General features: G+C 41.8%; 103 protein-coding genes, 1 tRNA gene and 1 pseudogene (2 of these 105 cut by a window edge). 51 read left to right on the forward strand and 54 right to left on the reverse strand.

From position 1 onward, the window contains the following. From purF to H562_RS0110345, 7 genes are all read right to left on the reverse strand, one after another. Window positions 1-1,481, reverse strand: the 5' portion of a protein-coding gene (purF, locus tag H562_RS0110315; RefSeq protein WP_027377436.1) for an amidophosphoribosyltransferase. The gene continues 10 nt to the left of window position 1, outside the view; 1,481 of the gene's 1,491 nt are visible here — the first part of the coding sequence; its start codon is at window positions 1,479-1,481; its stop codon lies off the left edge, out of view. Between the two features lie 21 nt (window positions 1,482-1,502). Beyond that, window positions 1,503-2,222, reverse strand: a complete 720-nt coding sequence (purC, locus tag H562_RS0110320) for a phosphoribosylaminoimidazolesuccinocarboxamide synthase (RefSeq protein WP_027377437.1) — start codon at window positions 2,220-2,222, stop codon at window positions 1,503-1,505. Window positions 2,223-2,254: 32 nt separating this feature from the next. Then, window positions 2,255-2,956 (reverse strand): DUF3307 domain-containing protein, encoded by a 702-nt coding sequence (locus tag H562_RS0110325; protein WP_027377438.1) that lies wholly within the window; start codon window positions 2,954-2,956, stop codon window positions 2,255-2,257. Continuing rightward, window positions 2,957-3,562, reverse strand: a complete 606-nt coding sequence (locus H562_RS0110330; RefSeq protein ID WP_027377439.1) for a SatD family protein — start codon at window positions 3,560-3,562, stop codon at window positions 2,957-2,959. A 164-nt stretch (window positions 3,563-3,726) separates the two neighbouring features. Next, window positions 3,727-7,419 carry a phosphoribosylformylglycinamidine synthase gene (locus H562_RS0110335; RefSeq protein WP_034691079.1) on the reverse strand — a complete coding sequence of 1,231 codons (3,693 nt, stop codon included), beginning with the start codon at window positions 7,417-7,419 and terminating at the stop codon, window positions 3,727-3,729. 112 nt (window positions 7,420-7,531) lie between these two features. Next, complete coding sequence (gene purB, locus H562_RS0110340; RefSeq protein ID WP_027377441.1) at window positions 7,532-8,959, reverse strand: adenylosuccinate lyase; 1,428 nt, start codon at window positions 8,957-8,959, stop codon at window positions 7,532-7,534. A gap of 59 nt (window positions 8,960-9,018) precedes the next feature. Continuing rightward, window positions 9,019-9,825, reverse strand: a complete 807-nt coding sequence (locus tag H562_RS0110345) for an SDR family oxidoreductase (protein WP_027377442.1) — start codon at window positions 9,823-9,825, stop codon at window positions 9,019-9,021. A gap of 56 nt (window positions 9,826-9,881) precedes the next feature. Between H562_RS0110345 and H562_RS0110350 the strand changes: the two genes are divergently transcribed. Next, window positions 9,882-11,243, forward strand: a complete 1,362-nt coding sequence (locus tag H562_RS0110350) for an aldehyde dehydrogenase (protein WP_027377443.1) — start codon at window positions 9,882-9,884, stop codon at window positions 11,241-11,243. A 28-nt stretch (window positions 11,244-11,271) separates the two neighbouring features. On the opposite strand, the gene H562_RS0110355 is transcribed toward H562_RS0110350, so the two are convergent. Next, a complete protein-coding gene (locus H562_RS0110355) occupies window positions 11,272-11,856 on the reverse strand; it encodes a thioredoxin family protein (protein WP_027377444.1) in 585 nt (194 codons plus the stop codon). Window positions 11,857-11,942: 86 nt separating this feature from the next. Between H562_RS0110355 and H562_RS0110360 the strand changes: the two genes are divergently transcribed. From H562_RS0110360 to H562_RS0110385, 6 genes are all read left to right on the forward strand, one after another. Continuing rightward, on the forward strand, window positions 11,943-12,818 hold the full coding sequence (locus H562_RS0110360; protein WP_027377445.1) for a lysophospholipid acyltransferase family protein: 876 nt from the start codon (window positions 11,943-11,945) through the stop codon (window positions 12,816-12,818). 27 nt (window positions 12,819-12,845) lie between these two features. Beyond that, complete coding sequence (locus tag H562_RS0110365) at window positions 12,846-13,808, forward strand: glycosyltransferase family 2 protein (RefSeq protein WP_027377446.1); 963 nt, start codon at window positions 12,846-12,848, stop codon at window positions 13,806-13,808. A 67-nt stretch (window positions 13,809-13,875) separates the two neighbouring features. After that, complete coding sequence (locus tag H562_RS0110370; RefSeq protein WP_027377447.1) at window positions 13,876-14,733, forward strand: alpha/beta hydrolase; 858 nt, start codon at window positions 13,876-13,878, stop codon at window positions 14,731-14,733. A 49-nt stretch (window positions 14,734-14,782) separates the two neighbouring features. Then, entirely contained in the window at window positions 14,783-16,063 is a 1,281-nt protein-coding gene (locus H562_RS0110375; protein WP_027377448.1) for a hemolysin family protein, read from the forward strand. Window positions 16,064-16,073: 10 nt separating this feature from the next. Next, entirely contained in the window at window positions 16,074-16,841 is a 768-nt protein-coding gene (locus H562_RS14990) for an alpha/beta hydrolase (RefSeq protein WP_051190479.1), read from the forward strand. Between the two features lie 35 nt (window positions 16,842-16,876). Continuing rightward, window positions 16,877-17,434 (forward strand): 3'-5' exonuclease, encoded by a 558-nt coding sequence (locus tag H562_RS0110385; protein WP_233701995.1) that lies wholly within the window; start codon window positions 16,877-16,879, stop codon window positions 17,432-17,434. Between the two features lie 9 nt (window positions 17,435-17,443). Here H562_RS0110385 and apaG read toward each other — a convergent pair whose 3' ends face one another. From apaG to H562_RS0110500, 22 genes are all read right to left on the reverse strand, one after another. Then, window positions 17,444-17,830, reverse strand: coding sequence for a Co2+/Mg2+ efflux protein ApaG (gene apaG / locus H562_RS0110390; protein ID WP_027377450.1), 387 nt, complete (start codon window positions 17,828-17,830; stop codon window positions 17,444-17,446). Between the two features lie 81 nt (window positions 17,831-17,911). After that, window positions 17,912-19,168: a 2-oxoglutarate dehydrogenase complex dihydrolipoyllysine-residue succinyltransferase gene (odhB, locus tag H562_RS0110395; RefSeq protein WP_027377451.1), complete on the reverse strand. Its 1,257-nt coding sequence runs from the start codon at window positions 19,166-19,168 to the stop codon at window positions 17,912-17,914. A 43-nt stretch (window positions 19,169-19,211) separates the two neighbouring features. Next, complete coding sequence (locus H562_RS0110400) at window positions 19,212-22,013, reverse strand: 2-oxoglutarate dehydrogenase E1 component (protein WP_027377452.1); 2,802 nt, start codon at window positions 22,011-22,013, stop codon at window positions 19,212-19,214. 96 nt (window positions 22,014-22,109) lie between these two features. Continuing rightward, window positions 22,110-23,117, reverse strand: coding sequence for an SRPBCC family protein (locus tag H562_RS0110405; protein ID WP_233701996.1), 1,008 nt, complete (start codon window positions 23,115-23,117; stop codon window positions 22,110-22,112). A gap of 106 nt (window positions 23,118-23,223) precedes the next feature. After that, the gene (locus tag H562_RS0110410) at window positions 23,224-24,492 is read right to left on the reverse strand and encodes a glucose-1-phosphate adenylyltransferase (protein ID WP_027377454.1); all 1,269 of its coding nucleotides are present in this window, start codon (window positions 24,490-24,492) and stop codon (window positions 23,224-23,226) included. A gap of 413 nt (window positions 24,493-24,905) precedes the next feature. Next, window positions 24,906-24,979, reverse strand: a tRNA-Asp gene (locus H562_RS0110415). Window positions 24,980-25,219: 240 nt separating this feature from the next. Further along, window positions 25,220-25,537 (reverse strand): thioredoxin, encoded by a 318-nt coding sequence (gene trxA, locus H562_RS0110425; RefSeq protein ID WP_027377455.1) that lies wholly within the window; start codon window positions 25,535-25,537, stop codon window positions 25,220-25,222. 62 nt (window positions 25,538-25,599) lie between these two features. After that, window positions 25,600-26,787: a cysteine desulfurase family protein gene (locus H562_RS0110430; RefSeq protein WP_027377456.1), complete on the reverse strand. Its 1,188-nt coding sequence runs from the start codon at window positions 26,785-26,787 to the stop codon at window positions 25,600-25,602. A 39-nt stretch (window positions 26,788-26,826) separates the two neighbouring features. Next, window positions 26,827-27,414, reverse strand: a complete 588-nt coding sequence (locus H562_RS0110435) for an HAD-IB family hydrolase (RefSeq protein WP_027377457.1) — start codon at window positions 27,412-27,414, stop codon at window positions 26,827-26,829. 28 nt (window positions 27,415-27,442) lie between these two features. After that, window positions 27,443-28,168, reverse strand: coding sequence for an SDR family NAD(P)-dependent oxidoreductase (locus H562_RS0110440; RefSeq protein ID WP_027377458.1), 726 nt, complete (start codon window positions 28,166-28,168; stop codon window positions 27,443-27,445). Next, window positions 28,165-29,520, reverse strand: a complete 1,356-nt coding sequence (locus H562_RS0110445) for an FAD-binding oxidoreductase (protein WP_027377459.1) — start codon at window positions 29,518-29,520, stop codon at window positions 28,165-28,167. Before H562_RS0110445 ends, H562_RS0110440 begins: the two co-directional genes overlap by 4 nt. 82 nt (window positions 29,521-29,602) lie before the next feature. Continuing rightward, window positions 29,603-30,487, reverse strand: a complete 885-nt coding sequence (locus tag H562_RS0110450) for a decaprenyl-phosphate phosphoribosyltransferase (protein ID WP_027377460.1) — start codon at window positions 30,485-30,487, stop codon at window positions 29,603-29,605. Window positions 30,488-30,575: 88 nt separating this feature from the next. Beyond that, complete coding sequence (locus H562_RS0110455) at window positions 30,576-31,268, reverse strand: OmpA family protein (protein ID WP_027377461.1); 693 nt, start codon at window positions 31,266-31,268, stop codon at window positions 30,576-30,578. Between the two features lie 22 nt (window positions 31,269-31,290). Beyond that, window positions 31,291-31,770, reverse strand: a complete 480-nt coding sequence (locus H562_RS0110460; RefSeq protein WP_027377462.1) for a lipocalin family protein — start codon at window positions 31,768-31,770, stop codon at window positions 31,291-31,293. A 105-nt stretch (window positions 31,771-31,875) separates the two neighbouring features. Continuing rightward, the gene (locus H562_RS0110465) at window positions 31,876-33,594 is read right to left on the reverse strand and encodes a S8 family serine peptidase (RefSeq protein ID WP_027377463.1); all 1,719 of its coding nucleotides are present in this window, start codon (window positions 33,592-33,594) and stop codon (window positions 31,876-31,878) included. A gap of 6 nt (window positions 33,595-33,600) precedes the next feature. After that, the gene (locus H562_RS0110470; protein WP_027377464.1) at window positions 33,601-34,212 is read right to left on the reverse strand and encodes a WbqC family protein; all 612 of its coding nucleotides are present in this window, start codon (window positions 34,210-34,212) and stop codon (window positions 33,601-33,603) included. Window positions 34,213-34,241: 29 nt separating this feature from the next. Then, window positions 34,242-35,897 (reverse strand): signal peptidase I, encoded by a 1,656-nt coding sequence (lepB, locus tag H562_RS0110475; protein ID WP_027377465.1) that lies wholly within the window; start codon window positions 35,895-35,897, stop codon window positions 34,242-34,244. Between the two features lie 69 nt (window positions 35,898-35,966). Next, window positions 35,967-36,677 (reverse strand): 4-hydroxy-tetrahydrodipicolinate reductase, encoded by a 711-nt coding sequence (gene dapB, locus H562_RS0110480; protein WP_027377466.1) that lies wholly within the window; start codon window positions 36,675-36,677, stop codon window positions 35,967-35,969. A gap of 61 nt (window positions 36,678-36,738) precedes the next feature. After that, window positions 36,739-37,368 (reverse strand): DUF5683 domain-containing protein, encoded by a 630-nt coding sequence (locus H562_RS0110485; protein ID WP_027377467.1) that lies wholly within the window; start codon window positions 37,366-37,368, stop codon window positions 36,739-36,741. After that, window positions 37,369-38,256: a ParB/RepB/Spo0J family partition protein gene (locus tag H562_RS0110490; RefSeq protein ID WP_027377468.1), complete on the reverse strand. Its 888-nt coding sequence runs from the start codon at window positions 38,254-38,256 to the stop codon at window positions 37,369-37,371. It abuts the gene before it with no gap. A 53-nt stretch (window positions 38,257-38,309) separates the two neighbouring features. Continuing rightward, window positions 38,310-39,083, reverse strand: coding sequence for a ParA family protein (locus tag H562_RS0110495; RefSeq protein WP_027377469.1), 774 nt, complete (start codon window positions 39,081-39,083; stop codon window positions 38,310-38,312). Between the two features lie 169 nt (window positions 39,084-39,252). Next, entirely contained in the window at window positions 39,253-40,065 is an 813-nt protein-coding gene (locus H562_RS0110500) for an energy transducer TonB (RefSeq protein ID WP_051190480.1), read from the reverse strand. A gap of 365 nt (window positions 40,066-40,430) precedes the next feature. On the opposite strand from H562_RS0110500, the gene H562_RS0110505 reads away from it, so the two are divergent. The 4 genes from H562_RS0110505 to H562_RS0110520 all read left to right on the forward strand — a co-directional run bounded on the left by H562_RS0110505 (window position 40,431) and on the right by H562_RS0110520 (window position 43,528). Next, a complete protein-coding gene (locus H562_RS0110505; RefSeq protein ID WP_027377471.1) occupies window positions 40,431-40,808 on the forward strand; it encodes a hypothetical protein in 378 nt (125 codons plus the stop codon). An 11-nt stretch (window positions 40,809-40,819) separates the two neighbouring features. Further along, window positions 40,820-41,314: a hypothetical protein gene (locus H562_RS0110510; RefSeq protein WP_027377472.1), complete on the forward strand. Its 495-nt coding sequence runs from the start codon at window positions 40,820-40,822 to the stop codon at window positions 41,312-41,314. Between the two features lie 234 nt (window positions 41,315-41,548). Further along, on the forward strand, window positions 41,549-42,691 hold the full coding sequence (locus H562_RS0110515; protein WP_027377473.1) for a hypothetical protein: 1,143 nt from the start codon (window positions 41,549-41,551) through the stop codon (window positions 42,689-42,691). 15 nt (window positions 42,692-42,706) lie between these two features. After that, window positions 42,707-43,528, forward strand: coding sequence for an N-acetylmuramidase domain-containing protein (locus H562_RS0110520; protein ID WP_027377474.1), 822 nt, complete (start codon window positions 42,707-42,709; stop codon window positions 43,526-43,528). 36 nt (window positions 43,529-43,564) lie between these two features. Here H562_RS0110520 and H562_RS0110525 read toward each other — a convergent pair whose 3' ends face one another. Further along, on the reverse strand, window positions 43,565-44,851 hold the full coding sequence (locus H562_RS0110525) for an adenylosuccinate synthase (RefSeq protein ID WP_027377475.1): 1,287 nt from the start codon (window positions 44,849-44,851) through the stop codon (window positions 43,565-43,567). A 172-nt stretch (window positions 44,852-45,023) separates the two neighbouring features. Between H562_RS0110525 and H562_RS0110530 the strand changes: the two genes are divergently transcribed. From H562_RS0110530 to H562_RS0110565, 8 genes are all read left to right on the forward strand, one after another. Beyond that, window positions 45,024-45,578 (forward strand): phosphoribosyltransferase, encoded by a 555-nt coding sequence (locus H562_RS0110530; RefSeq protein WP_027377476.1) that lies wholly within the window; start codon window positions 45,024-45,026, stop codon window positions 45,576-45,578. A 56-nt stretch (window positions 45,579-45,634) separates the two neighbouring features. Continuing rightward, window positions 45,635-46,213 (forward strand): adenylate kinase, encoded by a 579-nt coding sequence (locus H562_RS0110535; RefSeq protein ID WP_027377477.1) that lies wholly within the window; start codon window positions 45,635-45,637, stop codon window positions 46,211-46,213. A 78-nt stretch (window positions 46,214-46,291) separates the two neighbouring features. After that, the gene (gene obgE / locus H562_RS0110540) at window positions 46,292-47,275 is read left to right on the forward strand and encodes a GTPase ObgE (protein ID WP_027377478.1); all 984 of its coding nucleotides are present in this window, start codon (window positions 46,292-46,294) and stop codon (window positions 47,273-47,275) included. Window positions 47,276-47,364: 89 nt separating this feature from the next. After that, window positions 47,365-47,853, forward strand: a complete 489-nt coding sequence (locus H562_RS0110545; RefSeq protein WP_027377479.1) for a DUF6438 domain-containing protein — start codon at window positions 47,365-47,367, stop codon at window positions 47,851-47,853. Window positions 47,854-47,913: 60 nt separating this feature from the next. Next, window positions 47,914-49,671: an APC family permease gene (locus tag H562_RS0110550; RefSeq protein ID WP_034691082.1), complete on the forward strand. Its 1,758-nt coding sequence runs from the start codon at window positions 47,914-47,916 to the stop codon at window positions 49,669-49,671. Between the two features lie 193 nt (window positions 49,672-49,864). Then, a complete protein-coding gene (locus H562_RS0110555; RefSeq protein WP_027377481.1) occupies window positions 49,865-51,145 on the forward strand; it encodes a DUF389 domain-containing protein in 1,281 nt (426 codons plus the stop codon). Beyond that, window positions 51,146-52,417, forward strand: a complete 1,272-nt coding sequence (locus tag H562_RS0110560) for a cation:proton antiporter (protein ID WP_027377482.1) — start codon at window positions 51,146-51,148, stop codon at window positions 52,415-52,417. Between the two features lie 176 nt (window positions 52,418-52,593). Beyond that, window positions 52,594-53,847, forward strand: coding sequence for a DEAD/DEAH box helicase (locus H562_RS0110565; protein ID WP_027377483.1), 1,254 nt, complete (start codon window positions 52,594-52,596; stop codon window positions 53,845-53,847). Window positions 53,848-53,902: 55 nt separating this feature from the next. Here the strand turns inward: H562_RS0110565 and H562_RS0110570 are convergent, their stop codons facing one another. From H562_RS0110570 to H562_RS0110590, 3 genes are all read right to left on the reverse strand, one after another. After that, window positions 53,903-54,667 carry a TatD family hydrolase gene (locus H562_RS0110570; RefSeq protein ID WP_027377484.1) on the reverse strand — a complete coding sequence of 255 codons (765 nt, stop codon included), beginning with the start codon at window positions 54,665-54,667 and terminating at the stop codon, window positions 53,903-53,905. A 368-nt stretch (window positions 54,668-55,035) separates the two neighbouring features. Continuing rightward, window positions 55,036-55,989: a GSCFA domain-containing protein gene (locus H562_RS0110585; RefSeq protein ID WP_027377486.1), complete on the reverse strand. Its 954-nt coding sequence runs from the start codon at window positions 55,987-55,989 to the stop codon at window positions 55,036-55,038. Window positions 55,990-56,038: 49 nt separating this feature from the next. Further along, a complete protein-coding gene (locus H562_RS0110590; RefSeq protein WP_027377487.1) occupies window positions 56,039-57,010 on the reverse strand; it encodes a polyprenyl synthetase family protein in 972 nt (323 codons plus the stop codon). 278 nt (window positions 57,011-57,288) lie between these two features. Between H562_RS0110590 and H562_RS0110595 the strand changes: the two genes are divergently transcribed. The 19 genes from H562_RS0110595 (at window position 57,289) to H562_RS0110685 (ending at window position 77,967) form a co-directional block, all read left to right on the forward strand. Next, window positions 57,289-58,092 carry a polysaccharide biosynthesis/export family protein gene (locus H562_RS0110595; RefSeq protein WP_034691083.1) on the forward strand — a complete coding sequence of 268 codons (804 nt, stop codon included), beginning with the start codon at window positions 57,289-57,291 and terminating at the stop codon, window positions 58,090-58,092. 1 nt (window position 58,093) lies between these two features. After that, a complete protein-coding gene (locus tag H562_RS14995) occupies window positions 58,094-60,436 on the forward strand; it encodes a GumC family protein (RefSeq protein WP_034691084.1) in 2,343 nt (780 codons plus the stop codon). 70 nt (window positions 60,437-60,506) lie between these two features. Further along, window positions 60,507-61,499 carry an SDR family oxidoreductase gene (locus H562_RS0110605; protein ID WP_027377489.1) on the forward strand — a complete coding sequence of 331 codons (993 nt, stop codon included), beginning with the start codon at window positions 60,507-60,509 and terminating at the stop codon, window positions 61,497-61,499. Window positions 61,500-61,503: 4 nt separating this feature from the next. Then, window positions 61,504-62,784 (forward strand): nucleotide sugar dehydrogenase, encoded by a 1,281-nt coding sequence (locus H562_RS0110610; RefSeq protein WP_027377490.1) that lies wholly within the window; start codon window positions 61,504-61,506, stop codon window positions 62,782-62,784. Window positions 62,785-62,839: 55 nt separating this feature from the next. Beyond that, window positions 62,840-64,279 carry a lipopolysaccharide biosynthesis protein gene (locus tag H562_RS0110615; RefSeq protein ID WP_027377491.1) on the forward strand — a complete coding sequence of 480 codons (1,440 nt, stop codon included), beginning with the start codon at window positions 62,840-62,842 and terminating at the stop codon, window positions 64,277-64,279. Continuing rightward, window positions 64,276-65,358 (forward strand): DegT/DnrJ/EryC1/StrS family aminotransferase, encoded by a 1,083-nt coding sequence (locus H562_RS0110620; protein ID WP_027377492.1) that lies wholly within the window; start codon window positions 64,276-64,278, stop codon window positions 65,356-65,358. Before H562_RS0110615 ends, H562_RS0110620 begins: the two co-directional genes overlap by 4 nt. 1 nt (window position 65,359) lies before the next feature. Then, a complete protein-coding gene (locus tag H562_RS0110625) occupies window positions 65,360-66,067 on the forward strand; it encodes a WbqC family protein (RefSeq protein ID WP_027377493.1) in 708 nt (235 codons plus the stop codon). Beyond that, window positions 66,064-66,483, forward strand: a complete 420-nt coding sequence (locus H562_RS15000) for a GNAT family N-acetyltransferase (RefSeq protein ID WP_034691085.1) — start codon at window positions 66,064-66,066, stop codon at window positions 66,481-66,483. The genes H562_RS0110625 and H562_RS15000 overlap by 4 nt, the downstream gene beginning before the upstream one ends. Next, complete coding sequence (locus tag H562_RS15005; protein ID WP_051190481.1) at window positions 66,476-67,324, forward strand: glycosyltransferase; 849 nt, start codon at window positions 66,476-66,478, stop codon at window positions 67,322-67,324. The genes H562_RS15000 and H562_RS15005 overlap by 8 nt, the downstream gene beginning before the upstream one ends. Window positions 67,325-67,399: 75 nt before the next feature. Next, complete coding sequence (locus H562_RS15010; RefSeq protein ID WP_051190482.1) at window positions 67,400-68,524, forward strand: CapA family protein; 1,125 nt, start codon at window positions 67,400-67,402, stop codon at window positions 68,522-68,524. A gap of 14 nt (window positions 68,525-68,538) precedes the next feature. Continuing rightward, a complete protein-coding gene (locus H562_RS0110645; protein ID WP_084466360.1) occupies window positions 68,539-69,711 on the forward strand; it encodes an O-antigen ligase family protein in 1,173 nt (390 codons plus the stop codon). Further along, window positions 69,708-70,739, forward strand: coding sequence for an ATP-grasp domain-containing protein (locus tag H562_RS0110650; protein ID WP_027377495.1), 1,032 nt, complete (start codon window positions 69,708-69,710; stop codon window positions 70,737-70,739). The genes H562_RS0110645 and H562_RS0110650 overlap by 4 nt, the downstream gene beginning before the upstream one ends. Next, complete coding sequence (locus H562_RS0110655; RefSeq protein ID WP_027377496.1) at window positions 70,736-71,833, forward strand: glycosyltransferase family 4 protein; 1,098 nt, start codon at window positions 70,736-70,738, stop codon at window positions 71,831-71,833. The genes H562_RS0110650 and H562_RS0110655 overlap by 4 nt, the downstream gene beginning before the upstream one ends. Window positions 71,834-71,855: 22 nt before the next feature. Beyond that, window positions 71,856-72,851, forward strand: a complete 996-nt coding sequence (locus H562_RS15015) for a polysaccharide biosynthesis protein (RefSeq protein ID WP_034691086.1) — start codon at window positions 71,856-71,858, stop codon at window positions 72,849-72,851. A gap of 20 nt (window positions 72,852-72,871) precedes the next feature. Further along, window positions 72,872-73,990: a non-hydrolyzing UDP-N-acetylglucosamine 2-epimerase gene (gene wecB / locus H562_RS0110665; protein WP_027377497.1), complete on the forward strand. Its 1,119-nt coding sequence runs from the start codon at window positions 72,872-72,874 to the stop codon at window positions 73,988-73,990. Continuing rightward, complete coding sequence (locus H562_RS0110670; protein ID WP_051190483.1) at window positions 73,978-74,862, forward strand: dTDP-4-dehydrorhamnose reductase family protein; 885 nt, start codon at window positions 73,978-73,980, stop codon at window positions 74,860-74,862. Before wecB ends, H562_RS0110670 begins: the two co-directional genes overlap by 13 nt. Beyond that, window positions 74,817-76,082 (forward strand): glycosyltransferase family 4 protein, encoded by a 1,266-nt coding sequence (locus H562_RS0110675; protein WP_156831990.1) that lies wholly within the window; start codon window positions 74,817-74,819, stop codon window positions 76,080-76,082. The genes H562_RS0110670 and H562_RS0110675 overlap by 46 nt, the downstream gene beginning before the upstream one ends. Further along, the gene (locus tag H562_RS0110680) at window positions 76,079-76,975 is read left to right on the forward strand and encodes an NAD-dependent epimerase/dehydratase family protein (protein ID WP_027377500.1); all 897 of its coding nucleotides are present in this window, start codon (window positions 76,079-76,081) and stop codon (window positions 76,973-76,975) included. The genes H562_RS0110675 and H562_RS0110680 overlap by 4 nt, the downstream gene beginning before the upstream one ends. Continuing rightward, window positions 76,975-77,967 carry an MraY family glycosyltransferase gene (locus tag H562_RS0110685; protein WP_027377501.1) on the forward strand — a complete coding sequence of 331 codons (993 nt, stop codon included), beginning with the start codon at window positions 76,975-76,977 and terminating at the stop codon, window positions 77,965-77,967. Before H562_RS0110680 ends, H562_RS0110685 begins: the two co-directional genes overlap by 1 nt. 492 nt (window positions 77,968-78,459) lie before the next feature. On the opposite strand, the gene H562_RS0110695 is transcribed toward H562_RS0110685, so the two are convergent. From H562_RS0110695 to H562_RS0110705, 3 genes are all read right to left on the reverse strand, one after another. Beyond that, window positions 78,460-79,602 (reverse strand): inorganic phosphate transporter, encoded by a 1,143-nt coding sequence (locus H562_RS0110695; RefSeq protein ID WP_027377502.1) that lies wholly within the window; start codon window positions 79,600-79,602, stop codon window positions 78,460-78,462. A 28-nt stretch (window positions 79,603-79,630) separates the two neighbouring features. Beyond that, window positions 79,631-80,269, reverse strand: a complete 639-nt coding sequence (locus tag H562_RS0110700; RefSeq protein ID WP_027377503.1) for a DUF47 domain-containing protein — start codon at window positions 80,267-80,269, stop codon at window positions 79,631-79,633. A 156-nt stretch (window positions 80,270-80,425) separates the two neighbouring features. Further along, the gene (locus H562_RS0110705) at window positions 80,426-82,189 is read right to left on the reverse strand and encodes a DEAD/DEAH box helicase (protein WP_027377504.1); all 1,764 of its coding nucleotides are present in this window, start codon (window positions 82,187-82,189) and stop codon (window positions 80,426-80,428) included. 273 nt (window positions 82,190-82,462) lie between these two features. On the opposite strand from H562_RS0110705, the gene H562_RS0110710 reads away from it, so the two are divergent. After that, the gene (locus H562_RS0110710; protein ID WP_027377505.1) at window positions 82,463-83,116 is read left to right on the forward strand and encodes a DUF2461 domain-containing protein; all 654 of its coding nucleotides are present in this window, start codon (window positions 82,463-82,465) and stop codon (window positions 83,114-83,116) included. Window position 83,117: 1 nt separating this feature from the next. Here the strand turns inward: H562_RS0110710 and H562_RS0110715 are convergent, their stop codons facing one another. Next, on the reverse strand, window positions 83,118-83,633 hold the full coding sequence (locus tag H562_RS0110715) for a TlpA family protein disulfide reductase (protein WP_027377506.1): 516 nt from the start codon (window positions 83,631-83,633) through the stop codon (window positions 83,118-83,120). A 2-nt stretch (window positions 83,634-83,635) separates the two neighbouring features. After that, window positions 83,636-85,261: an alpha-amylase family glycosyl hydrolase gene (locus H562_RS0110720; RefSeq protein ID WP_027377507.1), complete on the reverse strand. Its 1,626-nt coding sequence runs from the start codon at window positions 85,259-85,261 to the stop codon at window positions 83,636-83,638. Window positions 85,262-85,496: 235 nt separating this feature from the next. On the opposite strand from H562_RS0110720, the gene H562_RS0110730 reads away from it, so the two are divergent. Then, window positions 85,497-86,978 carry a lipopolysaccharide biosynthesis protein gene (locus H562_RS0110730; RefSeq protein WP_027377508.1) on the forward strand — a complete coding sequence of 494 codons (1,482 nt, stop codon included), beginning with the start codon at window positions 85,497-85,499 and terminating at the stop codon, window positions 86,976-86,978. A 76-nt stretch (window positions 86,979-87,054) separates the two neighbouring features. Beyond that, window positions 87,055-88,149 (forward strand): T9SS type A sorting domain-containing protein, encoded by a 1,095-nt coding sequence (locus H562_RS0110735; protein ID WP_027377509.1) that lies wholly within the window; start codon window positions 87,055-87,057, stop codon window positions 88,147-88,149. 33 nt (window positions 88,150-88,182) lie between these two features. Here the strand turns inward: H562_RS0110735 and H562_RS15020 are convergent, their stop codons facing one another. The 12 genes from H562_RS15020 to H562_RS0110805 form a co-directional block, all read right to left on the reverse strand. After that, entirely contained in the window at window positions 88,183-89,094 is a 912-nt protein-coding gene (locus H562_RS15020; RefSeq protein ID WP_051190484.1) for a hypothetical protein, read from the reverse strand. A gap of 85 nt (window positions 89,095-89,179) precedes the next feature. Further along, entirely contained in the window at window positions 89,180-90,064 is an 885-nt protein-coding gene (locus H562_RS0110745; protein WP_027377510.1) for a glycosyltransferase family 2 protein, read from the reverse strand. Between the two features lie 3 nt (window positions 90,065-90,067). Continuing rightward, complete coding sequence (locus H562_RS0110750; RefSeq protein ID WP_027377511.1) at window positions 90,068-90,334, reverse strand: YciI family protein; 267 nt, start codon at window positions 90,332-90,334, stop codon at window positions 90,068-90,070. Window positions 90,335-90,423: 89 nt separating this feature from the next. Continuing rightward, the gene (gene polA, locus H562_RS0110755) at window positions 90,424-93,246 is read right to left on the reverse strand and encodes a DNA polymerase I (RefSeq protein ID WP_027377512.1); all 2,823 of its coding nucleotides are present in this window, start codon (window positions 93,244-93,246) and stop codon (window positions 90,424-90,426) included. 109 nt (window positions 93,247-93,355) lie between these two features. After that, window positions 93,356-93,934, reverse strand: a complete 579-nt coding sequence (locus H562_RS0110760; RefSeq protein ID WP_027377513.1) for a phosphatase PAP2 family protein — start codon at window positions 93,932-93,934, stop codon at window positions 93,356-93,358. Between the two features lies 1 nt (window position 93,935). Beyond that, entirely contained in the window at window positions 93,936-94,259 is a 324-nt protein-coding gene (locus H562_RS0110765) for a Sec-independent protein translocase subunit TatA/TatB (protein WP_027377514.1), read from the reverse strand. 69 nt (window positions 94,260-94,328) lie between these two features. Then, complete coding sequence (locus H562_RS0110770) at window positions 94,329-95,552, reverse strand: TCR/Tet family MFS transporter (RefSeq protein ID WP_027377515.1); 1,224 nt, start codon at window positions 95,550-95,552, stop codon at window positions 94,329-94,331. A gap of 200 nt (window positions 95,553-95,752) precedes the next feature. Further along, window positions 95,753-98,674, reverse strand: coding sequence for a protein translocase subunit SecDF (locus H562_RS0110775; protein ID WP_027377516.1), 2,922 nt, complete (start codon window positions 98,672-98,674; stop codon window positions 95,753-95,755). A gap of 232 nt (window positions 98,675-98,906) precedes the next feature. Continuing rightward, window positions 98,907-99,431 (reverse strand): GNAT family N-acetyltransferase, encoded by a 525-nt coding sequence (locus H562_RS0110785; RefSeq protein WP_156831991.1) that lies wholly within the window; start codon window positions 99,429-99,431, stop codon window positions 98,907-98,909. Window positions 99,432-99,639: 208 nt separating this feature from the next. Further along, entirely contained in the window at window positions 99,640-100,998 is a 1,359-nt protein-coding gene (gene hemN, locus H562_RS0110795; RefSeq protein ID WP_027377518.1) for an oxygen-independent coproporphyrinogen III oxidase, read from the reverse strand. Window positions 100,999-101,155: 157 nt separating this feature from the next. Continuing rightward, the gene (locus H562_RS0110800; protein WP_027377519.1) at window positions 101,156-102,178 is read right to left on the reverse strand and encodes a WD40/YVTN/BNR-like repeat-containing protein; all 1,023 of its coding nucleotides are present in this window, start codon (window positions 102,176-102,178) and stop codon (window positions 101,156-101,158) included. A gap of 64 nt (window positions 102,179-102,242) precedes the next feature. Then, window positions 102,243-103,922 carry an amino acid permease gene (locus H562_RS0110805; protein WP_034691090.1) on the reverse strand — a complete coding sequence of 560 codons (1,680 nt, stop codon included), beginning with the start codon at window positions 103,920-103,922 and terminating at the stop codon, window positions 102,243-102,245. Between the two features lie 42 nt (window positions 103,923-103,964). Here H562_RS0110805 and H562_RS15825 point away from each other — a divergent pair, with 42 nt between their 5' ends. The 6 genes and pseudogenes from H562_RS15825 to H562_RS15580 all read left to right on the forward strand — a co-directional run bounded on the left by H562_RS15825 (window position 103,965) and on the right by H562_RS15580 (window position 106,867). Beyond that, window positions 103,965-104,096 carry a hypothetical protein gene (locus H562_RS15825; RefSeq protein ID WP_262493290.1) on the forward strand — a complete coding sequence of 44 codons (132 nt, stop codon included), beginning with the start codon at window positions 103,965-103,967 and terminating at the stop codon, window positions 104,094-104,096. A gap of 9 nt (window positions 104,097-104,105) precedes the next feature. Beyond that, entirely contained in the window at window positions 104,106-104,714 is a 609-nt protein-coding gene (locus H562_RS0110815) for a Crp/Fnr family transcriptional regulator (protein ID WP_027377521.1), read from the forward strand. Between the two features lie 70 nt (window positions 104,715-104,784). After that, window positions 104,785-105,096, forward strand: coding sequence for a rhodanese-like domain-containing protein (locus H562_RS0110820; RefSeq protein ID WP_027377522.1), 312 nt, complete (start codon window positions 104,785-104,787; stop codon window positions 105,094-105,096). A gap of 649 nt (window positions 105,097-105,745) precedes the next feature. Continuing rightward, window positions 105,746-106,198, forward strand: a pseudogene (locus tag H562_RS15575) (efflux RND transporter permease subunit); the annotation flags it as partial. A gap of 98 nt (window positions 106,199-106,296) precedes the next feature. Beyond that, entirely contained in the window at window positions 106,297-106,566 is a 270-nt protein-coding gene (locus H562_RS0110830) for a hypothetical protein (RefSeq protein WP_027377524.1), read from the forward strand. A gap of 94 nt (window positions 106,567-106,660) precedes the next feature. After that, window positions 106,661-106,867, forward strand: a complete 207-nt coding sequence (locus H562_RS15580; protein ID WP_084466361.1) for a YgaP family membrane protein — start codon at window positions 106,661-106,663, stop codon at window positions 106,865-106,867. Window positions 106,868-107,086: 219 nt separating this feature from the next. Here the strand turns inward: H562_RS15580 and H562_RS0110835 are convergent, their stop codons facing one another. Further along, window positions 107,087-107,413, reverse strand: a complete 327-nt coding sequence (locus H562_RS0110835; protein ID WP_027377525.1) for a GIY-YIG nuclease family protein — start codon at window positions 107,411-107,413, stop codon at window positions 107,087-107,089. An 824-nt stretch (window positions 107,414-108,237) separates the two neighbouring features. On the opposite strand from H562_RS0110835, the gene pnuC reads away from it, so the two are divergent. The 4 genes from pnuC to H562_RS0110855 all read left to right on the forward strand — a co-directional run bounded on the left by pnuC (window position 108,238) and on the right by H562_RS0110855 (window position 113,679). Beyond that, window positions 108,238-108,912: a nicotinamide riboside transporter PnuC gene (gene pnuC / locus H562_RS0110840; protein WP_027377526.1), complete on the forward strand. Its 675-nt coding sequence runs from the start codon at window positions 108,238-108,240 to the stop codon at window positions 108,910-108,912. A gap of 215 nt (window positions 108,913-109,127) precedes the next feature. Further along, on the forward strand, window positions 109,128-109,904 hold the full coding sequence (dapF, locus tag H562_RS0110845; protein ID WP_034691092.1) for a diaminopimelate epimerase: 777 nt from the start codon (window positions 109,128-109,130) through the stop codon (window positions 109,902-109,904). 17 nt (window positions 109,905-109,921) lie between these two features. Beyond that, a complete protein-coding gene (gene mltG, locus H562_RS0110850; protein ID WP_027377528.1) occupies window positions 109,922-110,959 on the forward strand; it encodes an endolytic transglycosylase MltG in 1,038 nt (345 codons plus the stop codon). A 128-nt stretch (window positions 110,960-111,087) separates the two neighbouring features. Continuing rightward, the gene (locus H562_RS0110855) at window positions 111,088-113,679 is read left to right on the forward strand and encodes a TonB-dependent receptor domain-containing protein (protein ID WP_027377529.1); all 2,592 of its coding nucleotides are present in this window, start codon (window positions 111,088-111,090) and stop codon (window positions 113,677-113,679) included. A gap of 214 nt (window positions 113,680-113,893) precedes the next feature. Here the strand turns inward: H562_RS0110855 and galE are convergent, their stop codons facing one another. After that, complete coding sequence (galE, locus tag H562_RS0110860) at window positions 113,894-114,910, reverse strand: UDP-glucose 4-epimerase GalE (RefSeq protein ID WP_027377530.1); 1,017 nt, start codon at window positions 114,908-114,910, stop codon at window positions 113,894-113,896. Window positions 114,911-115,336: 426 nt separating this feature from the next. After that, a protein-coding gene (locus H562_RS0110870; protein WP_027377532.1) for a DegT/DnrJ/EryC1/StrS family aminotransferase crosses the window boundary here: on the reverse strand, window positions 115,337-115,343 show its end. 1,127 nt of this gene lie beyond the right edge of the window; only the last 7 of its 1,134 coding nucleotides appear in the window; its start codon lies beyond the right edge, outside the window; the stop codon is at window positions 115,337-115,339.

The following is a 115,343-nucleotide window of genomic DNA, read 5'->3' on the forward strand; positions in this document are numbered from 1 at the left end:
GTATAATCAGGATCGGGTCCTGCAGGTACAGGATATTTTTCGGTAAAGCAGCCAAAACAGTGATTTGAACTGCCCAAAATACCCTTCAGATTATCCATACTCAGAAACTCCAGGGAATCAACTCCCAGGTAATCCCGTAATTCATCCACACTCATATTTGCCGAGATAAGGTCGTCCTTCGAAGGCGTATCGATTCCCAGATAACACGGCGCTATGATGGGCGGAGAGACGCTTCTGAAATGTATTTCTTTTACGCCCGCATTTTTCAGAATCTTTACCAACCGTTTCGACGTTGTGCCACGAACGATGGAATCATCGATGATTACCACGCGTTTTCCCCTAATCTCAGAAATAATGGGGTTCAGTTTTAAGTTTACGATACGTTCGCGCATTTCCTGCGTAGGTACGATGAAGCTCCGGCCAATATATCTGTTCTTAATGAGCACCGGGCGGAACGGAATTCCCGAGGCGATTGAAAAACCAATAGCCGCCGGAACACCGGAATCCGGCACACCAATCACGATATCGGCTTCCACGGGAGCCTGCTCCCAGATCTTCATGCCGGATTTTTCCCGGATTTCGTGCACATTGATTCCTTCCAAAACAGAATCGGGACGTGCGAAATAAATATATTCGAAAGCGCAAATCCTGTTTTCACAATTTTCTTTCACCAGGAAACTTTTTAATCCAGGTTCATTTTCATTAGTGTAAACAATTTCACCCGGTAAAATATCGCGGATATATTGCGCGCCAACCGCATCGAGTGCCACAGATTCCGAAGCTGCAACATAAGTTTTCTCATCGATCGCACCCAAAACCAAGGGCCGGATCCCATGGAAATCGCGGAAAGCAAAAAATTTGTTCCGTGTCATTCCCACCACCGAATAAGCACCTTTGATTTTATCCATGGTTTCCCTGATCGCACCTCTCAGGCCGAGATCCAGGTTTTTTTGGATGAGCCGCAGGATGATTTCTGAATCGGAAGTGGCTTTAAAAACAACTCCTTCTGCTTCAAGTTCGCTTTTCAACTCGCGTGCATTTGTAAGATTCCCATTATGAGCGATGGAAAGAATAATCTGATCATATTCGTTTTTAGCAAAAAATGGCTGAAAATTATATTTCTTTTTGTCACCGGCCGTGGTATAACGCGTATGTCCGATGGCGGAATTTCCCATAAAAGTTTCGGGGTTTCGGATCTCTTTAAAAACATCCAGCACCAAACCTTCATCTTTTAAGTTAAAGATTTTACCATCTTTCATTACGGAAATTCCACAGGCTTCCTGGCCGCGGTGCTGCAAAGCAAACAAGCCAAACTGCGACAGCGAAAAGGTGTCGACATCATTTTCGGAATAGAGGCCAAAAATTCCGCATTCCTCTTCCGGAGCGTCGAAAGGATCCTCATTTTTCAGCAGATTTCTGCCATAAGGTCTTTCTTTGAACTGATTCAAATAATCTCTACGCTCCTTTTCTAAATCTTTCATTTTTATTTTATTCGAAAAAAATTATTGCGCTAAAACTTTTTTTAGTCTTTCGTAAATTTCCACGTAAGCTTCGGTAACCTCACCAAGATCACGTCGGAAACGGTCTTTATCGAGTTTCTTCATGGTATCTTTATCCCAGAGTCTGCAGGTATCGGGTGAGATTTCGTCGGCCAGAATTATTTTGCCGTCCGGCAGTTTGCCAAGTTCTATTTTGAAGTCGACGAGAATAATATTCATCTTATCGAAAAGATCGGTGAGAATATCATTGATATCCGACGTAAGCTCATACATATCGTCGAGTTCATCATAAGTTGCAGCACCCAGGAAAACCGCGTGATGATCATTAATAAGAGGATCGCCAAGTTCATCTTTCTTGTAGCAGAGATCGAAAATAGTGACGGGTGATTTTATACCTTCAGCAACACCGAGCCGCTGTGCCATGCTGCCGGCAGTATAGTTCCGTACAACCATTTCCAAAGGTATAATTTTCACTTTTTTCACCAGCTGCTCTCTTTCGTCGAGTTTTTTAATGAAATGCGTTGGGATTCCTTTTTTATTTAAATAATCGAAGATCAGTGTAGTAATAGCGTTATTCATCTCGCCTTTCAGATCCACGCTGCCTTTTTTCTGCGCGTTGAAGGCGGTTGCATCATCTTTGAAACGGACAATTACCTCATCGGGATTTTCGGTTTCAAAAACTTGCTTTGCTTTTCCTTCATAAAGCAGGGCTCCTTTTTTCATTTTATTTTTATTTGATGGTTCTACGTTTTTAATTAAATTTTCACAAAAATGCCGGTCAGCACTGCGATTCCGAAACTCAACAAAGTTCCTATGAGCACATATTCTGTGAGTTTTCTCTGTTTGGCTTCGGCCAGGTCGCTAAACCGGAAAACTGATTTCGCGGCGATCATGAAGCCCACACCTTCCCAATGGTTTACGAGTATGAAAACAAAAACCAGCAGTCTTTCCAGAATACCGATGTATTTGCCTGCATTCACCAGGGATTCTGTCTGAATTTTACTGTGTTCCACAATCACCGGAGTCCAGAGAGAAATTAATGTCTTTATGAAAATAGACGAAGGTACGGTGAGAAATATGAGTGCTGTAAATATTTTTAAATGTTCCTGATTCAACACGTCGCTCCACGTAAAATAGGGAAAATAAAATACGGAAATTCCTGCAATAACCAGGAGATGCAGAAGCTGATCGATAAAGAACCAATTCCTTTTGGTTTTGGCCGTTTGAAAATGAAGTTTTGCGGCATCGATTAAAAAATGTGTTACACCGATTATTAGAGCGATCCACCATAAATTCAGATCCCATAAAAAAATAAAGGTGAGCAGCGTGTGAACCAGCACATGGAGGTAAAGATAAATGCTTGCGCTTTTTTTCTTTTCTTTGGCCAAAACCCATGACGTAGGCTGAAGAAGGAAATCTCCGAGTAAATGTGCCAGTATGAGGTTGGTAAAAATCATTTACAGTTCTGCAATTTTTTTTCTGAAGAACAGGTCGGTTTCCTGAAGAAGTTCATAATTTGCGCGCTTCATCCTTTGGCTGACTGATGACTGGCTGATGTTGAAATCTTTGGCCAGTTCATCCTGTGTGAGGTCTGGCTTTGTAAGAAGCCTGTGAATAATTTCTGCGGTCGCCACCGTCCAGCTGTTGAAGTCGATCGACGCCCATTTAAACAGAATATTCAGGTCCCGGTTTACTTTTTCGTTATCGGTTTTTATAGCCAGTGTCCTGCCTTCGTTCTTGATCGTATTGAGTAGTCTGCCGGAATTCACGTAGGCTGAACCATTTGATTCTGTAATTTTTTCGGAGGAGAAAACTTCATTGCCGATTCCGACCGCTATTCGTACATCTAAATTTTCAAACGTTTTGATGAGCGACTTTAATATCAATGCGCGCTGAAAAACTTCATCAACACCACATTTCAGCTGAAATTCGTCGCCCCGGTAAACTTCCCAGTTGGCGGGAGCCGTCGAAAATGTTCCTAAAACTTCTTTCAGCTTTGGCATCCAAAGTTCCGAGTCGGTATTTTGGGAATTTATAATGTCGCCGGTAATTATTGCTATCATAACACAAATATAAGCATTAATACTTATAAAACTCAAATATAGACTAAACTGCTTATATTATTCCATTATTAGCGATTGGACTTATAAAACTCGCATTTACAAAGCGAATAAATATTCATTATAAGCGAATCGCCTTATATAGATTATTATAATTTAAAGAGCCTTTAACGGAAATACTCCACGCCGTTCCTGAAAATATTATGATAATTTGCTCCGGGAATGTTTTTCAGCAAACCCTCTGCAAAACGTTCAGGATGGCCCATTCTGCCGAAAATTTTTCCGCTTTCATCGCTAATTCCCTCAATGCCGAAGAGCGAATTATTCGGATTGAACGGCATTCCGTGCGCCACTTTTCCCTCAAAATCAATATACTGCGTAGCGATCTGCCCGTGCTCGAATAAATTCTGAATTACCTTTTCCGAAGCCATAAACCGGCCTTCGCCATGTGAAAGCGGAATAGTGAACACCTGATCCCTCATTCCCTTTAACCATGGTGAGTCATCACTGACGACTTTCACATCAACCATTTGAGAAATATGTCGCCCGATCGCGTTATGCGCCAAGGTCGGTGAGTCTGCCGTGAGATCGCGAATTTCACCATAAGGCAAAAGTCCAGATTTAACCAAAGCCTGAAAACCGTTGCAGATGCCGAGGATTAAACCATCGCGCTGCAGCAGATCATGAACCGCGTTTCTCATCCTGTCATTTTTCAGCACATTCACAATAAATTTTGCGGAACCATCCGGCTCATCACCGGCAGAAAAACCTCCGGAAAAAACCAGGATCTGAGCCTGTTCGATTTCTGAAATCCAGGCATCTAAACTTTCATTAAGCAAACCGTGATTGAGATTGATCAAAGGCAAACTGGTGACCTCTGCACCTTCTTTTCTGAAGGCATTCTGGGTTTCATATTCGCAGTTCGTACCTGGAAAAACGGGCACAAAAACTTTAGGTTTTGCGAAGGAATGTTTGCGGCCGCGAATATTTCGGGATTGTGTCGAATTGAGATCAGGGCGGATTTCGAGCACAATTTTTTCTTTTTCCCTGGTCGGGAAAATTTCTTCAAACCTGCCGGTCCACACCTGAATCAATTTCGAGATACTTAAATTCAAACTATTGATTTTCAAATATTCCTGATTCGAAACCTCTCCTATTGCTTGAAGTAAATTGCTATTCAGTTCTCCATCAGATTCGATGATAAAACTGCCGATATTTTTAGTAAGAAGTAAATCCTCAGCTGCTGTAATTTCTGCACCCAGCCCATTTCCAAAACTCATTTTAGCCAAAGCCACAGCTACTCCACCATCCTTAACCGTTTTCACAGAAACTATATTTTTTGATTTAATATTTTCGTGAATAAAATCAAAGACCTGTTTTAGTTTTTCATAATCCGGCATGCCATTTTCGGCAGAACCATGCTGAAATAAATAAAGTTTATTTCCGGCTTTTTTGAATTCGGGTGAAATTATATGTTCTTTTTTTCCATTGGCACAGGCAAAAGAAATAAGCGTTGGCGGCACGTGGATATCCTGGAAACTGCCACTCATAGAATCTTTGCCACCTATCGCTGCCAGACCAAAATTCATCTGTGCGTTATACGCTCCAAGCAGTGAGGCCAGCGGTTTACCCCACTTATCGGGCTGTGTTCCCAATTTTTCAAAATATTCCTGAAAGCTGAGCCTGATATTTTTATAGTCGCCGCCCATGGCAACGATTTTTGCTACACTTTCCACCACAGCTTCTGCTGCGCCAATCAGGGAATTCTGCGCTGATCTTTCCGCATCAAAACCCCAGCTTGCCAGCGAAACCGTTTCCACATTTTCAGCATTTAAGACAGGTAGTGTCTGCACGCTGCCTTCCATTTGGGTAAGTTGGTATTTCCCACCGTACGGCATGGCAACGGTAGTTCCACCCACGGAAGCATCGAACATTTCCCCTAAGCCCTTTTGTGAAGCCACATTTTTGCGGGCTAATATATCCAGCAAATTATCTTCAGTGAAAGCTATTTGCTCCACCTGGATCGGTTTTAAATGAGAAATTTCTACGTTCTGCTTTTTTGCGCAACCGTTTGTATCAAGGAAATTACGGCTCAGATCCACGATCTTATTTCCCTGCCAGAACATCTGCATTCTTCCGGAATCTGTAACCTGCGCCACTTCTACGGCCTTAATGTTTTCTTTAATGCAATACTGCAGGAATTTTTCCTTGTCCGCCGCAGCAATAACCACGGCCATTCTTTCCTGTGATTCGGAAATAGCGAGTTCGGTGCCGTTTAGCCCCTCATATTTTAAAGGCAGAATATCAAGGTTTATTTCCAGCGAATCGGCGATCTCACCAATTGCGACCGAAACTCCGCCAGCACCAAAATCATTGGATTTTTTTATTAACCCGGTGACAGCAGGATTTCGGAAGAGCCGCTGGATTTTCCGTTCTTCTACCGCATTGCCTTTCTGCACTTCGGTGGATAAAGTGTGGATGGAGCTTTCGTCCTGCTCTTTGGAACTTCCTGTGGCGCCGCCAACTCCATCTTTTCCCGTTGCGCCTCCTAAAACGATTACAATGTCACCCGGGACAGGTTTTTCTCTGCGCACCCAATCTTTTTTTACAGCGCCGACCACGAAGCCGACTTCCATACGTTTTGCCCGGTAACCTTCGTGATAAATTTCGTTTACAAGCGTTGTAGCCAGACCGATCTGATTTCCATAGGAGGAATATCCGTTTGCGGCCTGTTTCGTAATTGTCCGTTGGGGAAGTTTCCCGGCAATTGTATCAGAAACCGGCTCCAAAACATCGGCAGCACCTGAAAGCCGCATGGCCTGATACACAAAAGCGCGGCCCGACAAAGGATCGCGGATCGCACCGCCAAGGCAGGTTGAAGCACCACCAAATGGCTCAATCTCGGTCGGGTGATTGTGCGTTTCATTTTTGAACAGTAAATACCAAGGTTCTTTTTTTCCATCGAACTCTGCCTCAATTTCTATGGTACAGGCGTTGATCTCTTCGGAAACCACAAGGTTCTCGAGTTTTCCTGTTTTATGGAAATACCGGGCGCAAACCGTGGCAAGATCCATAAGCGACACAGGCTTTTCTTCGCGCGCCAGAAACTTTCTCTTCTCCAGATAATCATTAAAAATATTTTCCAGAGTTTGCTTGAAGGAATCATTAAACTGAATATCAGTAAGTTCTGTCTCAAATGTTGTATGCCGGCAATGATCGCTCCAGTATGTATCCAGAACGCGCAGCTCGGTTTCTGAAGGATCCCTGTCTTCTGAGCGGAAATAACTCTGGATAAATCTTAAATCATCCAGATCTAAAGCAAAACCATGTTCCGTATAAAAACGGCTGAGTTCCTCATCTGAAAAATCTTTAAAACCTTTGTGAACAATAACTTCGGTAGGTATTTCTTCCTCGGGGAAACTAAGTGTGGAAAGGTCCTTTTCCTGCGACTCCACTTTATTGATGAGCAGGCTTTTTAAACTTCCCAAATCACCGGCGGAAACGCCACTCAGATCAATGAGCTTGCCGGTGCGCACCTTACTTTTTTCATTCCCTGTAAGTAAACTTATGCATTGCTGCGCGGAGTCTGCACGCTGATCATATTGTCCGGGCAGGTATTCCGTTGCGAAGTACAGATGCCGTGCGGGAATTTCGTCATGTAAAATATCCGCCACCGGATCAACAAAAACATTGTGGACAGTCTTTGCAAACTCTTCGTCATCAATGCCAAAAATATCATAGATATTATACACTTTCACGTTTTTAATACCGTGAACAACGTTTTTAATTTCGTCAAAAACTGCAGGACTTTCCACATCGAAAATTCCTTTTTTTTCTACGAAGATTCTTTTACTGGACATATATATAAGATAGTGCTCTCAGGAGCTTTAGATGATTATTAAAGTTTAAAAAGCGTGTATTAAAACGCGGAATTATATCAAAAAAAATGCAGCCAAAAAGGCTGCTTTACTGTTATACTTTAAGGTCGGCGTTGAGCCCGATCATGTCCGAATACTTATCCAGAAGCGGCTGGACTTCGTTCTCTATAAACTCCGCGGTCTGAACCGGTGCAAAACCAATAAAGTTATTTGGGTCCAGAACCTCCATTAATTTAGATTTATCAAGTTTCAGGGAATCATCGCTTAAAATTCTTTCGAGCAAATCATTTTCCATTCCTTCCTCCTTTACTTTTTTAGAAGCCTCCATGGAATGAACGCGGATGGTTTCGTGAATTTCCTGACGGTCACCGCCGGCTTTCACCTCTTCCATAATGATATATTCCGTCGCCATAAAGGGAAGTTCTTCCATAATATGTTTGCGGATCCTGTTTTCGTACACTACGATGCCATTTAAAATATTATTCCATATCAAAAGTATGGCATCTACAGCCAGAAAAGCCTGCGGAATCACAAGCCTTTTGTTTGCAGAATCATCTAAGGTCCGCTCAAACCACTGGGTAGACGCGACCATTGCAGAACTCGTCGAAAGCGACATTACAAACTTTGCCAAGGCGCCAATCCTTTCGGAGCGCATGGGATTTCTTTTGTAGGCCATCGCCGATGAACCGATCTGATTTTTTTCAAAAGGTTCCTCAATTTCTTTCAGATTCTGAAGAAGACGAAGGTCATTTGTAAACTTATGTGCAGACTGCGCGATGTTGGAGAGTAAGGCAACTACCTTTGCATCGATTTTACGGTCGTAGGTCTGACCGGAAACGCCAAAGACTTTTTCGAAACCAAAACGTTGGGAAAGTTCTTTATCCAGATGTTTTACTTTGGAATAATCGCCACCAAAAAGTTCCAAAAAACTTGCTGCTGTACCTGTAGTTCCTTTTACACCGCGAAAACGAAGCGTATCCAGAAAAAACTCAAGCTCCTCAAAATCCAGAAGTAAAGACTGCAGCCAGAGCGTGGCGCGCTTTCCAACGGTCGTTAACTGCGCGGGCTGATAATGCGTAAAGCCCAATGTAGGCAAATCTTTATACTCTAAAGCAAAATCCGACAGATTTTTTATGACATTAATAAGTTGCTTCTTAAGAATTAACAGTCCATCGCGCATCTGGATAAGATCTGTATTGTCGCCTACAAAAGCCGAAGTGGCGCCAAGGTGAATAATTCCTTTTGCCAAAGGTGCGGCATCGCCATACGTATGAACATGTGCCATAACATCGTGCCGGAATTTCTTTTCATAGGCAGCGGCTTTTTCGTAATCTATTTCTTCGGCGTTATTTTTCAGATCGGCAATCTGCTCTTGCGAAATATCCAGTCCCAGATCCTTTTCGATCTCTGCCAGGGCGATCCACAATTTCCGCCAGTTGCGGAATTTGTTATTCGGCGAGAAATTATAGAGCATTTCAGGACTCGAATAGCGTTCTTCCAGCGGATTTTTGTAAGAATTCATTCTTTCTTTTTTACGTTTAAAGCTGCACAAATTTATATAAAATTATCGAACCCTAAAACTTATTTCCGTCCCCGAAAATCTTTCATGGTGTCATAAATTCCAAAAACATGTTGCATCACCCAATCGAATGCCGATACCGGCAGAATTCCCTGAGACAACCGTATAAACCAATATGGCATCGGCATTGCGAGCAGTTTGCTTTCGTTTTCGATGGCGGTCATAATCTTTTCTGAAGTCTTTTCAGGTTCCAGAATTGGCAGGATCTTCGATTTCACGCCATCGAACATTCCGGTATTTATGAAGAAAGGCATAATTGTACTCACGGAGATATTTTTCTTCAGTTGCTGCATTTCCAGACGCAAACTGTCGCCCCAGCCAACAACCGCCCATTTTGAACCTGCGTACACAGACATTTTCGGATTTGCGATGAGACCTGCGGATGAAGCGATATTACAAATGGCGCCGGAATTCTGCGCGATCATGCCGGGAAGGAACTCCAGCGTAATGTGCATTAAAGCTTCGGAATTGATGGCCATGCTTTTATGAATTTCATCATGCGTGTGCTCATGAAAATATTTACCCACGACAATGCCGGCATTATTAATGAGAATATCTACGGCTTCAACCTCGGTGCGGACGCGCTGTGCCTGCATCTTAACTTCATCGAGATTACTTACATCCACTTTAAAGGTGAAGATCCGGCCGCCAACTGTCGCGAATTCCTGTTGAGCAGTGGCAAGGCTGATTTCATTGATATCCCAAAGGACCAGATTAGCACAACCCCTTTCCAGTGATTTTCTTGCCATGATTTTACCGATTCCTGAGCCGGCACCGGTGATAAGTACAGTTTTATCTTTAAAATTCATGAAGTAAAGATGTTATTTTTTTAAGGTAAATTTGAACTAATTAATTTATAAAGATGATGAATTTTCAAGAGATATTAGTGAGCCAGCGTGAATTTTTCGGCAGCCAGAAAACGAAAAGTGTCAGCTTTCGGAAAATCTATCTGGAAAAACTCAAGAAGACGATTCTTCAAAATGAAGAACTTCTGTATGAGGCGATTTACAGCGATTTCGGCAAATCAAAATTCGATACTTACACCACAGAAATATCTTTTGTGCTGAAAGACATCGATTATTTTCTGAAAAATCTGAAATCATTAACAAAACCCAAAAAAGTCCGGACCAATCTGGCCAACCAGTTCGGTTCGAGCAAAATATACCCTGAACCGCTGGGCAATGCTTTGGTGATCGGCGCCTGGAATTACCCGTACCAACTGTCGCTTTCGCCTGTTGTTGCCGCACTGGCCGCCGGAAATACATGTATTCTTAAACCAAGTGAAATCGCCGCGAACACGATGCGGGCAATGGCAAAAATCATTAATGAAAATTTTCCGAAAGAATATCTTTTTGTGGCAGAAGGCGGTGTGGAAGAAACTACAGAAATTTTGAAATTGAAATTTGATAAAATCTTTTTTACCGGAAGTCCGAAAATCGGAAAAATAATTTACGAAGCTGCAGCCAAGCATTTGACTCCGGTAACGCTGGAACTGGGCGGCAAAAGCCCCGCGATCGTTACTTCGACTGCGAATTTTGACGTTGCCGCGAAACGGATCGTTTGGGGAAAATATTTAAATGCCGGCCAAACCTGCGTAGCGCCCGATTATATTTTGGTCGATGCTAAGGTTAAGGACAGTTTCCTGGATTCTTTAAAAATGTACATAGAAAAATTCCGGTACGAAGCAGATTCCGAGCATTATACCAAAATCATTAATGACAGAAATTATGTGCGGCTTGCAAGAATGATCGATCCGGAAAAGGTGTTTTTCGGTGGAAAAACTGACGCTGCGACACGCTTCATACAGCCAACTATTTTGAAAGATGTAACCTGGAATGACGCAGTGATGCAGGAAGAAATTTTCGGTCCGATTCTGCCGGTTTTAACTTTTGATAATTTTAATGAAGCTTTACATCAGATCAGCGAACATGAGAAACCGCTGTCTGCATATTTGTTTACAGGAAATTCAGAAGAAAAAGAACACTTTATTTCGAAAATTTCGTTTGGTGGCGGCTGTATCAACGACGTGGTGATGCATCTGAGTAACGATTATCTTCCTTTTGGCGGTGTGGGAAATTCAGGAATTGGAAACTATCACGGCAAATATGGTTTTGAAGCATTTTCGCACCGGAAATCTATTCTTGACCGGGCAACGTGGGGCGAACCGGATCTCAAATATCCGCCTTATACGGAGAAGAAACTGAGCTGGATCAAAAAATTGATGTAAAAAAAGCGGGAAAAAATTCCCGCTTTTATTATGACTTCGGTCCCCACTTGGTGAAGAATGCTTTCACTTTTTCTAAACTGTATCCTTTACCTTCTTCCAGAACTGCGCTGTCCTGCGTATGAATGAGCTTTCCGGACTGATCTAAAACCAGAAAAACGGGATAGCCAAATTTTTCTCCGGGATTACCGTACTTGGCAAAAACTTTTTCATTTTTATTTTCCGGCGAATAATTTAAGTGGTAATACACGTAGTTTTTATCAACAACTTCCTTTAGCTCCGGTGTAGTCTGCACATAATTGTTGAACCTTAAACACCAAATACACCAGTTGCCCCCAGCCTGGATCATCACGTTTTTGTTTTCGGCCTTCGCCTGCAGCACAAGTTGGGCAATTCTTTCTTCCGCATTTTCCTTATCATTGTAAGGTTTTGGCAGTTTAGCGAGTTCTGCGGCAGCGGCTTTTTTCTTAGCGGCCAGAATTGCGGCGCTGTCGGTTTTTACAATATTTGATGAATCCGTTGCTGCAGTATCTGCCTTTTCTGCTTTTTGGGAACAGGCAATCCCTGCGACCAGCAGACAGGAAAGCAGCGATGTTCTTAAATATGGCTTTATCATTTCTTTTCTGTTTAATATGAGTTGCAAATTAACGAAAATAGAGCGATTGCTAAAGTTTATTATCGCTAAATTTGCAAACTGTAAATATGAAGTTTCTATTTAAAATCATTCTGCTTTTTTCGCAACTTCCGCTTCGGATCTTGTATGTTTTGTCGGACATGATTTTCTTCATCATATATTATCTTGTAGGTTACAGGCGCAAAGTGGTTCTGGCCAATCTGCAGAATTCTTTCCCCAAAAAATCTGCAACAGAGATTAAAAAAATCGAGAAAAAATTTTATGTTAATTTCTGCGACTATATGGTAGAAACCTTCCGTTCATTTACCATTTCCTCCACAGAATTGCGGGTTCGTGTACAACATCTGAATCAGGATATTTTCCATGAAGCAAAGGCTGAGAATAAAAATGTGATCTTACTGGCTGGACATATTTTCAACTGGGAATGGTATACGGCGCTTGCTACAATTATTCCGCAAAAGAACTGTTTCCCGGTGTACAGAAAAGTGCAAAGCAGTTTTTGGGAAGAAAAAATAAAGAGCATCCGAAACCGCTTCGGAAATCACGCCATAGAAGCCAAAGAAGTCATTCGCCACATCTTCCGTAATCCCAACGATGGCGATTCAGTTTATATGTTTGTGGCCGATCAGACGCCGCATTTTTCCGAAGTGACCTACGGCCTTACTTTTCTGAATCAGAAAACGCCGGCATTCGTGGGCTACGATAAACTTTCGACAAGAATTGATATGGCATTTGTTTTCTGTGAGATGAAGAAGGTGAAACGTGGTTACTACCAGATCAACTATCACCGTATTTATCCTGATGGCGAAAAATTTACGGAGTACGAAGTGGTTCGCAAATTCCACAAGCTTCTGGAGAACACCATTAACAAAAGACCCGACAATTATCTCTGGTCACACCGCCGCTGGAAATATCAGGATTCCATAAAAGTGATGGGCGAATAACTTTATCAATTAATTACGGTTATTAAATTGGATTTAGCGATTGTCATATTAAACTGGAACGGTAAGAACTGGTTGCAGAAATTTCTGCCCAATGTGCTTCAGCATTCGGGTGAACACGCCGTGTATGTGATCGATAATGCGTCGACCGATGATTCAGTTTCTTTTTTGCAAGCGAATTTTCCTGCCGTACATATTATTATTAATGAAGTCAACTTTGGTTTTGCGGGCGGTTACAACCATGGACTGCAAAAGATCGGTGCGAATATTTTCTGTCTTTTGAACTCCGATGTGGAAGTAACTGAAAACTGGTTGCAGCCGATCCTGGCGCTGTTTGCCGAAAATCCTAATGTTGCGGCAGTTCAACCAAAAATTCTGGATTACAACCGAAGAAACTTTTTCGAGTTTGCCGGTGGCGCGGGTGGATATCTCGATAATCTCGGATTTCCGTACTGCCGCGGAAGAATTTTCGAAAACATTGAAAAGGATAACGGTCAATATGACGACGTGCGCGAAATTTTCTGGGCGTCTGGTTGCTGCTTTTTTATCCGGTCGCAGGATTTTCGAAATCAAAACGGTTTTGACGAGCGGTTTTTTGCACATCAGGAAGAAATCGATCTGTGCTGGCGTTTAAAGAATACCGGCAGACAGATTTTTTACACTTCCAGATCCGCGGTGTATCACGTTGGTGGCGGCACACTGAACAAACAAAGTCCGCAAAAAACTTTTCTTAATATGCGGAACAACCTTTCGATGCTGCTGAAAAACCTACCATTCGAAACGCTTTTCTGGCTTATTCCACTTCGGCTTGTTCTCGACAGTTTTGCTGCAGTTTATTTAGGTTTTAAATATGGCTTTTCCCATTTTACAGCTGTTCTTCGCGCTCACGGCTCCTGGTACGGGCAAATTCCCGGCACACTTCAGCGGCGTGGTAAGTCGCAGGTCCAGCAATACTATCAGGAAAAATGGTTGGTTTTCAAAAGCTTTCTGTAGTTCCCGTTAAAAATAACCGCATTTAATTAAATATTTATAGCAAATATATCTACATTTATACAACTGTATGAAAATAGATATCTACTTTATCGTGACAATTATCGTGGTGGTGATACTGATCATAGGTCTCCTTATCTATTTCTTTCAGCACAAATTTTTCTTTCAGCCCGAAAAACTTTCGCCGGATTTTAAATTTGCGTACGACCATCTGATGGCAGAGGAAAAAACTGTGGAAACAGAACCTGGCGCGAAGATCAACTATCTGCATTTTCAGGTGGCGGAACCCAAAGGCGTGGTGATTTATTTAAAAGGCAATACCAAAAGTATTAAAGGCTGGGGCAAATTTGCCGTCGACTTTACGAGGTTGGGTTATGAAGTGGTAATGATGGACTACCGGGGTTTCGGGAAAAGTACCGGAAAGCGGACTGTCGAAGCGATGAAACGCGATTCACAGTTTATTTACAATATTGTAAAAGAGGAATTTCCCGAAAATAAAATCGTGGTTTACGGCCGCTCGCTGGGTTCGGGTTTTGCCGCAAGACTGGCTGCGAAAAACAATCCACGAATGCTTATTTTGACCTCGCCGCTTTATTCGCTGCTGCGAACTATTCACCGCTATCTGCCTTTTATGCCCGCAAAACCCTTTCTGCGGTACAACATCCCGACTTTTCAGTATCTGAAGGATGTGCGATGTCCCATTAAAATAATTCACGGCAGCGACGATAATCTGGTTCCGATCAATACGGCGGTCGACCTGTCTGAAATCAATCCAGAATTGACACGCCTTTACGTAATTTTAAGAGCCGGCCACATTAATATTCATCAGTTCGAGGAATATCACCGCGTGATGGAAGAAATTTTCAACGAGAGGAAGGTCTTTATAGATGCGGAAACCACAAGCCTTGGTTATTCTCACCGCAAATGAAACGGTGCTAAAGTCAAAAAAATTACCTTTGTAAGACCTAAACATTTCAATGGAACTTCTTATAATCATTTTACTCGTTCTGCTCAATGGAGTTTTTGCCATGTCGGAAATGTCCCTCGTTTCGTCCCGAAAATTTAAGCTCGAAAATTCTCAGAAGAAAGGAAGTGCCGGCGCAAAGAAAGCCTTGGAACTCTCGGAAAATCCCACAAAATTCCTGTCGACCGTGCAGATCGGCATCACGCTTATCGGGATTTTACTCGGGGTGTATTCCGGCGAAAATCTAACCCATAATTTCAGGGGTTTCCTTGACCATTTTTCTTTTCTCCAACCCTATTCCAAAACCCTGGCTACGATCGGAGTGGTGGTTTTCATCACCTATCTTTCGATCCTGCTTGGGGAACTTTTGCCCAAGCGAATCGCAATGACTTTTCCGGAGCGCATTATTACCATGCTTGCAAAGCCGATGCATATTCTGTCTAAAATCACCTCGCCCTTTGTCTGGCTGCTTACCACTTCAAATAATTTGCTACTGAAACTTTTTGGCATTAAAAGCACCTCAGATACCATCGTAACCGAAGAGGAAATAAAATCAATCGTTCGCGAAAGTGCCATGGAAGGGCAGATTGCTCAGATTGAACATACTATTGTAGAGCGCGTTTTCGAACTTGGTGACCGAAAAGTAAACACGCTGCTGACCCACCGCAATGCCATGTATTTTTTTAATGTCGATGATGACCTTGACCAGATACTTCAGAAGATCGACACACAGAAACATAACGCCTATCCTGTCACGGAAGGCCACAGCCTGGATAATATCGTGGGAATCGTACTGATGAAAGACCTTTTTCCAATCAAAGATCGATCTTCATTTAAGCTGAGAGATCATTTACGGCAGCCGGTTTATCTGAATGAAAATTACTACGCCTATAAAGTTTTAGAAATCTTCCGCAAAGAGCAAAACCATTATGGAATTGTGATCGATGAATACGGAAATACGGTAGGTATGGTGACGCTGCACGATGTTTTAGATGCGCTGGTGGGCGATACCGTGACAGATGAGAATTTTGACTACCGCATTACTCAGCGCAGCGAAAATTCCTGGCTCGCCGATGCGCAGTTGCCTATCGTGGAATTCATTAAATATTTTGACCTGGAATATGAGTTTGAAAACAAGGATAATTATACTACACTTGTAGGCTTTTTCCTCAGCCAGCGCAGCGGTTCTACCAATGTTGGCGACAAAGTGAATGTAGCAGGACTGCAGCTGGAAATCATCGATAAGGACCGGCAGCGCGTAGATAAGATCCTGATAACCCGCAACGCGTCCTAACAACTGAAAGATGGGAAATCTGTTTCAATATTTGCAGGAAAAGGTGGTCTTTTTGCCGGTCACGCTGCCGGCGGACCATGAATTTATTTTCGAAAATGATTTCGAGGAATATTTCTGGGAAACACCACACGGCGGCCGGATCAACGCAGTGCATTTTAAAACGGCTGCACCGAAAGGCGCCATTCTTTATTTGCATGGTAACGCAGGTAACCTTGAGCGCTGGGGAAAAATTGCCGCGGAATTTACAGAATTTGGTTATGATATACTGGTACCGGATTATCGTGGCTATGGAAAAAGCGTCGGTCCGCGGAACGAGGAGTTTTTGTTTTCGGATGTTCAGTTTTGCTATGATTTCCTTAAAGAAAATTTTGGTGAAGAATGCATAACGGTTTACGGCAGAAGTTTGGGTGGCGCATTTGCTACAAAAATCGCCGCCGACAACAGACCTGCAAAAGTGATTCTGGAAGCAGCTTTTTTCAATCTTCAGGATATGGCCTCGAGGTGGATCCCCTATTCTGCAACCGAAAAAATTTCGCCAAAAATGACCTATCACTTTCTGTCGGATCAGTATATTAAAAAAACTGAAGCACCGCTATATCATTTTCACGGAACTAAAGACTTTGTGGTTCCATTAAAATCCGGCAAAAAACTTTTTGATATGCTGAAAAAGTCAAAACCTCATACAAAGAAAAAATTCATCGAAATATCCGGTGGAAGTCATGAAGACCTGGCAACATTTGAAATATATAAAAATGAACTTAGGAAAATCTTAGACTGAAAAAATTTAAAGTATAAACAAATAACAATATACCAGTGATAGATTTCTGCGCGATTGATTTTGAAACCGCTACGTACGAGCGAAATTCCGCCTGTGAAATGGGAATCTGCGTAGTGGAAAACGGACAGATCGTAAAGACCGAAACCTGGCTTATAAAACCGCCCAGTTTTCCTTACTTTCATCCGAGAAATATCGATGTACACGGTATTTGCTCCGCCGATGTAAAGGATGCACCTACCTTTGACGAAATTTGGCACGAAGCCGAAAATCTGATGTACGGTAATTTAATGGTGGCGCATAACGCAGGATTTGATGCCGGCGTATTGCGAAGCTGCCTGGAACATTACGGTTTCTTCAAGCCAAAACTCAACTATCTCTGCAGCATTTCATTAGCCAAAAAATCCTGGAAGGGTTTACCTAAATATGGACTAAGATCGCTTGCGGACTTTCACGGCATCACCTTTAACCACCACAGGGCTGGTGCGGATGCTGAAGTATGCGCAAAAATCTCCCTGCTCGCTTTCGAAAGGCTGATGGTTACGCGCAATGATGAAGTAACCGAGGTGATGAAAAAAAATCTGAAAATCCTGTAGATAATCAGATCAGTTACTCAACACTTCGGAAACGAGATTAAATTTCGGGATTTCCAGTTCCACGGTTTTACCTGTAGGAATTTGCGTGCAGTAGTATATTCCCGTCATATTTCCTACTCCCGACCGCAGCACCACATTAGAAAAATATTTAAAGGTTTCACCCGGTTCAATTTCTGGCGTGAGGCCGATTACACCATCGCCGGTTACTTCGGTGAACCCAAAACCCACATCGAAGATGAGCCATTTCCGGCGCAAAAGCTTTATTGCTGTGCCGCTTAAATTTTCAATGGTAATGTGATAGCGGAAGACATAGCGGTTTTCTGAGGGGAAACTGTTTTTAGTATCGTACTCAGGAATTACGGAGACGCGGATATCGGAGGTAGTTGTAGAGTACATTTTCCTGTTTATTGTGATGAATACAAATATCCCGCCTTTTTGGGACGGGATAAGATTTTATTTTAATGAAAGTATAATCTTTTAAAGTTCAAGGCCTTTTCTTTCATCACCGTCGAGCAGGAACTCCACAGGATTGTCTATCCCTTCTTTTACCGCAACCAGGAAACCTACAGATTCTTTACCGTCGATAATTCTGTGGTCATAAGACATGGCTACGTACATCATCGGGCGGATCACCACCTGACCATCTACTGCAACCGGTCTCTGAATAATGTTATGCATACCCAGGATCGCAGACTGTGGCGGGTTGATGATCGGTGTGGAAAGCATAGAGCCGAAAACGCCACCATTAGTAACAGTAAAAGTTCCGCCGGTCATTTCGTCAACAGTGATTTTACCGTCGCGCACTTTCTCAGCCAGTGATTTAATGTTTTTCTCTACGCCGCTGAATGACATTGTTTCTGCGTTGCGAAGTACAGGAACCATCAAACCTTTCGGTCCTGAAACGGCTACAGAAATATCGCAGAAGTCATAATTTATTTTGTAATCGCCATCAATAGAAGCATTTACATCCGGATACATTTGAAGTGCACGGGTAACCGCCTTGGTAAAGAATGACATAAAGCCCAGACCAACGCCGTGTTTTTGTGCGAATTCATCTTTATACTGCTTTCTTATTCTAAAGATCTCCGACATATCAACTTCGTTAAAAGTCGTGAGCATTGCTGTTTCGTTTTTCACAGTCACCAGTCTGGCCGCAATTTTTCTTCGCAAAACCGAAAGTTTAGTCGTGCTGCTTGCGCGTGAGCCTCCCGAAACATTTGCGCCCATTGCAGGAACTGCCGCTTTATTGGCGTCATCTTTTGTAATTCTGCCACTTACTCCCGAGCCGGAAACCTGGGAAGCCTCGATGCCTTTTTCGTCCAGGATTTTTTTCGCTGCCGGTGAAGGAGTTCCTGTCGCGTAGGAAGTCGGAGCCGGTTTTTCTTCTTTCTTAATGTCTTCCTTTACGATCGCTGCTTTCTCAACCACTTTTTCTTCGGCTTTTGGAGCCTCCGCATTTTCGGTCTTTGCTTCTGAAGTTCCTTCGGGTTTTGAAGCTGAGGTATCAATAAGACAGACAACCTGGCCCACTTCCACCACATCACCTTCTTCAGCTTTCAAAGTAATAATACCGCTTTGTTCTGCAGGAAGCTCAAGTGTAGCTTTGTCGGAATCCACTTCCGCGATGGGCTGATCTTTTTCTACGTAGTCGCCGTCCTTTACCAACCAGGAAGCAATTTCGACTTCTGTAATGGATTCTCCCGGCGAAGGGACTTTCATTTCTAATATTGACATCGTGAATATTTTTGTTTATTATTTTTAAAATTTAAGAAAAAACCTACGCGGTAACAGGTCGTTTTGCAGGTGCATCTTCGCGGTCGAAAACCTGATTGATTACATTATTCTGATTTCTCTCGAACATTTTGTGACTTCCCGGCGCCGGTGAACCACTGGCCACAGGTGAAATTACCTGGATTCCTGTTTCGCGGAAATTTCTCAGGATGTAATTCCACGCGCCCATATTTTCCGGTTCTTCCTGAACCCAAAGCAGCTGCTTTCTGTTCTTATATTTCGCAAGTACTTTATCGATCGCATCGTGCTGAAGCGGATAAAGCTGCTCCATACGTACCAATGCAATATTTTCGCAGTTCAGCTCTTCCTTTTTAGCTAAAAGTTCGTAGTAAATCTTACCGCTACACAACACCAGTTTCTCCACTTTTTCTGCTTTACCTGATTCATCATCAATTACAGGTTGAAACTGTCCGTTTGCAAAATCCTCAAGCGGGGAAACCACTTTCGGGTGACGTAAGAGGGATTTCGGCGTCATTACCACCAAAGGTTTTCTGAAATTCCATTTCAACTGCCGTCTTAACAGGTGGAAATAATTTGCCGGTGTGGTCGCATTTGCCACGGTCATATTTTCATTGGCACATAAACCAAGGAAACGCTCCAGTCTGGCAGAAGAATGTTCTGCACCCTGCCCTTCGAACCCATGTGGTAACAGCATTACCAAACCATTCTGAATTTTCCACTTCTCTTCGGCAGCTGCCAGATATTGGTCTACCACGATCTGGGCACCATTAACAAAATCACCGAACTGCGCTTCCCAAACTGTTAAAGTATTAGGCGATGACATGGCATAACCATAATCAAATCCGAGTACGCCGTATTCTGAAAGATGCGAGTTGTATATATCAAAACGGTTTTCCGAAATATGTCTCAAAGGAATGTATTCTTCTTCAGCATCCTCGGTCTTTACCACGGCATGGCGGTGAGAGAAAGTTCCTCTTTCCACATCTTCGCCGGAGATCCGCACGTTATTACCTTCTGTAAGTAAGGTCGCATAAGCCAACCACTCACCAAGCGCCCAATCGAGCGAGTTGGCTTGTATCATTTTCAGACGGTTTTCGAAAAGTCTGGTGATCTTGCTGATGAACTTTTTATCTGTTGGCAAAGTCGTCATTTTTACAGCCAGCTCCTTGAGTTGCTGCAGATCGTAACCCGTCTTTACCGGCTCCAGCATGGCATCTTTGCCACTCAGCGGATAATTGGTCCAGTCATCGGACATAAAAACATCCATGGTGTTTTTTTCAATCTCCTTGGATGCATCAAAATCAGCATCGAGCAAAGATTTGAATTTAGATTCCATCTCCTTTAAAACAGCTTCGGAAACTACACCTTCCTTAATGAGCAATTCTTTATAGATTTCCCTCGGATTCGGATGTTTAGAAATGATTTTATAAAGATGTGGCTGGGTAAAACGAGGTTCATCACCTTCATTATGCCCGTACTTTCGGTATCCTAAAAGATCGATGTACACATCTTTACCAAACCGGGCGCGGAAATCCGCGGCAAACCGAATGGCATGTACCACCGCCTCTACATCGTCTGCATTTACGTGCATCACCGGAGATTCGGTAACTTTGGCAATATCTGTACAGTATGTTGATGAGCGCGCATCAAGATAATTTGTGGTAAAGGAAACCTGGTTATTGACCACGATATGGATCGTACCGCCGGTTTTATAACCCTCCAAAGTCATCATCTGGGCAATTTCATAAACGATTCCCTGACCGGCGATCGCACCGTCGCCATGTATAACAATCGGTAAAACCTTTTTATAATCTTTGTATTTGTTATCAACTTTCGCACGGCAGATTCCTTCTACCAAAGCGCCAACTGTTTCCAGATGCGAAGGGTTCGGCGTGAGGTTGATCGAAACTTCTTCACCGGATTCGGTCTTTATTTTTTTGGATGAACCAAGGTGGTATTTCACATCTCCGGAGAACACATCCTCTTCAAATTCTTTTCCTTCAAATTCTGAGAAGATCTGCTTGTAAGACTTGCCAAAAATGTTTGTCAGCACACTAAGTCTCCCACGGTGTGCCATACCGAGCACCACTTCATCGACACCCAACTGAGACGAACGTGTGATCAGTTGATCGAGTGCAGGAATTAGAGATTCACCACCTTCCAGCGAGAATCTTTTCTGCCCCACGAATTTGGTATGAAGATAACTTTCGAAAGCAACAGCCTGATTGAGTTTTTCTAGTATTTCCGTTTTTTCCGCTGCTGAAAGGTCAGCGTGATTCTCATTCACGTGAATCCACTCGCGTATAAACTTTTTCTCGTCTACATTATTTATGTGCATATACTCTACCCCTATAGATCCGCAGTAGATCTTTTCAAGGTGATTAATGATCTCCTGAAGTGTTGCTGCGGCCGGCATTCCGGTTTCTGTAGCAGAACTGAATTTTTTGTTCAGATCTTCTTTGCTAAGCCCGAAATTTTCTATATCAAGCGTAGGCTCATGATGACGGCGCTCGCGTACAGGATTGGTATTGGTGAACAGATGGCCTCTTTGTCGGTAGCCTTCAATTAAGTTTAATATTTTAAATTCTTTTTTGATGTCTTCAGGAATTTCTCCGGAAGATATCGCCTGAGTTGCGTACTGCACGGGACCCGGCACCGCGGCCGAAACATCCTCTGAATTTTCGCCGTAATTTTCCAGCGCAAAATCAAATCCCTGGAAAAAGGCTTTCCAGGAAGGCTCTAAGGAATCGGGATATTTGGTATACTGCTGATATAAGTCCTCGATAAGCTGCGAGTGAGCAGCGTTCAGGAATGAAAATTTATCCATTTTTTACAGATTAACTCTTGGTTTTTATTAAACAACAAATTTAGCAAAAAAAAGTGGAGTACTAAAGATGTAAACGCCTTAAAAATAGTTAAAAGATTATCTGAAAACGGGCAGTGAGAGTTTCAGAACGGTGTTGTTTTCATTGTCGGGTTCCTCCAGAAAAGTCTGGTGCAGATCACCGCTTCTCATGGTGTCCTTTTTTGCCTGCGCAAGCAGCTGCTGGATCGCTTTTATGCGGCCGGAATAGGCGCCACGGTAATAAATTACGTAAGCTTTGGTATCATTTAAAGTTCTGAAACTGAAATTATTATCTGCTACAGCAATTCTTTTCGACAGCGGAATACCGTAATAGTAAGAAACCTCTTTATCCTTAAAATTGTCGGCATCGGTTATTAGTATGGGTTCACCATATTCATCTTCTTTTTTACCGAGATCCATTCTCACGTAATTCAACACCTTATTATGGTTCATCACGATATTTTTGAACAGGGAGTTTTTCTCGTTTCTGGAATTCACATTTACACCGAGAAGCAGTTGACCTTGCTGCTGCTCAACCATGAGACTGTCGAACTTAAGACTTTCCCGCCGGCGGTCCTTGTCTACCTTGTTGCCCAACACATTGGCAAGATTTTTCATACTCTTCTCCATGCGGTCAGCAAACTCATCTTCAGACAGCAGATTGACCGACCGCTTCAGAAATGGCTGTTTTGGCGAATGAATGTACCAGTTGATACGGGTTCGGTCGCCCAGATTCTCAAATTTGACGTCGATCAGGTAGGGTGTACTTTTTCTGCCTTCGAAAAGCTGATAACGCAGCGTACGGTTCGGATTATCGTAGCGTATAAAAAGTTCACCAAAAACATCATCATCTTTTTTATCATGGTACGCAAGTGAACTGCCTTTGCCCTCGTACGGCGTAAAGTAATCGAAGACAAAATTGGGATCATCTGCAAGGAAAGCGTTCCAGTGACTGAAATTCTGAAGATTATTAAACTGCGGAAAAACTTTGTCAACAGGATAACCGATTTCTTTCTGAAGGGTAAAATCTTTGTTTTCCGGCACAAATGTCATCGAAACTGCATAAATCCCGAAAATAAAAATCAAAAAAATAATTCCGTACTTAAACCAACGCATGCGGCAAAAATACAAAAACCACGGTATAAAAAAACACGACATATCGGCCGTGTTTTGATTTTAATGAAAGCTGGTTCTAAGGAATGATCGTTCCCGGGTAGATGACTGCGTTTTTCTTCACCACCACCACGCCATCCTTAATGGAATGCGCATCGTAATCGCCATCGGGCAAGTGTTTTCCGCCAATGATCCGTACATTGTCACCGATACAGCAGTTCTTGTCGAGAATTGCATTTTCAATATAACAGTATTTCCCGATGCCGAGGTTAGGTATACCGTTCTCATCATTAGAAATAATCTCCTTGGTGTTTTGATAGAAATCTGCACCCATCATATATGTATTCATCAGTGTACTTCCTTTGTCCACGCGGCTTCTGTTACCCACAATTGAATTTTCTATCTTGTCGGCCATTACAATGCAGCCATCGCCAAAGACAGCCTTGCTTACGTAAGAACCAAGTATCTTGGAAGGAGGCAACATACGCGCCCTGGTGTAAATGGGTGCATTGCTGAAAAGGTTGAACTTGGGAAAATCTCTTGTAAGATCGAGATTGGCATCAAAAAATGAATCTATCGTCCCAATATCCGTCCAGTAGCCATCGTACTGAAAACTGAGGGTTTTGTATTTGCCAATTCCATTAGGAATAAGCTCGCCGCCAAAATCATCACCGGGATCTTCGGAGAACATCTTTTTCAGCACATTTTTACTGAAGACATAAATTCCCATTGAGGCCAGATAATCCTTGCCTTCGGAACGGCTTTTTTCGGAAACTTCAGAAGTCCATTCGTGTAATATATCGGCACCGGGTTTTTCAACAAAAGATGTAATATTTCCCTCTTCATCAGATTTTAAAATACCGAAACCCGGCGCATCTTTCGCTGTGACCGGAATAGTGGCAATCGTAATATCGGCCTCATTGTTACAATGGTATTCGATCAGTTCACGGAAGTTCATTTGGTAAAGCTGATCGCCGGAAAGAATCAGGATGTAATCATATTCATATTTCCCAAGATGCTTCATCGACTGGCGCACGGCATCGGCCGTACCCTGATACCATTCTTCGTTCTCTACATTTTGTTCGGCAGCCAGAATATCTACAAAGCCGCGGCTGAAAATATCGAAATGATAGGAATTCTTGATATGCGAATTCAGCGAGGCTGAATTAAACTGCGTAAGTACCAGGATCCTGTTAAAACCCGAATTAAGGCAGTTTGAGATCGGTATATCGACGAGTCTGTATTTTCCTGCAATCGGTACAGCCGGCTTGGAGCGGGTGTAGGTAAGAGGGAAAAGCCGGGTGCCCCTGCCACCACCTAAGACTATTGATATTACGCTGGGTTTCATACTGAAGTGTTTTATAGATTTAGAATTGCTAGCTGTATAACAATATTAGTGCTATTTACGCAAAAAAGCAAATTAAAAACCCTGATATAAACACAATTTAACCCACGGAAGATTTAAATAAGACCACAGAAAACCGGATATTTACTGCAGTAAAAGAAAAGTTGAAAAAGCGACTCTAAGACAATGAACTAATTTTGCTTATAAAATCAAATTATTTCACCAGACCGCAGGCTAACCGGAAATTTTAAAGAAGCAAAAAAACTGGATATAGTTTTGCGCGAACCTCAGCACGATAGTCTATTTGAAAGTTTAAAGAAGCCTTGCCGATAAATTTAGACACCATCAACCAAGTGTGGCAATTACAGCTTACCCCTGAAAAGCAAAATCTCCCAAATAAATTTGAGAGATTTGTGCGATCCGGACGGGACTCGAACCCGCGACCTCCGCCGTGACAGGGCGGCATTCTAACCAGCTGAACTACCGGATCAATTTTTTATTAAAAAGCCAATTGATAAAGCTTTATTTTATTTGTAAGACTGTTTTTCGCTACGCTGTCTAAACCTCCTGATATCAGCCGCCGGAGCGGATTTACCAGTTTCAAACCTCAGGATATATTTCCCTTTGTTTTGATGAGTGCAAAGATAGCACTTTTCCCTTATCTACAAAATATTTTTGCAAAAAAAATGCCTTCTAATATAGAAAGCATTAAAAACCAAAAGGTTATTTTTTATAAATGTGCTGATAATTTTTCTGCGATCGTCTCTTTTGGGGCTACTCCCACGATTTTATCAACTACCTGACCGTTTTTGAAAATTAAAATAGTCGGTATATTTCTAATTCCATAATCCACAGAAACCTGCTGATTATTGTCAACATCTACCTTACCCACAAGCGCTCTGCCTTCGAAATCGGCTGCCACTTCTTCTACGATCGGGCCCAACATTCTGCACGGTCCGCACCATACTGCCCAGAAATCTACCAACACAGGCTTATCTGAATTCAAAACCATTTCCTGGAATGATTGATCTGTAATCTCTACTGCCATTTTTTATATTTTATAATTATTTAAACTTTTTTGAAAACCAAATTTACGACTTTTCCCTAAACTTAAAGCGTTATCTGTCTATCCGCAATATTGGTTTTTTCTATGCCGAAGGTATTCGCAATTTCTTTTAAAGCATCGGTCAGCGCATCTATTTCTTCTTTGGTGGTAAGATGGCTGAATGATACACGAAGCGGCGTACATTTTTCCATTTCCTCCTCGGTCAGCAACATCATCATCACCATCGACGGTTTTGACGCTCCCGACGAACATGCGCTGCCCTGAGATATTGCAATTCCTTTCATATCGAGTTTTAAGCCGATCATCGGATCTTTGAATGGTAACAGGACACTTAAAACTGTGCAGAGACTTCGGTCTTCTTCCGCGCTGTGACCGTTGAATTTTACGCCTTCAATTTCCGATTTAAGTCGTTCGACTGCATATTTTTTAATTTCTTTAATGTGACTGATATCGCGGTCCATGTTTTTCAGAGCCACTTCCAGTGCTTTCCCCAGACCTACTATCCCGCTTACATTTTCTGTACCTGCACGCAGACTCCGCTCCTGTGGACCACCGGTAATAATTCCCTTTAAACCTGAAGCTTTGCGTACAAATGCAAAACCGCTTCCTTTGGGACCGTGGAATTTATGTGCACTGCACGAGGCAAAATCCAGCAGGATTTCATCAAAATTCATTGCCATGTGCGCCATAGACTGTACGGTATCTGAATGGAAAAGTGCACCATTTTCATGGCAAAGTTCTGCTACTTTCTTAATATCCAGAAAATTACCCGTCTCGTTGTTGGCGTGCATTAAGGTGACCAGTGTTTTTTTGCCGGATGATTTTAACTCTTCTTCAAGCTTAGCCAGATCGAAATCTCCTTTTTGATCCGGCCGCAGATAAACAACCTCAATTCCTCTCCGTTTTTTCATATCAAGCACCGTTTCGGCGACACATTTGTGCTCCATCGGCGAGGTGATGATCCGTTCCACCCCAAGATGATTGACGCAGGATTTGATGATCATATTATTGGACTCTGTACCACAGGAAGTGAAAATAATTTCAGCGGGAGTTATGTGCAGATAATCTGCTACCTGGCGTCGCACATTTTCGATCAGAATTTTGGCCTCCTGACCCAGCGTGTGCGTAGAGGAAGGGTTACCGTAAGTGGTTTTCATTACGCTTACCATTGCATCGATCACCTCTTCGGAAAGCGGTGTGGTAGCTGCATTATCAAGATAAATTCTGTTCATTTTTTTAAGATCTTTTTTAGGAATTGTAGATATACAAAATTAGTGAAAAAATTCAAACTGACTTTCATCTGCCCACTCCATCATCGGCCTGTCTCCTGCTGTATCGCCGAAAGCAATGGTTTTATCGTATTTTTTATCCCCAAGCTCAGCTTTTATTCTGTGGAGCTTTTCTTCGCCATTGCAGTTGCTGCCGACGAACCGACCGGTAAATATGCCGTTTTCAAACTCTGCCTGCGTGGCCAGAAGTTTCATTTTAAAATGATCCGCAAACGGCTGTACCCAAATGTCGAGCGAGGCACTTACAATATAGCAGTCCACTTTTTCGCGGTTGATATTTGAAATGAATTCTAAAGCATTTTCGCGGATAATCTCCGGATAAAACCGAACGAAAAACTCCTGCGATTTCTTTTCAATGGTTTCTTTGCGCTGGCCTTTTAATACCGAGGAAATGAAACTTTTCTTTACTTTTTCTGCATCGGCCAGGCGAAGTTTGAGTAACAGGAAAAGCGGTACATGCCGCACGAACTGAATCATAAACTTCTTTGCATTATAGAACTTCAAATATAAAAAGAGCGTGTCCTTATAAGTTAAAGTCCCGTCGAAATCAAAGAGATACAGTTTTTTCATTTTTTTTATTAAAGTCTTTAAAAACGCTTTATAACTTCATTTTCTTAAAGATAAATTCCGGAATATTCCTGATGACAAGCATGATCACCGCCCAAACTGGCAAAACGTACGCTACATTTTTTTTACGTTTATACGCTTTATATATTGCGTCTGCAGCCTGCACCGGTGAAGCGGTAAGTTTTGGGTTCAGCGGTAAACCTTCGGTCATTTTGGTATCCATAAAACCGGGCTTTACCGTGAGAATATGTACATTCCGGCTAAACATATAATTCCGGAGACCGCTCAGGTAGGCCGTGAGTCCTGCTTTGGCACTGCCATAAATGAAATTGCTCTGCCGCCCGCGCTCACCCGCGACAGATGACAGTACAATCATGGTCCCCTGGCGCTGGCGCTCAAGCTTTTCAGCGAAAAAATTCAGAACGGGAACAAGCTTCGCATAATTTACGTCAATTATTTTCGCTGTGTTTTTAGGGTTAAATAACGCTTCTTCCGTGGATTCGCCCAGGTAACCTGCAGCGCAGAAAACGAGATCCGACGAAATATGATCGAACCGTGCGTAATCCACATCTCCCAACAGATCAAGTTCCACGATCTCGGTCTGCTGCAGAAACTTAACATCCAGATGTTTTGCGAATTTCAAAGTCGTTTCTCTGTTCGAGGTAAAAAGATACACTGTAGCGTATTTCCCGCCTTCATCCAGCATCTTTTCAACAAAAGCCTGTGAAATTTCCGAATTGCTGCCCAGAACTATCATTGTATATTCTTAATTTTTTGATTTCTGCCTGTTCCGGAGCTGTGACTTAAAATTCTTTTGTGCTGCAGCGAAACAAATTTGGAACTCTGTACATTCTGCAGATAACCGGTCAGCGAGGATTTACTCATACTGTCTTTCGTGAGGTAAATTCTGCCGCCATATTCTTCTACAATACCGTCTAATTTTTGCACCAGATCTTTGAGTTTACGGTTTACTTTAAAATCAAGTGCAAGCGTATATCCTTCCTGCGGAAAAGAATTATAGGCCAGCGGATTATTCTTCCCAAAAAGTTTCAGAACCGCCAGAAAAGAACCGTTACCGCTTTTCGCGATCGTTTCCAATATTTTTTTCATGCCTTCTTTTCCATGCGCTTTTGGAATTACAAACTGGTATTGTATAAAACCGCTTCTGCCGTAGATCTTATTCCAGTCATTAACCACATCCAGCGGATAAAAAAAAGTTTCATAATCCACGTAGTTTTTTACCGTTTTCTTATTCTGTTTAAAGAAGTACAGCAGATTAAAAAGCTTTACTGTAAAGGTATTGAGGGCAAAACCGGGAAAATAAAATGGAACTGTGGGTGCAAATTTCTTTTTCAGTCTTAATGGTTTTTCCTGCAACTCGGCAGGCAACTGATGTCTAAAAGCGTGTTCGCCGCGGAGCAGAATGCTTCGGCCAATATGTGTTCCTTTCTGCAAACAGTCGATCCAGGCGACGTTGTACGTCCATTCTTCACTTTCTTCGAAAAGCTGAAAAACCTCATCCAGATTTTCGGCTTTTATTTTTTCCTGACGGATGTAAGCGGTTTCAATATTTTTCAGGCTGAATTTTGCCGAAAGAATAATGCCCGTTAATCCCATTCCGCCGATGGTGGCCCAGAACTTATCAGCATTCTCGGATCTTGAGCATGTAAGAACTTCGCTCGACTCATTAAGCAAAGTAAAAGAGATCAGGCATTCGGAAAAACATCCTTCTACATGGTGGTTTTTCCCATGTACATCGGAAGCGATGGCTCCACCGACCGACACAAACTTCGTACCCGGTGTGACACACAAAAAGTAACCCTGCGGCACAATCACCTCCAAAACCGAAGAAAGCAAAACGCCGGCTTCACATTCGAAAATACCGTTGAGCCTGTCGAAAGAAATAAATTTATTGAGTCTTTTGGTAGAAAAAATATGTTCCGCCAGCGAGGCATCGCCATAACAGCGGCCGTTTCCACGCGCAATGATTTCATTTTTGCTGCGGACAAGTTCCTGAATTTTCTGCAGTGAATCTTCCGACTTTATTTCCTTTTCCACCACGGGGAAATTTCCCCAGTTGGCAATTTTTTGTATAAAATTCGGCTTCATCCGGTTGAATTATTTTTTTTGAATGTCAGATTTAACCGTATATTTTTCCTCATTCGTGTTATTATTTTTGAACTGCAACATATTATTTAAAATAAATCTGCAGTAAAAAGGCTGCGATCCAAAGAACCAGTGTCACCTGGATATATTTGTCTCTGTAAATTATTTTGGTGGGCGATTCGGTTTTATTGTACACCAAGGTTTGCTGCAGATACCTGAGAATAGCAAAAACCACAAATATTACGGTATAGAATACCCTGGCGTGAAAACGCTGTTGTACTTCCGGCGACAATGTGAACATCAGATAGCAGACAATTACCAAAGTACAGCTTATCGATAAGGCAATATCTGCGAACTGAACATTATAGCCATCCAGCGACCGCCTGGTTTTCCCGGAGGTTTGCGCGTTGATGAGTTCACCTCTCCGCTTGCCGATTGCCAGAACAAGTGCCAGGACAAATGTGAGCAATATTGCCCAGTGTGAAATGTAAATTCCCGTTGCGTAGCCACCCGCAAGCACCCGCAGTACAAATCCCATGGCAATGATACTTACATCGATGATCGCCACATGTTTCAGCCTGTAGGTATAAGCCAGATTCATCAGGAAATAAAAAATAATGATTACCGCAAACTTCAGCCAGTTCCGCTCAAAAACAAATTTCCCACAAACCATCAAAATAATGCTGATTACCATTAAACCAAAAAAGATAGCAAGTGCCGTTTTCTTTGAAACTGCGCCGCTGGCGAGTGGCCGGCGCCTCTTGACCGGATGTTTCTGGTCAGATTCTATATCCGAATAATCATTAATGATATAAACTGCACTGGCAGTAAGGGAAAATATGATAAACGCAAAAATACTTTTGCCCAGCAGATCTGTATTGGTAATGTTTCCCGAAAAAAACAGCGGTACAAAAACAAAAAGGTTTTTGATCCATTGTTCCACGCGGAGCAGTTTAAAATATTTCGTCATTCGTGAAGATAATCTTTCACAAAACTAGTAATAATAAAATAAAAAATCCGCCCAAAAGGCGGATTCTACAGGTCTGTAGATTTATAATTTATTGCGAGGTTTTCGCGTCATTGATCATATCTTCATTTGCAGTTATGGCAAATTCAACACGTCGGTTCTGTGCTCTGCCTGCATCGGTATCGTTGGAGGCAATAGGATCGGCTTCACCCATACCCATGGTATTCATTCTGGAAGCTGAAACTCCTTTCATTGAAAGATAGCTTTTCACCGCGGCAGCCCTTCTGTCGGAAAGCGAAAGGTTGTAGGAATCTGTTCCTTTGCTGTCGGTATAACCGTAAATATTGATGTTCGTATCGGGGTTATTTGCCAGAATGGTAGCCAGTTTATCGAGATTCATTTTTCCTGCTTCTGTAAGGTTGGAGGAATCGAAACCAAAATTGACCATATTTTCTTTCAGGGTTACTTTAATGCCTTCTCCTACTCTTTCCACTTCGGCACCAGGCAATGTTTCTTTAATTTCTTTTGCCTGCTTGTCCATTTTACTTCCGATCACGTTTCCGGCCACACCACCGACTACGCCACCAAGTACAGCGCCAAGAGGTGCGTTTTTACCTTTTCCGATATTGTTTCCTAAAATACCGCCCAGAACTGCACCTGCAGAAGCGCCGATCACGGTTCCTTTCTGTTGGTTATTTGAATTTTTTACAGCTTCACAGCTTGTCATCATAAGAGATGCTGAGATGAATAATGCTGCTATGTTTGTTTTGTTAACGAGTTTCATAATATACTTATTTGTTAGATTTCTATTTCATTCCGGTTCTGGCAAAATTGTACACGATACGCACATTTTGTCCGTCGGCAGGTACATTCTGCTCTAAAGAAAAACCATCTGCGGTCTGGCTGATCAGATTAAGTGAGTAACCTTCGGTCACAGCTTTTGCTTTTGAACCTTCGAGCAATTTTTTAAATTTAAATTCGTTTCCGTTTACCACTTCAAATTTAATGGGCTGAATTACACTTGGGCAGGCACCGCCACCATTTAAGGTATAAGAACCCGTCCAGTTATTGGGGATAAGTCTCCAGTGACTGCCCACGAAGCACTGGGCATCGGCACCCTCGTCGAATGGCTTCACCTTATAATTTTTGTCGTAATCGACGCTGGTCACTTCCCAGTCGCCTTTCAGTTTTAAAAATTCAGCTCTGTTGGACTGCGCAGTTTTTGCGGTGGAACAGGATACGGTCATCGCCGCACCTAAAATTCCTACAAGTATTGCATTTTTCATAGTAGTAAAATTATTTAATTAGACTAACAAAAAACCGTGCCAAGCACTTTTTTTAACAAAAAAAATCCGGATTTACCGGATCTTTTATAATTATTTAAGAAATTCTTAGCGTCTGCCCGCCTTCACATTTTTCTTTCTTTTGAGAACTTTTGTATTTCCCTGCGGCGTAAAGGAAAGCGGTTTATAGAAGTTTGTAAATGCATATTCGGCCGCTTTTCGCACATCGATGACGCCACCTGCTTCAGAGATCATATCGAATTTGTTGTTGGTGTTGGAATTGATCATTGCGTTAACCGATGACTTATTCACCGTTTTGACCAGCGATTCGATGACCTGTGCCGGCGTAAGGTTCGGCATATACGCCATAAGCACTGCTGCAGCACCAGCTACGACAGGTGAAGCCATAGACGTTCCCTGCAGGTATTCGTATTTTGAACCAGGTACTGTGGAATAGATCTTTTCGCCAGGTGCAAAAACATTTACCATCTTCTGGTTGTAGTTGGAGAAGCTTGCTCTCAAAAACTCATTGTCATTAGTAGAAGCACCAACCACGATCATATTATTTATGAAAGGCTTGGCATCGGCCACATCTTTGTAGTTGGTCGGATAATACACATTTTCAGCTACATTTTCGTTATCGTTTCCGGCCGCTTTAACGAGCAAAACACCTTTGTCCTGCGCATATTTAAATGCATCCCAAACCACATCTTTGCCCGGAGAAACCGGTTTACCGAAACTCATATTCAATATTTTAGCACCATTATCAACCGCATAGCGGATCGCGTTTGCCACGTCTTTATCGCGCTCGTCACCGTTCGGAACAGCCCGCACTGCCATGATTTTTGCTACTTTATAACCTACTCCATACTGCACTTCATCGCCTTGTGGAACACCTGCAATAATTCCGGCTACGTGAGTTCCGTGCTCACCTTTGGGATCTGCATAATGGTTATTCCCGTAATACTTCTCAGCATAGTTATCATAATCATCGCCAACGATGGAAGCACGCGGATCAAAATTCAAATCGTACTGTTTTGTAGCCTGAACTTCGTAATAATCAACGGCCTCTTTCATTTGCTTGGTCAGAAATGCCTGCACGTCCGCCGGTGATTTTCCTTTAACTTCGGGGTCTTGCGCCACCTGACTCAAAACCGAGGCTGCCATTGCCTGCTCCTGGGTGGTCGGTTTAATGGCGGCTAATGTTTCCGGTGTCAGATTTTTGCCGTCGAGCATTGCAATCATGGTCGGGATCATTTGCTGTATACGCTTATAGGTTTCATAGCCCTGTCTGGCCTCTACACTTTTTTTGGTGAAGATATCCTTCGATTTCATATACATGGCAAACTCTTCGGGCATTTTTGCCTGGTTTGCCTTGTTGGTCGTGGAGTTTGGACCTTCGAACACATTCTGGTATTTTTTCACCACTCTGGTTACTTCCAGATTGTCATCGTAAACATCACCGTTTTTACCACCGATGAAATTCCAGCCGTGGATATCATCAATATATCCGTTTCCGTCGTCATCTTTGCCGTTACCGGGAATTTCGTTCACATTGGTCCACATATTTTTAATGAGACCGGGATGATCCACCTGCACGCCACTGTCCAGAACACCAACAATTACAGGCGTGGGCTTTAATCCTTTGGATTCTAAATATTTGTAAGCATTCTGGGTATTTACACCATACACATTCGTAGAGGCAAAATCCTTGTGATACCAGGTCATTAAGTCTTTATCCTTCATAGGATCCAACGCTGTATCGGCAGTTTGTGCAAATGATACAAAGCCTGTCATAAAGCAGGCTGCGATTAATATTTTTTTCATTTCAATTTATTTGGTCTGAATATTTTTAATATAAGTCAAAGATTCCGGTCCTTTGTTACAAATGAGATCCACGATCGAGAGGTCCTTCTGAAACCCAAACTTATCGGTAAAGGTCTGGTAGTACGCTTCCATTTCCACTTCTATATCGTGTTTCGTTGAGAACTTGCTGCGGTAATCCACCTGTTCCGGATTTTTTATATAATGACTGGTTAAAGCAAATGTCTTCTCTGATTTTAAAATTTTCCGGATCACTTCCAAAGCCTTTAAATTAAAATCCAAAAGCGAATTGGTTTCAACAGTAAAGATCTCCTGGAGGCGATCCTCATAAAACTCAAAATAAGGTGACCTGCGGTATGCATTCTTTATAGACTTCCAGTGCTGTTCCTGCCAGTTTTCCCGCTGCGAAACCGCGAGCTCATTCAATGGTCTTCTACCGTTATGGCAGATTGGGATTATCAAAGGAAGTCTGCCGTTGGCGCCAAGGATTACTGTGCGGTTTCTGTAGGTCTGCTTGGGAAAATTCTCGAAAATCTCCAGGGTAATTTCTGCATCATTTTGCAGGAACACAGCAAACCAGGAAACCGGTGGTAAATAAAATACAGGCAACAGAACCTTCATCTTCCTATTAAAATTTAACTTCGGAAAGATCAGTCAATATCTTCGTTCTTTTTTCTGAAAAGATTTGCGAAAAAATCCCAGCCGAAGAAAAGCACCAAAATGATCACTGCCACCCACCAGTAACTTCTTTTATCGGTTTCACCGGTATTGGTCGCTTTAAACATACGGTCCCAACGCACACGTTTGCCCTCGGGCTGATACGTGGAACTGGTGTCGGCGAATAATCCTTCCACACTTAACCAGGTAAACATTGGCGAACCTACGATGTTCTCTTCCGGTACGAAGCCGAAGAAACGCGCATCCAGCGACGCATCGCGGTTATCACCGATCATCATGTAATAATCCTGCTGAATGGTATACTGCGAGGTTTCTTTGCCATTTACAAAGATCTTTCCGTTTTTATTTTCGAGCTTGTTGTGTTCGTATTCTGAAATAATCCACTGATATTCCGGGAAAGTTTCCTGGTTCAGCGTAACAACGTCACCTTTTTTTGGAATTCGTAATGGGCCGTACCAATCCTGGTTCCATTTTTTATTGATCGGGAAAATGGATTGTGTGGTATCGATATTTTTGGTGAAAAATTCATGCGTCGAGTTCAGTTTGTAGGAAATGGCGGCTGTATCCTTCGGCCAGATATGTTCCTTTAGTTCGATGATCTGCGGAAGTTCCCGTATTTCTTTAGCCGTTTGATCTGTTAAACCCTGAAAATCGTAAATGTAGCCAGTGTTGGTCTGTTCCTCGCGGACCGGCAAAAAACCGTATTTTTTATAAAGCGCGGGTACATCAAGCTGGCTACCCGTGGTCGCAATGAATTTATGCTGCTCCTGCTGGTCGCCCATAATTGTTTCGGGTTTGCCATTAACAAAAAGTCTTCCCGCACGCATTTCCATTACATCGCCCGCAACTGCTACACAACGTTTTACATAAGGGTCTTTTCGGTCTGTGGCTGTATGAACTGAATCCTGCGGATAGTTGAAAACGACGATATCATTTTTTTGTGGTTTATTGAACTGCATGATCCGCGCGTACGGTAATTTCACCGCGTCCACATAAGATTTGGGATCATCTTTCGGATTACCTTTTTCACCGGTATCCATAATGGTTCCCTGCAAGAACGGAATGGCGAGTGGCCGCATAGGAAGTCGGTAACCGTACGTCCATTTATTTACAAAAAGAAAATCGCCTACAAGCAAAGTCCTTTCCATGGATCCTGTCGGAATTCCGAAAGGCTGTGTAATAAAGATGTGAACAATAGTCGCAAATACAACGGCAAAGGTGATGGAACCGCCAAATGATTCCTTTTTCTTCGCAGATTTCTCTTCATCTGTAAGGTAAAGCGTATCTTCTTTATATACTTCGGCATCTTTGGAATAATTTACAAAAGCCATGTAAACGAAAGGAAGGAAAATCGTTAGCAACGCTTCGAAAAAACTTTTCTTGCCAAAGTGCTTCATGAGGAACAGGTGGAAAACCGTCATCATCACCGGACCTACAATGGGCAGATAGGCCAATGCAATCCACCATTTCGGGTGGCCGGTTTCCTTCTGTATGATATAGTAATTGTAAAAAGGCACAAACGCAAACAGCGGATTGTAGCCCATTTTTTTAAAGAGTTTCCACGTGGAAATTCCCATCAGCACCGAGAGAATAATTACATACAGTAAATAAGTAAGAAAGTAATTCATATAGTTTTGCTTATCGCTATTAGTTGGTGTAAAGCCGTTTTTGTTACAGACTGCTGCAATTGGAAGCAGTTACTGCGGTGCGCTGAAAAGTACATCCTTCATCGAAAAGTTACCTTTTTTTCCGCGGATCCATTCAGCGGCTACAACTGCACCCATCGCAAATCCATTACGGTTGAAGGCTGTATGGCTGATCTCGATTTCATCGACCTCACTTTTATAGGAAACACGGTGTGTCCCAGGAACCTCATCTTCGCGTACCGCAAAAATGCCGAGTTGGTTTCCGGAAGTCTGCTCAAGTTTCCAGGCATCGAAACGGTCATCGTTTTTAATGATTCCTTCGGCCAGGGAAATGGCAGTGCCGCTTGGTGCGTCTTTTTTCTGGGTGTGGTGTACCTCTTCAAGCTGTACCAAATAGCCGCTGAACTTTCTCATGAGTTGCGCCAGCTGTTCATTCAATGCAAAAAATAAATTAACACCCAAACTGAAGTTCGAACCATAAAGGAAAGCCGTGTTATTTTCCGTGGCAATTTTTTCGATATTTGCTTTTTTAGCGAGCCAGCCGGTCGTGCCACAGATGACGGGAATCTGATTCTCGAGGCAAAGTTTTATATTGTTAAAAGCAACTTCCGGATTCGAGAATTCAATTGCCACATCCGGATTATTGAGTGTAGCAGTAGTTGGCGTTTCATTGAGCCGTGCCACGATCTCGTGACCTCTGTCAATGGCGATCTGCTCTATGATCTTTCCCATTTTACCGTAACCGACAAGTGCTATTTTCATATTGATGGTGTATCGATTTAATTAATGTAATGGTTATTTTAAAACTTTTAAAATAAATACTTTAAAACCTGTAACTTAATTTCAGTCCCGTTTTCGCATTCTGCTGCGCAAGTTCATCATAAATGATTGCCGGTTGCAGGGCGAGATCGGGATCTTTTCGGCCTTCATACAAATGGGCGTCAACCACCGCATCCACGATATTCAGTACATACACCAAAGCGGTAACAGCGATTGCGTAGTCGCGCTGGCGTTTTGCGCGGTCCTGGGTGCGGCCCAGTGCATCCGCCGTAATTCCTGGTATATCTGAAAATTCATGTGGCTGACCGTTGAGTTCCGCTATAAATGCGTCTCTGTATCGGTTGTATTGTTTTTGGTTCCAAAGTGTAATTCCGATTCCCGTGCCGATCCCGCCCCAAACAATAGGAATTTTCCAGTATTTTTTGTTGTAATACTGGCCTAAACCCGGCAGTACGGCGGAATAAAGTCCGGCTTTTGTCGGGTTAAATTTCATTTCAACAGCAGGAGCATTTGCCGTGTTGATATCGCTGAGCACCGCGACTTCTGATTTTGGAGTTACGGTCGATACAGAATCTTTCGGATAATTCTCTACGCGTATGGTATCGTTGGGATTGACCTGCGCGAAACCTTTAGCACAAAAAATGAAAAGTAAAAAAAAGAGGAGTTGCTTCATTTAGCTGAAATGTGAGAGAATATTCTGCAGTTCTTCTTCATTTTTAAAATCCAGGATGATCTTTCCCTTTTTTCCGTTGGCTGCAACCTTCACTTCTACATTTACATCCAGCACATCGGCAAGGTTTCTTTCTGCTTTCTTGAAGTAATTGGGAAGTGCGGTTTTCGCGCGGGGGATGGTTTTTACCGGATTTTTGAGCTGGCTCGCAGCCTGCTCCGTCTGGCGTACACTTAAATTCTGTGCCAGTATATCGCGGAATAGTTTTTCCTGTTCTGCGGTTTCATCTAAAGTGAGAAGTGCCCGGCCGTGGCCTGCAGAAATCTCGCCGCTGCGGATCGCGTTTTGCATCAGTGGATTAAGTTTAAGCAGTCGCAGAGAATTTGTAATGGTACTCCGCTCCTTGCCAACACGCTGACTGAGGTTTTCCTGCGTCATGCCAATCTCTTCAAGTAACCGCTGGTAAGTCAGTGCAATTTCTATGGAATCAAGATCCTCACGCTGAATATTTTCAACAAGTGCCATCTCCAGCAATTCCTGATCATTTACCAGACGGATGTAGGCGGGAACAGTCTGTAGTCCTGCTATTTTACTGGCGCGGAACCTGCGTTCGCCGGAAATGATCTCAAACTTGTCACCCTCTTTCCGTAAAGTGACCGGCTGTATCACACCTAAATTCTTAATGGACTGTGCAAGGTCATTCAGTGCCTTTTCATCAAAATAAGTTCGGGGCTGCGTGGCATTGGGATAGATATCATCCAGATCCACTTCTACAATATTACCGACAAATTTATCGGCGCCTTCATCGGTTGCAGAATTTACGGAGGCTTTGGATTCGGCACTTAAAATGGCACCCAAACCTCTGCCCATTGCTCTTCTTTTATCTTTCATATTCCAAATGTGATTCGTACTTCGCTGTATATTTCAATTAAATAGTACAGTTCTTAATTACTGACTAATTTCTCGTTTTTGAGTAACACTTCTTCGGCCAACTGCAGATATTGAATGGCACCTTTGCTCTCGGCATCGTAATTTAAAATGCTTTCGCCAAAACTCGGCGCCTCACTTAAACGTACATTTCTGCTGATAATTGTTTCAAAAACCATTTCCGGAAAATGGGAATTCACTTCTTCTACTACCTGGTTCGACAGTCTCAACCGCGAATCATACATGGTCAAAAGCAGGCCTTCGATATCCAGATTCTTATTGTGGATTTTCTGTACATTTTTAATGGTGTTGAGAAGTTTGCCCAAACCTTCCAAAGCAAAATATTCGCACTGTATAGGAATGATCACAGAATCTGCTGCCGTAAGTGCATTGATGGTGATCAGCCCCAGGCTCGGAGCGCAGTCGATAATAATATAGTCGTATTTATCGCTGACGGACTTCAGTGCTTTTTTAAGCATATGCTCACGGTTCTGCCTGTCGACAAGTTCGATCTCGGCGGCAACCAGATCAATATGCGAGGGAATAATATCGAGGTTTGGTGAGGCGGTTTTCTGTATGCACTTTTCCGCATCAGCACTGTGTTCCAGAAGATTATAGGTTGAGAAATTCGACTCCTCCACTCCCAGGCCCGAAGAGGCATTTGCCTGCGGATCTGCATCGATCAGGAGAATCTTTTTTTCTAAAACGCCCAGTGCTGCAGCCAAATTCACCGCAGTTGTAGTTTTCCCGACACCACCTTTCTGATTTGCGACGCCTATTATTTTAGCCATTCTTTCAATTTAATTCCCAAAAGTACACTTTTTTATATATTTTCAGCTGACGCTGCAACTGTCATTTTAACATAAACGGCTGCAACGCAAACCATTAGTACAAAAAAAAATTATCCACAAAACCAAGCCGTTTGTGGATAACTGTATATAATGAATAAATATACATTCCTTATTCGAACTGCATAGCGATTGGAAGTTTAAAATAGCTGCGTACAAATTCGCCGTTGAGTTTTGCGGGAACCCATTTTCCTTTAATGGCTTTAATGGTTTTTTCGGCTTCCGTATTAAATTTACCGTCTTGTCCCACGGCCTTTACGCTCGAAATACTGCCGTCTTTTTCCACGATGAAAGTCACCGTTGTTTTCATAAGGCCACCGCTTCCTTCAAAAGCGCCGGCATCAAAATTATTCACCACTTTCGCCCGGAAACTGTTGATCCCCCCAATAAATGCAGCTTCCACATCTACGGCAGTGACCGGATTATTGTTCACCGCTTTCGGGAGCACGGTTGCAGGCGCTGTATTTACGGTTGGTGGCGCAACAGGGATATGATCCGAAACCGGGGTTTCTCCTGCAGTATTTTCCAGACCTATTCTGGCCTCAGAAGTTTCGGTCACGGTGGGTGCGGGCACCTGCTTCACGGCATCGCGCACGGGTGTAGGCAAGTCGAGTTTTACAGTTTTCTCAATAATTTTAACCGGTGGTGCTGGTATATTCTGTGGAACATCCGGTGTGTACTGATCAACGGGCTTTAATATATACGGGCCAATAGGCGCTTTTACGGTAACAGGAGTTTGAAAAGAATTTATTATTAGCGGCGAAACTGCTATAGCGGCAAAAAATGCCACGCCCGCAAAGAGCGATTTTATAAGCACGCTTCCTTCTTCATTTCGGATGGCGTACGCTCCGTAAGCCTTGTTCCGGTTTTCAAAAATGACTTCATTGAAACGGAAATCTTTATTAAATGTAATTGGATTTTTCATAGTGGCGTGTTTTAAAATTAAAATGATTTTATAAATAGATAAGATTTTTTAGTATTAGTTAAAAAGTCATCAAAAACTCAACCATTTTATTGACAAATAACCGTAAATATTATTCTTTCCATATCAAATAAAAAAATTAGTTGCTTTAACTCAAATTCATTCCCATTAATTTATTCCACCCGCTGTGGATTTTAAACTCCTGAAAAGGTGTATTCCCGAAAAATAAACAGCCTAATCACGCGTATAAAAAAGGACAAAACACTTGAAATTAGGGCAATGCGCCTGGCTACATTTGCACAGTTAAAAATAATAAGGCGCCGCTGAAAACCAAAAAGAGTAAGCAAAAACTAAAAAATAAAATAATCATGCCCACAACAACTGAAGATGTAACCAAGGATTTTATGGGAAACCTGATCGCCAAAGTGTACGGCGAACTCACCAAAAACAATCCCGAAAGTCTGGGACCAAATAATTTCATCGCATTCGATCCAATCGGAAAAGTGCTGATGGATAACTCCTTCGATTTTGCGATCAACGGCATATTCGGCACCCCGCCCGCACCAAAAATGGTTGTAGACACCAAGGGTGCTCACCACGCCGGATATTTCAATCATCGGGTACAAGTGCAGGATTCTGCCAAAAGCACCAAACACGGATCCGGGCATCAAAAAATTCGTCAGCGGCAAAGAATAACCATCAAAACCGGTCAGCAGAAATCATTTTGGTTTCTGCTGATTTTCTAAATAATAAAACCATGAAATATTATATAGCAGTTTATCAGAAACTCCGGGACATTTATCTCGCACGGGGTTCCATGGAAAACGACCTGCCCATGATCTGTCCTTCTTTGCGGATGTATGAAAATGACGACCTGGAACTTCTGAAACCCGTGCAGCTTCTTGATGACCAGCAGAAAAAAATTGAATCGATCATCAGGAAACAGAATATTTCCTACGAACTCAATTCGGTTCCCGTATCACCGTATTTTTGGGATCTGAACGTGAACACCGCGCTGTTCGACATTTACCGGGATATTCTGCAGTTCAGCAATATCAAAAGTTTTGAAAAGAATTTCGATAAGATCCTTACAAATACCAGCACAATCCTTAACGATGACAAAGGCGCCGACACCAGGGAATACAAGAGTTATAAGAAGTATAAGCTTAATTACGACCTTGCGCTCGAGAAGATTTCGGAGCACCTTCTTCTTTTTGATGATCTGGATTCCGAGGCAGAAAAACTGAACTGACAGGACAGGCTTGTAAGTCTTAATAACCAGAAAGACCTCGCCCTGTCTGAGTGGAAAGTCCGTGGTTCGAAAGATCTTATCGACAAAGAACTCCTGAAAATAAATGCCGGTTCCGATGCAGATCTTTTTCTGGCTCTTTCGCAGGATGCAAAATTTACTTTCGATGCAGCAGAAAAAACCGATATCACCACAAATTCCTCCATTCACGATATCAATTTCATTCCGTTTGATTTTATGGAAAACGAATCCGGCTGGAATTCCTTAAAACTCGAAAAGCAGGAACTGGAAGATCTGTATCTCACCGCCAAAAACGCCAATGAGAATCTGCCGGCCGAAATTTTATCCATCGATTACGATGAAAAGGGCATCGACGGGATTGAACTTGAATATACCTTTGTACACCTGAAGCGATCCTGGTTTAATAAGAATGTGATGTTATCGGATTATTTCGAATGGAAGGAAGCAAAACCCATTTCCGACGGCGAAACAATTTCTGATTCTTACAAACTGCCGGCCTTTCCCAAAACGATGATGCTCATTAAAAACCTGAAGATCATTCTGGATTCTTCGGTGAGCGATACCGATGTAAACGCGCCAAACAGCCTGATATTTTTCGGTCCGCTGGTGATGAAGCAGCAGCTCTTCGTAAACCAGAACAGTAAGGAACGATTCCTGAAGGTCGTAACCGATAAGCGCACTTTGCAGTCGGATCAGTTTTCTTACCTTGCAAAGAAAACAGCTCCGCAAACCATCAGCATCCAGCGGCCACCGGTGCTGCGCTCCCGGGTTTTCGAAAGTACGTCCGGCGATCCGGTAAAACCCGGCGTAACTACTGTAACAATGGACCGCATGAAAATGGGGACAGTCCTCTCGTCCCGACCGATCATCCTCAGTGCGCTGCATCCCGCTGAACCGGTGAAACCTCTGTCTCCAAAAACTGAGGTTCCACCCATGCGACCGCCACGTCCGATCGTGATCACTGAAACCAAACTTCCACAGGGCATATTTATACCAATCCTTTTGCCGCTGCCACAATCGGTTGCCAACGTTACTTTCAGGATTTCCGACAGCAAAAACAGTGAACCCGTGTACAAATGCAGTATTTCACTTATCGGCACCAACAGCAATAACGAAATGAACAGGATCTACAATATCGAAAGCGACCGGAACGGCACCGTGTCCCAAAACCTGCCTGTAGGTGAGTATAAAATCAGCCTCCGCGCCGACGAATATGCTGTGGTCGACGGCACCTTGAGTGTCCCAAACACCAATCCAATCATCCGCGAGTATAAACTTCAGCGCGGGGAAATAAAATTTAAATCCTTTTTTCTCATTGGTATGGTTTGCGAAAAAATGCCCAGAATTCCTTTTGTTTAATTTAAACTAAAAACCATGATTGCTTTAAAATACAGAGCCAAAGCACCCGAAGTCTTCACCCTGTGCGAAATGCTTCACAAGATCGGCTATTCACTGAAAATAACAGATTCCTTCACCCTGGAAGTTGACGCAGCGGTAAAGGATTTTCAGAAAAAAAACAACCTCGTCATGGACGGTATCGTCGGGATGAAAACCTGGCAGGTCCTTTTCGATAAGAGTTCGAAGATCTTCAACATCAATGATCTTTTCCTAAGCGAGCAGGACCTGAAAGATTTCGCCAAAAGTTATAATCTGGAACTGGCAGCCGTAAAAGCGGTAAATGAAGTTGAAAGCTGTGGCAAAGGTTTTCTGATCAACGGAAAACCAAAGATACTTTTTGAAGGCCATGTTTTTTGGCAGCAGCTTCAGAAAAGAGGCATAAAGCCTGAAAGTTTAGCCAACCCTCAAAACCGAAACGTGCTTTACCCAAAATGGACAAAAGTTTTCTATAAAGGCGGCGTTCAGGAATATGACCGCCTGAACCAGGCCATCGCGATCAGCCCGGACCCACTTGTAAAAGAAGCGGCGCTTGCATCGGCTTCCTGGGGAAGTTTCCAGATCATGGGTTACCACGCCAAAAGTCTGGGATATGCGTCGGTACAGGCCTTTGTAGATAAAATGTATCTGCACGAAAGAGAACATTTAAAAGCGTTCGGCAAGTTTCTGGAGGTGAATAATATCCTTACGTATCTCAGGAATAAAAACTGGGCGAAAGTTGCCGAAAAATACAACGGCGCAGCTTACCGTAAGAACAAATACGACGAAAAACTGAAGAAAGCCTACGAGAAGTATGCATAATAAAAAAGCTGTGAAAAAATTCACAGCTTTTGGTTTTTAAAATAATTCTTTGCGAATGATGTTCTGGCTTCTTTCCGGGCCTACTGAAACTAAATATACATTAATGCCCAGATATTTTTCGATAAACTCGATATACTTTTTAGCATTTGGCGGCAGTTCATCGTAGCTGCGAACCTTGGTGATGTCCTCGTCCCAGCCTTCAAGTTCTTCGTATTGAGGTTCGTAATTGTAGAGTTTTGTGGTAGATGACGTGAAGTAGTCGATGATTTTTCCGTCTTCTGTTTTATAACCTGTAGCTATTTTTAATGGCGATATTCCCGAAAGTACATCCAGTTTGGTGATCACCAGATTATTGATACCGTTGATCATGGTCGCATGCTTCAGTGAAACAAGGTCAAGCCAGCCCGTTCTTCTTGGTCTGCCGGTGGTGGCGCCAAATTCAAAACCGATCTTGCGGATCTTCTCACCCAGTTCATCGTCGAGTTCGGTAGGAAACGGACCGTTGCCGACACGCGTAGTATAAGCTTTCGCCACACCGATCAAGTTCTGGAGACTTGTCGGCGGAACTCCCGCACCGGTACACACACCACCTGTGGAAGGTGATGACGAGGTCACAAAAGGATAAGTCCCGAAATCAATATCGAGCATTAAAGCCTGAGCACCTTCAAATAAAATATTTTTACCCTCATGGATGGCCTGATTCAGTTCAACTTCGGTATCCACAATACGGTCTTTCAGTTTTTCACCGATCGCTAAAAATTCCTCATAAATTTCCTGGAATTCCAAACCTGGTTTTTCAAAATATTTTTCAAAAAGGGAATTTTTGGTTTTAAGGTTTTTCTTGATTTTTTCTGCCAGCACTTCCGGATTCAGCAGATCTATCATTCTGATGCCGACTCTGGCGATCTTATCTTCATAACACGGCCCGATTCCTTTTTTGGTAGTGCCGATCTGGGTGCCACCTTCCTCCTCCTCGCGGTAGGTATCAAGTAAAATATGGTAAGGCATAATGACATGGGCTCTTCTGCTGATAAAAACGTGGTCGGTGCGCATGCCTTTTTCTTCGATCTGGGCAATCTCGCGCATGAATGATTTTGGATTTACGACAACGCCATTGGCAATGATGCATTTTCCTTTGCACTGCAAAACTCCGGAAGGCAGCAGGTGAAGTACAAATTTTTCTTCGCCCACATATACCGTGTGACCGGCATTGTCGCCGCCCTGATAACGCACGACATAATCTGATTTCGCCGAAAGCACATCGGTGATTTTTCCTTTGCCTTCGTCACCGTATTGCAGGCCTACAACTACATAAGTTGCCATATTTTATAATTTTATTAGGTTGTTACAAAAATAGATTTATTAAAAATGCTGGGCAAAACTTTAGAAAAAATAAACGCAACTTTTACAAATGTGACTGCAATATGACACCGGAAACTTTTAATTAAAAAAAATTCCTTAAAAAACCTTATTTTTGCTTTTTCTTAATAATTATATGGAATCCATTAAAATTCACGACAAGACCTTTGTTCCCTATCTGAAAGATGCGGAAATTCAGGAAATTGTAAAAGAGACTGCCCTAAAGATCTACGAAGATTATAAAGATGAAGTACCCGTTTTCATCGGTGTGCTCAATGGAGTAATCCTGTTTTTTTCCGATCTTCTGAAACATTATCCGGGACCGTGCGAGATCGCTTTCATTCAGATGAGTTCCTACGCCGGCACGCAGTCGACAGGGATCGTGTACCAGAAAATGGAACTGACCAAAGACATCAAAGACCGCCACATCATACTGGTGGAAGATATTGTAGATACGGGAAATACGGTGGAGAGCCTATTTCAGTATTTTCAGGAGACACAGCGTCCGAAATCCGTTCGCCTGGCCTCTTTCCTGCTGAAGCCCGATGTGTATAAAAAAGACTTCAAACTGCACTATATCGGCAAGGAAATTCCGAACAAGTTCGTGCTTGGCTACGGTCTGGATTACGATGAACTGGGCAGAAACCTAAAAGATCTTTATCAGCTGGAAGACGGCCGAATCAACGAATAAATTACTCTTTTTGGAGCAGCCCCAATAAACCGCCGCTTCAATTCAAATTTTAAAATATGATCAATATTGTTCTCTTCGGTCCTCCCGGCAGCGGAAAAGGTACGCAGGCACAGAATTTAATTAAGAAATTCAACTTGAAACAGATTTCGACGGGTGACCTCTTCCGTTTCAATATGAAAAACAACACCGAACTCGGCCGGCTGGCGAAAACTTACATAGACCGCGGTGAACTGGTTCCCGACGAAGTGACCACCGAAATGCTGAAAGAGGAAGTACAGAAAACCGGCAACGTGAACGGTTTTATTTTCGATGGCTACCCAAGAACAGCCAACCAGACCGAAGCCCTGGAGAAAATTGTGAAGGAAGTGCTGAATGATGAAATCTCGGTTTGTCTTTCTTTGGTTGTTGAAGATGAAGTTTTGGTTACACGGCTTCTGAAAAGAGGCGAAACCAGCGGCCGCACCGACGATTCAAACGAGGAAATCATCAGAACCAGAATTGCCGAGTACTACGCTAAAACAGCGGAAGTTGCGGAACTCTATAAACAACATGGCAAATATGTTGAAATAAACGGTGTGGGCGATGTCGATGAAATTTCAGAAAAACTTTTTGCCGCCGTAGGAAATCTTAAATAACGTTTCCATTAATATTCAAAGTTCAAAAATTCAGGGTTGGGACTTTGATTTTACTTCCTCAACCCTGAAAGTCAGATTATGTCCAATTTTGTAGATTACGTTAAAATTCATTGTAAATCAGGTCACGGCGGCGCAGGTTCGGCGCACCTCCGACGCGAAAAATATATTCCCAAAGGCGGCCCCGATGGTGGCGACGGCGGACGCGGCGGTCACGTGATCATGCGTGGCAATGCTCATGAATGGACACTTCTGCCCCTGCGCTACACACGCCACATCAAAGCCGAACGCGGACACAACGGACAGAAAAATCAACTGACCGGTGCTTACGGTGAAGATGTATATATCGACGTGCCTCTCGGGACGATCGCTAAAAATGAAGACGGCGAGGTGATCGCTGAGATCCTGGAAGACGGTCAGGAAATCATCATCATGCACGGCGGCAAAGGCGGTTTGGGCAATGAGCATTTTAAATCATCTACGAATCAAACGCCCCGTTATGCACAACCGGGTATGGAAGGCGAAGAAGGTTTTGTTATTTTCGAACTGAAACTTCTTGCCGATGTGGGTCTTGTTGGCTTTCCAAATGCCGGAAAAAGCACGCTTCTTGCGGCAGTTTCTGCGGCCAAACCGAAAATCGCCAATTATGCCTTTACCACTTTAACTCCCAACCTGGGTATTGTAGATTACCGGAATTACAAATCCTTTGTTATGGCCGATATTCCCGGTATCATCGAAGGTGCCGCCGAAGGAAAAGGTCTGGGCCACCGTTTCCTGCGCCATATCGAAAGAAATTCAATTCTGCTTTTCCTGATCCCCGCGGATTCTGAAAGTCATTTTCAGGAATTTAAAATACTGGAGAATGAACTGAAGGAATATAATCCCGAACTCATCGACAAGGATTTTATCATTTCAATTTCTAAAGCCGACCTTCTCGACGAGGAACTGAAAACCGAGATTTCCAAAGAGTTTCCCGAGCACAGACAGCCACTGTATTTCTCTGCGGTTACGCAGGAAGGTCTGGCGGAACTGAAAGATGCCATCTGGAAGAAACTTCACGGCTAAAGCTTTTTCCTCCTGCGGCTGAGTCCGGCTTTACAGCATTGAACATGTATTTTTGGCGTAATAGTTGAAGGGTTTTCCTAAATTTATTTATGAAATACCTGATTACGCTGTTGATCGCCGCACTTTTGGTTTCCTGTACCACCCAAAATTCTTCGAAATATTCAAAAATCCAATATGAAGCAGGTGCCTGCTTCGGTTTTTGCCCTGTCTTTAAACTTACCGTAAATCCTGACAGGACGGCCGTGATCGAAGCCGAACATTTCACCTTTTCTGAAGGACACTCTAAAGATGAATTCTCTAAACCTCGTGAGGGTACCTTTAAAACAACTTTAAAAACGGAAGATTACAACCGTCTACTTTCACTTTTGGAAAACGTGAATTTAAAGTCGCTGCCGGATCTGTTTAAAAACAAAAATGTGTCCGACCTTCCTACAGCTTACCTGAGAATTAATTACACCGACGGCACTTCAAAAAATATTGAAGACTACGGAAAAAACGGCACTCCAAAACTTCGCGAGCTATATAATTTCCTTGAAGGTTTAAGACAGTCCCAAACCTGGGAGAAGGTAAGCGACTGATTCGGTTCTGTCTGCCACCTGTTGGCTTAACGACTTCTGCATTTTTAACAAAACTCAACCATGAACACGACAGAACCTCTGAAAACCGCCCATAAAAAACTCAACGAGCTGCAGTCTACCGCAATTTCGGGCAACGACATCAGCTCTTCCTGTCTCTACGTTTCGGCGCTCACCGTAATGTATGCGGGGCAATATGCCTGGCTGTCACTGTTGGTAGTGGCACTGGTGCTTTTCCTTTTCCGGAAAATTTATGTGGAAGTGGTAGGTGCCTTGCCGCTGAATGGTGGCGCTTACAATGTTTTGCTGAATACCTCAACAAAAAGAATCGCTTCCATTGCGGCTACGCTTACCGTTTTGTCCTATATGGCAACTGCCGTGATTTCCGCCAGCGAGGCCATGCATTACCTCAGCAATCTTTTACCCTGGCTCAATGTAGTCATTGCAACCGTAGTGGTACTGGGCATTTTTACGTACCTCACCATTTCGGGGATCGGTGAATCCGCAAATGTGGCCGTGGTTATATTTCTCATACATCTTGTATCATTAAGTTTACTTGTCATAGCGGGCGTTTGGTTTATCGCGACTCACGATTTCGAAACCTTACACCTGAACTGGAGCATGCCGCTGAAATCGGGTGGCGTGATTACCGCGCTGTTTCTGGGTTTTTCCGCAGCCATGTTGGGAATCTCAGGTTTTGAAAGTTCCGCAAATTTTGTGGAAGAGCAGGAACAGGGTGTGTTCAGCAAAACCCTGCGGAATATGTGGGGAATCGTAAGTTTTTTCAACCCTGTCCTGGCGTTGATCATTATCTTTGTGTTGCCGCTCTCTACCGTGGGTGCGCACGAAACTTCGCTGCTTGCTTATCTTGGTGAAATGACGGGCGGAAAATGGCTCGCCTACCTCATTGCTGTGGATGCGGTACTGGTGCTTTGCGGTGCGGTGCTGACATCTTTCGTCGGGGTGTCGGGACTGGTAAACCGTATGACGCTCGACCGGATCTTACCGAACTTTTTCTTAAAACAAAATAAAAAAGGTGCGTATTACCGTATTGCGGTGGCTTTCCTGATCCTTTGTGTGTCCGTACTTTTTGTAACTAAAGGTGATCTGACCTCGCTCGCCGGAGTGTACACTTTTTCATTCCTTTCGGTAATGGCGCTGTTTGGCATCGGGAATTTACTTTTAAAAATAAAAAGAAGAAAACTGCCGCGACCTGTGCGGGCTTCGATATTTTCGGTGGTAGTGGCCGTATCTTTTATCGTCATTGCCTTTTACGGAAATATCCTGCTGAACAGCAACGCGTTTTTCACTTTTCTTAAATACCTCTTCCCTGCCCTTTTACTTGTAATCATCATGTTGAACAGAACAGTCCTCATAAAAGCGGTGATCGAAATCCTTGAAAACATGTACAACCCTTTCCGGAAGTTTGCCGTCATCAACAACAGAAAACTGCACCGCCTGCACCGCAGGATCAACGAACAGGAATTTGTTTTTTTTACCAAAAAAGACAACGTGGCGATTTTGAACAAGGTCATGCAGTATGTGGAAGACAACGAAACCACGCGGAAACTGAAAATTGTAAATGTAATGAAGGAAGGCGAAAACAATGAGGAATTAAAGGTGGATCTTCGGGTTCTGGACCGCGCTTATCCGGATATCGATATCGATTTTGTGGAGATTTACGGCGAGTTTACGCCCGACCTCATCGAGAAATTGTCGAAAGAGTGGAACATTCCAAAGAACTTTATGTTCATTGCCTCGCCCAGCAACCGTTTCAGTTACCGCGTCGCCGATCTGGGTGGTGTCCGGCTGATCATGTAATTTTAAAACCCTTTTTTTTTTGACTTTTCTTAATGGAAAACAGAAAAGCAAGCCAATTTTAACTGCCGAACTTTTTAATAAATATTCCGCATTATTTTTAAAGTTTAAAGGATCGAACTCAGCAAGACGGAAGCATATATTTTCTTTTTGAGCAGTTTCTAATTACTAAATTTGTCCTCAATCAAGATTTTAAATGAACAATATTTTCAACCTTCACAACGGTGAAGAGGACAAGCAAAAGGTCTTGACCACTGTTAAAAACAACATTTCCTTCAGCGGCCCCAATCTCTGGATCTTAGCCTGCGCCATTATGGTCGCTTCTGTCGGTCTGAATGTGAATTCCACGGCGGTGGTGATCGGTGCCATGCTTATTTCCCCTTTAATGGGACCTATTGTGGGTGCGGGTTTTGCGCTCGGTATGTTCGATTTTCATCTCCTTCGGAAATCGCTTAAGAATCTGTTGCTTTCGACCATTGTAGGACTCGCCGTTTCCTTCCTGTATTTTTTTCTGAGTCCGTACAAAGAAGCGCATTCTGAAATCATCATGCGTACATCGCCCAACATTTACGATGTGCTGATCGCGTTTTTTGGCGGTCTTGTCGGCGTGATCGCCGTAACACGTGTTGAGAAGGGAAACCCGATTCCGGGTGTGGCCATTGCAACCGCTTTGATGCCGCCACTCTGTACCGCCGGCTTTGGTTTGGCTACAGGTAATTTCGCCTATTTCGGGGGCGCGCTTTTTCTGTATACCATTAACTGTGTCTTTATCTGTATTGCTACCTACATCATTGTAAAATTCTTAAAATATCCGGCCGTAGAATTTGTTGATAAAAAGAAGTCCGACCGCATCAGACTGTGGATATCTGTAATAATTGCGCTGATGATCATTCCGAGTGTTTTTTTCGCTTACCGTTTCATCACTCAACAAAATTACGAGCAGAAAGTAAACCATTTTATCGCCGGCGAGTTCGAAGATAAAGGAAATACCATCGTGTATAAAAAGACCACGTACTCCACAAATCCAAAGAAAATCGAACTGGCATTTCTCACCCGGAAATTTTCCGCAGCGCAGATTAAGGAAGTCAACAGCAAACTGAAAGATTACAACATCAGCAATACCCAGGTCATCATACGGCAGGACAGTGCCTTTCTCGCCCAGGCCAAAACCAGTAACCTGGAGACCAACGAAATTACCGATCAGAATACTGCCGCCATACAGGAACTGCAGAATCTGCTTAAAAAATATACTTTCGGGCAGCAAAACCTTTACCCCGAAGCCAAAGCCATCCTTCCCGACCTTAAATCCATTTCAGTGGCAAAACAGGAAGTGTACCCACAGACGGATTCTTCGAAAATAATTCCCGTAGCGTTCTATGAAGCCGACAGGAGATTAACCGCTCCGCAAATCACCACGCTCCGTAACTGGCTGAAGATAAAGCTGAAAGCCGACACTTTAGAAATATACAAACGCTAAATGCCCTCGTACAACTACATCATCATTCTCATTTCGCTGTCGGCATTTTTTGCCTACCTCAATCAGCGTTTCATCAAACTGCCGTTTGTCATCGGCCTGTTCTTTCTGTCCTCGCTTTTTTCACTTGTCGCTCTTGTCCTTAAATCGTATTACAGTGTACCTTTCGATCAGATCAGGGAACTGGTGATTAATACCGACATCAGTAAATCGGTTTTAAATATATTCCTGGGCTTTCTGCTTTTTGCAGGTTCCATGCATACGAACTGGTTTACCTTAAGAAAATATTTAAAAGACATTACGGTATTGGCGCTGGGTGGTGTTATATTTTCCACGCTGTTTGTAGCAGTCGCTTTTTTCTATGTCGCGCACTGGCTGGGGCTGGAAATACCATTTTTATACTGTCTGATTTTTGGCGCGCTAATTTCGCCCACCGATCCAATTGCGGTGTTAAGTATCTTAAAGCAGGCCGACGTTCCCGAAAAAATAGAAGTCACCCTCGTGGGAGAATCTCTTTTTAATGACGGCGTGGGTGTCGTAATTTTCATCGCGCTCACGCAGATGATCTCTGCCGGTGCAGTTGTTTTTGATTTTCCGCATTTCGGATTTCTTTTCCTGCAGGAAGCCGGCGGTGGGATTGTGTTTGGTTTGGTATTAGGTTACATATTGCATTACCTTTTGAAAAGCATCAATCACTATGAGACGGAGGTCTTACTTACGCTCGCTTTTGTAATGCTGGGTTATTTTATTTCTGCACAGATCCATATTTCCGGTGCTTTGGCTATGGTGATCATGGGTTTAATGGTGGGGAACTTCCGGAAAGATGTCGCCATGAGCAATGAGACCAAGGAGTATGTCGCCAAATTCTGGGAACTGCTGGAGATCATTCTCAATGCACTGCTCTTTTTACTGATCGCTCTGGTACTCGTTGTGCTCGACTTTAATTTAAAGTACATGGTATTAGGTGTGCTTACAATTTTAATATTAATGGTGTCCCGCTATTTCACCGTAAACATTCCGCGGAAAACATCACTCACTGTTCTGAAAATGCCCAAACCTGAAGCCGACGTTATCATCCTGGGTGGCTTACGCGGCGGACTTTCACTGGCACTCGTACTTTCGCTGCCGGCCTCCGAAGTCAAGGATGTACTGCTGATCGTCACATATATCTGTGTGGCTTTCAGCGTGTTGGTTCAGGGCACTACGATTGGAACCCTGGCAAAAAAGATACTGAGAAAAATGCAGCCATCATGGGAAAAGTCAGCACGACATTAATCCGTATTTTCTGCGCAGAAAAGATTATCTTTGCACCATATTCCGCGGCATTCCAAAGCCATTTCAGTAATTTACCGTTACTCAAATAGAAAACAGTAACTCCTTTTCAGGTTGTTTTCAAGCTAAAAATGTAGAAGTAAACCGCTTCGTCCGCATCATTTTTAATACTTAAAAATTTGCTATTTACAGACTTAAACTTAATTAAGCCCATCCTCGATGCGCTTCAGCAGGAAGGTTATACCAACCCCACGCCCATTCAGCAAAAAGCCATTCCCAGTATTTTACAGGGCCGCGACCTTTTGGGTACTGCACAAACAGGCACCGGGAAAACCGCAGCCTTTGCGATTCCTATCTTACAGAATCTACACCAGAAAAACATCCGTAACAACAATATTAAAGTACTTGTTCTTACACCTACACGTGAACTCGCGATTCAGATCGAAGAAAGCTTCAATGCCTACGGCAGAAATTTAAAGCTTCGGAATCTTGTGGTTTTTGGAGGCGTGAAACAGGGCGCACAGGAAACGGCACTACGCCGCGGTGTCGATATTCTGGTGGCCACACCGGGCCGTCTGCTCGATTTTATTTCTCAGGGCATCATTTCCCTCAAACATCTCGAAGTTTTCGTATTGGATGAAGCCGACCGGATGCTCGATATGGGTTTTGTACACGATGTGAAACGGATCATCAAACTGCTTCCGCCAAAAAGACAGACTTTATTTTTCTCCGCGACTTTCCCTGCAGAGATCAACAAGCTTGCTGATTCCATGCTTACCAATCCTGTGAAAGTGGAGGTTGCCCCGGTTTCTGCTACGGCAGACACCATTCAGCAGAAAGTGTATTTTGTGGAGAAAGATGACAAGCTCGATCTGCTGACGCATATCTTGAAGAATGACATTTCCGATTCAGTTCTGGTGTTCTCACGGACAAAGCACGGTGCCGATAAGATCGCGCGGAAACTCCAGAAAGACAAGATCTCCGCAGAAGCCATTCACGGCAATAAATCACAGAACCAGCGACAGAACGCGCTCAATAACTTTAAGTCAGGAAAAACCAGAATCCTCGTGGCCACAGATATTGCAGCACGTGGGATCGATATTGATGAACTGAAATACGTGGTGAATTACGAACTTTCAGATGTGGCTGAAACCTATGTGCACCGTATCGGCAGAACCGGAAGAGCGGGCGCCGAGGGAAGTTCAATTTCTTTTGTAGATGGCCTCGATCTTTTGAATTTAAAGGATACCGAAAAACTCATCGGCAAGAAAATTCCGGTTGAGAAAGATCACCCTTATCATACGGATAATCTGGTGGTTCAGAAAAGAGATTCCAACAACAAATCTTTTACACCGCGACCCCGACCGCAGACTAAGGAAAACATTGGCTACAAAAAGCCGAACAACAAAAGCAATTTTTCCCGGAACAAGTAAGCGAAACTTTATAACCGGACCTTTTTACGGGGTCCGGTTTTTTTTGTTTTAAAGATTATTTGCCGAAGATCTTCAGCGCGTTTTCGGTGGTGATCCTGTCGATCTCCGAAAAATCTTTGCTATAAATGTTGACAAGTTTCCCGGCAATGAGATCTAGATACGAACTCTCATTGCGCTTTCCGCGGTGCGGCACCGGCGCCAGATAAGGTGAATCTGTTTCCAGCACGATTTTTTCCAGAGGGATTTCCTTTAAGAATTGGTCGATCTTTCCGTTTTTAAAAGTGACCACGCCACCAATCCCCAAACTGAAACCAAGTCCGACCGCGCGGTTCGCCTGCTCAAGGTCGCCCGAAAAGCAGTGGAAAATACCGCGCAGTTTCGGATGTTTCTTCCGTTCCAGAACTTCAAAAACTTCATCAAAGCTTTCGCGGGTGTGGATCACGATCGGCAGATCCATTGCTATGGCCCAGTCAATCTGTTGCTCGAAAGCTTTGGTTTGGATTTCCAGGGTGGAGTTGTCCCAATACAGGTCAATACCGATCTCGCCGATCGCCGGAAAAGATCTTTTATTCAGATGACTTTTTACAAGCTCCAGTTCTTCAGTCCAGGTGTCGGCTTTTACATAACATGGGTGAAGGCCCATCATCGCAAACATCTTACCCGGAAACTGCGCTTCAAGCTCGAGCATTTTATCATGCGTTTCGGAATTGATCGCGGGCAGGTAGAACTGCGTTATGCCTTTGCTCAGCGCACGCTGAATCACTTCATCGCGGTCGTTATCAAACTCTTCAGTATATAAATGGGTATGTGTATCGATCATTTCTTAACTTATTTCAGGGCGGGGATTTTTTTTAAAGAGTAAAAACAAAGTACAGAACTGCAAAATTACGGAAATCAGCACAATTAAAATCTGCAGAACATTTCCGCCTGCTAAATAATAATCGGGATCTCTGATTATACCCCAGACTTTTATCGCGGTAAAAATCAAAATTACATATTTGATCCAGCTCACCTTTCACAACATTAAAAAACCAAATAAAACAGTGAGCGCCGTGGCCACCAATATAATTAGAAAATTAAGCACCGATTTAGGAAGCTTTTCATCTGAAAAGAAGGAAACAAAAGTGACCGCTGCATTTACAAATGTCAGTTTTGCGGCCAGCTTAAAATTTTCCGGAGTGGCTTTTATCATTCAAAAATCCTGTGTTTTACTTTCGCCTGCTGTAATTTCATTTTTTCTTTCAAAAGTTCTAAAAACTGCTGATGTTTCAGCGATTTATCATCAAGAGGCCGGTGCGCCAGGGCTTTGGCAATTTTAAAATTTTCAGTGATAAAATCTTTGGTTTCATCCGAAAAATAAGCAGCGCCAAATTTTTCCCAGATATATTGTATCGCCTGCGAATTGGGATGAATGAGGTCATCTTTGTAAAAACGGTAATCACGAAGGTCATCGAGCAACATTTCATAAACGGGAAGATAATGGCAGTTGTCGAACTGCAGAATAATTTCGTGCAGTGCCGTGAACAGTTTTGCTTTGCTCAGCGTATTTTCCGTCATGCCGTCTTTGGTGTGGCGCACGGGCGAAACCGTGAACAGGATCTGAACATCTTCGCGGCAGATATCTTTTAAACTGACGATCGTTTCGTAAACAGAATCGGTGAGCTCCAGATGCGTGAGGAGTTTTTTTTCGAAATATTTCCCGGGAATTTTATGGCAGTTCGCGGCATATTTTTTCTTTGGCAGAAATTCATAAATAAATGAGCTGCCATAGGTGATCAGCACCCATTTCGTATTTTGAAGAAAATAATTACCGCGCTCAATCTGCGTATTGATCTTCTCCAGCGTCTGATGAGCAAATCCTGTGGTGAACGAGGTATGATGATCGAGCGAGATAAAAGCATCATTGTAAGCGATCAGATCCTCTTCCGTATAAAAGGCGGAATCGTGCAGTTTCCGCAGCGCTGTATTGATGGAATACGGGTTAAAAAGCGTACCGAAAGGATTGCATAAACTCTGCAGCTGACCTGTCTCAAACAGCGCACTCATCTCACTGGAAAAACACGAACCGACCGAAAAAATCCGGTCGTCCGGTTCTATCTTTTCAGCGGAATTTTCAATACTGACTTCAGTGCGGAATTTCATGGGGTAAGAATCATTGGAATTTTGCGGTTAAAGACAATAAATGAAACTTTTAACTTTCCCGGCGCAGGAGATAGTTGGCCAGCTCGATGAACGGTTTTTTCTTTTCGTCGGGCACATTGATCTTCTTCAAATACTCCTGTGCAATCTCATTGTGTTTCTGGATCAGGTGAAGGGTTTTCTCATCAACTTTTGCCAGCCGGAAGATTTTTTCGACGCTGTAGATCTTGTCTACGTTATCTGTTTTTTTCGAATACCAGTAATCGAGTTCTTTGCGCTCCTCTTCCGACGCATGTTCGCGCGCCAGAAGGTAAAGAACGGTTTTTTTATTTTCGTAAATGTCGCCGGCATGTTTTTTTCCAAACTGTTCCTGATTCCCGAAGACATCCAGATAATCATCCATGATCTGGAAAGCAATGCCGATATGTTTCCCGAAATTGAAGATCGCCTTGGCATCTTTAAAGGGTGCACCGGCAATCAGCGCACCGATCTCGAAAGAAGAAGCGCTCAAAACGCCGGTTTTATAAGTGATCATGCGGATGTAATCCTCGTAGGTCACATTCTCCAGCGTTTCAAAATTAATGTCATACTGCTGCCCTTCGCAAAGCAGCAGCCCGGTATGCGTAAAAACGCGGATACAGGCTTTGAAAAGTTCGGGCTCCAGATCCTCGAAAAATTTATATGCTTTAATGAGGAGCGCGTCCCCGGAAAGGATTCCCACGTTGATGCCGTGCAAGGTGTGAATGGTGGGCTTTCCTCGGCGAAGTGGCGCTTCATCCATAATATCATCGTGGATCAGCGTGAAGTTGTGAAAGAATTCGATGGCAAGTGCAGGTTTCAGCGCTTTTTTCATTTCGCCGCCAAACATATCATTGGCCATCAGCACCATGATGGGACGCAGGCGCTTTCCACCGTGTGAAATGATATAATTCATCGGTTCATACAGTTCCTGTGGCTTGTCTTTGAATTGATATTTTTCAATGGCCTTCGCCACTATTTCCTGGTACTCATCTAAAAACTGCATAAATTTCTTGTTTTGACAAAAATACAATTTAATAAACTTTTAAGCGTGAAATTCGGAAACAAAATATACGATCTCCGGCAATAAAATCGGCATTCACGCAGTTCTTACTTCTTGAGGACAGATGACGCAGATATTTTTAAAAATAGTAAAAAAACCTGCGTCAGTACTGCCTGAAGGCATTTTGTCAACAAGGTAAAGAGGCAAATCCCAGCCGAAAAATGCATGGCGAAAACTTAAAAACCGATTTTTTTACCTACTTTTGCACGCAATTATAATTAATGATTATCAATTTGAAAAAAATATTCATCCTCAGCACATTGCTGTTACTGGTTTTCTCCTGCAAACCGAAAGAAAACATGGTGTACATGGATAAAGATACGTCCGGCTACGAACAACAGGTGAAGCAGGCCGTATTCGAAGGCTCCCATTTACAGACCGGTGACCTTTTAGACATTAAAGTAACGGCCTTCGATGAAAATGCAGTGCGGCCCTTTAATCTTCATTCCATGAATCAGTCCGGCGATATGACTGAAACCAGGATAACACAAACACCGCAAAATAATCCGGTCGGATATTTGGTAGACAATGAAGGTTTTATTCTTTTTCCGGTTCTGGGAAAGATCTTTGTACAGGGCATGACCATGTCCCAACTCCGACAGGATCTTGAAAAAAGACTTTTGGAATATCTGACCGATCCTTTGGTTTCGATCCGGCAGCTGAATTTTAATATCACCGTTCTTGGTGAAGTTAAAAAACCCGGCCAGTACACAAGTCCTTCCGATAAAGTCACCATACTGCAGGCTCTGGGTATGGCAGGCGATATGACCGATAACGGCGACCGTACCAATGCAAAACTCGTGCGTCATGAGAATGGTATTGACAATACTTATACGGTGGATTTCACGGACAAAAACATCACTGCTGCACCTTATTACTATATGCAGCAGAATGATGTATTATATGTACAACCGGATGACAATAAAAAGATCATCGCGGGTATCAATCCCAACAGGAATCTTATCTTTTCAATCATTGGAAGCGTAGTGGCGATTACTTCCATCCTCATCAGTACTTTAAAATAACATGGACGAATTATATGAAAAGGAAAGCAGTTCTTTTGATCTGCAGGCTGAATTAAGTAAATATTTAAAAAAATGGCCCTGGTTTCTATTGTCGCTTCTGGTAGCGCTCGTTTTAGCCTGGCTTTATCTGAGGTACACGCCAAAACAGTATGCGACTTCCGCCTCCGTTCTGATCTCCACAGCAGATAAAAAATCCAGTTCGGTTTCTTTGCAGGATTTTACAAACCTGTCTTTGGGTGGTGATTTAGGTGGGAATAATTTACAGGACGAAATCGCCATTATGAAATCGAAACCACTTCTTTTTGATGTGGTGAAGAAATTAAATCTGGATGTGCAGGTTGCTAATGAAGGGCGGGTAGTAACGACGAACATTTATGACCAGACACCCATTTACGGCATTCTGAAAATTTCGGATCAAAAAAAATTTAATGCTAAAACTTTTAAGATTTCTCCTGTAAATGCACGGCAGTTTAAACTGAAGGAAGAAGGAGTTGCGGATAAAACCTACGCGTACGGCCAAAAGATCAGTGTACCGTTTGCCGAATTTACTTTGTACCGTCGTCCGGACCTGGAATTCAAAGACACAAAAACCGTCACGTTGCTTCGTCCCGTCGAAGTCGTCAACAGGCTCGAGCAGAATATCATTGCAAATCAGGATTCCAAAAACAAGTCGAGTATCATTACCCTGACCCTGAATGGGAAAATCCCTGAAAAATCTGAGCATATACTGAATGAACTGATCAAACAGTATAACAAAGACGCCATCGACAACAAAAATCTGGAGTCAGAAAATACCGCAAACTTCATCGACAGCCGCCTGGACCTGATCACCAGGGAACTCGGCAATATTGAGGAGCAGAAAGCCACCTTCAAAAGAAACAACCAGATCACCGATCTGGCTACGCAGGCCCAGCTTTCAGTAGAAAACGCCAACGATGCGACTAAGAAGATCATGGATGTCGGCACTCAGCTGGAGATGGTCAATTCGGTCCTAAGCTATGCGAACTCCGCTAATAACGAACAGCTCTTACCGACCAATCTTGGCATGCCTTCAGGTCTGGATAATGTGATCAATGAATATAATCAACTGGTCCTGACCAGAAACAAGACTTTGCGACAGGCAACCCCTACCAATCCCGCGGTGATCCAGTTTAACCGTGATATTTCCTCTATGCGCGGACTGATTAAGGAGAACCTGCAGAAATCACGCATTTCACTCCAGTCGAAAATGGGCGAACTGCAGCAAAAGGTGAATGAAAGCAAAGCTGCGGTCGGTAAATTCCCCGGACAGGAGAAAATTTTCAGAAATATTGACAGGCAGCAGAATATTAAGGAAGCCCTGTACCTTTTCCTGCTTCAGAAGCGCGAGGAAACCTCCATTTCACTGGCTGTTACGACTCCAAAGGCAAGGGTTGTAAATCCGGCTTATACCAATACAAATCCTGTTTCGCCCCAGAGCTCAAAAATATACCTGATTGCCTTTGCACTCGGTCTCGCTTTGCCTTTTTTACTGTTCTACGTCTACTTCTTTTTTGACAACAAGATCAGCAATAAGACCGACATCACCCGCGCCCTACCCAATATTCCCCTGCTCGCTGAGATCCCAACGGCCAATCCCGAAACCGGCGACCTTGTGATGAAAAACGACCTGTCGATTTATGCCGAAGCGTTCCGCATCCTGACAACCAACCTGAAATTTATGATCAATAAAATTCAGGACCGTGCGCCGGTTATTCTGTTTACCTCCTCTGTTAAAGGTGAGGGTAAAACCACCGTCTCAGTAAATTCAGCCATGACTTTGAGCAGCAAGAAAAAAGTCATCCTGATTGGCTCCGATCTGCGTAACCCCCAGTTGAAAAGATATACCCCGGCAAAAGGTCTGGGCCTGGCAGATTATCTGGCCGATCCTGAAGTGCAGATTTCAGATATTGTTAATCCTTCCGGGCTTCACGAAAACCTGTCGATCATTGATTCCGGCACCATACCGCCGAATCCGACTGACCTGCTCGAAGACAACCGTCTGAAAGAGTTGATCGACAGTTTAGTCACCCGGTTTGATTATGTTCTGATCGATTCCGCGCCCATGATGATGGTAAGTGATACTTTCCACCTTCTTTCCTCGGCAGATGTGGTGGTATATGTCACACGTGCCAAATACACACAGAAACAGCTGCTCGATTATGTAAACACCGTCGCGGCGGACGAAAACGTCGCTAAAATTGGTGTTGTGCTAAATGATGTAAACAAAGATGAGCTGCGATACGGCTACGGCGGCAAATATGGGTATGGTTATTATAACGAAGATCAGAAAGGTTTCTGGACCCGGCTTCGTAATAGATTTTAACTGCGGTCAGATCAATTTATACAAGGTAATCTTCAGCGCGGAAAGAAGCGCTAATAAATAATATCTAAAAATGCCCGACTTTTCAAATTTAAAAAGCAAAAAAGTACTCGTCAGCGGCGGTGCAGGTTTTATCGGTTCAAATCTGTGTGAGGCTCTGCTGCAGCACGGTGCAAATGTCACCTGCCTGGATAACTTCGCCACCGGCAAAAGAGAAAATATTGAACCTTTCTTTTCAAACCCCGAATTTACATTAATTGAAGGTGACATCCGAGATGTTGAAACATGCCGGAAAGCCTGTGAAAACCAGGATTTCGTACTTCATCAGGCGGCTTTAGGCTCGGTACCCCGCTCGATAAATGATCCCATCACCAGCAATGAAGTCAATGTTGGTGGTTTTCTTAAAATGCTGGTCGCAGCAAAAGATGCTGGTGTCACGCGGTTCGTATATGCTGCAAGTTCATCCACCTACGGCGATTCAGAAAGTTTGCCTAAAGTAGAAGATGTCATAGGGAAACCTCTGTCGCCGTACGCCATTACCAAATATGTGGACGAGTTATATGCAGATGTTTTTAAACGGACGTATGATTTTGATACCATCGGTCTGAGATATTTTAACGTTTTCGGACGACGTCAGGATCCAAACGGCGCATATGCTGCGGTCATTCCAAAATTTGTAATGAAGCTCATGGCGAACGAGTCGCCCGTCATTAACGGCGGCGGTGAATATTCGCGTGACTTTACCTATATCGACAATGTGGTGCTGATGAACCTTTTGGCTTTGACCTCGGACAATCCCGAGGCGCAAAACGAAGTCTATAATACTGCTTTCGGCGAACGAACAACTTTAAATGATCTGGTAAAATACCTGAAAGAATATTTATCCGAATTCGATCCTAGAATTGCAGACGTCGAGGTAAAATATGGAGATTACAGAAAAGGCGATGTCCCCCACTCTTTAGCTTCGATTGATAAGGCAAAAATATTATTAAATTATAATCCCCAGTTTTCGATGAAGGAGGGTTTAAAAGAAGCCGTGACCTGGTACTGGAACAATTTAAAATAAAAGTATGCAGCATAAAATAACAGTTTTAGGTTTAGGATATGTCGGTCTGCCTCTAGCAAGACTATTCGCCACCAAATTCCCCACCGTAGGCTTTGATATCAATCAGGGTCGCGTGAACGAACTTAATGCGGGACACGACGATACCCTGGAAGTTTCAGATAAACTTTTGAAATCCGCTTTGGTCAAAAATAACCCTTCAAAGCAGGAAAAAGGTCTTTATTGTTCATACGATCTTAAAGATATTGAGGACTCTAATATTTACATCATCACTGTTCCGACACCCGTTGACAAAAACAACAGACCTGTACTGACGCCGCTGATTAAAGCGAGTGAAACGGTGGGTAAGGTTTTGAAAAAGGGAGATATTGTTATTTATGAATCAACGGTTTATCCGGGAGCGACCGAAGAAGACTGTATTCCCGTCGTCGAAAGAGTTTCAGGCTTGAAATTCAATGTCGATTTTTTTGCCGGTTATTCACCGGAACGGATTAATCCCGGAGACAAGGAACATACCGTAGAAAAAATCCTGAAAGTGACTTCCGGTTCTACGCCTGACGTAGGTATTGTTGTCAACGACATTTATAAATCTGTAATTACCGCAGGAACGCATCTGGCACCCTGTATTAAAGTAGCTGAAGCGGCAAAAGTGATCGAAAATTCGCAGCGCGATATCAACATTGCTTTTGTGAATGAACTGGCAAAGATCTTCAATTTAATGGACATCAATACGCACGATGTATTGGAAGCTGCGGGAACCAAATGGAACTTTCTTCCCTTTAAACCAGGTTTGGTTGGTGGGCATTGTATTGGTGTTGATCCTTATTACCTGGCCCAGAAAGCGCAGGAATATGGTTATCATCCGGAGATTATTTTAGCAGGACGAAGACTCAACGATTCTATGGGACAATATGTCGCGTCACAGGTGATCAAAACAATGATCAAAAAAGATATTGCTGTTAATAATGCAAAGATATTGATGCTTGGTATTACCTTTAAAGAAAACTGCCCGGACGTACGAAATACGAAAATTGTCGATGTTATCGCAGCTTTAGAAGATTACGGAACCACTGTAACCACCTATGATCCGTGGGCGAATTCCGAAGAAGTAAAGCATGAATATAGTATTGAAAGTACATCAGAAATTCCAACCGAAAAATTTGATGCTATTATTTTAGGCGTTGCTCATAGACAATTTTTGAATATAGATCTGGCTTTTTTGAAAAAAGAGAGAGCTGTTATATATGATGTAAAAGGTGTTCTGAATAATGCAGATAGATGTTTATAGAAGTCGCAAATAAGACCGCAAGATTTATCATTTACAGGAGTAATAATCTACAGAAATGAGTTTAAAAAAGAAGGCTTTATCTGGGGTGTTTTGGTCATCTATGCAGTTATTTGGGACGCAGGGTATTGGCTTCATAGTAACAACGATTCTAGCACGAATTTTATTACCTTCAGAATTTGGATTAATTGCAATGCTTGGCGTTTTTATAGGATTAGGAACAGCTTTAATAAACAGCGGCTTAACTCAATCTTTAATTCGAACGCAAAATTTGGATGAAGAAGATTATTCCACCGTGTTTTTTTTCAATTTATTAGGTAGTTTTATAATATATGGAATTATTTTTTTTGTAGCGCCCTTTATTGCTGAATTTTACAATCAAAATTTGTTAACATTAATTATTAGAGTTTATTGTGTAACCTTTATCATAAATGCTTTTTCAGCTATTCAAATTACGCGGTTAACTAAAACGATGGATTTTAAAACCCAAACGAAAGTCACGGTACCATCAATAATCGTCGGAGGTATTGCGGGAATAATAATGGCATATAATGGATATGGAGTGTGGAGTTTAGTATGGAGTGGGATCATACAGTCATTAGCGGCGACCATTCAATTGTGGTATTGGACAAAATGGAGACCTCTGCTGGCCTTTAATTTGAAAAAGTTTAGATATCATTTTCATTATGGCGTAAAACTTATGTTTTCAGGAGTCATTGATATTGTTTTTACTAACGCTTATACATTAATTATTGGAAAATTTTTCATGCCAGCTCAAGTTGGTTTTTATAATCGTGCGGATAGCTTACAAATGTTGCCAGTAGGAAGTATAAGTTCCATTATAACGAAAGTATCATTTCCAATGTTTTCCGCTATACAATATGATGATGTGCGATTGAAAAATGTATACAAGCGAATTATGCAAATGGTTATTTTTCTCGTTGCACCTGCTCTTATTTTGATGGCTGTCTTAGCAGAGCCATTATTTCGTCTGTTATTTACGGAGAAATGGCTGCCAGCAGTACCTTATTTTCAGATTCTTTGTTGCAATGGTATACTATATCCTATACACTCCTATAATTTACAAATATTGAATGTAAAAGGCCGAAGTGATTTATTTTTAAAATTGGAAATAATTAAAAAAATCGTAGCTGTTTTGGTAATAGTAATCTCTTTAAATTTTGGCATTTATGGATTATTATATGGAAGCGTTATAACATCTGTTCTTGCCTTTTTTATCAACACTCATTATAGCGGGAAATTTTTGGATTATACCGCATGGGAACAGTTTAAAGATTTAGTACCGACCATAATATTAAGTCTTTCTGTAGGAGCAATAATTTATTTTTTTGATCAGGTTCTAGTAAATAATTTTTTTTATGATTTTAGTAGATTAATTTTCGGAGGTCTATTTGGAGTCCTATTATTTTTAGCAACATCATATCTTTTTAAAATAAGTTCATTAATTGAATTAATTCATATAATTAAACGAAAATGATACCCGTAACAAAACCTTTCCTTCCTCCGCAGGAAGAATATAACAAATACTTGACAGGTATTTGGCGACGCAATTGGCTCACCAATATGGGACCATTAGCCAGCGAACTAGAAATGAAATTAAAAGAACATTTGAAATTAGACCATTTGCTATATGTAACTAATGGGACAGTTGCCTTACAAATGGCCATAAAAGCATTTGATCTGAAAGGCGAAATTATTACAACCCCTTTTTCATTTGTTGCTACTACCAGTAGCATTGTTTGGGAAGGTTGCGAGCCCGTTTTTGTCGATATTGAAGAAGAATCTCTCAATATTGATACCTCTAAAATTGAAGCAGCCATTACCGAAAATACCACAGCTATTCTAGCAACACACGTATATGGGAATCCTTGCGATGTCGTGGCGATAGAAAAAATAGCTAGAAAATACCATCTTAAGGTTATTTACGATGGAGCTCATGCTTTTGGAGTCCAAATAAATGGAAAGTCAATTTTTGAATATGGGGACATTTCGATTTGTAGCTTACATGCCACCAAATTATACCATTCTATAGAAGGTGGTTTAATTATAACGAAAGATGCTACGCTACTCAAAAAGCTGGCTTATATCCGCAATTTTGGCTTCAATGGACCCGAGGCATTTGCTGAATTAGGAATCAACGGGAAAAACTCTGAATTTCATGCTGCCATGGGATTGGCAAATTTGGAATATATTTCACAAATCACTGACCAACGTAGAAAATTAACTTTGCAGTATGATGATAAATTAAAAATGCTACGGGCTAGGCGACCATTGTGGCATTTGAATTCAGAAAATAATTTTGCATATTATCCCATTGTTTTTGAAAACGAGACAACGATGTTAAAAAGCATGGAATATTTAAAAACCCATGAAATTTTCACCCGCCGTTATTTCTATCCTTCGTTAGCCAATACCTTACCTTATTTGGAACCACAAGATTTTGAAATAACCGATAAAGTGGCTCAGTGTGTTTTATGTTTACCATTATATCCAGATTTATCTTTGGAAGAAGTAGATTTTATTTGCAGGTTATTATTAAGAGTTCAAAATAATTAAGATGAAAGTAGCGATTATGCAGCCTTATCTTTTTCCATATATTGGTTATTTTCAATTAATAGCTGCTGTAGATAAGTTTGTTGTTTATGACGATGTAAACTTCATTAAAGGCGGTTGGATTAACAGAAATAATATTTTAGTAAATAAAAAAAGTAATTTATTCACAGTACCTTTAGATAATTCTAGCTCTTTTTTCTTGATTAATGAAACAAAGATAAATTTAAAGCTCTACTCTATTTGGAAAATTAAATTTTTAAGAACTATAGAACAATCTTATAAAAAAGCACCTTTTTTTAATGAGGTTTATTCTTTAATAGCGAATGTTTTAGATAATTATGAAGGAGATTTGATTAGTAAATTGGCTGTAGCTAGCATAAAAAGTGTTTGTGAACATCTTAAGATCCAAACAGAAATTATAGCAACATCAGAAACTTATAATAATAAAAGATTAAGTGGACAAGAAAGAGTATTAGATATTTGTAGCATTGAAAATGCTACATATTATATTAATCCAATTGGAGGACTACAATTGTATTCGAAAGAAATCTTTAAGTCAAAAAATATAGAATTAAATTTTATTAAATCATATTCCATTGCATACAAACAATTTGATAATAAATTTGTATCATGGCTATCAATCATTGATACAATGATGTTTAATTCAGTTGAAGAAATAAATATAATGTTGGATAAATATGAATTAGTATGAAAGAAGATGTTTTAAAATTACTTGCTGGTAATAATACTAAAGAAGATGGAATTTACATTCCCCAAGATTTAGAAAGTTATGTGGATAAACTAATCCAATTTTCTAAAATTATTGCCGTTCATGAACATGGAGCATTTCAAGGATTTATATCTTATTATAAAAATGACTCTCAAAAGAAGCTTGGTTATTTATCTATGCTTTTAATAAATAAAGAATCTCAAAGTTTTGGAACAGGATCTTTCCTTTTAAAAACTGCAATTGAAGATCTCAAGAAAGAATTGTTTTCTGTTTTTCAGTTAGAAGTGCTTAAAACAAATAGTAAAGCGATTAATCTTTACAAAAAGTTTGGATTTAAAACTATCAAAGAAAATGGACATTTATTACTAATGGAATTGGAATTAAAAACATATGATTAAAGTTAGTGTTCTGATGATCACCTATGGTCACGAAAATTATATCCAAGAAGCAATTGAGGGAGTTGTAATGCAAAAATGCGGTTTTGAAGTAGAATTAATTATTGCAAACGATAATTCACTAGACAAAACGGATGAAGTAGTTGTTAATTTTTTAGCTAATAAAACAGTACCCGATAATATTATTATAAAATATACAAAACACGAAGTTAACAAAGGAATGAATCCAAATTTTCTTTGGGCAACGCAACAAGCAACTGGGAAATACATTGCACTTTGCGAAGGGGACGACTACTGGACTGATCCGTTAAAACTACAAAAACAAGTCGATTTTTTGGAGGAGAATGGGGACTGTTCATTATGCTTTCACGGCGCAAATTATATAAATGACAATTCAGAAATTTTATCAATACATCGCCCGCTACGAATCCCAGATAATTTTAAATTTGGGATGAAAGACGCTATACTTGGAGGTGGAGGATTCATAACTACAAACTCCATGGTATTTCATACAAAATATATAGAAAAATTTCCTCGTTGGGTGAATGATGCGCCAGTTGGTGACATTCCGCTAATGTTGGTGTTAGCTTCGAAAGGTAAAATTGGTTATATTGATCAAGTTATGAGTGTTTACAGAGTTGCTAGTGTAGGCTCTTGGAGTAGTATTATGGCTGATGATAGACAAAAAGTAAAAAAACACCACTACGCTATTGCAAAGATGTGGTCTGAGTTTGATAAATGGAGCCACAACAGATACTTTTTTTATATCATCAGAAAAAAAATAAAGAATGAATGGCATTTCCAGAAAAGCAATTTGAAATTTTTATTAGGTAATTTTAAATAATAATCGTAATGTTTTTAAAATAGAATAATCTTAGCAAAAATTCCAAAATACCTTTTAAAATAAAAATACTAAAAAATGAAAATACTTATTGCAGGCGACTTTGTAATAACCCATTCTTATAGCGCTTCAAAAATAAATAAAAATGTTATCAGCTTATTTGCAGATTCCGATATAAATATAATTAATCTAGAAGCACCAATTACCGAATCAAATTCTAAAATCCTTAAAACGGGACCAAACCTAAAAGTAGATAAGCAATCTACGTTAGAAGCTCTTAAAGCCTTGAAGGTTAATGTTGTTACTTTGGCTAATAATCATATTCTAGATTATGGTGAACAAGGCGTGAAAGACACTTTAGATTTGTGTGAAAAAAATAATATAAGAACCGTAGGGGCAGGATTGAACTTAGAACAAGCATCTACAACTTTACATTTTGAAGGTAAAGATATTAAAATTGCAGTTGTTAATTTTGCTGAAAATGAATGGTCTGCGGCCGAAGAGTCTTCAGCAGGTTTTAATCCGATGGATATTATTGACAATGCCGAACAGATAAAAGCTGCAAAAGATATAGCGGATCATGTAATTGTAATAGTACATGGCGGACATGAATACTATAATTTGCCAAGTCCTAGGATACGTAAACAATACCGATTCTATGCAGAACAAGGAGCAGATATAGTTGTGGGGCATCATTCGCACTGTGTAAGTGGTAATGAAATACATAATGGTATTCCTATTTATTACAGTTTAGGTAATTTTATTTTTACTAGTCCTAGTAATTATGAAGACTGGTATGAAGGTCTAATACTAGAAATTAATATTTGTGATGGAAAAATAAACTGTAATTTACATCCTATAGAGCAAAAAAAAAACAGTTATGAACTTTCACTACTGTCCGGAAAAGAAAAGGAAACCGTGTTTCGAAAAATTTCTTATTATAGCTCCACTATTACCAATGATTTTAAAATTATGGCAAATTGGGATGACTATGTTGCAATGCAATCAAAAGAATATTTAAACTATTTATCGCCATTATCTTTTATAAAAAACAGATATGTTTCCGGTTTTTTAAGAAAATTAAATATTAATTTTTCTGGTATAAAGGGTAGTGCTTTACTACTAAACATGTTAAGATGTGAAGCTCATCGCAACCTATCGATAGACGTAATTAAAAATTTCCTAAGAACAAGAAATTATTAATTAGAGTTATTTTAATGGAAAAAATAAGATTATTCGTTTTATATTTATATTTATTTGGTTTGAGTATTGAAAACTGGTCGCCATGGGGTAATCAAACTAGTTTGCTCCGTCCTACGCTGATATTTGGGATGCTTTATGTCATTATCTCATTAAAAGATTTGCGTAGAAATTTTAGAGTAGGAAAAATTAAAAATTTGTTATTTCCTGCATTATGGGTTTTTTTTTGGATTTCTTTTGTATCATTCTTCAACGCATCTTTTAAAGGGTACGAATATAATTTTAATTATACTCTTTTATCTTGTATTTTATCATTTTGGCTGTTATCAAATGATTTAAGTCGGTACTATTTTTTACGTAAACATTTTTTATATATTATCTTAATAAATGGAATATTCATTTCTTTTTTATCTTATTTCCAAATTGGGATTGATAAAGGTTATATGGATCGACAATCATTATTAGGAAATAATTCAAATATAATCGGTTTGACCTCATCTATTTCCCTTCTTATAATATTATATATAATTATAGAGAATTTAGAAAAAATTAATAAAAAAAGATATTTACTGTTATTTTTTATTCCATTCCTATTGCAGACAATTGCTAAAACGGGGTCAAAAGGAGCACTAATATCATTAAGTGTAAGTTTAATAACATACTTTATCATTCTCAGAAAACCAATCGGTCAAAAAATTCCATTAATAATATTAGGTATTGTTGGTTTTATTATTGGAGCTTTCTATATGCTTCAAAACGAAGTTTTAGCTGAAAGATGGCGTGATTTTGTAGAAACAGGAGATACTACAGGTAGAGCGGAAAGGTGGGAATTAGCATTTGACGTATTTTTACATAATCCTATTTTTGGAGTAGGGGAAAACGGACTTGCGACTATAGCAAAGGCAGAATTTGAAGATGAAGGATATGATCCACATAATGTATATTTATTTGTAATGGCAACAGGAGGTATAATAGCAACTGTACCATTTGTCATTTTCTTATGTAGAATTTTACAAAGAGGTTACAATAATAAAAATATATGGAAATCTAATTTACATCTAATTTTATTTTTAATTATGCTAATATTTTGGTTTAAAGCAGGTGGTGGTCTAAACTCTAAATTAGCATGGGCGTATTTCGCATTGATTTCTTATACTCCATATAAATCTATTAAATTTAAAAAATTATGATCCTTGCAATACACAAAACTGATATCAAGGGATACTTTAGTGATCGCTGGATTGAATACTGTAAAGTCAATAATATTCCCTATAAAATTGTGAATTGTTATTCCAACACTATCATTCAAGATCTTAATGACTGTGACGGACTGATGTGGCATTTTTCCCACGCTCATCCCATAGATTATCAAATCGCTATAAATATTTTAACTAGTTTAGAAGCTGGCGGAAAAAAAGTATTTCCTAACGTAAATTCTTGTTGGCATTTTGATGACAAGGTATCACAGAAATATTTGTTAGAAAGCATAAATGCACCGATTATTAAATCATGGGTTTATTATTCTAAAAAAGAGGCACTAGAAATTATGTCTAAAATTTCATATCCAAAAGTGTTTAAACTAAAAGGAGGTGCTGGGTCAGCTAATGTAAAGCTAATAAAAAATAAGAACGAAGCCGATAAGTACGTTTGTAGAGCTTTTGGTAGAGGTTTTCGACAGTTTGATAGGTTAACTCTTTTTAAAGATACTTTCACAAAATTCAGAAGAAGGGAAATTAAAATCAAAAATTTAATTTTAGAATTTGGTAAAATTTTCGTTAAATCCGACTATGAGAAGGTAAAAGGAAACGAGAGTGGATATATATATTTTCAGGACTTTATACCAAATAACGATTCTGACGTGAGAATTATAGTGATAGGAGACAGAGCTTTCGCTATAAAAAGAATGGTCAGAGAAAATGATTTTCGCGCCTCAGGTAGTGGATTAATACTTTATGATAGAAAACACATTGATGAAAGGTGTGTACAAATTGCATTTAATACTTCTGAAAAATTACAATCTAATTGTCTAACATTTGACTTTCTATTTGATGAAAATAATCAACCGCTAATAGCTGAGATAAGTTATGGTTTTTTTCAAGGGGCATACGACGATTGTACCGGTTATTGGGATAAAAATCTTAAATGGCACGATGAGAAATTTATTCCACAAAATTGGATGGTGGATGATCTACTCGCGGAGATAAATCTTAAAAAATGATAAAAATTTTATTTGTAGTTTCTCATCTTGATCCTCAAGGTCCAAATAAGCAATTATATTACCTTTGTAAAACTTTGGATAAGAATCGCTTTAAACCTATTGTAGTAACTACATCACAGATAAATTTTGAAAAAAGTTTACATAAAGAGCTTCGAGCTGAAGAAGTAGAGATACATAATTTTCGTTTAGGAAAAATAAAATCTTTATTCAATGCAAAAAAGAAAATTCGAGAGATCATTAAGTCTGAAAATATTGATGTTATTTTAAGTTACGGATTTAGATCAGATTTTATGTGCTCTGGCTTAAAAAACGTTATCAAAGTTACAAGCATAAGAAATACTTTACTGGTAAATTGGGAATTTACGTGGGGTCCTTTTCTAGGTAAAATTTTAGGTGAAATTAATTTGTATTATATTAAGAAATTCGATTATATCATTGCTTGTTCTCAATCAGTTTCTACATATCTATCTACTCTAAATCTGAAAACTACTATCATAAGGAATAGTGTAGATACAAAATCTGTTTTAAAAAATCTCCCTTATTCTAAAGAACTTGTATTCGAAAAGGCTAAAAAATTCGCGACATTTATTACAGTCTCAAGCAGATTGAAAGGAAAAAACATTGAATTTCTTCTTGAATCTTTCGTAAAACCAGAATTAAATTTATACAATCTTTTTATTGCTGGGTATGTGGAACCGATATTGAAAAATAAATATTCACATTATCCTAATATTTTCTTTTTAGGCCATGTAGATAATTTACAGCATTATTTATATACCTCTGATTTCTTTATATCATCTTCTTTGCATGAAGGTATGCCAAATGCTGTGTTGGAAGCTTTAACTTTAGGAATTCCCGTTATTTTGTCGGATATAGAACCACACAAAGAAATAATTTTTCATCAAAATTATAAAATTGGCGTGGTCTTTAAGAATGATTCTTTTTCTTCCTTACACAAAAATGTTGACGTTTTGGTAAATTTAGATTATGATAAACTCTCTCAAAATTGTAGAGTATCAATGATGGAAAATTTTTCGGTTGAACAAATGACCATTCATTATGAAAATTTTTTTTCGTCAATAGTCCGGAAATAATAATAATAATAATAATAATAATATGAAGATAAAAAATAAAACACTCCTCATTACTGGTGGAACCGGTTCCTTCGGAACCGCAGTACTCAACCGTTTTTTACACACCGATCATTTTAAAGAGATCCGCATTTTCTCGCGCGACGAAAAAAAACAGGATGATATGCGTAATTTTTATCGAAACGATAAAATTAAATATTATATCGGTGACGTAAGGGATTACACCAGTGTAGAGCCGGCTACCAGAGGTGTCGATTACGTATTTCATGCAGCAGCACTAAAGCAGGTTCCATCTTGTGAGTTTTTTCCTATGCAAGCGGTAAAAACAAATGTAGAAGGTACTCAAAATGTAGTTAGAGCAGCATCATCTAATGGGGTAAAGAAAGTGATTTGTCTTTCGACCGATAAAGCTGCTTACCCTATCAATGCGATGGGAATTTCTAAAGCAATGATGGAAAAGGTAGCCGTTGCAGAATCCCGAAATCTTAAGAATACTGTGGTATGCCTGACCAGATATGGTAACGTAATGGCCTCCAGGGGTTCTGTAATTCCCCTCTTTTTAGATCAAATTGAAAAAGGCCAGGAAATTACCATTACTGACCCGACAATGACCCGGTTTCTAATGTCTTTAGACGAAGCTGTAGAACTTGTTTTATTTGCTTTTGAACACGGTAACCCGGGTGATTTATTTGTCAATAAAGCGCCAAGCTCCACCATAGGTGATCTGGCGAGAGCTGTTCTGGACTTGAAAAACGCAGACAACGCCATCCGCATAATCGGCACCCGACATGGTGAGAAATTGTATGAAACGCTTTGCACCCGTGAAGAGATGATCAAAGCAGAAGATATGGGAGATTTTTACAGAATTCCGGCGGATAACAGAGATCTGAATTATGCCCAGTATTTTTCTGAAGGCAGCGAAATTTTACCTGAATTGGTAGATTATAATTCTCACAATACAAAGAGGGAAGATGTTGAAGGTGTAAAAAAATTACTAAAAAATTTGGAGCTATTTAATTAATAATTAAGTTTTTATCAACAATGAAGAAACTAAAAGTAGCTACTATATTAGGCACCAGGCCGGAAATTATACGTTTGGCAGAATGCATCAAAAAGTGTGATATTTATTTTGACCATGTTTTAATTCATACTGGACAGAATTACGATTACGAACTGAATGAAATTTTTTTTGAAGATTTAGATCTGCGAAAACCTGATCATTTTTTAAATGTAGCGGGGAATCATTTAGGCGAGACCATCGGAAATGTAATTTCCAAGTCTTATGAAATTTTGGCTCAGGAAAAACCAGACGCACTTTTAGTATTGGGAGATACCAATAGTGTTTTAAGTACGATTGCTGCAAAAAGATTGAAGATTCCTATTTTCCACATGGAAGCTGGAAACCGATGTTTTGACCAAAATGTACCGGAAGAAATTAACCGTAAAATCTCTGATCATATTAGTGACATCAATCTCACGTATACAGAAAACAGCAGGCGGTATCTGCTAAGCGAAGGTTTCAGAAAAGACCATGTTTTTGTAACTGGATCTCCTTTAAAGGAGGTATTGGAGAAATATAAAAGTAATATTGAAGGGAGCGATGTGGTAAGTACATTAAAATTAGAGGACAGTTCTTATATTGTAGTGAGCGCTCACCGCGAGGAGAATATCGATCTGGGCGATAATTTTGAAATATTGGCTGCTTCTTTAAATGCCGTCGCTGAAAAGTACCAAATGCCGATAATATTTTCTACCCACCCGAGAACTAAAAACAGAATAGAAAAAAACAACATTCAATTCCATCCGCTCATTCAAAACATACCTCCGCTAGGTTTTTTCGATTATGTTAAACTTCAACAGCGTGCATATATCGTTTTGTCTGACAGCGGTACTATAAGTGAAGAATCCGCAATGATGAAATTTCCTGCTGTTAGTATTCGTACCAGTACAGAAAGGCCTGAAGCAATTGATGCAGGGACAATTGTATTGGGAGGTATCGAAACAAACCAAATGATCAATTCTATTGAAATTACAAGAGGATTGTTTGACGAAAACATTGTTTTACCCAATGAATACGAAGTCACAAACACCTCAGATAGAGTTGTAAAAACGATGCAGAGTTATGTGTCAATAATTAATAGAGAAACATGGAGAAAGTAATGGATAAGAAGAAGGTATTAATTATCGGGACAAAAGGGATGGCCGGTCATATGATTTTTAACTACCTAAAAGAAACAGCATCTTTTGAAGTCTTTGGGATTGCCCGAAATATACCGAACGCAGAAAACATTTTTAACATTGATGTCTCCAATACTGAAGAACTGAAGAAAATATTTGAAGATATAAAATTCGATTACGTAATCAACTGCATTGGAATTCTAAATAAGGATGCGGAAGATCATCCTTCAAAAGCGATTTGGTTCAACAGTTATTTTCCGCATTTTCTGGAAGAAATAACTGAAAACACATCTACAAAAGTAATTCACATCAGTACAGACTGCGTTTTTTCTGGAAGCAGGGGCGCGTATACTGAAAACGATTTTAGGGATGGTAAGGGATTCTATGCACAGTCAAAGGCATTAGGCGAAATCATCAATAAAAAAGATGTTACGATACGTACATCTATTATTGGTCCTGAACTTAATAATGATGGTATTGGTTTATTTCACTGGTTCATGTCGCAGCCAACTTCAGGCAAACTGAAAGGCTACTCAAAAGCGTATTGGTCTGGCTTAACTACATTAGAACTCGCGAAAGCAATTGTACAAATTATTGAACAAGATATTACGGGTTTAATTCAAATTGCTCCTCAAGAGAAAATAGATAAATTTAACCTCATATCCCTATTCAATACCCTTTATCTACAGGGACAAATTGAAATTAAGCCTGATGATCAATACATCGTAGATAAAAGTTTAAAAAGCGTACGTAAAGATTTTAACTACAAAGTACCTAATTACAAAGATATGCTGGCTGAGCAGAAAAAGTGGATTCAGGAACATCAACACCTTTATTCGTACCGAATCGTTTAGGAAGTAATATGAATATACTAATACTTAGTCAATATTTTTGGCCGGAAAACTTCAAAATAAATGATATTGCCTTAGGCCTGAAAGACAAAGGACATGAGGTGACGGTTTTAACCGGAATACCTAATTACCCTGATGGGAAGATATATCCCGGTTATAAAAACAAGGCATCAATTGAGACTTGGGAAGGAATTAAAATCTATCGGGCTAATCTTTTTCCGCGCGGCAGCGGGGGTGGTCTCAGATTGTTCTTAAATTATTTCTCCTTTGCTTTCTTTGCAACTTTTAAAATATTTAAGGTAAAAGAAAAAATCGACTGCGTATTGGTTTTTGAACCGTCCCCAGTGACAGTTGGTGTTCCCGCCATCTTTTACAGAATTTTTAGAAAAATACCGTATGCGTTTTGGGTTCAGGATTTATGGCCAGAAACATTGACAGCCGCAGGAGGAATAAAAAACAAAGGAATATTAGGCTTTTTCAATTGGCTGACAAAAAGTATTTACAGAAAATCAAGTGTTTTATTTGTACAATCTCGAACTTTTACCGATTATATCGTAACACAAGGAATAAAAAAAGACAAAATTGTGTACTTGCCAAATTCTACTGAAGAATTCTACAGATATATCGACAAATCTGATAAATACGACTCATTATTACCGCCGGGCAAAAAAGTGATGTTTGCCGGAAACATAGGAGAAGCACAAAGCTTGGACACTTTTTTGCACGCAATGAAAATAGTTGTAGAAAAAGGGAATATCTTCAATTGGATTATAGTCGGAGATGGGCGCTATAAAACGGATCTTGAAAAGAACGCGGCGGACTTAGGATTAACAAAATTCATACATTTTGTTGGCAAATTTCCCTCTGAAGAGATGCCCCACTTTTTTTCAAATGCTGATGCTTTATACCTTTCTCTAAAAAAAGACTATATATTTTCTTTGACTATCCCCTCAAAACTCCAATCCTATCTTGCTTGTGGCAGGCCAGTTTTAGCCAGCCTGGATGGTGAAGGTGCGAAAATCGTGCAAGAATCGGCGGCAGGATTTGTAAGTCCTTCCGAAGATTTTAACGAGTTAGCGGTTAATATTGAAAAAATTATCAATTTAACTGAAGAGCAAAAGGAGTTACTCGGTCAAAACGCATTACAATATTATAATGCAGAATTCAAAAGATCAATCGTGCTGGAAAAATTAGAACAAAATCTCCAAGGAATACTGCAATGAACATCACCATCACAGGAGCATCAGGTTTCGTAGGCCAAAATCTCACCACTTACCTGAGTGACCTGGGATATTCCGAAACAGCTTTATCACTGCGCAGTGACAATTGGATTTTTGAAAAGGATGCAGACGCGATAATTCATTTAGCAGGAAAAGCGCATGATACCTCAAATACCTCCGATCCGCAATCTTACTTTGCGGTAAACAGAGATTTGACCATACAGCTCTTTGATCGTTTTTTAGCTGGTGATATTCGGGATTTTTTCTATTTCAGTTCCGTGAAGGCCGTCGCCGATACAGTCCACGATACCTTGAACGAAGATCATATTGCAACTCCGCAGACACCCTACGGAAAATCAAAATTGGAAGCCGAAAGGTATTTGCTCGCCCAGGATCTCCCCGCCGGGAAAAGACTTTTCATTATTCGCCCCTGTATGATTCACGGGCCGGGAAATAAAGGCAACTTAAATCTGTTATATAAAGTAGTGCAGAAAGGAATTCCCTGGCCTTTAGCTGCTTTCGATAATAAGCGTTCTTTTTTAAGTATTGACAATCTTAATTTTCTGGTTTCAGAAATGTTAAAGAATGACAGTATGCCGTCAGGAGTATATCAGTTTGCGGATGACGAAAGTCTATCTACCAATACTTTGGTTAAAATTATTGCGAACGTCTCGGGCAGAAAACAAAAGCTTTGGAAAATCAATGCAAAATTCATTTCAAGCTTGGCAAAGGTTGGTGATATGCTGAACTTACCGCTGAATTCCGAACGCTTAAAAAAACTGACAGAAAGTTATGTCGTATCAAATACCAAAATAAAAGAAACCCTGGGAGTCAACAGGTTACCCGTTTCTGCGGAAGAAGGCCTGAAAAAAACCATCAAAAGTTTTCAAAATTAATGGAATACCTAATAGTCATAGCCGTTTTAATTATAAGCATTCAAATCTATTTCGCCATCGCCAAAAAATACCGCATCATTGATAAACCCAATGAGCGCAGTTCTCACCGTCGTATTACCCTGCGGGGTGGCGGAATTATTTTTCCTTTTGCCTTTCTGATCTTTATGGGCAAAGAAATCCTCTTTAACCACTACCCACTTTACCTGGAGCCGGAACCGACACCCAATTTCTGGCTCTTTGGCCTCGGGTTGCTGATCATCTGCACCATCAGCTTTATCGATGATATTGTCGATCTTTCTTCCAGGATACGCCTGGTCTTCCATTTTATTGCGGTCACCCTGCTGATGTATTTTTTAAATGCTTTTCAGCTTTTTCCGGTTTGGGTAATACCGGTCTGTTACATTCTGATCGTCGGCATCCTTAATGCCTATAACTTTATGGATGGCATCAACGGTATTTCCGGCCTGTACAGCATGGTATTGCTCGGTTCCCTGTGGTTCGTCAATGAATATCTGGTTGAATTTGTAACTTCAGATTTCATTGTCTACCCTATTCTTGCGGCGGGTGTCTTCCTTTATTTCAATTTCAGGAAAAGAGCGAAATGTTTCCTCGGCGATATCGGCAGCATGGGCATCGCTTTTTGGATCCTTGGCCTACTTGGCCTTTTAATTATAAAAACCGGTGAACTGAAGTATCTGCTTTTTCTTACGGTGTATGGTATTGATGTCATTGCCACCATCGTGGAAAGGCTGAAAATGAAAGAAAATATTCTGAAACCACACCGGCGGCATTTGTATCAGATGTACGCCAACGAACATCAGATCGATCACCGCCTCATCAGTTTTGCCTATGCCTTCCTGCAGGTCATCATCTGTATTTTCGTGATCAAACAGGAGCAGCTCGGCTACCTGATTTTTCCTGTGGTGGCCATACCGGCCCTCGTTTTATATATCATTTTAAAATTCAGAGCCAAAGATCTCGAAACAATGTAAGGTTTTGCCCCAAATTCCGCAGAAGCAGTACTGCTTTCGTTTGACCGTGATGAAATATGAAATGGCGAACTCAGCAAACTGAATTTTAGTGCATATTCCTCCAGCCCCCGACTTCATCAAAAACGGGCAAAAACCAAGGTAGTTTCTGTGAAAGCGTTCAAGTCAAAACAGTAGCAGCAATTCTTATAATAAACCTTTTTTCGTTCCGCGGCAGCCACCCCGGAAATACCCAATTGTTAACTCCCACTTCCTTCATGCTTACTTCATGGATACTTCATGGATACTTCATGGATAGTTCATGAAAATCAATTTCAAAAATCGGTCTTAATTGCCATCCTGAACCCCCAAAAAAAAGACCTCATCACCGGACTTTTTTCGAAACCTTTCCTGGACTTTTTAAAACTCCGGTAACCCACAAAAAAAAGCGATGCAACCATTAAAGATTACATCGCACATATTTAATACCGGCGCAGAACCGGCCGCTTAAATTTTCTAACTCACCCACATCACAAGCAAATAAGTAATTCCCGCCACCATCGCCGAGATTGGTATGGTCAGGATCCACGCCCAAAGCAAACTCACCGTAATGCCCCAGCGTACCGCCGAAACCCTCTTGGTAAGGCCCACACCGATGATCGCTCCGGTAATGGTGTGCGTGGTGGAGACCGGTATTCCAAAATGTTCTGAAATGAAAAGCGTGATTGCACCAGAGGTTTCCGCGGCTACACCTTCCAGCGGCGTTACTTTGGTGATGCGCGTTCCCATGGTTTTTACGATCTTCCAGCCACCACTCATGGTTCCCAAAGCGATCATTAAAAATGACGTAAACGGTACCCAAAAATAATGTTTTACAAAGTAATTGAACTGGTGCGTACCGTCCAGCGCGAGATAGACCGGATCGTGCAGCGTCTGCACATGGTGGTAAATAACGGCTGCACCGATGATTCCCATCACTTTCTGCGCGTCATTGGTACCGTGGCCTAAACTGAAAAGCGCCGAAGAAACCAGCTGTAACTTTTTGAAGACGTTATCGGCTTTCCGCGGACTTGTCCGTTTGCTCACATTGACGATGATCAAAGTGATGATGATCGAAATGACGGAGCCGATGACCGGCGCCAGGAAGATAAAAAGAAAGATAGGGATTACCTTGTCGTAGCGCACCACGTTCTGGGAAAACAGCTGCTTAAAGGCCAGGATCGTCTTGTCAAAAGTCGACAGGTCGGGCTGTGCCGCGGCAATAAGGTGATAATCCGACGTGAAGGCAAACATCAGCGCAGCGCCCAGAAAACCACCAATCAAAGTGTGCGATGATGATGAGGGAATCCCAAACCACCACGTCAGCAGATTCCATAGGATCGCTGCAATAAGACCCGAGAGGATGACTTCCAGATTAATGAAATCCACATTCACCGACTTGGCGATCGTGTTTCCGATCTTGAATTCGCCGATCACATAAGCCGCCAGAAAGAAGGCCGCAAAATTCCAGACTGCCGCCCAGAGAACTGCCTGAAAAGGCGTAAGTACTTTTGTGGAAACAATGGTCGCGATCGAGTTCGCTGCATCGTGAAAACCGTTGATATAATCGAATATTAAAGCAAGAACTATAATAACGATGAGTAAAATTGGTAAATCCATTCTGTATTTATATTAATTAAAGAACAGATTAAGCATATTTTATCAGGATGCTGTCGATCGTGTTGGCCACGTCTTCCGCTTTATCGGTCACGTTTTCCAGATATTCCAGCACCGCTTTAATTTTCATGATCTTAATGGCGTCACCGCTTTCGAAAAGTTTTACAATACCCTGACTTAGCACATCATCGGCAAGGTTTTCAAAAGAATTGATCTTGATGCACGATTCTTTTACCGCTTTGGGATCCTTAAAATCCTTTAGGTTGAAAATAGCGTTCTGTACCTCGATACAGGATTTGTAGATCAGCAGTGTAAATTCGGTGTAAGCGGGATCCAGCGGCGCTTTGTAGAGGTAAATATATTTTGCGGAAGCATACATAAAATCAGCAATATCATCCAGGCCGCTGGCGAGATGGCTGATGTCTTCACGGTCAAATGGCGTAATGAAATTTTCGCCCAGCTGCACGAATATCTCGTGCGTAAGGTCGTCCATTCGGTGCTCATAATCGCTCATGTGCTGCAGCATGGTGTCATCATTAATATCGAAATCCAGCAGACTTTCGTGAAACTCCTTCGACATATCCACGAGTTCCTGTGCCACCTTTTCGAATAAAACAAAAAACACCTTGTCTTTTGGTTGGAACATTTTAAAAATATTTCCGATTCCCATGATAATTCATTTAATAATTAGTCCTGCAAATTTCCGAAAAAGAGTTGGAGCTTTTCCTTTTTAATATTAAGTTTTATTAACATTGCCGATATCTTGCGCACAAAAAAACCGGCGGAAATCAATCTGCCGGTTCTGTATAGTTTTCAGGAATGAAGTTTAAGAGGCTTCTTCAGCTCTCATTTCTTTTCCTTTGAATTTCTGCGTCTGCAGGCCTTTCAGCACCTCATCTTTGTAAGATTTCTCTACTTCAAAGAACGAGAATTTCTCCAGGATCTCGATCTGACCGATATCCGGTCTTTTTTTCGATTTTGCTGTGGATTTGTTAATGATCTCCAGCATATCGATTTTTTTCAGGTGATCTCTTTTTCCTAAATTAAAGAAGAACCGCACCATATCACCGCTGTCTTTGCGCGGTTTTCTGAACTCGCGGTTGCCACCATCGCGCGATTCACGGTTTCCACCGTCTCGGTCTCTGCCAAAATCACGGCCGCCATCCCGGCCGCCACCAAATCGGTTGCCACTGTCGCGTCGGTCTCCACGGTCGCGGTCCCGGCCTCTGCCACGGTCGCGTCGGCTGTCACCTCTGTCGTCACTGTTGAATTTCTGGTCTGCCAGATCATCTTTATCTTTATAATAAAGCGCCATTTCACGCAGCTGCAGTTGCAGAAGCTGATGTACCAGCTCTTCTTTGGTAAAGGCCGAAAGGTCAGGAATCAGTTCACTGTCGAACTCCACCAGGCTTTCATGCTCGGTAAAAAGCTTTTCAAACACACCTGCGACCTGCGCTTCGATGATTTTCTTGCCGGTCGGGATTTTCTTTTCTACAATATCGATTTTTGTCGACTGCTTGATCTGCTTTAATTTACGTGATTCTTCAGGTTTAATTAAAGACATTGAAATTCCGTCTTTCCCCGCACGACCTGTTCTTCCGCTTCGGTGTACGAAAACTTCAGGATCATCCGGAAGCGAATAATGGATCACGTGGGTAAGCGAATTTACATCAAGTCCACGTGCTGCAACGTCGGTCGCTACGAGGATATCAATATTTTTCAACCGGAATTTCTTCATCACCGTATCACGCTGCGCCTGCGAAAGGTCACCATGCAGTGCATCGGCGGCATAACCGTTCTGCATCAGGAAATCGGCTACTTCCTGCGTTTCCATACGCGTTCTGCAGAAGAGGATCGAATATTGGTTCGGATTGGCGTCGATCAGCCTTTTCAGAGCTTCTTTTTTATGACGGTATCCCACCACGTAATATTCGTGCTTGATGTTTTTCTTCACCTCATTGATCGAACCTACCGAAATTCGGTGCGGACTGGTCAGGTAATTCTTGGAAATTCTTTCCACCTCTTTGTTCATCGTCGCCGAGAACAGGAAGGTTTGTTTGGTTTCCGGTGTTTCTCTTAAAATGGTTTCCAAATCATCTTTGAATCCCATTGAAAGCATTTCATCAGCTTCATCTAAAATCATCCATCTGATCTCCGAAAAGTCAAGTGCCTTCCGGTTGATAAGGTCGATCACACGGCCCGGCGTGCCCACAATGATCTGTGGTTTGTCCCGCAGGGATCTGATCTGGTCAGTAATACTGCTCCCACCATAAACCGCTGTGGTTTTGATGTTCTGCATGTACTTCGAGTAATTTTTAATGTCTTTGGTAATCTGCAAACAAAGTTCTCTGGTTGGGCACAGCACCAATAATTGGATTTTGCGACTCCCGTCGTCAATCATATCCAAAATCGGAAGCGTAAAAGCTGCTGTTTTGCCTGTTCCCGTTTGCGCAAGTGCGATTAGATCGCGTATATCTGTAGAGATAAAAGGAATAGTCTGTTTTTGGATTTCTGTTGGGCTCACAAAGCCCAGTTCGCCAATTGCCTTCAGGATTGCAGGACTTAAATTGGTCTCCGTAAATAAATTCATGTAAAAGATCGTCTATAAATTGGGTGCAAAGATAAGTTTTTATTTTTGATAATAAAACAGGGCTTTTATTAAATTACTGTTAATAAACTCTCCGCCGCATAACCACAATCCAGCCGTAATTGCAACCACGGTTTCCACCACAAACAACTGTTTTTCACCGTTAATTCCACTTCACATCTCCGTCTTTTTCTTTATTAATGAGCATCTGCCGTAATTAGCCGGGCGCTTGCAAAGAACTGCCGCACATTTCTTATTTTTGTTGAAACCCCATGCATGAAATCTTCAACTTTGCAATTCCTGAAAACTTTAGAAAAGAATAACAACCGCGACTGGTTCAACACCAATAAGGATTTATACACCGTGGCACGGCAGGATGTGATCTCATTTATCGAAGAACTGCAGACAGAGATTTCCGGCTTTGATCCCGAAGTTTTAAAGATGGATGCTGCAAAATCGCTGTTCAGGATTTACCGCGATACACGTTTTTCGCTGGACAAAACGCCGTATAAAACCAATTTCGGCGCCAGTCTCGGTATGGGAAAAGGCAGTCAGCGCGCCGGTTATTATCTGCATGTCGAACCGGGCAGATCATTTGTCTCCGGCGGTTTGTACCAACCGGATTCTGCCGTGCTGAAAACACTCAGAAAATTCATTTCCGCAAACAACGATGCTTTTCAAAAAATTCTGGGAGCGTCCGGTTTCCGGAACAATTTCCGCGGCTTAAGTACCGAAAGCAAACTGCAGCGCGTTCCCGCAGGATTTGAAAAAGAAGATCCTGTGGCCGAATTCCTGAAACTGAAACAGTTCGTGGTGAGCCACCCCGTTTCCGACACCTATCTGCTCGATAAAGATGCGCCCCAAAAACTCGCCGGCATATTCAAAAGTATGAAACCTTTAAATGATTTTTTAAACAGCGCTTTCAGCTAAATCACTGCTTCAGCGCGTTGATCACCTTTTGAATGTCCGGATCCTCCGGCGAGACCGCGTAGTATTTTGCTATGCCACCGCGCTGATCAACAACCATAAATCTTGGCACCCAGTTCAACTCGATGTAATTGTTGAAACTGTTTTTCCAGCCTTCATCAAACCAGTAATTTTCCTGTCCCGCGAGCTCATATTTCTCTAAACCCCGTTTCCACTGTTCATACGAACGGTCCAGTGAAAAATATACAAAATCGATCTCGGGATTTTCTTCTTTTAAAATTTTTGTGGCAGGCAGCGCTTTGATGCAGTCCCGGCACCAACTCGCCCAGAAATCGATGATTACGATTCGGCCCGCATGTTTCTCAAGAACATCATTGATGGCGGTCTTTTTTCCCTGAAGTGCCGTGACCTTCTGCGCTAAAGCTTCTTCGGAAAAAGATGTTTTCGAAACTGCCGGCACCTTCTGGGCAAACAGAAAGAAGGAAAAGCTGAATAAAAACAGCTGAAGAATTTTTTTCATTTTTAAAGTCTTTCAAATAAAACAAGTGAAAAGTCCGTCGTAATTTCGGCGTATCCGTTCCGGACTTTGGTGTTCTTACCGGAATACGCATCGCGCAAAACTGTACCGTTTTCGAAAATTCCATTCACGTTGACATTCTTTTCGCCGGAAGCGAGATCCAAGCCGACAAGTACTTTATCCTCTTTGTAAATGCGCGTAAACCAATAAGGTTTTTCAGAGATCATTTGATGCACGCCCGCTCCTACCGCCGGATGTGCCGCACGGAATTTTCCTAATTTCTGGTAGTGCAGGAGCAGTTTCGCGGTTCCCGGATTGTATTTCACGTCGCTCCAGTTCATATTCGAACGCAAATTCGCATCACCTTCTGCACCCGGAATGATCAGCGGTCGCGCGGTTTCATCGCCATAGTAGATCTGTGAAATTCCGGGCGACAACAGTAATTTAGTAGCTGCTTCGTAAGTCCGTGTGCGGCTTTTGTCGAACGGCGAACCGTCATCGTGCGAAGTCAGATAATTCATTACCGTTTTGCCGTTCAGGTCCGAATTCAGGATTTTCGAATAGCCTGAAAAAAGTTCCTCGTATGTTTTGTTGGCATCTCCTTTAAAATCAAAATTGATCAGCGACTTGAAACCGTTCTCATAATAATTCACTTTCTTATCGCCAAAATCATAAGTCTGTTTCTGGGAAATCCCATAACCGTACACTTCGCCCACATTGAAAAACAGATTGTTGTCTAAAATCTTTCCGGGATTGTTTCTTTTGTAAATATCAAAAGCTTCCTGACAGACCTGCCGGAAATCCTTCCATACATCTTCGTTGGTATGCTTCACCGTATCCACGCGGTAACCGTCCACGCCATAGTCCTGCACATAATCGGCGAGCCATTTCATGATATAATATTTCGGTGCTCTGGGATAACCTGTACGGGCAAAAAATTCGTCCAGCGATTTCATTTCCGCTTCGTATCTTCCTTCCTTTTTCCATTTATTGATGAGCATTTCGGGTACATCGACCGGCGCATTTGATTCAGTCAGCACATCCGGCAGATTTTTCACCAGCGTGCAGGCAGTCGTATGTTCATAGCTGTCATAGGTGCATTGCGGCGAAGTCCGCACCCAGCTCGACGGATAAACAGGATCATCCTCGGTTACCGGTCCTGTATGATTGATCACCGCATCGAGTACCACACGGATTCCCTTGGCGTGCGCCTTTTCGACGAGTTCTCTCAGGTCCGCTTTGGTGCCGAAATTGGGATCAAGGGCTGTCCAGTCTTTTGTCCAGTAGCCGTGAAAACCGTAGGTTTTTCCCGTTCCTTCGTCGGTCGCGCCGTGGATCTGCTCCACCAGCGGTGTCAGCCAGATCGCGTTTACTCCCAGATCCGTAAAATAATTGCCGTCGATCTTTGAAATGACACCGCGCAGGTCGCCGCCTTCAAAACCACGCAGAACTGCTGCCTTTTCTGTTCTGCCAAAATTGGTATCGTTGGTTTTATCACCGTTTTCAAACCGGTCGGTCAGTAAAAAATATACATTGGCACCTTCCCATCTAAAATCCTGCTTTGTGCCGGTGTGAAGTGCATTACAGGAAGTTAGGACCATAAATCCCGTTAGCCACAGTAATTTTTTCATAGTAATTTTTAAAGGCTTAAAGGTACATCAAAGCCAGTTGGATAGAGAAGTATTTGAAGATGCCTGAAATAAAATTAACATTTATTTAACACATTTTCCTATATTTGTTCTCCGCAATGAAAAAAAAGGTCCCTGTTCCTGATTTATCATCAGACAGCAAACGCATTTTCAACAAACAGAAAACCATGATTCAACTCTCAAATATAAAATTTCAAACGCCTAAAACTCCGCAAGGATGAGCGTTGTAGCGCGCCAGGGATTCAAATATTCGCTGATCGGGTATTTCGGTTTTTTAATTGGAACCTTTTCTTCGATCTTTATTTTCCCCCGCGACATGGAATTTTACGGGAAACTGCGCTACGTGCTTCCCACCGCAGAAATGCTCTTGCCGGTTGTGGTGTTCGGTCTTTCCTTTTCAAACGTTAAATTCTTTAATAAAACCAGTCAGGATGGGAAACAGCAGAACTTCCTGTCGCTTTCACTTGCCGGCGTACTGATCAATTTCATTCTGTTTATTGCCGGATATTTCGCCGTAAACCTGCTGTTCCCGCAGCTGCAGCAAACCGAAATGTGGCAGATGAAACGCCTCATATTACCGTTGATTTTGGTTTTGGCCTTCAGTGCGATATTCAATAAATACCTGTCGAATTACAAAAGAATTGTAGTTCCCAATATCTTCGAAAATCTGTTGCCGAAACTCGCAAATCTCGGCGCATTCTCACTTTTCTTTTTCTTGGGTTTCCCCGAAAAAGCCGCCTATCTATTTTTCATCGGCATGTTTGTAGTCGGTTTGATCGGTTACGTGATCTACACCAACCGCCTGGAAAAGATAAAACCCGATTTTTCCACCGATTATGTAAGGAAAGACGGCTTGTGGAGAGACGTTTTGAATTATAGTTTTTATGGCTTTCTGGGAAATATCGGGAATTTTGTCGCAGTGCGGATCGACAGTGTAATGATCGGTGAATTCCTGGGTTTTGAGCCCAATGGCGTGTACAATACGCTTTACGCAATCATCTCCCTCATTACCGTTCCGGCTATGGGACTGTACAATATTTCCGCGCCCATCATCAACAAAAACATCATTGAAAATGATTTCGAGGAGCTCGACCGCTTTCATAAGAAAACTTCACTTTCACTCTTCTTTTTAGGTTTGGTCCTACTTTCCTGCATCCTCGTCGGATTCCCCTATCTGACGGCATTTATGAAAAACGGCGACCTCCTGCGCCAGGCGGAACCTGTCATCTGGGTTTTGGGTTTTGCCCTGCTTTTCGATCTGGCGACCGGTTTCAACGGACACATTATTTCACTGTCAAAATTTTACCGTTTCAATATCGTAGTGATGCTTTTTCTCGCCGGCACCACGGTCGCGCTGAACATCTACTTTCTGCGCCATACCAACCTGCAGCTTTTTGGTGTCGCAATTGCCACCTCAATATCGCTTACACTTTTCAACATAGCAAAAATTGCCTTCAATTATTACAAATTCAGGGTGTTCCCACTTTCTGCCGAGATGATGTATGCCGCCATCATCGGCACCCTCGGCATGACGGTTGCGATCATTCTGCCTGATTTCAACAGTAATCTGGTAAATCTGATCTACAAACCCGGCGTAGTTCTGCTGCTGTTTTTTATCGGAAATCATTTCCTGAATATTTTTCCCGTCGGCGATTATCTGAACAGACGTTTCCTGAGCAGCATTTTTAAATTCAAATAAATTGCGCTGCTTTCACCGACTTGTTCCAACTTATCAAAAACGACACTTCTTCTTTTAAAAATTTAACAAAACCTTTATGAAAAAAACTTTCTTCTTTTGTTTTGCGGCGCTGCCGCTACTCTCCTTCTCCCAGGTTCTCAATCATCAGAATGGCATGAATGGCGCCGCGGAAAGGCATCTGCAGTTCAAGGTGAGCGATACGCCAAATGATGTGATGGAGATTGGTAATTCCACCTCACAGAACAATCAGTTTCAACCCTCGATCTGGATTCACAAGGAATCATCGCCGGGACCTGTAATGGTTTTGGCCGGCCATATCACCTCTGCTGTGGATATAGGAACGGTTCCGGTGATCAATCTGGTAGCCGGAAAAGGAATTTTCGACAATTATGCACCGTACTCGTCGCAGTTTCCCTGGGGCGAAGGCGGCACCACGATGCCCGTGCTCAACCGTCCGGTTTTTGCGGTTTCAAATGCGTATGTGAATTACCTGTCGGTAGCGGCCAATGGGAATTTTGGTATCGGTACCACCACGCCTTTGGCTAAACTGCACAACATGGGAACGGTACGCTTCCAGAATCTCCCGCTGGCGCCATTGCGCGGAACATGCCGTATCGTCACGAACTACAGCAGCGGTGAACTGTTTGCCGACTGTTCAAATATCGCAGTGAAACCTGCAGTAAACGCCGCCCCCATCATCAGCGCACTGAATACAGTAAAAAGTATCGGAACTTTCGAAACCCAGGAAAACGGTAAGAAAACCGCCTTCATTAATTCAGAAACACTCGAAAACAGCGGTCTTTATAAGGATATCGACTACGCGAAACTTATTCCTTATCTCCTGGAATCCATTAAAGAACTCAACATAAAAATTGAGGACCTGGAGGTACAACTCAACACGCGGAACGAAAAGCTGAATGGTACCGAAGTAAAAGTGTATCCAAATCCGGTCAGTGATTATTTTAACCTGTACTTTGAAAAAGCCAATAATGCTACGGTTACCGTGAAGATTTACGATGCACCGGGAAACCTGGTTTCCACAAATTCGGCCTTACCCATACAGGGGAAAATGACCTTGAACGTGTCTAATCTCGCCACCGGCACTTACTATTACGAAGTAACTGAACCGGGTAAAACTTCAGTAAAAACAGGGAAATTCATCAAACAGTAAACAGCAAAGCTCACCGAAAAGTGAGCTTTTATTTTAAAAGGGAAACCGCTCGCCGTAGTAGCTCCTCACATTCCGCAGCTGCTCATCATTGAGGCCCGCTTCCCGGTTGGTTTTCCACAAGGGTTCGTCTTCCTGGGTGTTGCCATTATTTTTAATGCGGTACACGTTGTTCTTCGCGATTCTGATCTTTTTCTTATTTAAAAGGATCATCGACCAAAACCAAATATCATCCGCGAGCGGGCATAATTCCAGAAAAAGATCCTCACGCGCCACATCTTGGTAAAAACAGTTCGGCGGAAAAAGCACGCCACCACCTGTTGTAAAAAACAGCACATCATTTTCCTTTTCCTGTCCTTTGATCAGACATTTGTCCCACTGCTGATACGGCAGGATTTCATTTGTATTGTTAAAGGTGATCCGGTGCACACGGTGGCAGAAAATTGATTCAGGATCGCTCAGGTAACTATCGTACAGGTCGCGCAGCCAGTTTTTCGGATAATAGATATCGTCATCGGCGGTGACCAGCAGTTTATCATTAAATAGATCCAGCGCCGGCAGCAGCTTTTTGTAGGATTTCAGGTCTTTGCACCAGCGGATCTCAAGCCCAAGTTCACGCAGCTTTAAGATCCGGGTAGGCAGCTCATTTTCTTTTTCAGGAAACTGTTCTTCGGCCAGCCAAAGCACGATTTTTTCCGGCCGAAGGCTCTGGTTTAAGAGTGAAACCAAAGTATCGGAAATCGTATAAATCCGTCCCGGGAAACTGGTCAGCGTGACGATCAGGTCTTTGGTCCGCGTTCTTTTTCGGTCGTAAAGCAATATCAGTTTCTGATACCTCAGTTTCGACCTTTCGCGGTACACGAAACTCTTCAGCGGTTTGCGCCAGCTTTCGCGCACGAAAAACCTAAATATCTTAACCTGTAACTCGCGTTTCTTATTTCTTTCCATTCAAAATTTCCGTATGAATACTGCCTGTCGGTAAATCAGGTTAGTTTAGCCTTACTGATAACTTTTAACGTGATTTTATATAATTTCATTTCTGTTTAAACATTTCCGACCACCGCAGATGGCGGATGAAGCGGATTTCTTCCGCAGACAGTTCCCGCTTTCCCTTCTGTTTTAAAAATGATTTCATGGTGTTGAAAAATTCGGAAAGTGAGCGGTCCTTAACAGAGGATTTTGCAGAAGAAATGACCGCGAGCGGCAGATTCAACCCGATATTATAAAAATATTCGCCCAGCTTCTGTGCTTTCTGTGTCCTGTACTGAAATGCCGTGGGCCGCAAATGCTTTACCCACAGATCTTTGAGTGTAAACACTTCCCAGCCGTTCTTTTTAGTCAGCATTACATCGATATTATCCCAGCCCAGCACCGGCCGCAATCCTTTCATGTCCTGAAAGCATTCTTTGCGATAAGACTTGATCGGTCCGCGCACATGATTTTTGGAGGAGATATTTTCAAATTTCCACTGGTGTTTTTCGTCTTTAAAATCAAATGCAAGCGCAAGTTCGTACACTTCCTTCTTGATCTTTACAATTCCCGATACCATACCGGCTTTTGGATTTTCTTCATACACCCGATGTATTCTGGCCAGATAATCTGCCGGGAAAATGATATCGGCATCAAACTTACAGATGATGTCGAAATCAGTCAGGTTACTTGTGGCGAGACCTTTGTTGAAAGTGCGCACCACCTTTGCGCCGGGTTCATGATGCGACTCCCCGAGATTGAGGAGCGAAAATTGAGACTCAGGATTCTGCGCTATAAAATTTTCGATAATCGACTTCGTTCGGTCGGTAGAGCCGTCATTTACCACGACGCACCGATAATCCCTGAAAGTCTGTCTTTCAAGAGACTGGAGCGTGAAAAGGATATTTTCCTCTTCATTGTGCGTGGGAATGATCAGCAGGAATCTCATGGTTTAAGCCAGCTCGTCATTCCATTCCTTGATGGTCACTTTTGCGATCAGACCTTCGGCCACGAAAGGATCCCGTTTTACAAACTCTTCTGCTGCGGCTTTGTTGGTAAAGATCGCCATGGCACCTTCGCCCGGATTGGCAAAAGCACCGGTTCCCAGCACTTTGCCGGCTTTTATAAACTCCTCCTCCATTTCCTGATGCTTAGGGAAAACTTCCATAAATCTTTCCATTGGCGCTTCGCCGTGCTCGTAAAATACTACTGCTTTCATCTTATTGTGTTTTAAATTATATTGATTTTGGTATATTCTTTCATTAAAACTGCACAGATCCAACTGCCCGTTTCGGTTTTAAGAAAATTTTAGTGTGCCTCCAGCCAGTTGCGGCCGGTACCAACTTCGACCAGCAAAGGAACGGTGGTTTGGTAAGCGGATTCCATTTCTCTTTTTATAAGTGCGGTGACTTCTTCCACTTCGTCTTCGGGCGCCTCAAAAACCAATTCGTCATGAACCTGCAGCAGCATTTTGGTTTTCATATTCCGGGCCGTGAGTTGCTCATCGATCCTGATCATTGCAAGTTTAATGACATCTGCCGCGCTGCCCTGTATCGGTGCATTTACGGCGTTTCTTTCGGCGTGTGCCTTCACTACAAAATTTGCGGAATTGATATCTTTCAAATGGCGCTTGCGCTTCAGAATGGTTTCCACATAACCCATCTCCTGTGCTTTGACCACCTGTTCGGCCATATATTTCTTCAGTTTCGGATAGGTTTCAAAATAGTTGGCGATCATTTCCTTCGCTTCTGTCCTCGACAAACCTGTCTGTTCGGCCAGACCAAAAGCGCCCTGTCCGTACAGTATCCCAAAATTGACCGTCTTTGCCTGCGAACGCTGCGTTTTGGTCACTTCCTCCAGCTGTACGCCGAACAGTCGGGAGGCGGTTGATGCATGGATATCCTCACCGTCCTGAAAGGCTTTGATCATGTTTTCCTCTTCCGAAATTGCAGCGATCAGCCTGAGCTCGATCTGCGAATAGTCAGCCGCAATGATCCTGTTTCCCGGATTTGCGACAAAAGCACCGCGGATCTGCTGCCCGCGTAATGTACGGATCGGTATGTTCTGCAGATTGGGATTTACACTCGCCAGCCGGCCTGTAGCAGCGGTGGTTTGGGAAAAGCTTGTATGAACGCGGTTATCATTTTTGTCAATCTGCAGTGGCAGTGCATCCACATAAGTCGATTTCAGTTTCTGGTAAGTTCTGTAGTCCAGAATATGTTTAATGATGTCGTGCTTTGATGAGAGTTTCTGCAATATATCCTCAGACGTGGCATATTGTCCCGATTTCGTTTTCTTGGCTTTGGGATCGAGCTGCATTTTTTCAAATAAAACTTCGCCCAGCTGTTTCGGTGAATTCATATTGAATTCCTCGCCCGACATTTCGAAAATGGTTTTTTCCAGCCCGCGCAGATCGTTTTCCAGGTCTTTGCTTTCCTGTTCCAGCCAGTTTTTGTCGAGCGCAATTCCCTCGAGTTCCATTTTCGCCAGAACTTTCATTAAAGGCATTTCAACCTTAAAGAACAGTTCTTCCAGATTTTCTTTTTTCAGCTGCGGTGCAAAAAGTTCGTACAGGCGGAACGTAATATCAGCATCTTCCGCGGCATATCTGGTCTGATCTTCCAATGGCAGTGAACGGAAAGTGACCTGACTTTTCCCTTTGCCGATCAGCGTTTCAATGGCCACAGGTTTATAACCGAGATACATTTCCGAAAGATAATCCATCATATGGCGGCCATCCGGATTTAACAGATAATGGGCGATCATGGTATCGAAAATGGCACCTTCGATCTGAATGCCGTAACGCTTAAGAATCTTGTAATCCACTTTTAGATTATGCACGATTTTCACGATATCCTCTTTTTCAAAAAATGGCCGGAAAATCTCCAGGGTTTCCAGGACTTCTTCTTTATTTTCCGAAAACGGTACGTAGTACGCCAGACCTTTGCGGTAACAGAAACTCATGCCTACCAGTTCGGCGTCCATCTCGTCGAGCGAGGTCACCTCCGTATCAAAACTTACGGCAGTCTGTTGCAAAAGATTATGGACTAAAACTTTCTGGGCTTTCGGCGAGTCGATATACTGATAAAGATGGTCGCTGTCGGAAACCGTATCTTTAGTAGTGGTAGCCTGATCGAGTTCTTCAAAATTCGCGAACAGATCCAGCTGCATCGAAGGATTTACCGCTGTGGCGCCGGAAACTTTCGGTGCAGCCGCGGCATTACTGGTTGCAGTAGTTTCGGGTGCAAAAGCGCGGTACAGGTTTTCATAAAGACGGCGGAATTCAATCTCGTCAAAGACTTCCTTGACTTTTTCAAAATCCGGTGTTTCCAGGTCATACTGTTCCTGATGAAATTCGATCGGTGCATCGCAGATGATCGTCGCCAACTTTTTCGAAAGTATACCGCGCTCGGCAGAATTCTCTACCTTTTCCTTGAGTTTTCCTTTGAGGTCGGCGGTATTGGCCAGCAGATTTTCGATGCTTCCGTACTCTTTCAGAAATTTTTTCGCTGTCTTTTCACCAACACCTTCCAGACCGGGAATATTATCCACGGCATCGCCCATCATCGCCAAAAAATCAATGACCTGTTTCGGGTCTTCGATCTCATATTTTGCCTTCACTTCTTCCACACCCAAAATCTCGAATTCGGCACCTTTCAGCCCGGGCTTGTACATTTTGATCTTATCGGTCACCAGCTGCGCAAAATCTTTGTCGGGCGTCACCATAAAAGTAGTGTAGTTTTCTTTTTCGGCTTTGCAGGCGATCGTACCGATGACATCATCGGCTTCATAACCTTCCAGGCCCAGGATGGGCACATGCATGGCTTCTAAAATGCGGTGTATATAAGGAATAGCATTTTTAATGGCTTCCGGGGTTTCACTCCGGTTGGCTTTATACTCGGAAAAATCTTCGGTACGCACGCTGGCCTGCCCCACATCAAAAACGACAGCAAGATGTGACGGTCTTTCGCGGCGGATAAGTTCGATCAGCGAGTTTGTAAATCCAAAGATCGCGGAAGTATCGCTTCCGGTGCTGGTGATCCTCGGACTCCTGATCAGCGCGTAGTATCCGCGGAAGATCATGGCATAGGCATCAATAAGAAAAAGGCGTTTGTCGTTGTCTGCTGTCATAGGAACAAAGATAATATTTTTGGCGCGAAGCAGTAAGCGCGAAAGGTTAAGTTTTATTGCAAAAGATCATTTAGCCGGATAACATTAACGGAGAAAAAAAGATAAAAATTTACGACGCGTTTGGTTGGGCTCGCCGTTGCTTACGCAGAACGTTTTGAGATATGGTGGCAAAAAGTCCGCCGAGCAGGAAACCCATAGCAGCACCCATCAGCACATCCAAAGGAAAATGTACGCCGAGATAAATCCGGCTGTAGGAAACAGTTAGCGCCCAAAAGAAAAGGATATACGGCAGAAATTTATAAGTGCGCCACAAAAGTAAACTCATAAATGTTGCGATGAAAAAAGTATTGGAAGCATGGCTGGAATAAAAGCCGAACTGACCGCCACATTTAACCGACCGCATCACATTCATCAGTGAAGGATCATGACAGGGCCGCAACCGGGCAACCCCAGTTTTGAAAATGCCGGCCAACTGATCGGAAACGGTCACACCAAGTGCCACAAACACCAGAATAAAGAGCAGACTTCGCAGTCCAAAATTTTTGAAAAGAAGATACAGGAAAATGAAATAAAGCGGAAACCAGATCCAGGTTTCGGAAAGGAGAATCCAAAACTGATCAAAGGTGGAACTTCCGAGGTTATTGAGATACAGAAAAGCCTGCCGGTCGTCCTGAACAAGTTCGTACATATCAGCGGCTTACAGGTCCTTCATGGGTATCATCGGCGGCGAGATCCACTTTTGGGATTTCGCGTTCGGCAAGTGCTTCTTTGTTCAGGCTGGCCATGGGATCGTAATCCTGGGCGGCCTTCTTCACGCGCTCGATCTCTTTTTTTATTTCGGAAACCGGATTGTCGGTCTCTTTCAGGATCTCGGTCTTTACATCTTCCATAGCGCCGCGCATTTTACGTACGCCCTGACCTAAGTCGCGTGCGATCTGCGGCAGTTTATCGGGACCGAACAGCACCACGATGGCAACTGCTACCAAAAGCATTTCTCCTATACTTAATTCCATGGCGTAAAATTACAAAAGTTTATAAGATGAAGTTTAATTTCGAAAATTATTATTTCCCATTCATTTCCGTTAATGCTGTCTTTTTTTATGAAAGACAAAATACACAATAACAACACTGGTCAGCATTAACAAAAAACCAAGGAAGAACGGTGCCCCGGGAAATTTAAACGGTGCCGCATCGTGGGTAAAGTAATAAAAAGTGTTGGTCATAAGCGGTGGCCCGACAATCGCCGTCAGACTTACGAGACTTGCCAGCGCACCCTGCAGTTCACCCTGCTCGTTTTTCGGAACCTGTGCCGAAATTACAGACTGTAGCGCCGGCCCCGCGATTCCGCCCAGACCGTATGGGATCAGAAAGGCAAACATCATCCAGCTTTCCGTGGCAAAAGCGAACAGAATCATTCCAAAGGCGTAAAGCACAAGACCGTAGAAAATACTTTTATGGTTCCCAAGCCGCGGCTGGATGAACCTGATGAGATAACCCTGGACAAGTGCCGCCATAAAACCGGAAACGCCAAGCGAGATGCCCACCATTTTTTCGGACCAGTTGAATTTGTACATGGTAAAGAATGTCCAGTTGGTCTGTACCGCGTGACCGGCAATGTACACAAAAACCAGCGCCGCAATAAGGCCTAAAATTTCCGGATGCTTGCGGAGCTGTAGCAGGGAGCCCACAGGATTGGCACGCCGCCAGTTGAATGGCCGCCGGTTTTCCTTGCCCAGACTTTCCGGCAGGATAAATAAACCGTAGAGGAAATTCACCAGACAAAGCGCCGACGCCGCATAAAAAGGAATCCGCGCACCATATTGCCCCAAAAACCCGCCAAGTACGGGACCCACTATAAAACCGACTCCGAAAGCCGCACCGATCATTCCGAAATTTTTGGCACGGTCTTCATCAGTCGAGACATCAGCGATGTATGCACTTGCAGTGGTGATACTTGCGCCGGTAACTCCGGAAAGTATGCGGCCGACAAAAAGCCAGAAGATACTGGGCGCCAGCGCCTGAATAAGAAAGTTGAGTGAAAAGCCGAGCAGTGAAAAAAGGATGATCGGTCTGCGCCCAAACTTATCACTGAGGCCACCTAAAACCGAAGCAAAAATAAACTGCATGCCGGCATAGGCGAAACTGAGCCAGCCGCCATACTGCGAAGCGACACTCAGATCGGCGGTATGCACGAGTTCCTGTATGAGTTTGGGAACCACCGGAATTACAATTCCCCACCCCGTAATATCGATCAGCAGCGTGATGAAGATAAATCCAACGGCCGCAGATTTTTGATTTTTTTTCATTGCAGTGGCAAAGATAGTTTTTTAGCAGATTTTGCGGAGAAATTTCTAATGTCGGCACACCTCATTAAAACACAATCGGTTCTGCAGCCCGGCTTTGAGTGATCCCGAAAAAGCGCGAGGGAGCGGAAGATGGAAACAGCTACAAATAAAATACAAAAAAAATGTCCCTCTTTCGAAGGACATTGAATATAATAAGTCAATTATTTCTTGGTTCGTTTGTCGATCACCTCTACATCGACGGTGGTTTTACCGTGCGGATTTTCTTCTTTCCGGCGGCCTTTCAGGAAATCATAAGCGATTGCCGAGGATACGAAGATCGATGAGTACGTACCAAACGCAATACCCAAAAGTAACGCAAACATAAATCCTCGCAGGTTCTCACCACCGAAAATAAATATCGCCAGGATCACAAGAACGGTTGTAAATGAGGTGTTAAAGGTTCTGCCCAAAGTACTCGAGATTGAATCATCGAATAGTCCGGCAAGTGTAAGCGATTTTTTCTCACGTAAATACTCACGGATCCTGTCGAATACGATCACCGTATCGTTAATGGAATAACCCAGAACGGTAAGGATCGCCGCAATGAAATCCTGGTTGATCTCCATATTGAACGGCATGTATTTATGAAGCAGCGAGTAGGTTCCCAAAATAATGATCGCATCGTGCGCCAAACCAACAACCGCTCCCAGTGAGAACTGCCATCTGCGGAAACGCAGTAAGATGTAAAGGAAAATACCGCCAAGTGCTGCGATCACCGCAAACATACCACCGGTTTTAATATCGTCGGCTACGGTAGGTCCTACTTTAGTAGAGGACACGATTCCGGCGTGACCGGCATCAGCAGATTTAAAATCCTTCAGCGAAAGGTTGGCAGGAAGATCCTGTTTCAGTCCCTGGAATAATTTTTCCTCGATGGTCTGGTCAGCTTTCAGTGATTCGTCATCGATAAGATAATCGGTAGAAATTTTCAGCTGATTGTTGTTACCAAATGTCTTTGCTTCAACTGCCGAGTTCTTGCCATCTTCTGTCTGGAAGAGTTTTGCAAGGCTAGCTTCGGCTGCTGTAGCATCAACAGGTTTTTCAAATTTCACCACGTAGTTTCGTCCGCCGGTGAAATCGATACCATATTTAAAGCCATTAACGGCGATAGAAATAATACTCGCAACGGTAAGGAATGCAGAGATCATATAGGCGTATTTTCTTTTTCCGATAAAATCGATCCAGACATTTCTGAAAAGATTTTTCGTAGGTGGCGTCCATACAGAAAGACTTTTTCCTTTGTTCAGTCTTGCAAAGATCATCACTCTGGATAAAAGAACGGAAGTAAAGAAGGTCATTAAAATACCGATGATCAGGGTAACTGCGAAACCTTTGATCGGTCCTGTTCCGAAAATATACAGCACGATTGCGGTAAGGATCGTGGTGGAGTGACCATCGATGATTGCGGAAAGTGCGTGTTTGAAACCATCTTTATAAGCTTCGAGAATATTTTTCCCGGCAAAGAGTTCTTCTTTGGTCCTTTCGTAAATAATTACGTTGGTATCCACCGCCATCGCCATAGAAAGTACGATACCCGCTATACCAGGTAGGGTTAAGGTCGCATCCACAGAATCCATGATCCCGAAGATGTAGAATAAGTTGATGATCATGGCGATCACCGCATAAATTCCGGCACCACCATAATAGAAAATAATGTACGCAACCACGACAAGGAATGCGATGAAGAAGGAAAGCATACCGGCGTTGATGGATTCAGCGCCCAATGAAGGTCCGACCACATCGGCCTGTACGATCTTGGCACTGGCAGGCAGTTTACCCGCACCTAAAACATCGACAAGATCCTGCGCTTCCTGCTGGGAGAAATTTCCGGAGATCTGCGTTCTTCCGTTTGGAATTTCGTTGACCACATTTGGCGCGGTGTACACCACATTATCCAAGGTTACGGCTACAGGTTTGTTTACGTTTTTCGCTGTTAAAGTTTTCCAGTCTTTGGAACCTTTGGAATCCATCTGCATATCAACCACTACCCTGCCCATTTCGTCGTAATTTACGCGGGCAGATTCTACAGCACCGTCAACCGGAGCTTTCTGGTTAATGTTTCCACGGATGGCGTAAAGCACCAAACTGTTTTCGTCGTTGGCTTCGGGCTTGTAACCCCACACAAACTGCGAATATTTAATGTTGTTCGGACGAAGTTTCTTGGCAATATCTGAATTCAGAACTTTGTTTACCACGGCAGTATCTGCAAGTTTGATATTCCCGACACCGTTTGAACGGAGTGTACCAAGGTTCATTAAGTTTACAAAATTCGTGGTTTTTGGAATTCCAAGAGAATCACCTTTCAAGGCGATTACCGCATTCAACTGTTCGAAGTAAGGTAAGATTTCCTGCGGCTGCTGCACTTCCCAGAACTGAAGTTTTGCGGAAGTCTGAAGCATTTTCTTCACACGGTCGATATCTTTGATACCCGGCATTTCCACAGAAATCCGTCCGGTTCCCGGCACGCGCTGAACGTTTGGCTGTGTAACACCCATTTTATCGATACGCGTTCTGATCACTTCATAAGCTGCGCCTTCAGATGCTGAGATTTTTCTTCGGATGATGTTTTTTACCTCTTCATCTGTTGAATTATATTTGATCTCGCTAAGGTTGGTATTCCCGAAAATTTCGGGATCGGCAAGTTTAAGGTTGGTTCCTTTTTCCTTGTTTACGGCTTCGAATTCTGTAAAGAAATTATCGATGTAGCTTTTGGTAGAATTTTTCTGGGCTTTATCGGTTCTGTCCAGCGTTTCCAAAAGAATAGGATTGGTAGAATACTGGGTAAGATCATTAACAAGATCTCTGTGGTTGATTTCCAAAAGCACGTTGATACCGCCTTTCAGATCCAGACCCAACTTCATTTCCTTTTCTTTCGCTTTGGAATAATACAGTTTTGTAAAACCGAGATTCAGGGTGTCTTTGGAAAGACGGGCCATCTCTTTTTGATATTTTACAGGATCGTTCCCTGCGTATTCTGTGGCCTGTTTTTCAATTTTACTTGCATACCAGGTTGGTAACAATTCATTAAGACAAATAAGTCCCAGAATAACCGCAACGAGCGTAATAAGTCCTTTTCCTTGCATTGTTAATAGTTTACAACATTAAAATTATAGTCGGCAAATATAATGATTTTCACTACAATTAAGAATTATTTAACAGTTCATTTTAAAATTTCCTTCATGCTTGCAGGCCAAAGGGTTTCAGTTCCGCAAGAGCTGAATTATATTACTGAAAAATCGTTAAGCTTTTGGTACAAAAGCGCAGTAAAACAACAATAAAATAAAACATGATCCCGCCGGAAAGTCGCGGTGTTTGTTATGAAACCCGAATCTCGAAGTAGCACACCTCTGCATCCTGATAGTGCGCCTGCAGGCCGGAGCTGTCCTTCAGTTTACGCATACCCAAAAAGCCGAAACCGCAGCTTTTATAATGATTGATGAGCCGGTCGTTTTGGCCGCAGGTGTCCATACGAACAAACTTTTTCCCCGTTTCATTCGCAAAATCCTTCGCCCAGTCTGCAATGAGCTGCACAAAATTATTGCCGCGGAATTCGGGATTGGTTGCAATGCGGTGAAGGTAGATGGCATCACCGTTTTCCCGGTCTTCCCAAATCTGCGGATCGGCAAAAGTGATGGCCCAGATACAGGCGATTTTATTGTCGATCACCATTTTAAACTGGCGGTTTTCAAGAACTTCGGCAGCGATAAAATCCCGATCAAATTCCGGCCACACATTACCTGGGAAATGTTCTTTCTGGTAAGCGGTTGCCAAAGCACAGAGCCGCATGATTTCGGGAATATCATCGGGTGTACTGTTCGTTATTCGCAGGTTTTCGGTCATCGAAATATTTATTTAAAGAAGTACTTTTAAAGGTTTAATACCTGAAATTTCAGGTGAAAGATAAATTCTTCCGGTTTTCGTAAAGATAGCAATTCCGGACACAGAAAGAAAACCTACCAATTTCCCGGCTGTCGGTAAACGCCGATAAGTTTTTAAACCAAAAAAAAGCAGCTCCTGAAAGCTGCTCCTGTAATACTTACTCCTTATATTATATGGTCATCGAGAAAATGCGCGTTTCGGGTTTGTTGCGCATCATTCTCAGGTCAAAGGTCATCGCCACGTTTCTGGTGAAAGCACGGCCTTTGTCGGTGATTTTTATTTTATTGTCTGAAATTTCGACCAGACCGTCGGTTTCCATTTCTTTTAATGCGTCCAGGGCATTTTCGATCTCCGGAAAACTGGTCTGCAGGTCCCACGATGTTTCCAGGCGGCACATCAGATTAAGGATGTGTCTGCGGATCACCAGGTCTTCTTCGTTAAGGATATGTCCGCGTGTTACCGGAATAATTCCCTGAGCAACGGTCTGCTGATATTTCTCCACACTTTTTTCGTTCTGTGCAAAAGCGTACCAAGAATCGGAAATCGCTGACATGCCAAGCCCAACCATCAGCTGGGTTTTGCTGGATGAATATCCCATGAAATTACGGTGGATATCGCCGGAAATCATCGACTGATAAAGGTCGTCGTGCGGCAGGGCAAAGTGATCCATGCCGACTTCGATATAACCTAATTCTTCGAGCAGGCGTTTTCCGTTTTCATAGAGTTTTCTTTTCTCTTCGCCGCTTGGCAGGTCATTTTCATCGAAACCCCGTTGACCAACGCCTTTGATCCAGGGCACGTGGGCATAAGAATAAAATGCCAGACGGTCAGGTTTGAGTTCGAGCGTTTTACGGATCGTAAATTCCATTTTTTCCCAGGTGTGAAAAGGAAGGCCGAAAACCAGGTCATGCGAAACACCTTTGTAGCCGATCTCGCGTGCCCAGTCGGTCACGTTCTTTACATTTTCGAAAGGCTGTATCCTGTTGATGGCTTTCTGAACCTGCGGATCGTAATCCTGCACGCCAAAACTCGCTCTGCGGAAACCAAGGTCATACAAAGTCTGCAAATGATCGCGGGTGGTATTGTTCGGATGACCTTCAAAAGAAAATTCCGGATTCTCAGCGATCTCGGCTTTTGCAAAGATACCTTCCAGAAGCAGCCGGAGATTTGCCGGCGAAAAGAAAGTCGGCGTACCGCCGCCTAAGTGCAGCTCCTTGATCTTGGGTGTCCGGCCGAAAAGTTTTACGTAAAGATCCCATTCCTGCAGTACACTTTCGAGATACGGCGTTTCTACGGAATGCTGCTTCGTGATTCTCTTGTGACACGCACAGAAGGTGCATAACTGCTCACAAAAAGGCAGGTGAATGTAGATCGAGATCCCTTCGGAATCATTGGTTTCATTAAATGTTCTGATCACAGACTGCTGCCACAGTTCACTGCTGAAACTGCTGTCGTCCCAAAAAGGAACCGTAGGATAAGAGGTGTAGCGCGGTCCTGGAATATTGTATTTATCGATTAAAGAACTCATTCTGAAATTTATATTTTTAAAAACATGAAGTAAACTCCCTGTGGAATTTCATGGTGCAAAAATACAAAATATGTAAAGAGGAGCGAAAGTTTTGGGTATGACATTTAAAAGGGTTGAAAAGCGGATCATACGTGATCTTTTTTCCAGCTCACCATTTTTATTTTAAAGTCATTTTGATGATGCGGTTTTTTCCGGCGAAAACCACGGTGTTTGAATCGATCCACTCGCAGACGTAAAGGCCTTTTTCTTCGGAGATGATTTTCCAGGTTTTGCCGTAATCGCTGGAAAATTCAATGTTCTGATCACCGACTGCAATGATGTCTTTCCCTTTCGATTTCGGCCGGAATTTCACGCAGGTTTTATAACCGCCGTTTGTTCCGGATGCCTGGATCTGCCAGGTTTTTCCACCGTCATTTGTGGTTGCGATATTGTTGATGTTTTCGGCCTGTTTCGTATAATCTCCGCCAACTGCGATGCCGAAATTTTTGTCGTAGAAGTCGAGGGAATATATTCCTGTGGAAGAAGTTCCCTGGATGAAAGGCGTTTCAAAAGCTTCCCAGGTAAAAGGGTCACTCCAGGAAAATTTGAAAATTCTGGCTCTCATTCCGCCGGTGGCGATCCAAACTTTACCGCTTTTCATGGCGATATTGGTATTGCTTGCCGCGAAATGTGCTTCACCGGGAGAATATTTGGGGAAGTCAGGCCTTACTATTTCATGAGGATTTGCAATATTTTTAAAAAAAATTAGAGGATTTGCACTTCCACTCTTATTGGGATCACTTACGGCTATTCCTCTGTCGAACTTATCAAAAATAAACGCATCATAAAAAGCAGTTTTTGCAGTATCTATCTTTTGAACTGAATGATTCAACGTCTTCTTATTAATTTTAAAAAGGAAAGCCGGACTTAAAATATTTATGGTATAAAAGTATTTGCTGTCCTGCGCCAGTGTTCGGAATTCGAATTTTTCCTCCGAAAGTTTTATCTGCTTTTTATCCGCAGGATCTTTTAAACTCACATAACCGAACTTAGAATCGGTTCCGGAATACCAGACTTTATTGTCCCAGACCTGCAGGGCCCGAATGCTGATTTTATCCTGAAGTAAAGTCTGGAATTCGACTTTCTGGGCGAAAGCGACCTTTAAAAATAAAACAAGTACAAGCGCAAGATACTTTTTCATACGTTTTTAAACTTTAAAAATAAAAAAATCCCGCCACATGGGACGGGAAATAAATAACTCAATCTTACTTTTTCTTATACTTAAAGAAGTAGTAACCATAAACCACAGCGTGAATCACGACCATAGCAATGGAGAACATGATCAGTCCGCTGTCATCGGTTTCTGCATTCTGATGGTGCAGATAAGCCAGTACAGCCAGAACCACCGTAAGCGCCGCGCCGGAGATAGCCGTAACTGAATAATTTTTGGGATCGCCGGTCGTGTTGTTTGCTTTACCCAGGAAGGAATTTTTGATTCCGCGGTACAGATAAACATCGAGGCCGATCATCATCCAGCAAACCAAACGGATCCAGGTGTCGAAGGGCAGAAATGCCATCATGCCGAAACATACCAGAACTCCGAGCACAGGAATCAGCGGCACCAAAGGCGTTCTGAAGGCGCGCGGTGCATTGGGCTGCGTTTTTCTTAAAACCAAAACACCGATGCAGACCAGTATAAAGGCAAACAGAGTTCCGATACTGGTCATTTCGCCTACAATTCTACCGGGAATAAATGCAGCGAAAAGACTTACAAAAACGAGGAAGAACAGATTGGATTTATAAGGAGTACGGAACTTAGGATGAACTTCGCTGAAGACTTTTGGCAGCAAACCGTCTTTACTCATCGAATAGAATACGCGGCTCTGACCCATCAGCATCACCAAAATCACTGATGAGTAACCCAACAGAATCGCCAGGATAATAGTCGTATTCAGCCAGGGATAAGCGGGAACCATCTGGCCGTTGACCACACTTCCCATGGCTTCGATCGCTATGGCAACCGGCGCAAGGTGATCGCCACCGCCACCTGCGGTAAATTCTTTATAATGTACTACACCAACCATCACGTAAGCAAAAACAATATAAAGTACGGTACAGATCAGAAGTGAGCCCATGATGCCGATCGGCATGGATTTTTTGGGATTCTTGGTTTCCTGCGCGGCAGTTGAGACCGCATCGAAACCGATATAGGCAAAAAAGACGACCGCGGCAGCCCTTATAATGCCGGACCAGCCGTACTCGCCGAACTTGCCGGTGTTTTCGGGAATTAATGGCGTAAGATTTTCTGCTTTTACATACTTCCAGCCCACCACTATAAATGCGATGACAATGGCCACTTTTATAATAACTATCAGCGTATTTACAAATGCGGACTCACTGGTGCCTTTAATTAAAACCAGCGACATGATCACCACGATAAAAATAGCAGGCAGGTTCACAAGACCCATACCGCCCGATGAAGTGACATCAAAAGGGGTGGTCATCAAGTTTTCGGGTAATGCCACACCAAAACTGCTCAGGAATTTCCCGAGATAGCCCGACCAGCTCGAGGCAACAGTTGCGGCTCCCACGGCATATTCCAGGACTAAATCCCAGCCGATGATCCAGGCGATGAATTCGCCCATAGTGGCGTAAGAATAGGTATAAGCGGATCCCGCAACAGGAATCATCGAGGCAAATTCAGCGTAACACAAGCCTGCAAAAGCACAACCGATTGCGGCGATTACAAATGAGATCATAATTCCGGGGCCTGCATAATTTGCTGCAGCTAAACCGGTAATTGAAAAGAGTCCGGCACCAATAATTGCACCGATTCCCAGCGCAACAAGGGAGGCGGAAGAGAGTGTTTTTTTCAACCCCTTATCAGACTCGTCAGATTCTGTTAAAAGCTGCGAGAGGGATTTCGTTCTCCAAAGATTTGACATTTTTTGTTTTTTTAAGATTCCCAAAAATATAAAAATTTAGGTATGATTAACTATTTTTCCTCAGGTTTCTTTTTTGTAAAGGGAAGCGAACCCTTTAAAATGATGCCTTTTGGTTCTAAAGAAGCAAAACTGGCCTCTCATTTTACTATTTTCAAAACGAACATATTTGGTTAGCTTTGAATAATGATTTTAAAAGATATTTTCCAGTCTGATCTTGTCAAAGAAATTGAAGATTCCGGTAACCTGAAAAATTATGAAGCAGGTGAAACCATCGTGAACATGGATTCTTATATCAAACATATCCCGGTGGTTATTTCCGGAAGTATTAAAGTTATTCGGACCGAAGAAGACGGTCGCGAAATCCTGCTCTACTATTTAACGCCCGGTGAAAGTTGCATCGTTTCTATTTTTGCGGGAATGAAAAATGACACTTCTAAAATTAAAGCCATCGCAGAAGAAGATGCGGACATTATGCTGATTCCAGCGGATAAAGCCAAAGAATGGGTGAAGAAATATCCGGACTGGACAGAATTTATTTTTGACCTTTATCAAAAACGATTTGAAGAATTATTGGATGTTGTGAATTCGGTGGCTTTCCAAAAAATTGATACGAGACTTTTACACCTCATCAAACAGAAAACTCAACTGTATAATTCCAAAGAAATTTCGGTAACGCATCAACAGTTAGCCGATGAATTGGGAATTACACGTGAAGCAACGAGCCGAGTTCTGAAACAAATGGAAAAAGACCATCTTTTAATTCTCTCCCGAAATAAAATTGAACTTCTGTGATATAGATTACTGTAGTCCCAATTTGCCTAACCTAAATTTGCAGTATTAAATCAATCAAATACTCAAAATTATGTTAGATACCATTAATAATCTTTTCGGATTCAAAAAAACAGATTATGCTGACCTTGTAAAAAAAGGTGCAATTATCCTTGATGTTCGCAGCAAAGGTGAATTTGCGGGTGGCCATATTAAAGGTTCCATCAATATTCCGGTGGATCAACTTCAGAATAATCTTGGCAAATTAAAAGACAAAAACAGAACGATTATTACGTGTTGCGCTTCCGGGATGAGAAGTGGTTCTGCGAAAACAATTCTTTTGAATAATGGCTATACCGACGTTCACAATGGTGGTGGTTGGGGAAGTTTAAACGGTAAAATTTAAACGCATCATTATATTCCATTCTTGAAACCTCGATTTTTCGGGGTTTTGCTTTAGCACGAAACCTTGAGAATTTTTTCTGCTAACGGATTTCACAGACTTACACGGATTACCCTTTTAAGTGAGAATGACAGAGTTACTGATTAAAAACCTGTGCATATCTGTTGAATCTGTGTGGGAAATGCATTTCAAACTTTTAATAACACTTAACCTTGTCAAGCTTTGGAACCTTTAAAAGGTTGAATTCATCTGTGTAAATCTGTAAAAGCCGTGCGAAAGAACACTGCTAACTTTCGATGTTTGTAGACTCTGTAACATTTGTCACTGTGCAGGATTTTTTACTGCAATACTTTTGTCATCAAATAATTTACACTTGAAAAAAGTATTATTTCTCCTTTTTATTTCTACAAAATTTTTCGGGCAAGACACCATTCAAATTTCTAAAAAAGATTTAGAATCCAGAATTGAAGGTCAAAACCTCTCCGTAAAATTAGCGAATGATGAAGTGAATTCTGCGCAAGCCGGTTTATTGCAAACCCGCGCGATGTATTTGCCAAACGTCACCGCGTCCTACACGGGAACTGCGACCAACAGTCCTTTAATAGCATTTGGCACAAAACTCAACCAATCCAGAATTACGATGATGGATTTTATGATGATGATCCCTATTCCACTTTCGTTGGTTGGAATTGTACTCGGACACTGGTTATTAGGCGCTTTCTTTACGGCAATATCCTTTATCGGAATGATTGCTTTAGCCGGAATTATGGTGCGAAACTCGATTCTTATAATTGACTTTATTGAAATCCGTTTGAAAGAAGGAGCACCAATAAAACGCGCAATTATTGAAGCCGGAGCAGTCAGAACTACACCGATTCTATTAACAACTGGAGCAGTGGTGATTGGCGCAGTGGTGATTTTATTCGACCCGATTTTCCAGGGATTGGCAATTTCATTGGTATTTGGAGCTATCGTTTCTACGCTTTTGACTTTGATCGTGATTCCACTGATTTATTATATGTCTGAAAAGAAAAAATGGACACACAACGAACCTGCGGTCATCGAAGCAGAATCTGTTTCAATTGAAGAAGATCTTCAAGATTAATTAATACAAAAAATTTGTCATTCCGCAGTTTGTCACGCTGAAAGCGTCTATGCGTTGAGATTGACTTCGTCGAACCACTTCGTTAGGTTTCCTCCGGAATGACAAATTCTAATCTAAATAAACAACTAATTATAAAATTATTACTCATCCCCGCAATCAAGGAATTTGAAAGCGAAGTCAAAAATATTTTGGTAAAATCAGGAGTAAAATCTTTTACCTACAATGTGGCAAAAGGTTTCAAAAATGACGCTCAAAGCAACGCAGTCAATAATTGGTTTGCTTCTTCTTATGCAGAAACAGACTCCTTACTATTCACTGTTTTTGTACCGGAAGAAAACACGCCTTTAATTATTAAAAAAATTGAGTAAATCAATTCAGGAAAAGAAACATTATCCAAAGTGCACATTGCTTTGATCAATTCGGAACAGCAATTTTAAAAAAATAAATATTAAAATACATAAAATGAAAACCAGAATAAAACACGCTTTTGCGGGAACAATGATTTTGACAAGTACCCTTCTGTCCATTTACGTCAGCCAAAATTGGTTGTGGCTGACGGGATTTGTAGGAATTAATTTACTACAATCTTCGATAACGAATTGGTGTCTGTTGGATAAAATCTTAGGAAAACTGGGAGTTCGTAATGAAGGTAATTCTTGTGAAGTTTAAATTTGTACAAACTTATGTAAAACCTTGTCAAGGTTCAGAACTTTGAAAAGGTTAATCTTAGCAATTCCCTTCAATTAATTTTGCGGGGGATTTTGTCATTTACACTTTTGTCATTCCGAAGGAATTTCTACGTAGAGACGCTTCCAGCGTGACAAATATGGTGGTTTTGTAACGGTAATTGTCATTCCGAAGGAATCTCTGCACTATCAATAAATCCTTTTATCCTTCCGTAGGAATCTCAAAATGCCAATTCAAGAATTTTAAGTCAGGATTTAAACTTTTAATCAGATCTAATTTTAATTCTCTTCGTAAATCTTTGATTTCTTTTTCTCTTGCAATAGCAAGTTGAATCCAGCCAAAATGTTCATAGTAAATTAGAAACTCAACATTATATCGAGCAGTAAAACTTTTTGGATTCTTTTTTTCTCGATGTTCTTTCAACCTTCGTCTGATATCGTTTGTAACGCCTGTGTATAAAACGGTCCTGTTTCTATTGGTTAAAATGTAAACGTAGAAATCATAAATCCCTTCTGTAAATTCAATCATGGAAATGTGTTTTTACTAAATTAATAAATTACAGTTTACTTTCAATTATTTTATCACCAATAGTTCTTTAGTTTACTCTTTATTGATATGTCAAATCCTTCTGACGCATGCTTTTGTCATTCCGGAGGAATCTCTACACGGAAACGATTCCAGCGTGACAAAAATAGTGGCTTCTTGACGATCATTTGTCATTCTGAAAGAATCTCTTCGTCGGTTGTGTATGTGTGTGAGACGCTTCCAGCGTGACAAACTTTGTGGAAACTAATTATTCAATGCTACATTCGTCATTCCGGAGGGATCTCTACGCCGAAGTGATTCCAGCGTGACAAAAATAGTGGCTTCCTGATGATCATTTGTCATTCTGAAAGAATCTCTTCGTCGGTTGTGTATGTGTGTGAGACGCTTCCAGCGTGACAAACTTTGTGGAAACTAATTATTCAATGCTACATTCGTCATTCCGGAGGAATCTCTACGCGGAAACGATTCCAGCGTGACAAAAATAGTGGCTTCCTGATGATCGTTTGTCATTCTGAAAGAATCTCTTCGTCGGTTGTGTATGTGTGTGAAATGCTTCCAGCGTGACAAACTTTGTGCAAACTAATTATTCAGTGCTACATTGGTCATTCCGGAGGAATCTCTACGTAAAAACGCTTGCAACGTGACAAAAATGGTGGCTTTTGACGACCATTTGTCATTCTGAAAGAATCTCACGCCGCAATTTCATCACCTCTTATCGCAATTCATTGAGAAGTTGACTTTCAGACAACTTCTGAGACTAAAGTTTCACTTAAATTTTATTTTCAGAAAAACTTATCTTTGAGCTCATGAATTTCCATGATCTCTTCCTGACACCTTACGAATCTTACGAACCATATCAGATTGTTCTGGAAGCAATCGCGACGATATTCGGTATTTTAAGCGTTTATTTTTCCATTAAAAAAAACATCTGGGTTTATCCGACAGGAATTATTTCAACGGCACTTTACGTTTACATTCTTTTTAATTTCGGTTTGCTCGGCGACATGATGATCAACTTCTATTACACCGTGATGAGCATCTACGGCTGGATTCTTTGGTCGAAAAGTTCCGAAGACCACATTCACGTTGAAGTTTCCTGGGCGACAAGAAAAGAATGGATCTTCGCCGGAGTTTTATTTCTCGTAAGTTTAATTTTAGTCACTGTAGTGTATTATTATAAACCATTTATCGACAATCATTTCGCAATGGAAAACGTCAGGCTTGGCCTGTACCATTTGGATTGGGCGAATTGGCTGGATGTTTTCACCACTGCAATTTTCCTGGTCGGAATGTGGTTGATGGCAAAACGGAAGATCGAGAACTGGATTTTCTGGATCCTGGGTGACCTGATCTGCATTCCCATGATGATCTATAAAGGCTTGGGGATCACCTCTATACAATATCTCGTGTTTACCGCGATGGCTGTTGCCGGCTATATCGAATGGAAAAAGAGTGCTCAACCTCACCATGTTACACCGTAGAAAAAAATAGTTGTAACAGTTTCACTCTTTCTCAAATTTATCGTGAATGAGAATATGTTTGCTGAAGTAACCGTATTTTAAAGACACTGTACTGAACATCCCGAACTCTTCAATTTCAGAACTGCAAAATGGATATAGTTTAAGGCTGCAGACGCTCTCATTAAGTTTTCAGTATCTTTGCACTCCCCAAATTTTGGGCTTAAATTACTTAAGCAATGCAGACTACCATAGAATTTTATAAATATCAGGGTACAGGAAATGATTTTGTACTGATAGATAATCGTGACCAGACTTTCCCCAAAGAAACAGAATTGATCAGCCAGCTTTGCGACCGAAGATTCGGTATCGGAGGCGATGGTCTCATCCTTTTGGAAAATGACGAAAACGTCGATTTCAAAATGGTGTATTACAATTCCGACGGCAATGAAAGTACCATGTGTGGCAACGGCGGCAGATGCATTGTCGCTTTTGCTCACTTTCTGGATATTTTCGAGGACAAAACAAAGTTCACCGCGATTGATGGACTTCATGAAGCGGAGATAAACAACGGAATCATTAAACTCAAAATGATCGACGTTGATGTCATTAAAGAAAATGAAGGAAATTTCGAATTGAATACAGGCTCGCCGCATTACGTAACCTTCGTGGAAAAGTTAAAAGATTATAAAGTTTTCGAAAACGGTAACAAAATCAGAAATTCTGAGTCTTATTGTCAGAACGGAATCAATGTGAATTTTGTGGAAGAACTTGGCAGTGATCAGCTTTTTGTACGAACCTACGAACGCGGTGTTGAAGACGAGACCTTCAGCTGCGGAACAGGCGTTACCGCCTCGGCGCTGGTTTATTTAAAAGACAGAGATTCCCAGTCAGTTGAAGTACGTGTTTTGGGCGGAGACCTGAAAGTTTATGCGGAACGAAACGGCGAAGGCTTTAGAAATATCTGGCTGGAAGGTCCCGCAAAACAGGTTTTCAGGGGAAAGATCAATTTATAAGCGTTTTTGAAAAACAGATGAATAAAAACTCAGGAATAATTTCAGCTATAGCGTTGCTTTTGCTGCTTGTCGGTGGTTATTTCGGCTATCAGTTCTACAGCAAATACTTCGGAAACAATGTGGCAAAAGAAGGTTTTGTTCTCATTCCCCATTCTGCAAATTTTAACTCAATCCTCGATTCTATCGGGCCGTATTTAAAGAATAAAGACCAGTTTGCCGAAGTAGCGAAAAGTAAAAACATGAACCGCTTTTTCCAGGCCGGCCGCTATAAAATTACAGACGGTAACAGCAATACCGATCTTGTAAATATGATTAAAGCCGGAAACCAGACTGAAAACACTTTCCGTATAGGCGATTTCTTTACGGTTTACCAAATGGTGGGCAAAGTGGCAAAGAAAACAGAACTCGATTCACTGCGCTTTGCAACAGACCTCAATAAAATTGCAGTCGGAAAAGGCCTTTCAAATGCCGAAGATCTAAAAAAATACTTCTTTATCGATACCTATAACTTTTTCTGGACAGTCACACCTAAAGAGTTTTTCAAAAAGTTTGAATACCAGTACACCGAATTCTGGTCGGCAGAACGAAAAGCCAAGGAACAGAACGCAGGTTTAAGCCGTGATCAAATATATGCACTCGCTTCATTGGTATATAAAGAAACAGGCGGCAAACCCGATGAAATGCCGACTGTTGCCGGACTTTACCTGAACCGTTACCGCAAAGGCATGAAGCTCCAAAGTGATCCAACCGTTATCTATGCAGTCAGTAAAGCCAGTAATTTTAGAGATGCGCCGCTGAAACGTGTTATGTATAAGCACCTTCGCCAGGATTCCCCTTACAACACATATGCAAATGTTGGAATTCCGCCGGGACCGATTTGCGTGGTCGACAAAAATTCAGTTGATGCCGTTTTAAATGCAAAGAAGAATGATTTCATTTATATGTGTGCAGATCCGGCGCGACCGGGTTTACATAAATTTACCGCCAGCGCTGCAGAACATGAAGTAAATGCCAGGGCATATCAAGACTGGCTGAACTCCAGGGATATCAGGTAAATAGTAGGGAAAGTCAAACTTTATAATGGAATTATCGGTCTCATTATGAAGTGCATGGAATTTTAAACAAAAGTTTAATTTAACTTTTAAAGTGAATAGCAATCAGTATATCAGAACAAAATAATATTATGAGGAACAGGATGGAGATGTCATCAATCATCAGAAATAGGACGATCGGATTAACGTTCGTTTTAGGGGCTGCAAGTTTAGCCTTTGCGCAGCAGAAAGTAAATGTAACCGGAAAAATTGCAGACAGGCAAAATAACTTTGTGCCTTACGCGTCGGTAACTTTCAGCAACAAAGCCAACAAACTCTACAGTGATGCGACACTTACCGATGAAAAAGGAAATTACCAGATCGCGCTGACGCCGGGTAATTATGATGTGATTATCGAGGCTATTGATTTCAAAAAGTCCACAGTGAACAAGCAGATCTCTTCAGCAGGAAATCTGGGAACCTTTACCGTGGAATATGAAGGTTCTGCCACGAACGCAAAAACCCAGGATATCCAGGGTGTAACAATCACGGCGCAGGCAGTGAAAGCGTATCGCGTAGAAATTGATAAGAAAGTCTACGATCCGTCATTGGATATCGTGGCAAAAGGAGGAAATCTTCAGGATGTTTTGGCCAATGTGCCTTCGGTAGATGTTGATACAGACGGAACTGTCTCCATGCGTGGCAATACGAATGTGCGGTTTTTAATTAATGGTAAACCTTCGTCAATGCTTGGTATTGATGATGGTGCCAACGCTCTGCAATCGATTCCCGCCGATCAGATCGAAAGAATTGAGGTGATCACCAACCCTTCATCTAAATATGAAGCCAGCGGAACTGCCGGAATCCTGAACATCATCCTGAAAAAATCAAAAAAAGTAGGTTTTAACGGAAGTGTGGAGGGAACTTTGGGATATTTACCCACAAGCAGATTAAACACCAATCTAAGCTGGAGAAAAGGGAACTGGACGTATTATATTAACGGCGGTGGCGGTTACAGCAGAAATAAATCCACAAACAATTCTGAATTCAATTCATTCCTGGACCCCGAAACACTGACCGACGGATTCTCGGTAAGATCACTCCAGAACAGTGAGAATAAAAGTGAAAACAAATACTACAACGTCACAAGTGGTTTCCTGGTAGACCTTACAGAAAAAGCCACGCTGAACGCCTCGGTAATGTTCAGAAACTACAACAACGAATCCACGGGAAATACTGCGTATTTTGATCATGTGATCATCAAAAACAGAACGGCGGCGGGATATCCTAATGTTCCCTACACCTTTGAGGACCAGTTTACCAACCGCTTAAATGAAGGTACAAATGTGAACAATTCCTTTCAGGCAGATTTAGGTTATGACCAGAAAATCGGTGACAGCGGCCAGCTTCTGTCACTTGCCGGAAGCTATCAGAAAAGTAAAAGCGACGGAAATTCTGTGACTACCGAAAATGGTTTCGATAATGAACTCGACATTCCTACAATTGCCCTTAACAATATTCTTACGGCCTCCGAAAACACCAAATATCTCGCGAAAGCTGATTATGAACTTCCGATTGGCGAATCATCAAAATTTGAAGCGGGCGCAAGATTCGACGCGAACAAAAACGATTATGATTATTTTGTAGACGAAAGCAGAAACAACGGGCCGGTTGCAGTACTGCCCAATTTTACCAGCCAGACTTCTTACCAGGAAAATATCCTTGCGGCTTACGCGCAGTTTAAAAGTAAGATCGATAATTTCGGTTATCAGTTGGGTTTAAGAGCTGAAAATACTGATATTGATGTCAACTTCAAAAGAATCAGCGATGCTGAGCAGATCAATGTGAGTAAAAATTACCTTAAATTTTTTCCAAGTGTATTTTTGAGTTATGATCTGGATAAGAATAATCAGCTTTTACTAAATTACTCCAGAAGGATCAACAGACCGAGGTCATTTTTCCTGATACCATTCATGTCGTATAACAACAACAGAAACCTCTTCAACGGTAATCCTGATCTTAATCCGACTTACGAGAATTCCTTTGAACTGGGTTATAACCTATCAAAAAATAAACTCACCATTAATCCTACCCTTTATTACAAAAAATCACAGGATGAGGTGAATATGTATCAGTACAGCGGTCTGAATGATGACGGAAACACGGTGATCTACACCATGCCGGTCAATGCAGGAACCGAGGCGCAATATGGTTTGGATATTAATGCGACTTACGATCCCTTCAAGTGGTGGAAAATCATGGGAAGTGCAGATCTTTTCGGTTATAAAAATGAGGGCAGTTATAATCTGTTCCCTGGCAATCCCCTTACTGAGATCGATTTTTCCGGTGATGGTTTCTCTACGCGCTTCCGTTTGACAAACACCTTTAAACCAACGAAAACAACCAGCTTTCAAATCCAGGGCTTTTACCGTGGCGCACAAAATACCGTGCAGCAGAAAAGAGAGCCAATGTACGCGGTTAATTTAGGTGCCAGCCAAACAATATGGAAAGGCAACGGTACGATCTCATTTAATATCCAGGATATCTTCAACACGCGGGCGCGGGAAAACTTCCAGACTACCGCAACTTATTCCCAGTACAGCTATATGCAATGGCAGCCACGACAGTTCAGTATTTCACTGAGCTACCGTTTCAAACAGGGAGACAAAGTAGAGGCGCCGAAACGTAAGAAAGACATCAACAGCAATTCCAGCGGAGATGATGATCAAGGTCCACCAATGTAAAAATCAGTTCACAACTGACAGCTGACAGTTGACAGTTGATAAAATTATTAAACCATAAAAAAATCCTGAAAATAATTTTTTTCAGGATTTTTCAGTTGTAATCTGATGTCTCGTGTCTCACGTCTCGTGTCTCGTGTCTCACGTCTCGTGTCTCACATCTCGGGTCTCGTGTCTCGTGTCTCACGTCTTGTGTCTCGTGTCTCGTATCTGCCTCCTAACCGCGATTCACCAGATATTTCTGCCATTCCCAGGTTGTTCTTAAAGCTTCTTCCAAAGAAGTTTCCGCTTTCCAGCCTAATTCTTTTTCGGCTTTATCGGCGTTTGCGTAAGCAACAGTAATATCTCCTGCTCTTCTTTCGCAAATTTGATACGGAACTTTCACATCATTTGCAATTTCAAAAGCATTCACCACTTCCAAAACTGAAGATCCTTTGCCCGTTCCGAGATTGTAAATATCTATAACTGTTTCGGACGTTTCATTAAGCAGTTTCTGCAGCGCCTTTACGTGCGCCTTTGCCAGATCGACCACATAAATGTAATCGCGGATCGCCGTACCGTCTGCCGTTGGATAATCATTTCCCCAGACCGATAGTTTCTCACGAATTCCAGACGCGGTTTGTGTAACGTAAGGAACAAGATTATTAGGTACTCCAATTGGTAATTCTCCTAGCAAAGCAGTTGGATGTGAACCGATTGGATTAAAATATCGAAGCAAAGAAACTTTCTTTTTGTAAGCCGTAGCAAAATCTTTCAGGATCTCCTCGCCCATCTGTTTGGTTTTTCCGTAAGAGGATTCCGGAAGTTTCAGCGGAGTATTTTCGTCAATTGGCATTTCGTCTGCCTGTCCGTACACCGTACAAGACGAACTGAATATAAAGTTGGAAATATTTCTGGTTTTAAATTCCTGTAAAACATTGATCAGAGAAAACAGATTATTTTCATAATAATCCAAAGGTTTTTCCTGACTCTCGCCTACTGCTTTGTAAGCGGCAAAATTAATGCAGCCATCAATTTCATAAGCATCAAAAACCTGGGAAAGCAATTCCTTTCTTTTTAAATCAAAGGGAAAAAACACAGGTCTTTTTCCTGCTACTTTCTCAATATTATCAAGAATAAATTTTTCTGAATTTGACATATCATCAACAATGATGACCTGAAAATTATTTTGTAAAAGTTCTACAACAGTGTGAGAACCGATATAACCGAGACCGCCGGTAACGAGTATTGTCATATTATTAAAGTTGATAAGTGATGATTTATTGATTTTATGATTTTCCTATTTCGTCGATATCACTGTACAATTCCTTATATTTAAACAGGTTAATAAGAATTAAGTACGATCCAATAAACACCGATTTCTTAAAACTTTGATCACTGAAAATCCCAAAATATAAATTCCAGCAAACCATTGAGAAATACCAGATACACAGCGGTAAGAAAGTGATGTTTATTAAAAGAACAGTTTTACGGAATTTTTCAAATAAGGAAACCGTTATTGCTAAATTTAAAATAAAAAAAATCAGGTCAAAGATGAAGCCTTCTAAAATAAATGATGCCTTTCTAAATCTAAGTAAAACCAAAGTAAAGAGCAGAGTAATTGCAGTGTGAATCACGACCGAAACTATAAAAAGCCATTTAAACTGAAAGATGCTTCTTCTTAAAAC

This window comes from Kaistella palustris DSM 21579 (genome assembly GCF_000422265.1).
Taxonomy (GTDB): Bacteria; Bacteroidota; Bacteroidia; order Flavobacteriales; family Weeksellaceae; genus Kaistella; species Kaistella palustris.

Excerpts from the sequence above, each read along its gene's own strand:
- H562_RS0110560 (WP_027377482.1), top strand. The coding sequence starts at position 51,146 with ATGCCCTCGTACAACTACATCATCATTCTCATTTCGCTGTCGGCATTT.
- purC (WP_027377437.1), bottom strand. The coding sequence starts at position 2,222 with ATGAAAAAAGGAGCCCTGCTTTATGAAGGAAAAGCAAAGCAAGTTTTT.
- H562_RS0110625 (WP_027377493.1), top strand. The coding sequence starts at position 65,360 with ATGAAAGTAGCGATTATGCAGCCTTATCTTTTTCCATATATTGGTTAT.
- H562_RS0110490 (WP_027377468.1), bottom strand. The coding sequence starts at position 38,256 with ATGAAAGATAAAAGAAGAGCAATGGGCAGAGGTTTGGGTGCCATTTTA.
- H562_RS0110760 (WP_027377513.1), bottom strand. The coding sequence starts at position 93,934 with ATGTACGAACTTGTTCAGGACGACCGGCAGGCTTTTCTGTATCTCAAT.
- H562_RS0110350 (WP_027377443.1), top strand. The coding sequence starts at position 9,882 with ATGAATTTTCAAGAGATATTAGTGAGCCAGCGTGAATTTTTCGGCAGC.
- H562_RS0110510 (WP_027377472.1), top strand. The coding sequence starts at position 40,820 with ATGAAATATTATATAGCAGTTTATCAGAAACTCCGGGACATTTATCTC.
- H562_RS0110765 (WP_027377514.1), bottom strand. The coding sequence starts at position 94,259 with ATGGAATTAAGTATAGGAGAAATGCTTTTGGTAGCAGTTGCCATCGTG.
- H562_RS0110715 (WP_027377506.1), bottom strand. The coding sequence starts at position 83,633 with ATGAAAAAAATTCTTCAGCTGTTTTTATTCAGCTTTTCCTTCTTTCTG.
- purB (WP_027377441.1), bottom strand. The coding sequence starts at position 8,959 with ATGAATTCTTACAAAAATCCGCTGGAAGAACGCTATTCGAGTCCTGAA.
- H562_RS0110530 (WP_027377476.1), top strand. The coding sequence starts at position 45,024 with ATGGAATCCATTAAAATTCACGACAAGACCTTTGTTCCCTATCTGAAA.
- H562_RS0110730 (WP_027377508.1), top strand. The coding sequence starts at position 85,497 with ATGAGCGTTGTAGCGCGCCAGGGATTCAAATATTCGCTGATCGGGTAT.
- H562_RS0110735 (WP_027377509.1), top strand. The coding sequence starts at position 87,055 with ATGAAAAAAACTTTCTTCTTTTGTTTTGCGGCGCTGCCGCTACTCTCC.
- H562_RS0110375 (WP_027377448.1), top strand. The coding sequence starts at position 14,783 with ATGGAACTTCTTATAATCATTTTACTCGTTCTGCTCAATGGAGTTTTT.
- H562_RS0110455 (WP_027377461.1), bottom strand. The coding sequence starts at position 31,268 with ATGAAACTCGTTAACAAAACAAACATAGCAGCATTATTCATCTCAGCA.
- H562_RS0110700 (WP_027377503.1), bottom strand. The coding sequence starts at position 80,269 with ATGGGAATCGGAAATATTTTTAAAATGTTCCAACCAAAAGACAAGGTG.
- H562_RS0110605 (WP_027377489.1), top strand. The coding sequence starts at position 60,507 with ATGCCCGACTTTTCAAATTTAAAAAGCAAAAAAGTACTCGTCAGCGGC.
- H562_RS0110485 (WP_027377467.1), bottom strand. The coding sequence starts at position 37,368 with ATGAAGCAACTCCTCTTTTTTTTACTTTTCATTTTTTGTGCTAAAGGT.
- H562_RS0110710 (WP_027377505.1), top strand. The coding sequence starts at position 82,463 with ATGAAATCTTCAACTTTGCAATTCCTGAAAACTTTAGAAAAGAATAAC.
- H562_RS0110460 (WP_027377462.1), bottom strand. The coding sequence starts at position 31,770 with ATGAAAAATGCAATACTTGTAGGAATTTTAGGTGCGGCGATGACCGTA.
- H562_RS0110355 (WP_027377444.1), bottom strand. The coding sequence starts at position 11,856 with ATGATAAAGCCATATTTAAGAACATCGCTGCTTTCCTGTCTGCTGGTC.
- H562_RS0110410 (WP_027377454.1), bottom strand. The coding sequence starts at position 24,492 with ATGAAACCCAGCGTAATATCAATAGTCTTAGGTGGTGGCAGGGGCACC.
- H562_RS0110785 (WP_156831991.1), bottom strand. The coding sequence starts at position 99,431 with ATGACCGAAAACCTGCGAATAACGAACAGTACACCCGATGATATTCCC.
- H562_RS0110505 (WP_027377471.1), top strand. The coding sequence starts at position 40,431 with ATGCCCACAACAACTGAAGATGTAACCAAGGATTTTATGGGAAACCTG.
- H562_RS0110775 (WP_027377516.1), bottom strand. The coding sequence starts at position 98,674 with ATGCAAGGAAAAGGACTTATTACGCTCGTTGCGGTTATTCTGGGACTT.
- H562_RS0110685 (WP_027377501.1), top strand. The coding sequence starts at position 76,975 with ATGGAATACCTAATAGTCATAGCCGTTTTAATTATAAGCATTCAAATC.
- wecB (WP_027377497.1), top strand. The coding sequence starts at position 72,872 with ATGAAGAAACTAAAAGTAGCTACTATATTAGGCACCAGGCCGGAAATT.
- H562_RS0110465 (WP_027377463.1), bottom strand. The coding sequence starts at position 33,594 with ATGAAAAAAATATTAATCGCAGCCTGCTTTATGACAGGCTTTGTATCA.
- H562_RS0110445 (WP_027377459.1), bottom strand. The coding sequence starts at position 29,520 with ATGAAGCCGAATTTTATACAAAAAATTGCCAACTGGGGAAATTTCCCC.
- H562_RS0110325 (WP_027377438.1), bottom strand. The coding sequence starts at position 2,956 with ATGATTTTTACCAACCTCATACTGGCACATTTACTCGGAGATTTCCTT.
- H562_RS15825 (WP_262493290.1), top strand. The coding sequence starts at position 103,965 with ATGATTAACTATTTTTCCTCAGGTTTCTTTTTTGTAAAGGGAAGCGAA.
- H562_RS0110500 (WP_051190480.1), bottom strand. The coding sequence starts at position 40,065 with ATGAAAAATCCAATTACATTTAATAAAGATTTCCGTTTCAATGAAGTC.
- dapB (WP_027377466.1), bottom strand. The coding sequence starts at position 36,677 with ATGAAAATAGCACTTGTCGGTTACGGTAAAATGGGAAAGATCATAGAG.
- odhB (WP_027377451.1), bottom strand. The coding sequence starts at position 19,168 with ATGTCAATATTAGAAATGAAAGTCCCTTCGCCGGGAGAATCCATTACA.
- H562_RS0110330 (WP_027377439.1), bottom strand. The coding sequence starts at position 3,562 with ATGATAGCAATAATTACCGGCGACATTATAAATTCCCAAAATACCGAC.
- H562_RS0110650 (WP_027377495.1), top strand. The coding sequence starts at position 69,708 with ATGATCCTTGCAATACACAAAACTGATATCAAGGGATACTTTAGTGAT.
- H562_RS0110515 (WP_027377473.1), top strand. The coding sequence starts at position 41,549 with ATGGAAAACGAATCCGGCTGGAATTCCTTAAAACTCGAAAAGCAGGAA.
- H562_RS14995 (WP_034691084.1), top strand. The coding sequence starts at position 58,094 with ATGGACGAATTATATGAAAAGGAAAGCAGTTCTTTTGATCTGCAGGCT.
- H562_RS15020 (WP_051190484.1), bottom strand. The coding sequence starts at position 89,094 with ATGGAAAGAAATAAGAAACGCGAGTTACAGGTTAAGATATTTAGGTTT.
- H562_RS15005 (WP_051190481.1), top strand. The coding sequence starts at position 66,476 with ATGATTAAAGTTAGTGTTCTGATGATCACCTATGGTCACGAAAATTAT.
- obgE (WP_027377478.1), top strand. The coding sequence starts at position 46,292 with ATGTCCAATTTTGTAGATTACGTTAAAATTCATTGTAAATCAGGTCAC.
- H562_RS0110450 (WP_027377460.1), bottom strand. The coding sequence starts at position 30,487 with ATGACGAAATATTTTAAACTGCTCCGCGTGGAACAATGGATCAAAAAC.
- H562_RS0110550 (WP_034691082.1), top strand. The coding sequence starts at position 47,914 with ATGAACACGACAGAACCTCTGAAAACCGCCCATAAAAAACTCAACGAG.
- H562_RS0110680 (WP_027377500.1), top strand. The coding sequence starts at position 76,079 with ATGAACATCACCATCACAGGAGCATCAGGTTTCGTAGGCCAAAATCTC.
- H562_RS0110435 (WP_027377457.1), bottom strand. The coding sequence starts at position 27,414 with ATGAAAAAACTGTATCTCTTTGATTTCGACGGGACTTTAACTTATAAG.
- hemN (WP_027377518.1), bottom strand. The coding sequence starts at position 100,998 with ATGAGTTCTTTAATCGATAAATACAATATTCCAGGACCGCGCTACACC.
- H562_RS15010 (WP_051190482.1), top strand. The coding sequence starts at position 67,400 with ATGAAAATACTTATTGCAGGCGACTTTGTAATAACCCATTCTTATAGC.
- H562_RS0110800 (WP_027377519.1), bottom strand. The coding sequence starts at position 102,178 with ATGAAAAAGTATCTTGCGCTTGTACTTGTTTTATTTTTAAAGGTCGCT.
- H562_RS0110770 (WP_027377515.1), bottom strand. The coding sequence starts at position 95,552 with ATGAAAAAAAATCAAAAATCTGCGGCCGTTGGATTTATCTTCATCACG.
- H562_RS0110440 (WP_027377458.1), bottom strand. The coding sequence starts at position 28,168 with ATGATAGTTCTGGGCAGCAATTCGGAAATTTCACAGGCTTTTGTTGAA.
- galE (WP_027377530.1), bottom strand. The coding sequence starts at position 114,910 with ATGACAATACTCGTTACCGGCGGTCTCGGTTATATCGGTTCTCACACT.
- H562_RS0110345 (WP_027377442.1), bottom strand. The coding sequence starts at position 9,825 with ATGAATTTTAAAGATAAAACTGTACTTATCACCGGTGCCGGCTCAGGA.
- H562_RS0110400 (WP_027377452.1), bottom strand. The coding sequence starts at position 22,013 with ATGGATAAATTTTCATTCCTGAACGCTGCTCACTCGCAGCTTATCGAG.
- H562_RS0110570 (WP_027377484.1), bottom strand. The coding sequence starts at position 54,667 with ATGATCGATACACATACCCATTTATATACTGAAGAGTTTGATAACGAC.
- H562_RS0110610 (WP_027377490.1), top strand. The coding sequence starts at position 61,504 with ATGCAGCATAAAATAACAGTTTTAGGTTTAGGATATGTCGGTCTGCCT.
- dapF (WP_034691092.1), top strand. The coding sequence starts at position 109,128 with ATGCAGACTACCATAGAATTTTATAAATATCAGGGTACAGGAAATGAT.
- H562_RS0110855 (WP_027377529.1), top strand. The coding sequence starts at position 111,088 with ATGAGGAACAGGATGGAGATGTCATCAATCATCAGAAATAGGACGATC.
- H562_RS0110745 (WP_027377510.1), bottom strand. The coding sequence starts at position 90,064 with ATGAGATTCCTGCTGATCATTCCCACGCACAATGAAGAGGAAAATATC.
- H562_RS0110815 (WP_027377521.1), top strand. The coding sequence starts at position 104,106 with ATGATTTTAAAAGATATTTTCCAGTCTGATCTTGTCAAAGAAATTGAA.
- H562_RS0110655 (WP_027377496.1), top strand. The coding sequence starts at position 70,736 with ATGATAAAAATTTTATTTGTAGTTTCTCATCTTGATCCTCAAGGTCCA.
- pnuC (WP_027377526.1), top strand. The coding sequence starts at position 108,238 with ATGAATTTCCATGATCTCTTCCTGACACCTTACGAATCTTACGAACCA.
- H562_RS0110555 (WP_027377481.1), top strand. The coding sequence starts at position 49,865 with ATGAACAATATTTTCAACCTTCACAACGGTGAAGAGGACAAGCAAAAG.
- H562_RS14990 (WP_051190479.1), top strand. The coding sequence starts at position 16,074 with ATGGGAAATCTGTTTCAATATTTGCAGGAAAAGGTGGTCTTTTTGCCG.
- H562_RS0110620 (WP_027377492.1), top strand. The coding sequence starts at position 64,276 with ATGATACCCGTAACAAAACCTTTCCTTCCTCCGCAGGAAGAATATAAC.
- H562_RS0110370 (WP_027377447.1), top strand. The coding sequence starts at position 13,876 with ATGAAAATAGATATCTACTTTATCGTGACAATTATCGTGGTGGTGATA.
- H562_RS0110590 (WP_027377487.1), bottom strand. The coding sequence starts at position 57,010 with ATGCAGTTTTTAGATGAGTACCAGGAAATAGTGGCGAAGGCCATTGAA.
- H562_RS0110535 (WP_027377477.1), top strand. The coding sequence starts at position 45,635 with ATGATCAATATTGTTCTCTTCGGTCCTCCCGGCAGCGGAAAAGGTACG.
- mltG (WP_027377528.1), top strand. The coding sequence starts at position 109,922 with ATGAATAAAAACTCAGGAATAATTTCAGCTATAGCGTTGCTTTTGCTG.
- H562_RS0110470 (WP_027377464.1), bottom strand. The coding sequence starts at position 34,212 with ATGAAGGTTCTGTTGCCTGTATTTTATTTACCACCGGTTTCCTGGTTT.
- H562_RS0110835 (WP_027377525.1), bottom strand. The coding sequence starts at position 107,413 with ATGATTGAATTTACAGAAGGGATTTATGATTTCTACGTTTACATTTTA.
- polA (WP_027377512.1), bottom strand. The coding sequence starts at position 93,246 with ATGACAGCAGACAACGACAAACGCCTTTTTCTTATTGATGCCTATGCC.
- H562_RS0110805 (WP_034691090.1), bottom strand. The coding sequence starts at position 103,922 with ATGTCAAATCTTTGGAGAACGAAATCCCTCTCGCAGCTTTTAACAGAA.
- H562_RS0110430 (WP_027377456.1), bottom strand. The coding sequence starts at position 26,787 with ATGAACAGAATTTATCTTGATAATGCAGCTACCACACCGCTTTCCGAA.
- H562_RS0110645 (WP_084466360.1), top strand. The coding sequence starts at position 68,539 with ATGGAAAAAATAAGATTATTCGTTTTATATTTATATTTATTTGGTTTG.
- apaG (WP_027377450.1), bottom strand. The coding sequence starts at position 17,830 with ATGTACTCTACAACTACCTCCGATATCCGCGTCTCCGTAATTCCTGAG.
- H562_RS0110545 (WP_027377479.1), top strand. The coding sequence starts at position 47,365 with ATGAAATACCTGATTACGCTGTTGATCGCCGCACTTTTGGTTTCCTGT.
- H562_RS0110525 (WP_027377475.1), bottom strand. The coding sequence starts at position 44,851 with ATGGCAACTTATGTAGTTGTAGGCCTGCAATACGGTGACGAAGGCAAA.
- trxA (WP_027377455.1), bottom strand. The coding sequence starts at position 25,537 with ATGGCAGTAGAGATTACAGATCAATCATTCCAGGAAATGGTTTTGAAT.
- H562_RS0110705 (WP_027377504.1), bottom strand. The coding sequence starts at position 82,189 with ATGAATTTATTTACGGAGACCAATTTAAGTCCTGCAATCCTGAAGGCA.
- H562_RS15015 (WP_034691086.1), top strand. The coding sequence starts at position 71,856 with ATGAAGATAAAAAATAAAACACTCCTCATTACTGGTGGAACCGGTTCC.
- H562_RS0110720 (WP_027377507.1), bottom strand. The coding sequence starts at position 85,261 with ATGAAAAAATTACTGTGGCTAACGGGATTTATGGTCCTAACTTCCTGT.
- H562_RS0110820 (WP_027377522.1), top strand. The coding sequence starts at position 104,785 with ATGTTAGATACCATTAATAATCTTTTCGGATTCAAAAAAACAGATTAT.
- H562_RS0110495 (WP_027377469.1), bottom strand. The coding sequence starts at position 39,083 with ATGGCTAAAATAATAGGCGTCGCAAATCAGAAAGGTGGTGTCGGGAAA.
- H562_RS15000 (WP_034691085.1), top strand. The coding sequence starts at position 66,064 with ATGAAAGAAGATGTTTTAAAATTACTTGCTGGTAATAATACTAAAGAA.
- H562_RS0110750 (WP_027377511.1), bottom strand. The coding sequence starts at position 90,334 with ATGAAAGCAGTAGTATTTTACGAGCACGGCGAAGCGCCAATGGAAAGA.
- H562_RS0110830 (WP_027377524.1), top strand. The coding sequence starts at position 106,297 with ATGACAAATTCTAATCTAAATAAACAACTAATTATAAAATTATTACTC.
- H562_RS0110585 (WP_027377486.1), bottom strand. The coding sequence starts at position 55,989 with ATGAAATTCCGCACTGAAGTCAGTATTGAAAATTCCGCTGAAAAGATA.
- H562_RS0110520 (WP_027377474.1), top strand. The coding sequence starts at position 42,707 with ATGATTGCTTTAAAATACAGAGCCAAAGCACCCGAAGTCTTCACCCTG.
- H562_RS0110360 (WP_027377445.1), top strand. The coding sequence starts at position 11,943 with ATGAAGTTTCTATTTAAAATCATTCTGCTTTTTTCGCAACTTCCGCTT.
- H562_RS15580 (WP_084466361.1), top strand. The coding sequence starts at position 106,661 with ATGAAAACCAGAATAAAACACGCTTTTGCGGGAACAATGATTTTGACA.
- H562_RS0110695 (WP_027377502.1), bottom strand. The coding sequence starts at position 79,602 with ATGGATTTACCAATTTTACTCATCGTTATTATAGTTCTTGCTTTAATA.
- lepB (WP_027377465.1), bottom strand. The coding sequence starts at position 35,897 with ATGAATTACTTTCTTACTTATTTACTGTATGTAATTATTCTCTCGGTG.
- H562_RS0110335 (WP_034691079.1), bottom strand. The coding sequence starts at position 7,419 with ATGTCCAGTAAAAGAATCTTCGTAGAAAAAAAAGGAATTTTCGATGTG.
- H562_RS0110595 (WP_034691083.1), top strand. The coding sequence starts at position 57,289 with ATGATTATCAATTTGAAAAAAATATTCATCCTCAGCACATTGCTGTTA.
- H562_RS0110670 (WP_051190483.1), top strand. The coding sequence starts at position 73,978 with ATGGAGAAAGTAATGGATAAGAAGAAGGTATTAATTATCGGGACAAAA.
- H562_RS0110615 (WP_027377491.1), top strand. The coding sequence starts at position 62,840 with ATGAGTTTAAAAAAGAAGGCTTTATCTGGGGTGTTTTGGTCATCTATG.